Below are 113755 nucleotides of genomic sequence, written 5' to 3' on the forward strand. Positions count from 1 at the left end.
ATCGATACCAAACTCAAGCGATGCATAGCACTCGCCGGTTTGTTCGCCTGCCTCTTCGGCAAGACGTGGCAACTTATCAAGCGCCACTTGGCCTTCGAGTCGTTCGTGGCGGGCTGCAAGCTTGTAAGGCTCAACCCGACTGGGGAGTTGTGAGGTCGACATAGGCGCGCAATGATAGGCACTCGCCGCGGCGCTGTCAAAGCCGTCCCGCCATTTCTTCGCTGTTTTGTGCGCAAACCAGTAAAATACCGCCGCTCCAGCACTTTTAATTAAAATATTTATACGCGCACGCGTTTAGCCAACACTTATCTCACCGCCTCATACGCGCGGGAGCGCATCGTTTAAACGCATCACTTACCCAATGGAGAATGCAGTGCCCGAAACCGCTAACGCCCCCCTGGTACTCGCCTCGAGCTCACGCTTTCGCAAGGCGCTTCTCGACCGCCTGGCGCTTCCTTACCAGTGCTTATCGCCGGATATAGACGAAACGCCCCACGCTGATGAAGCGCCCGAGGCACTGGTGCGCCGACTGGCGCTGGGCAAAGCCAGCGCCGTTGCCCAGCACTTCCCCCACCACTTGATCATCGGCTCGGATCAGATCGCGCTGTTCGACGGCGAGATTCTCGGTAAGCCGCACACTGCCGAGCGCGCCTGCGCCAACCTGGCCCGTTTTTCCGGCAATAAAGTCACCTTTCTTACCGGCCTTGCGCTGCTGGACACGCGAACCGGCCAAAGCGAGGTGCATGTCGAGCCTTTCGAAGTACTCTTTCGCACGCTCGACGAGGCGGAAATCGCTCGCTACGTCGCGCTCGAGCAGCCGCTGGACAGCGCTGGCAGCTTTCGTATGGAAGGGCTTGGGGTCACGCTTTTCGAATCACTCAACGGGCGCGACCCCAACGCCCTGATCGGCCTGCCACTGATCGCACTTTGCGGGCTTCTTCGCCAAGCGGGCATGGACCCGCTCGGCGAGCGCTAGCGTTAGCGCGCCTGAAAGCGCAGCGGCGACTGAGTACCTTCAATGCCAAGAATCTCGGCCGCGGCACCAGTAAAGCGACGGGTAAGACGCTCGAACGGGTCGAGGCGAGGTGTGTAATCTTCCCATACCGCCTCGCCCACCTGATCCCGGGCGACCTGTTCCAGGCTTGCCAGCTCGTCGATCAGCCCAAGCTCCATGGCCTGCTCGCCGCTCCAGATGAGCCCCGAGAAGAGCTCGTCGCTTTCGACCAAGCGGCCGTCTCGGCCGGCAATGACGTCGTCAATGAACTGCTGGTGGGTTTGGGTTAATACGCCCTGCCAGAACGCGGCAATCTCTTCGTCCACCGGCTGAAAGGGATCCAAAAACGCCTTGTTCTCACCGGCGGTCATCACACGGCGCTCCACACCCAACTGATCGATCGCCTCTTGAAAGCCGAAACCTGCATAGATCACGCCGATCGAGCCAACCAGACTCGCCGGTGAGGCGACGATGACGTCGGCGGCGGAGGCAATGTAGTAGGCGCCACTGGCGCCGATATCCTCGATGACCGCAATGATCGGCTTATCGCCCTGCTCGCGAAGGCGCATGATTTCGGCGTAGACCCGCTGGGACTGCACCGGGCTTCCGCCGGGGCTATCGATATGCAGCACCACGGCGGCGGCGCTGTCGGCCTCCCAGGCACGGTTGAGCCCTTTGATGATGCGCTCGGCATTCGCCGGTGAGTCACCCGCTATAACGCCACGCACCTCGACAAGCGCCAAGTGCTCCTGGGTGGGGGCGGCGCTGCCGGATTCCGCAAAGAAGGCGCGATACACCGTAAAGGAGATCACCGACAGCACCACCAAAAGGATCAATAGGCGAAAGAAGAGCTTCCAGCGCCGACTGCGGCGCTGTTCGGTGAGCACACCGCCGATCCAGCGATCCATCATCTCGATCTGCGCCAGACGCTGGCGCTCGCGAAGCGTTTCGCTGGTATCATTCGCTGCCCCGGCCGTGCTCTCCTGCCCTTTGGCAGCGCTGACTTCCGGGCCTTGCGTCCAGCGATCCGCGCCACCTTGCTCATCCAGGCGCCGCCGCGGCCGGCCGTCCTGCTGTTCTTTATCGATTGCCATCGTCATATTTCCTGTACGCAGTCGGTTACAAGGTTGCAGGCCTGGTGCCGTCAAGCCAGTTGAAGAGATCATCGACGCTGTGTGCCACCCACTTGGGCTCGCTCGCTTTCAAGCGGGCCGGTGTATGCACACCGTAGGTCACCCCGACCCGATCCATACCGATCGCGCGGGCCATTTCCAGATCATATTCGGTATCCCCCACCATCACCGCCTGCGACACGTCGACCTCGAGCTCTGTTAAAAGCTCGTTGAGCATTTGCGGATGGGGCTTGGAGCGAGTTTCGTCGGCGGTGCGGCTTGCGTGGAAAAAACCGCCGCTATGAGTTTCTTTAAAAATACGGTCCAGCCCGCGGCGGCTTTTACCCGTTGCTACCGCCAGCCGCTGGCCGGGCGTTGAGCGCAGGCGCTCGAGCCGTTCTTCGACCCCGTCGAAAAACGGCATGGGCGTGGTGTTCAGGTGTACGAAGTGGTGCGAGTAGCGCTGCTTGAGGGTCTCGGCCTGGGCGGGTCGAATGCCCGGGCAGAGAGTTGCAATCGCTTCGGGAAGGCCCAAGCCGATGATGTTTTCGATATCGCTCACCGCGAGCTCGCCCCACTCGGCTTCCAGAGCGGCGGCCTGCATACAGGCGACGATTTTCGGCACCGAGTTCATCAGCGTGCCGTCCCAATCGAAAATGATGAGTTCATAGCGCATGGATCGCTCCTTAACGGCGCGCGCGAGCAAGCGCGGATTCCAGTGCCTCGGGCAGCGGCGCCTTTACCGTGACCGGGCGCCCGTTACCCGGCTCGGGAAAGGTCAACGCGCGAGCGTGAAGAAAAAGCCGTTCGACCTTGAGCTGGCGCGTCATGTAATTACTCTCTTTAGTGGCGTACTTGTCATCGCCCAAAAGCGCGTGGCCTGCGTGAGTGGCGTGCACGCGAATCTGGTGGGTGCGCCCGGTCACGGGCTCGGCCTCGATCAGCGTGGCCTTCTCGAAGGTTTCGAGCACCTGGAAGTGAGTGCGCGAGACCTTGCCGTTCGGGTCGACCCGCACGCGACGCTCGCCGTTACCGGCATCATAGCGATCCAGCCGGGCACTGACGTAGGTCTTGCGCGCCGGCCAGCGCCCGCTGACCAGTGCCACGTAGCGCTTGTCCATGCCGTGCTTTTTAAGCGACTCGTTCAAAGTGACCAGCGCCTCGCGGGATTTGGCCAGTAGAAGGCAGCCAGACGTGTCGCGGTCGAGCCGGTGGACAAGCTCCAAAAAGCTCAGGTCATCACGCACCTGCCTAAGCGCCTCGATCAAACCGATCTTCACCCCACTACCGCCATGGACCGCCAGCCCCGAAGGCTTGTTAAGTACCATCCAGTCCGGGCCTTCCATGATGACGCTCCCGATCAGCAAGTCGCGCAGGTTGTCGCTCACCTCTTTTTGCGCCTCCCTGGGCGCCAAACGCAGCGGCGGCACTCGAACCAGGTCGCCGGAGGTCAGCCGGTAGTCGACCTTGACGCGCTTTTTGTTAACGCGCACCTCACCTTTACGCACGATGCGATAGATCAAGGCGCGGGGCGCCCCTTTTAAACGGGTCATCAAAAAATTATCGATACGCTGACCCGCCTGTTCCGGGGCGATCTCCACCCACTGTACTTCACGCCCTTCGGCCATCGCCGCATGCTCCTGGTCGGTTTTTACAATATCCAGCTAAAGCGCCATTCTAACGTAGTGCTCGAGCCATTGCGTCAATTGCTGGCGGTTGGCTTTACTGTTATATTCGAGGCGGCTCATTGGTATGGCGTGACCCACCGTAAGGTCAGCCCGACGAACGCTGCGGTCATCGCGTTTTAAGCGCCCCGCCTGTCGTCTTACGCCATACGCAAGCGCCTGCCCGACTAACACGCAGGCCCGAGCAAAGGTTTAATGGATTAGTGTACGCATTACCCATGACCGAAGGTTAGAAATGAAGGACCTCTACCGTTTTTCAAACGATAGAGTCCATGGCGCTACCTGATTGGCCGCCATGAGTGATTTGAAGACACGTAACGCCCAAGGCCGAGTCGCTTTGCTGCACCTTCTCGACCTTGGGCGTCAGGATCAACGCTGTGCCGATACCGGCGTTGACGAATCGATGAATGCCAGGTGTTGGCGGTGTCAGCAGGGCCGGATGGACGCACAAGCCACCGAAACACGTCCTGCCTCCGCCACGTACTCAACGCCCACCAACCGTCGGGCCACCACGCCCCCGGTTCAATGCGTCAGCATAGCCATGCGCCGAGCACAAGCACGCAGCAAAAGCGATTCGTCGACGCTACCGCCTTGACGGCGCATCGGTGCACACGCTTTGCGAGACACCATGAAAAGAATGCTCATCAACGCAACCCAGCCCGAAGAGCTGCGGGTTGCGCTCGTCGACGGTCAGCGCCTGTACGATCTGGATATCGAATCCGGCGCGCGCGAACAGAAAAAAGCCAACATCTACCGCGGCAAAATCACCCGCGTCGAGCCCTCGCTCGAAGCAGCGTTCGTCGATTTCGGCGCCGAACGCCACGGCTTTTTGCCGCTAAAAGAGATTTCCCGGGAATATTTCCTCAAGGACGTTTCCGGTCGACCCAGCATCAAGGAAGTGCTGAAAGAGGGTCAGGAAGTCATCGTTCAGGTCGATAAAGAGGAGCGCGGTAACAAAGGGGCGGCGCTGACCACCTTTATCAGCCTGGCCGGACGCTTTTTGGTGCTAATGCCTAACAACCCCCGGGCCGGCGGCATTTCGCGGCGCATCGAGGGTGACGATCGCAGTCAGCTAAAAGACGCCATGTCGCAGATGACCGTGCCGGACAAGATGGGCCTGATCGTGCGCACCGCTGGTATCGGCCGAAGCGCCGAAGAACTTCAGTGGGACCTGGACTACCTCGCCCAGGTGTGGGAATCGGTGACCGCGGAAGCCTCCAAACGCCCGGCACCGTTTCTGGTCTATCGTGAATCCAATGTGATCATCCGCGCCATGCGCGACTACCTGCGCCAGGACATCGGCGAGGTATTGATCGATAGCCCCGAGATCCACGCCGAGGCGCTGAGCTTCATCCGCCAGGTAATGCCCTCCTACCAACAGAAGATCAAGCTTTATACCGACGAAGTGCCGCTGTTCTCGCGCTTTCAGATCGAATCGCAGATCGAAACCGCCTATCAGCGCGAAGTGAAGCTGCCCTCCGGCGGCTCGATCGTGATCGACCACACCGAAGCGCTGGTCTCCATCGATATCAACTCGGCGCGGGCCACCCGGGGCAGCGACATCGAAGAGACCGCCCTGCAGACCAACTCCGAGGCCGCCGACGAGATCGCCAGGCAGCTGCGCCTGCGCGATATCGGGGGCCTGGTGGTCATCGACTTCATCGACATGGGCCCGGCACGCAATCAGCGCGAAGTGGAAAACCGCATGCGCGACGCGCTCAAGCTCGACCGGGCGCGGGTTCAGATCGGCCGGATTTCCCGCTTTGGCCTGATGGAAATGTCGCGCCAGCGCCTGCGCCCCTCGCTTGGCGAAACCAGTGGCGTAGTTTGCCCGCGCTGTAACGGCCAGGGCACCATTCGCGATGTGCGTTCGCTGTCGCTCTCGATCATGCGCTTGATCGAAGAAGAAGCCATGAAAGAGCGTAGCGCCCAGATCCGCGCCATTTTGCCGGTGCCGGTCGCCACCTATCTGCTGAACGAAAAGCGCAGCGTGCTCGCCGATATCGAAGCGCGTCAGGACGTTCGCGTAGTGCTGCTACCCAATCCGGACATGGACACGCCGCACTACGACGTGCAGCGCCTGCGTAACGACCACCTCGACGAAGACGAAAGCCATACGCTTTCAAGCTACGAGCTGTCCGTGGATACCGAGGTCGGTAAAGAGCCCGACGCAAGCTTCGCGCCGCCAGCCCAGCGCGCCGAAGCCGCGGTCAAGACCGTAACCCATAACGCGCCGGCGCCGGCGTCGCTGCAAAACGAAGAAACCCCGGCCAGCAGCGCTAAAGTCGAGAGCGCTGATAGCGCCGAGACCGGCGTACTGGGCCGCTTGATCCGCGGCTTTGCCAAGCTCCTCGGTAGCGACGACACCGCAAGCCCCGAGAGCAAGCCGGCTGCCGAACCCGCTGCCCGCAAGACGCAAAGCAGCGAGCGCGGCGGCGAGCGCGCCAACAAGCCCGCCCGCGAGAGACGCCCGGAAAGCGCCACACCGCGAAGCGAGTCGAGCGCCTCCTATGCGCGCAGCGCCGCCCCCGCGAAGAGCCAGGACGACGCCAGCGACAAGCGTAGCGGCCCGAGCCGCTCGCGCAATCGCCGCCGTAACGCCCCGGGCAGCGAGCAGAAACAGGGCGAAAACGCCACCAAACCCGCGCGCCAAAGCGAGCGCGAGGCCGAGCAGAGCGAAGCCAGCGCCCCGGCGCCGCAAAACAAGCGCTCGGATAGCCGCCGCGACAAGCCCCGGGACGCTGGCAAGGACAACGCCAAAGAGACGCCCCAGGAAAATGGCCGAGCCAACAAGCCTAAGAGCGAATCGAACCGTGGTGCCAAGGAGTCCGAGCCCAAGCAGGAAGCCAAAGCCGAGACGAAACCCGAGGCCCAGCAGGACGCCCCCAAAGACGACGGCAAACCCAAGCGTACGCGCAACAACCCGCGTAACCGCTCGCGCAAGCAGGCCGTCAACCCAAAAGCCGAAGCCGAGCAGCTAGCGCTTCAAGCCGAAGCCGCCAAGGCGCCAGCGCCGGAGGATACAGGCAGCGACGCCCCAGGCCCGGTTAGCGAGCCAGTCGCCGCCCAGGTAGCCGAGGAGAAAACGCCGGAAAGCGTCGCGCCGACGACCGAAGCAGCCGTTGAAGCGCCGGCCGAGAACGCCGCTGAGGATACCTCTGGCCAGGCGGCCCCGAGCGAAACGCTCGAGTCGCCCGCAGCCAAAGCGGCGCCGGTAGAATCCGAAGTGCCGGTAGCCGAGGCCGACAAGCCCGACGCGGTCGAGCAGGCCGAAGAGGTCAAAGCAACCACCGCCCCCGCCGTGGAAGCCGAAACCGAACACCGGGTCGAGCAAGACGATGCGCCAACAAGCGCTCAGGATGAGGTAACCCGCGAAGTGCCCCAGCCTGCAGAAGCCACGCTAGCCGAGGAAACCACTCAGGCTGAAACCCTCGAGCAAAACGCCGCTCCACAAGCGCTCGAGACCGAGCCCGCCAGGCCCGTTGCGGCTGACGAGCAGCGTGAAAACGCCGCGCCCGCCGAGGAGCAGGCGCCTGTCGAGGAGAAGCGCGAGCCGCACGTCGAAGCCGAGGCAGCGCCGCAACAGCGCGAAGCCGACCAGGCGACGGATGCGCCCCTGACCTCCTCGGAAAGCGAGCTTCCCGCGGAAACCGAGCAAGCCAGCCCGTCTACGCTGGCCGAGGCCGCACCGCTGGAGCAAGCGTCGGACGAGTCAGAGCCCACCGCGGCCACTGACACGGACGAAGCCCAAAAGCGCTCTGACGATATGGCCGACAAGGTCGAGGCTTCCGACCAGGCAAGCCAGCCTCAGGATGAGGACGCCAGCCCCAAAACGGCGCCCAAGCGCCGCCGGCGGGCACATAACGACCCGCGTGAAAAGCGCAAGCAAGGCAGCACCGGCCAGGAGTAAACCGCGTGCGCAAAAAAACCCCGCCTGGCGCGGGGTTTTTTTATGCCTTACAAAAGTGCCGGTTTCACCAACGGCGCTAGACCACCCGTGGCTCCGGCTCCAGGGTAACGCCAAAGCGTTGGCGCACCATTTCCATGATGCGCCGGGCAAAGCTTAAAAGCTCCTCGCGGGTACCCCCGCCAAAGTGAACCAGCACCAGCGCCTGACGCGCGTGTACGCCAAATGCGCCTTCGCGGCTACCCTTGAGCCCACACTGGTCGATCAACCAGCCGGCCGCCAGCTTGCAACGCCCGTCCGGCTGGGGGAAGCTCGGCATGTCCGGGTAGCGCTCGGCTAGCGCCTTCGCCGCCGGGGCCTCGACCACCGGATTTTTGAAGAAGCTCCCGGCATTGGCAAGCGTTGCCGGGTCCGGAAGCTTTTCTCGGCGTACACTGCCCACCGCTTGCGCCACCTCCAGCGGGCCGGCGCTGGCGGGTACGCGGCGGGCCAGATCGCCGTAGCCAAGCCGGGGGACGCCATCGCGGGTAAGCTTCAGCGCCAAGCGAGTAATAGCCACTTTCCCACTCAGCGCGTTTTTGAATACGCTATCGCGATAGCCAAAGCCGCACGCCTGGGGCGTTAACCAGTAAGCGCGCTGGCTGGCAAGCTCCATGACCTGGACACCTTCGATCACGTCCTTGAGCTCGACCCCGTAAGCGCCAATATTTTGTACCGGTGCAGCGCCGCAGTTGCCCGGGATCAGCGCCAGGTTTTCGATCCCCCACCAGCCCCGCGCGGCAAGCGCCATGACCAGCTCATGCCAATTGACGCCGGCGCCGGCGAACACGGTGGCCTCGCGCCCCCGGGTCTCTATCCACCACTGGTCGAAGGCCAGCGTCACCGCCGCGCCCTCGAAACGTTCGGGCAGCAACACGTTGCTGCCCCCGCCCAGTAGCGTGATCGCCAGGTTGTTTGCGCAGCACTGTTCGAGCACGCCGCGTAGTTCGTTGAGCGTGGCCGGACGAGCGCCAAAGGCCGCCTGGCAGGGAAGCTTCAGCGTATTGGCAAGGGTCAGGTCCACCCGGGGGGTTAGATAGGCCACCCTCACCCCTTCCTGATAGCGTCGAGAAGGCCCTGACAGGCCGACTCAATCAGATCCAGCACGTGCTCGAAGCCCTCCTCGCCACCGTAGTAAGGGTCCGGCACCTCGGCCTCGACGCTGTCGGCGTAGGACAGAAAAAGCGCCGTGCGGGCGCGGCTATCCCGGGGCGCCAGCGCGCGAATGGCGTCCATGTTGGCGTGGTCCATCCCCAATACGTAGTCGAAGTGGCTGAAGTCCTCGACGCTTAGCTTTCGAGCACGCAGATGGCTGATATCCACGCCACGGCGGCTGGCCGCTTGCCGGGCGCGCGCATCCGGGGCCTTACCCAGGTGCCAATCGCCCACGCCGCAAGAGTCCACTTCTATTTCACCTTGCAAATCCGCCTCGACCAGCGCCTTTTGAAAAAAGCCTTCGGCGCTGGGCGAGCGGCAAATGTTTCCTAAACAGACAAACAGTACCCGCGTCATTGAGACTCCGCTTGGTCGATGAGTAAGCGCACCTTGGCGAGATCCTCGAAGGTATCCACCCCGGCAGGGTTGGGCTCACAGGCAAGCGCTACCTGGATGATGTGGCCATGCTGGAGCGCGCGTAGCTGCTCGAGCTGCTCGAGTTGTTCGAGCTGCGAAGGCGCCATGCTCTGGTAAGCGCTCAAAAAGCTTGCCCGGTAAGCGTAAATGCCGATGTGCCTGAGCCAGGCATCGGTATTCAAAAGGCTCGGCTTTTGCGCAAACTGCTCCCGGTCCCAGGGAATCGGCGCGCGGGAGAAGTAGAGCGCCCGCCCGGCGTGGGTGCGAACGAGCTTCACCACGTTGGGATTGAAAAGCGTCTCGATATCGTGGATAGGCTCGGCCAGGGTGGCCATGGCGGCGTCGGCATCGCACGCCAAACGCTCGGCCACCTGATCGATCAGCGCCGGGGGAATCAGCGGCTCATCGCCCTGTACGTTGACCAGCAGCGTATCGCCTGCAAGCCCTAAAATATCCGCCACCTCGGCCAGCCGGTCCGTCCCGGAGAGATGATCGTCCCGGGTCATGACCACCTCGGCCCCATAGGGCAAAAGTGCCGCCTCGATGCGCGCATCGTCGGTCGCCACCACGACACGGCGGGCAAGGCTTAGACAGGCGCGGCGCCATACGTGGGCCACCATGGGCTCACCGGCGATCTCCATGAGCGGTTTACCGGGCAGCCGCGAGGAGTTAAACCGCGCGGGAATGACGACGATAAAGTCGACCCTCGGATCGGTCGTTGGTACCGTCATCACGCCTGCCCTGTACGCCCCGGTGAGCGGTTGAGCTTCTCGTCGGCGCTAAGCACCCGCGCCTCTTCCGGCAGCATCACCGGAATGTCTTCTTTAATCGGGTAGGCCAGACCTTCGTAGTGGCAGGTAAGCTCCTGCGCCTCGCGGTCGTAGTCGAGTTTACCGGTGCAGAGTGGGCAAACCAGCATTGCCAAGAGTTCCTTATCCATGAGCGCCTTCCTCGTCTGTGTTCGTCGATAGTGATCTATTCGTAGGCCGCGTTGCCAGCTTTTCGAGCAGCCAGGCTTCGAATTCCCCGGGCAGTTCGGCGTCGACTTCCAGCGCCCAGCTGTCAAAGGGAACGAGCGATTGACACTTTACCGCGTCCTTGGCCGTCATCACGAGCGCACGCTTGGACGTAAAGTCGAAGGTACGGGCCGTAAATGTCTGATGGTCTGCAAGCGGGTGCATCTCACCCGCTACGTTAAGTGTTTCGAGGGTTTTAAAAAAGCGCGCGGGGTTGCCGATACCCGCCACGGCGTGAACCGGCAACTTGAACGGCAGCGGTGTCAGTGCCGCGTGCTCACCGGTGCTTACCCGCCGCCACCGCGCCGGCGCCAGCGTCATCGGTACCGCCTCGACCGGAAGCGCCTCGGCCAAATCGCCATTGGCGATCACCGCATCCACGCTTGAAAGGCGCTGGGCCGGCTCGCGAAGCGGCCCGGCGGGCAGGCAGTGCTGGTTGCCAAGCCCCCGGGCGCCGTCGACGACCACCAGCTCAATATCCCGGGCCAACGCCAGGTGCTGCAGGCCATCGTCGCTGATCACGATATCGCACCCCAGCTCGATCAGTTTTTTAGCCCCGCGCGTTCGTCTGGGGTCCGCCACCACCGGCGCACCGGTTTGTTTGAAAAGCATCAGGGGCTCGTCACCGCTATGGGCGGGGCTGGTGGTATCACTGACCACCAGCGGGTAGCGCGGTGCGTGGCCACCGTAGCCGCGGCTCACCACACCGGGTCGCCATCCGTGATGCTGGAGCAGATTGACAAGCCAGGCCACCAGCGGCGATTTGCCGGTCCCGCCCAGGGTAATATTACCCACCACGATGACCGGCACCGGCGCGCGCCAGGCAGGCTTTTTACCCGACGCATAAGCCCGGAAGCGTCGCGCCATCACCGTGGCGTAGAGCGCGCCCAGCGGGTAGAGCGGTACAAGCCACGGTGCCTGCCGGGCGCTTTTTATATAAACGCCCTCCAGCCAGCGGCTTGCAAAGCTCACGCGGGCTCCTGAAACTGCATTTGATGAAGGCCGGCGTAGGGGCCCTTGCGCCCGAGGAGCGCCTCGTGGGTGCCCTCCTCGACGATTCGCCCCTGCTCCATCACAACGATTCGATCGGCACGCTCGATGGTAGAGAGCCGGTGGGCGATCACCAGCGTGGTGCGCCCCTTACACACGTACTCGAGCGCCTTCTGAATGTAGCGCTCGGACTCGGAATCCAGCGCCGAAGTCGCCTCATCGAAAATCAGAATCGGCGCGTTCTTGTAGATGGCCCGCGCGATGGCCAGACGCTGGCGCTGGCCGCCGGAGAGGGTAAGACCGTTCTCGCCCACCAGGGTCTCGAAGCCATCTGGCAACTTCTCGATGAATTCGCTGGCGTAGGCGGCGCGGGCGGCCTCCTTGACCCGCTCGAGGTTCGGATTCTGCTCGCCGTAGGCGATGTTGGCGGCGATGGTGGTGTTAAAAAGCGTCACCTGCTGCGAGACGATGGCGATCTGACGGCGAAGTGCGCCGAGGGCGTAGTCATCCGCCGGCACCCCGTCGATCAGCAGACGCCCCTGGGTGGGGCGGTAAAAACGCGGCAAGAGCCCCACCAGCGTCGACTTGCCGCCGCCGGAGCGCCCCACGATGGCGACCATTTCCCCTGGCGCGACGTGCAGATCGATGTCGTGGAGTACGTCAGGCTGGTCGTCGGCGTAGCGAAAGCTCACGTTTTCGAAGTTCACCTCGCCCTGGAGCGTATCGGGCTCGCGCGTGCCGTTGTCCGGCTCGGCGGCTAGATCCACCACGCTGAAGAGCTCGGCGGCGGCGGCAAGACCTTTCTGGATCTCGCCATTGATCTCGGTGAGCTGGCGCACCGGCTTGATCGTCATTGCCGCGGCGGTGATGAAGGCGACGAACTCGCCGGGGGTCATATCCGCCATGAAGGCGGGCGCCATGGCAAGCCACACCAATAGCGCCATGGAGACCGCCACCAGCATCAAAATCACCGGCGAGCTGACCGCCCGGGTCATCGCCTGCTTCATGCTTTGGCGGCGATTCTCTTCACTGGCCTTCTCGAAGCGCTGCTTTTCGAAGGCTTCGGCGCCATGGGTACGCACCACTCGGTAGCCGGACAGCGCTTCGGATGCCACGTGGGTTACGTCGCCCACGGAATTCTGGATGCGTTTGGAAATCTTGCGAAAGCGCTTGCTCACGAAACTCACCACGACCGCGATCACCGGCGTCACGCCCAAAAACAGCAGCGTGAGCATCCAGTTGGTCCAAAGCAGATAAAGCACCAGCCCGATGACGAATAGCCCTTCACGCAGAATCACGGTGACCGCATTGGTCGCCGCTCCCGCCACCTGCTCGACGTGGTAGGTCACCCGCGACACCAGATGCCCGCTCGAGTGCTGGTCGAAAAAACGCCCGGGCAGATGCAGCATATGATCGAACACATCGCAGCGCAGGGTATGGATCACGTAGCGCCCCACGTAGGCCATGTAATAGGTGCTTAAAAACGTGCCGATCCCGCGGGAGGCGAACATCAGTACGACGAACAACGGCAAAAAGAAGCGAAACGCCGCGTCCGGATTTTGAATTCCATCGATCAGGCGCTTCATCATCTCGGCCAGCGCCGTACTGGAGGCGGCGTAAATCAAAAAGCCGATGATCGCCAGCGCGAACATTTTCCAGTGCGGCTTTACGTAGCTCAGCAAGCGTTTATACAACACCCAACTCGAATCGGTCACACGGGCTCCTGGCGTGATGTGCAGTGCGCAGGATTCTACCTTAAGGCGCCGCGTATCAACACCGCTTACGCCCTCCATCGATGCCGCGCTGCGCCGACACTTCGACCTCACGGCCCGCTTTTAGATAAAACGTCAGCGCCCCGTGCTGGGCGGTGCTCCAAAGACAGCTGCCGTTTCGTCGAAAACGGCGCACGACGTCATCCACCGGATGGCCGAAAGCGTTATCCCGCCCGGCGCTGAACACCACGTGCTGGGGGCGGCTGGCGCGGACGAACTGAACGCCGGAGCTTGTGCGGCTACCGTGATGCCCTGCGACCAGCACGCTTATGGGTGATTCGATGTCGCCCACCAGGCGCCGCTCGGTGTCACGGCCCACGTCACCGGTGATCCAAAGCCGGTGCTCCCCAATGCTAACCTCCAGCACACAGGAGCGCTCGTTGTGGGTTAGCTGATTCTCCCCCGCCGGCGGCCAAAGCACGCGATAACTAACGCCGTCGTGCTCTTCGTGCTGGCCTCTTACGCAGTGCTCGAACGAAACGGGCAAGGCCTCGCCTTGGGGCGCCAGCCACTGTGCGGCGCGGTGTTCGCGCATCAGGGCCGCCACCCCGCCGGCGTGGTCGATGTCGCTGTGGCTGACCATCACCCGATCGAAGCGCTGACCCGGCGCCCAAAGCGTCTCCAGCGGCATGAAGCCGCTTTGAAAGCGTGGACCGGTGTCGTAAAGCATGCGCCAGGACGCGCTCTCGAGCTCGACCAGTTGCCCCTGGCCCACATCGAATACAGTGACGCGTAAAACGCCCGGCGCCAAAGCGCTTGGCTGATGCGTCAAGACAAGCGCGGCGGTCACCAGCAGCGCCGCCGCGCGCAGCCAACGCGGCACGAAGGCAAGCCCAAAGCAAAGCGCCACGAGCAACAGTGCCGCCGCCAGCGGCAGCTTGAGCGACGCCGAGGGCTCCCAAAGCGGCGCCGCGCCGAGGGTCAGGCTCAACAGTCCATGAAAAACGCCGAGCGCCTGCTCGAAGCCCCACCACACGAACACGCCGACGTAGGGAAGCGGCGCCAACAGCCAGCCAAGTAGTGCCAGCGGTACCATGAGCGAGCTGACCCAGGGGACAGCCAGCAGATTCACCAGCGGCGCGCCCGGGGCTACCCGGCCAAAAGCGATCAGGACCGCCGCCGCCATGAGCGGCGCCAGCAGTAGCTGGGTGCGCACCAGCGCCCAGCACCAGCCTTTCACCCCGGAAGGCCGGGCGCGGCCCTGCCAAATAACGATAAGCCACCCGACCGCGACAAAGGAGAGCCAAAGCCCGGGGCGCCAAAGGGCCAGCGGGTCGAGCAACACGATCAACAAAAGCGCCAGCCACCAGGCCTGCCAGGGCCCGGGCGCGTGACGCCCGCTCAGCACCCAGAGCCCGAGCAGCGTCATCACCATGGCACGCATGGCAGGCGGCCCCATACCGGCCAGTAAGGCATAGCCCACGCAGGCGGCCCCCGCCGCCCACCAGGGCCAGGCACGCAGCCGCCAGTCGAGCGGGGTGAGCAGGCGTGCCGCGAACCGGGCGACCAGCAAAACCAACGAAGCGATCAGCCCCACGTGCAGCCCGGAGATCACCACCAGGTGCGTCGTGCCGGTGGCGTTCAATAGCGCCCAATCGTCCTGGGTCAGTTGAGAGCTCTCGCCCAGCGTAAGCGCGGCCAGCCAGCGCCTGGTTCGATCAGAAAGGTCGGTGTCCGCGATTTTCGCAAGTGCGCGCTTTTTAAGCGTCGAGCGTGCGTCTTTCAAGCGAAGCGGTGCGGGGCTTTCACGTACGTAGCCCGTCGCGTGGATGCCCTCGCGCCAGAGCCATCGGGCGTAGTCGAAGGTATTGGGGTTGGTAAAACCGCGCGGTGGGCGCAGTCTAAGCGTCAGTCGCCACTGCTCGCCGGCTTGATACGATATATCGCTGTAAGTCGTGACACGCACGCGTTTGAGCGACTCGCAGCTCAAGCGATGGGGCGGGCTTTCGCACCGGTCAACGCGCAGCGTCAGCCGCGTCGCACCCGCCAGGGGCTTAACGCTATCGACGCGCGCCTCGACCAGGAGATCCTCGCCACCAAGCCCTGCGGGGAGCGCGCGCTGCCACTCAACTTGAATCCCCACGAACACCCAGGCACCGATCAAAAGCAGGGCCAACGCGCGCGGCGCGCGGTTGATCATCAAAAGCGCGGCCAGCAGGAGCGCGCCGATGGCCACGCCCAAATGCCCGCCGGGGCCGCTTAGCCATGCTAAAAGCGCCCCGCCAAGCGCTGCCACCGCCGCCGGTATGATCCCCCCTGCCCGCATCGTCCCCTCCGTGGCCGGCGTTCAACGCTCGGCGTAGCCTAACCGCCGCGCGATGTGGATAATAGAGCGCACTATTTCAAAGAGTAACCGACATGCCGCGCCGTTTCCTGCAGCGCTACATGCCCAAGCCCGATACGTTAAGGCGCCAGCGCTCGCTTCGCTTCATGGCGCCCTTGATTGCCGACCCCGGATTGTGGCTCTTGACCCGCAGAAGTGTCGCCAACGCCTTTAGCGTCGGGCTTTTCTGCGCCATGCTGCCCATCCCGCTGCAGATGATGGTCGCGGCACTGGGTGCGCGCATCGGGCGCTGCAACCTGGCGCTTTCGGTGAGTCTGGTCTGGATTACCAATCCGCTGACCATGCCGGTGATCTTTTATTTCAACTATCGGGTGGGAACGTTTTTGATGGGCGCGCCGGTGCGCGAGGCACCGTCACGTATTTCGACCCGCTGGCTGGCCGAGCAGATGCACGACCTGCTTCCGCCTCTTTTTCTAGGCTCTATCGTGACGGCGTTGATTCTCGCCGTGGCGGCCAACGTGGTCATTCGGCTGATCTGGCGCTGGCACGTCTCGCAAAGCTGGAAGCGCCGCCGGCTCAAACGCCAGCAGCGCCGGGCGACCATGGAAGCCAAACTGGACGAGCAAGACGAAGCGCCCTAAACGGGCGCTGTCACTTCCTCTTGCAGCCGTCCCGCATTGAGACGCAGGACGCGGTCCTGGTGGGCCGCCAGGGCCACGTCGTGGGTCACGATCACGAACGCGCAGGCGCTCTCACGGGCAAGCTCGTCCATCAAACTCAAAATGGTGCTGGCGGTGGTTTGATCCAAATTGCCGGTGGGTTCGTCCATCAGCACCAGGCTTGGGTCGGTCACGAGTGCCCGAGCGATCGCCACGCGCTGGCGCTCGCCGCCGGAAAGCTCGCCGGGCTTGTGCTCCGCCCGTGACTTCATCCCGACCCGCTCCAGAATCGTCATCGCCCGCTCTTCGGCGGCTTTTTTACGCTGGCCCCGAATGATCAAGGGAAGCGCCGCGTTCTCGACGGCGCTGAACTCGGCCAGCAAATGGTGAAACTGGTATACAAAGCCGATATAGCGATTACGAAAGCGACCCAGCTGCGTTTCATTGAGCCCGGCCAGGGATTCATCGGCGATCATCACGCTGCCCTCGCTTGGCCGGTCTAGCCCGCCCAGCATATTCAGCAACGTGGTTTTACCGGAACCGGAGCTACCCACCACGGCGACGCGCTCGCCGGCGCGCACCTCGAGATTGAGCTGATCCAGCACCGTCAACTCCTGGGGGCCGACGCTATATACGCGGGTCAGGTTCTGGCAGGAAAGCATGACCGGAGCCTGGGAAATCGTTGAGTTCATGGGCGCGTCCTTATTCATAGCGCAGTACGTCCGCCGGCTGTACGCGCGCGGCCCGCCAGGCGGGATAAAGCGTCGACAGGAAAGTAAGACCGAAAGCGGCCAGCACGATGTTACGAATATCGTCGAACAGCAGCCGCGACGGCAGGTGGCTGACGAAGTAGACGCCGGAGTCGAGGAACTGAATGCCCGTGATGCCTTCGAACCAGCCGATGACATCCGAGATCGTCAGCGCCAGCACCACCCCGGCCAACACCCCCAGGGCGATGCCGATGATGCCGATGGTCAACCCCTGAACGATAAAGATCCCCATGATAGAGCGCGGCGTCGCGCCTAGGGTGCGCAAAATGGCGATATCCGCGCGCTTATCGGTGACCACCATGACCAACGTCGAGACGATGTTGAACGCAGCGACCGCCACGATCACCGTCAGCAACAGCCCGATCATGCGTTTTTCCATCTGAATCGCCTGGAACAGGCTGCCCTGGGTAAAGGTCCAGTCGCGGCCCACATAGCCCGGGCCCAGGTCGTTGACGATCGCCTGGGTTTCGCTACCGGCCACGAACAGGTCGTTGAGCTCGAGGCGCAGGCCGCCGATGGCATCGCCAAGGCGCGCAAGGGTCTGCATGTCTTCGATGTTGGCGTAGGCCAGGCTGCCGTCAAGATCGGCCCCCACGCTGAAGATACCGCTGACCGTAAAGCGCTTGAGACGCGGAAAGACGCCCGCCGGGGTAATCGAGGCCTCGGGGACCAGCAACGTCACCCGATCGCCGACACCGACGCCCAGGCGGCTGGCCAGTATCGAGCCCAGCACCACGTTCCACTCGTTCGGCGCTAGATCGTCAAGCTCGCCCCGGCGCATATGATCGCCGATGATCGATACCTGATCCTCCCAGGCCGGGTCGATACCGGTCACCATGGCGCCTTCGTTGCGCCCGCTGGCCGAGAACATGCCCTGCTGCTCCACGTAGGGCGCCACGCCGATGACGCGGTCGCGCTCGATCAGCCGGTCGGCGAGCGCCTCCCACTCGACGAGCCCGGGCTGATACTCGATTTTGGTGTGCGGCACCATGCCCAGAATGCGCGTGCGCAGCTCGTAGTCGAAGCCGTTCATCACCGACAGCACGAGAATCAACACCGTGACGCCTAGCGTCAAACCCAGCATCGAAATCAACGAGATAAACGAAATAAAGTGGTTTCGGCGTTTAGCGCGCACGTAGCGCAGCCCCACCAAAAAAGGCAAACGATCAAGCATGGCATCATTCCTTGGTTATATGGCGCCCATGGTACGGTTTTTTTATACGCCCTGCATGGGTAAACACGCATGACAGAAGTAATCTTTTACCCGGCGCAGTAGCGCGCGGGATGACTTGCAACTTGGCGGGCGAGCCCCTACATTGCGCCCTTTGGTCGGTATCCAAGCCCGGCCTCTTCCTTGGCAACGAGAGCATGCAATCTTGGCACACCCTACTGACCGTTTGCTGCCGGAATGGCACCCCCAGGATGCCCTGCAGCTCACTTGGCCGCGCCCGGACGGCGACTGGCGCCCCCTTTTAGAGCGTATCGAGGCAACGCTTGAGCGCATCGTGCTGGCCGCTGTGCGCTATCAGCGCGTTGTCGTCAGCGTACCGGATACCGCCACAAAGACGCGCCTTGGCGAACGTTTTGCCACCCTGGGCGTTTCCCGCGCGCGGCTGCTGCTCATCGAAGCCGCCACCGACGACACCTGGGCGCGGGATCACGGCCCGCTTGGGGTGATCCGCGCGGACGGCGAAATGGCACTTCTCGACTACACCTTTACCGGCTGGGGCGGCAAATTTCCCGCCCGCCGCGACGATGCCTTGACGAAAGCGCTCGATAGCAAAGGAGTTTGGGCCTGCAAGGTGGTGAACAAGTCGCTGGTACTGGAAGGTGGCGGTATCGAAACCGATGGCCAGGGGACGCTTTTAACCACCAAAGCATGCCTTTTAAACCCGAACCGCAACCCGGACTACTCCCTCGAGGCGCTCGAGCACGCGCTAAAAGCGGATCTGGGCGTCGACCGGGTACTGTGGCTCGAAAACGGCTACCTGGCCGGCGACGATACCGACAGCCACATCGACACCCTGGCCCGGTTTTGCAGCCCCACGACCATTGCTTACGTGCGCTGCGACGACGAGACAGACCCGCACTATCCAGCGCTCAAAGCGATGGAGGCCGAACTACAGGGGTTTCGTCAACCAAACGGTGAGCCCTACCGTTTGATCGCCCTGCCCTGGCCCGCGGCGGCGTTCGACCCCGAGGATGGCCACCGCCTGCCGGCCACCTACGCCAACTTCACCATCATCAACGGCGCCGTACTGGTGCCTACCTACGCCGACGCCAACGACCTGGCGGCATTGAACGCTTTGGCCAGCGCGTTCCCCGAACACGCCATCATTCCCATCGAGTGTCAAAGCGTGATTCGCCAACACGGTAGCCTGCATTGTCTAACCATGCAGCTACCCAAGGGCACGCTTAACCAGGCCCTTTTCGAGGAGGCACCATGAGCAACACTTTGAGCGTGGCAGTGATCCAGCAAGTGGCCTGGCCGGATAAGGCCCAGAGCCTGGCCGAGAGTGAAAAAGGCGTGCGCGACGCCGCAGCCCAAGGGGCGAAACTGGTGCTTTTGCAGGAGCTTCACGCCACGCACTACTTCTGCCAGTACGAAGACCCGGCGCTTTTCGACCTGGCCGAGCCTTTGGATGGCCCCACGGGCCAGCGCCTGGCGGCCCTGGCCCGGGAGCTCGATATCGTGCTGGTCGGCTCGATTTTCGAAAAGCGCGCCGCCGGGCTCTACCACAATACCGCGGTGGTGTATGACGGCGCCAAGGGGCGAGTGGGCCAGTACCGCAAGATGCATATCCCCGACGACCCGGGCTTTTATGAGAAATTCTACTTCACCCCGGGCGATATCGACGCCGCCCGGGGTGAAGGCTTTACCCCCATCGACACCTCGGTGGGAAGGCTTGGCGTTTTGGTGTGCTGGGATCAGTGGTACCCGGAAGCGGCACGCCTGATGGCGCTGGCCGGCGCAGAGCTACTGCTCTACCCCACCGCCATCGGCTGGGACCCGAATGACGATGATGCAGAGAAGGCGCGCCAAAAGGACGCCTGGACGTTGGTGCAGCGCGCCCACGGCGTCGCCAATGGCCTGCCGGTACTGGCCGCCAACCGGGTCGGTTTCGAGCCGGACCACTCCGGGGTCGGCGCCGGGGTCGACTTCTGGGGCGGCAGCTTCATCTGCGGTCCCCAGGGCGAGTTTCTGGCCCACGCCTCGACGCGCACCGAACAGCTCGTGGCCACCCTCGATATGATTAAAAGCGAGGATACCCGGCGTATCTGGCCGTTTCTTCGCGACCGCCGGGTCGATGCCTACGCTGACTTGACCCGCCGCTACCGCGATTAAACAAAAGCACCGGCGCCCTCAAGGACGCCGGTGCTTTTGAATGCTTCACGCCTTTCGAGCAGCCTCTAACCGGGGCACTCGAAAGGCCAAGTAGCTACTTCCAGAAATCGCGAATCGACGCGATGCCCTGGGCGCCAACCGCGCGCGCGTGATTGGCGTCAAAGCGGGTCATGCCACCGAGGGCGAAAACCGGCATGCCGGCATGCTCGACCAGCTGCTGAAAATCGTGCCAGCCCATGGGCGCGACATCCGGATGCGAAGGCGTCGTGCGAAGCGGCGAAAGGGTAACGAAGTCGCAACCCAGACCTCGCGCCTTATTGAGCTGCTCCTCGTCGTGGGTCGATGCAGACAGCCACTTGCCCTCGGCAATGGGACGGCGCTCCAGCTCCATCAGGCGCTGGCTGGTCAGATGAATACCATCGGCATCCACCTGCTCCAAAATATCCGGCTCGCCGTTGAGCAACAGCCTGGCGCCGAATTCGCGGCACAGCGCCAGCGCCTTCTCGGCGCGCTTGAGGTAAGCATCGCGTTCGAGCCCCTTGGCACGCAGTTGGACTAGACGCACGCCGTCTTCGTCGAGGGCGCGGCGCAACAGGGCCTCGAAGCGTTCATCGTCGGGTTCCTCCCCGGTGATCAGATACTCCTTGGGCAGCATGACCGCGCGCAAAATCGGCAGGTTAGCCGCCGGGAAGGGGTAGCCGGCCAGATCTTCCATCGCGACCCAGCGCACCGCCTGGCCTTCCCGCCCGAAAGGCTCGCCGGCAAACTCATGCACCAGCCAAACATCGAGCAGGATATGTTTGTCGCTGTACTCGTGATGAACGCGAATGAGCGGCTGAGCACGGCGGATCTCGACGCCGAGCTCCTCGTGAAGCTCGCGCTTGAGCCCTTCAAGACCGGTTTCGTAAGGCGCCAGCTTCCCCCCAGGAAACTCCCATAGACCGCCGTGATCCACGTTGGAAGGCCGGCGGGCAATCAACACATGCTTTTTGTCCGCACTAACGATGGCGGCCGCGGCGACGTGAACCCGTCGTTTTACCATTACATTCATTACGTGTTTTCCACATTGGAGCGCTATGACATGGCGTAGCGCTTAACTGCACAGGACTAAACTTTACTATAAACGCGACTCGATCAGGCGCCGGCTAGCTTCGATAGTCGGCGTTGATCGATACATAATCGTGGGAAAGATCCGAGGTCCACACCGTGGCGCGGGCATCGCCCCGCCCGAGCTGGATACGGATCGTGATCTCTTCTTCGGCCATCACGCGGCTACCCGCGGCTTCCAAGTAGCTCGCCGCTCGGCCGCCATGCTCGACCAGTCGGACATCGCCCAAGTCGATCATCACGCGGCTGACATCGAAGGCCTCGACCGGCGCGCGGCCAACGGCGGCCAGAATACGACCCCAGTTGGCGTCGCAGGCATACAGCGCGGTTTTCACTAGCGGCGAATGGGCCACGGTAAAGGCGACGTCCCGCGCCTCCTTGACGCTCTCGGCGCCGTCTACCTCGAGGGTGACGAACTTGGTGGCGCCTTCACCGTCGCGGATGATCGACTGGGCAAGCCGAGTCATTACCTGGCCAAGCGCTTGCTTGAATACCGCGATCTGCTCATCGGTCTCTACCCGTACGCCGGTGTTGGTGGCGGCCAGCATACAGGCATCGTTGGTCGAGGTGTCGCTATCCACTGTAATCGCGTTGAAGGATTCATCCACGGTTTCGCGCAGAAGCCGGGCCAGCAGGGGCTGCTCGATGCTCGCATCGGTGACCACGAAGCCCAGCATGGTTGCCATGTTGGGCTTGATCATGCCCGAGCCTTTGGTGATCCCATTGATGTTAAAGGCTTGGCCGTCGATCTCTGCGGTCACCGTGGCGCCTTTAGCGCGGGTGTCGGTGGTTAAAATCCCCTCCCCGGCCAATGCCCAGGCTTCAGGGCCATCGTCCAGCGCCTGGAAGGCGGCGGGAAGACCGGCCAACAGGCGTTCCATGGGCAGCGGCTCGCCAATCACGCCGGTCGAAAACGGCAGTACCTGGTGTTTAAAAACGCCGGCCTGATCCGCCAGTGCTTGGCAGGTCTGGTACGCATCCCTCATACCTGCTTCACCGGTGCCCGCATTGGCGTTGCCGGTATTGATGACCCAGTAGCGTGGCGCCGCGCTTTCATCCTGCAAATGCGCCTTTGCCGCCATCACCGGCGCGGCGCAAAATGCATTTTGGGTAAACACCCCCGCCATGGTGGCGGTACCGGGCAGCTCGATGACGACGAGATCACGGCGCTGGGGCTTTTTTATCCCCGCCATGGCAGACCCAAGCCGCACCCCCTCGAGGGGCGGCATTTGTGGAAACGGATAGTGACCCACCGCCATGCTCTTCTCCTTTAACGTAAACCGATTCTCGCCTTAAACCGAGAGCGGGCTATTGAAGCTTGCCGCAGCACTGCTTGTATTTTTTACCCGACCCGCAGATACACGGATCGTTGCGCCCGACCTTCGGGCCTTCGCGGCGCTGGGGCTGGGCTTCGGCGCCGGCGGTAGCAGGTGCGACCGCTTCGCTGGCTTGCTCCGGTACTTGCTGGGCCTCGGAAGCGGCGGCCTTTTCCCGTGCGGCGTCTTCGCGGCGCTTCTGCTCGAGGGCATCCACTTCTTCGGGCTGGCGCACCTGAACGTGGCTCAAAATCCGCGTGACGTCGGCCTTGATATTGGTCAACAAATGCTGGAAAAGCTCGAATGCTTCGCGCTTGTATTCCTGCTTGGGGTTTTTCTGGGCGTAGCCGCGCAGGTGAATACCCCGGCGCAGGTGATCCATCGACTGAAGGTGCTCTTTCCAGCGGGTATCGAGCACCTGCAGCATGACCTGCTTCTCGAAGCGCTGAATGAGCGCCTGGCCGGCGGCGGCGATTTTGGCGTCATACGCTTCGCGGTGCATGGTTTGCAGGCGCTCTCTGAGCTTCTCTTCGCTGAAGCGCTCATCTTCGCCTGCCCACTGGGTGACCGGCGCATCGAGGTTGAACTCGGTTTTCAGGTGCGCTTCGAGTCCGGCCAGGTCCCACTGCTCCGCCAGGCTCTGGGGTGGCACGAAGTCGCTGATGGTGCTTTCCATGACCTCTTCGCGAATACCGATCACGGCTTCGGAAACGTCGTTGGAACCCAATACGTCGTTGCGCTGTTCGTAGATCACGCGGCGCTGGTCGTTGGCCACGTCGTCATACTCGAGAAGCTGCTTACGAATATCGAAGTTACGCCCTTCGACCTTCTTCTGGGCGCGCTCGACGGCGTTCGAGACCATCTTGTGCTCGATCGCCTCGCCGCGCTCGAGCCCCAACGCCTGCATCAAACGCTTGACCCGGTCCGAGCCGAACAGGCGCATCAGGCTGTCTTCCAAAGACAGGAAGAAGCGCGTGGAGCCCGGGTCGCCCTGACGACCGGCCCGGCCGCGCAGCTGGTTATCGATACGCCGGGACTCGTGGCGCTCGGAGCCGATCACGTGAAGGCCGCCGGCCTCGAGCACCGCGTCGTGGCGCTTTTGCCACTCGGCCTTGAGCTCGGCGATTTGGGCATCGCTCGGGTTGTCGAGCTTAGCGGCGTCGGCTTCCCAGTTACCGCCGAGCACGATATCGGTACCGCGGCCCGCCATGTTGGTGGCGATCGTGACCGCCCCCGGACGACCCGCCTGGGCGATGATTTCGGCTTCGCTCTGGTGCTGTTTGGCGTTGAGCACGCTGAACTCGACGCCCGCCTCGAGCATCAGCTTGGCAAGATACTCCGAGGTTTCGATCGAGGCGGTACCTACCAGCACCGGGCGTCCAGCTTCGGTCACGGCCTGAACGTCCTTGATGATCGCTTCGAACTTCTCTTCGCCGCTCAGGTAGACAAGGTCGTTGAGATCCTTACGCGCCAGCGGCCGGTTGGTGGGAATCACCACCACATCGAGGCCATAGATCTGGCGGAATTCGAAGGCTTCGGTATCGGCGGTGCCGGTCATCCCCGCCAGCTTATCGTACAAGCGGAAGTAGTTTTGGAAGGTCGTGGAGGCAAGCGTCTGGCTTTCGCGCTGGACCGTCACCCCCTCTTTGGCTTCCACCGCCTGGTGCAAGCCTTCCGACCAACGCCGCCCGGGCATACTGCGCCCGGTGTGTTCGTCGACGATCACCACCTGGCCTTCGACGACGATATAATCCACATCGCGCTGATACAGGTAGCGCGCGCGAAGCGCCGAGTGTACGTGCTGCAAAAGGTTCAGGTTCTGCGCGGCGTAGAGCGAGTCGTTTTCGCCCAAAAGCTCCTGGGCGCGCATCATCTCTTCGACCTTGTTGTGACCCTGCTCGGTGAGCTCGACCTGCTTTTGCTTCTCGTCGAGCACGAAATCGCCGCTCACCGGCGTCTCGTCGTCTTCGCTCACCTCGCCACGCTCTAGCTGCTGGGCCAGACCATTGACCACATTATAAAGCTCGGTGTTTTCGTCCACCGCGCCGGAGATGATCAGCGGCGTGCGCGCCTCGTCGATCAAAATCGAGTCGACCTCGTCGACGATGGCGAAGTGCAGATCGCGCTGCACCTTCTCGTCGAGGGAGAACGCCATGTTGTCGCGCAGGTAATCGAAGCCGAATTCATTGTTGGTGCCGTAGGTGATATCGCAGCCGTAGGCGTGGCGCTTCTCGTCACCGGTTTGCCCGGAGAAAATGACGCCCACGGTGAGCCCCAGGAATTCATACAGCGGGCGCATCCACTCGGCGTCGCGGCGGGCCAGGTAGTCGTTGACCGTGACCACGTGCACGCCCTTGGCGGGTAGCGCGTTCAGGTAAACCGCCAGCGTCGCGACCAGGGTTTTACCCTCGCCGGTTTTCATTTCGGCGATGCGCCCGCTGTGCAGCGTCATACCACCGACCATCTGCACATCGAAGTGGCGCATGCCCATGACGCGCTTGCTCGCCTCACGCACGACGGAAAACGCCTGGGGTAGAAGCTTGTCCAGCGACTCGCCGGACTCGAGACGGGTGCGTAGCTCGCCGGTCTTTGCCTGAAGCCCGGCGTCGTCAAGCGCCTCGATCTCGGTTTCCAGCTTGTTGACGTCCAGGACGCTTTTTTTCATGCGCTTTACGTCGCGGTCGTTTTTCGAACCAATGGCCTTGCGCAGTAGTGTATTAATCATGAACCTTCCAAAATCATTTCAAGCGCGCCCGCGGGGCACCCTGTTAAATAAAACGGCGAAAAAAAGAGTGACAGCTACTGGTGGGGCGGTCCGCGCTGGGTCAGCACGTCTTGAGCGGCGACCTTATAAAGCGTGATAAAAGAGGTATCCCAAAGCCTTTTACAAAACCGTACGGTGGGGGTTTTGACGCGACAGGCCAGGTGTCGTACGCGGCGCTTGATCGCGATACGCCGGGACTGAGCACGCAAGATAGCGGGTACCCAGAGGCATACCAAAACCGCGCGCTCGCCGCGGTTGGCGGCGCTTGCGGGCGACAGGCCCACCGGGAGCAAGCAGCTTACCAAAAGCCCAGCCAGCCACCAGCGCGCCAGCCCACAGCGGCGAGCGCGCCCTGGGGCGGTCAAAGTGGCTGGCGCGGCGTTAAGCGGCATGCTGGGTGTCGGCTCCTGAGCGTGGTAGGCTCTTTGTCTTACGCCGGGCTAAAGCCGCGGGCGTATCGAATCGGTTCTTTGGAATTAAGCGTATGAGTATAAAGGTTAAGCGTTCTCGCGCACAGCCCATCAACCAGGTACTTGCAAGCTCGTCCGAGGTGAGCAACCTGCTGCGCCAATCGCGTATGATCGACCAGGCCCAGCGTCATCTTCGCGCCCATCTACCCGAAGAGATGCGCGAGCATATCTTTGTCGGCGGCTTCAGCAATGCGCGGCTCACGCTGATTAGCGGCCAGGCCAGCTGGCTTGCCTGGCTTCGATTCGAGCAAAGTCGGCTACTCGAACTGCTCCACCAGTTGCCGGGCTTCGAGGCCGTCACCGGCTTTCATTTCAAGGTACGTCCGGTACGCCCGATTACCGCACCGACCCGAAACACCCGCGCGCTTTCCCAAAGCGCCGGTGAAACGCTGACCCAATGCGCCGAGGACACCCGAGATGCACGCCTCAAAGGCGCGCTGGAGCGCCTGGCCTCCCACGCCAAAGGTAAAAATAGCCCCAAATAAACGCATAAAGCACCGCAAGCGGTGCTTTATAAATGGGGTAAGGTAGGTTTTTTTCAACCGCCCACCCCGGATTACTTTGGGCCAGTGCTTCTGCCCGATACCTTAGGCCATGGCTGGTGCGGCGTAGGAGATCGGGGCAACGTCCTTCTCGTCTTCGAACGTCACGATCTCGAAAGATTCGGGCTGGGCCAGCAACTCGCGGCAAAGCTGATTGTTGAGCGCGTGACCCGACTTGATGCCACGAAACTCGCCAATCAAACTAAAGCCAAGCTGGTAAAGATCACCGATGGCGTCGAGCACCTTGTGCTTGACGAACTCATCTTCGTAGCGCAGCCCGCCCTCGTTCACGATGCGGTAATCATCGACCACGATAGCGTTGTCGAGGCTTCCGCCCAGCGCCAGATTATTGGAGCGTAAAAACTCCAGATCGCGCATGAAACCGAAGGTGCGTGCCCGCGAGACTTCCTTGACGAAGGAGGTCGTCGAGAAGTCGATTAAAGCGTGCTGGTTTTGCTGCTCGAACACCGGGTGATCGAAATCGATCGAAAACGATACTTTAAAGCCCTGATAGGGCAGAAAAACCGCTTCCTTGTCGCCGTCACTCACCGCGATGCGCTGCTTGATGCGAATGAATTTCTTGGGCGCATCCTGCTCCAGAATCCCCGCCGACTGAATCAGAAAGACAAAGGGGCTGGCGCTGCCATCCATGATGGGTACTTCCGCGGCGCTGATATCCACGTAGGCGTTGTCGATTCCAAGGCCTGCAAACGCAGACATCAGATGCTCGACCGTCGCCACTTTGACACCCTCGAAGGAGAGCGCGGTGCAAAGCCGCGTGTCTTCCACGAGCTCGGCGCGAGCAGGAACGTGTACCACGGGGTCCAGATCGGTTCTGACAAACACTATCCCTGTGTTTGCGGGTGCCGGTCGCAAAGCCAAATGGACTTTTTTACCCGAGTGCAGACCCACTCCGGTAGCGCGAATGACATTTTGTAATGTGCGTTGTCTGATCATGGGCGTGGTAGAACTCTAAAAACGGCGCCGCGCGGCAAAAGACCGGCGCGCCGAGGGAAAGAAAGGTTATCGAACAGTGTTTACTTTAACAGTAAACGAGCGCTTTAACCAATAGGTCGTGGTTAAAACGCTCGCTCTGAGGGCACTGTCGTGAATCAATCCGCCTGGCGGCGTAGAAACGCGGGAATATCCAGGTAGTCGTCGGACTCGGCCGAACGGCGCTTTTCCGGGCGCGGCTTGGGCGACGATTCCTGAGCCTCAGCGCGCGCCGCCGACTGCTGACGCGTCACGGTGGGCTGCTGCATTTTACGATAGTCCGCCGGCTCCGCTGCGGCGCGGCGCGTGGCCGGCTCGCGAACGGCCTGCTTGGGCTTGTTGCCATCGAGCCCCGCAGCCACCACGGTCACGCGCAGCTCGTCGGACATCTCCATGTCGATCGAGGTGCCGACCACGATCGTCGCTTCCTGAGAAGCGAACTCTTGAACCGTGGCACCCACGTCGTTGAACTCGCCGATGGAGAGATCCGGGCCGGCGGTGATGTTGACCAGAATGCCGCGAGCGCCGTGCAGGTCGATATCTTCCAGCAGCGGGCTGCGAATCGCTTTTTCCGCGGCTTCGCGAGCACGGTTTTCGCCGGTGGCGCCACCGGTGCCCATCATCGCCATGCCCATTTCGGACATCACGGTGCGCACGTCGGCAAAGTCGACGTTGATGATACCAGGGCTTGTGATCAGCTCCGCAATACCCTGAACCGCGCCGAGCAGCACGTCGTTGGCGGCGCTGAAGGCGGTCAAGAGCGTAGCGTTTTTACCTAGTACGGATAAAAGCTTCTCGTTGGGAATGGTGATCAGCGAGTCGACGTGCTCGGAGAGCTCTTTCATGCCCTCTTCCGCCGCGCGCATGCGCTTGGGCCCTTCGAACGGGAACGGGCGCGTGACCACGGCCACCGTTAGAATACCCAGCTCCTTGGCGACCTGGGCCACCACCGGCGCACCGCCAGTACCGGTGCCACCGCCCATACCGGCGGTAATGAACACCATATCGGCGCCGTCCAGAAGCTCAGCGATACGTTCGCGATCTTCCATGGCCGCCTGGCGCCCCACCTCGGGGTTCGCACCGGCGCCCAGCCCTTTGGTGATCTCGCCACCCAGCTGTAACACCGTTTTAGCCGATACGCGCTTGAGCGCCTGAGCGTCGGTATTGGCACAGATGAATTCAACACCTTCGATGTTGCTTTCCACCATGTGGTTGACCGCGTTACCGCCGCCGCCGCCAACACCGACTACTTTAATGACCGCACTGCTCGAGGGTGCGTTATCTACCAATTCGAACATAAGCCCCGTCTCCTGAACCGCGCTTGCGGCCCTGTCAGAAATTTCCTTTGAACCAGCCTTTGATTTTCGCTAGCGCCGAATGACCATCCCTGCTATCACGCTGAACGAGCTCACCGCGCGCTTTGTGCGCCGTGCTGACTCGCCCATGGCTCTCCAGACCTTGTCCGTGACGTGCCTCTTGTAGTGCGTAATGCAAAAGGCCAACGCCTGTCGCATAGATGGGGTTGCGCACCACATCCGCCAGCCCGCGCACGTTTTGCGGGCAGGCGATGCGTACCGGCATGTGGAAGATTTCTTCCGCCAGCTCGCTCACCCCTTCCATACGCGAAGTGCCGCCGGTGAGTACCACTCCGGCGGCCACCATGTCTTCATAGCCACTGCGGCGTAATTCATCGCGTACCAACGTAAAGAGCTCTTCGTAGCGCGGCTCGACCACTTCCGCCAACGCCTGGCGGGATAGGTCGCGCGATGCGCGGTCTCCAACGCTTGGTACCTTGATCATTTCATCGCTTGCGGCCAGTTGAGTCAGCGCGCAAGCGTACTTCACCTTGATTTCTTCAGCATGTTGGGTCGGTGTACGCAGCGCCATCGCAATATCGTTGGTCACCTGGTCACCGGCGATGGGAATGACCGCCGTATGGCGTATCGCGCCTTCGCTGAATATAGCCATATCGGTCGTGCCCCCACCGATATCGACCATGCACACCCCAAGCTCGCGCTCATCTTCGGTGAGCACCGCCATACTGGATGCCAACTGCTCCAGGATGATGGCATCCACGTCGAGTCCGCAGCGGCGTACACACTTTTCGATATTTTGCACCGCGTTCAAGGCCGCGGTGACCAGGTGCACCTGAGCCTCCAGACGCACGCCCGACATGCCCAGGGGTTCGCGAATGCCGCCCTGGGCGTCGATGGAAAACTCCTGAGGCAGCACGTGTAGCACGCGCTGGCCTTCAGAAACGGCCCGGGCGCGGGCGGAGTCGATAACACGATCAATATCAGACGGGGTGACTTCCCGCTCTTTAATAGCCACCACACCGTCTGAATTCATCGAGCTAATGTGACTGCCGGCAACGCCTACGTACACCGAATGGATGTCGCAGCCGGCCATGAGTTCCGCTTCTTCGACCGCTCGTTGAATCGACTGGACCGTCGATTCGATATTGATCACAACGCCCCGCTTCATCCCTCTTGAAGGATGAGAGCCTATACCCGCAATCTCGATTCCACCGTCATCGGTGGGTTGACCGACTATCGCGACGACCTTGGACGTTCCGATGTCCAGCCCGACAACCATATTGGATGCATTGGGTGAGCCTGCCATGAGTCGGGTGATCTCCTTATAGTAATCCTGTAAACGATAGACGGTTGATGGTCGACAACCGCTTATCTACACATTTGCCTGTCATTGATAGCCATTAGCCGACTATTCTCGACGAACTATTCGCAACGAACTATCTGCACGAACTATTCGCAACGAACTATCCGCAACGAACTATCTGCGACGAACTATCCGCAACGTACTTTATTTCTCAGCGCACTTTATTTCTCAACGTACTTCATTCTCATAGCGGAACATCTTCGAATCGGCGCTTTAAAGTGACATTATTTACTCAGCGCCTTTTGCCAAATTATCCCTGGTGACAGGTCTGTACATGGCGCTTAAAACCTGTATATTTATACACGAGCATCGCAAAAGCCCGCTTAAAAATACTCAGATAAACAACGAGCACTAAAGCCGCGTTGGACTCCATGAGGCACTGCCGATCCTTAAATATTATGCGTTGATCAGAGCATGTAACACTAGATCAACACAAATAAATATCAGCGAACAAACCTATCATATAGAAACGATGACCATTATACGACCAGTCATGCACCACGATAATGGGCTTGGCGGATAATTTAAACCCCATTATCGGGTTTTCCTTGTTGGCAAACGCTCACTTTTACCTTTCAAGCGCCGCTTTATTCATTAAAGCGGCTTTTTACTCCTCGCTATCGTCGAAATCGCTCTGCCCGTGCCAGGCAACCGACACCCCGTTGGGGTAGCGAAGATCGATATAGCGAATCTGGTCGCCCTGGCTTGCAAGCTCGCGCTGCCAGGAGGCCGTGAGCCTGGCCAAGCGAATATCGTGCTGGCGTCTACCCAGCATGACCCAGGCACCGTTATCGAGCTGTAGTCGCCAAGCGCCGCGGGGCTCCAGGCGCAGCTGAGAAAGCGTTAGCGACAGCGTGGCAAAGTGCGGAGTCAGGCGCTGATAGTAGTCGAGCACCTCTTCACTACTGCCCGCGGGCCCGGCCAGGTCGGGCAGGTTCGGCGGCACATCAAGCGGTGCGAAGGGAAACGGCTCCCCTAGCGGATTGAGCAAGAAATCGTCGTTCCAGCGCGCGATCGGGTCCTGCTCGACCAGCTCGAAGACCAGCGCATTGGGCCACTCCCGAGAAATACGCACCTCGAAAAGCCAGCCGATTCCAAGCGCCCGTTCGCGCAGCTCGCCCAGATCCGCCGAAAGCCAGGTCGCGTTTTGCACCAGTGGTGCAAGCTGGGTGCGCAGGTAGTCGGCGCTGACGTAATCCCACTCGCCGCGAATCGAGACCCGCTCGATGGGCCGGTCCAGCCAAAGCCATAGCGCCCGACCGCCCGCACCGAGCAGCAGCGCAAGCAAAATCACGCCCACCCATGCGTTACGCTTTTTCATAAAGCTGTCTTCATAGAACTATCTTCACAGTAGAGAAGCTCATGCGGGGCCGGCGGTCGCCAATATCTTCATGACCAGCTCGTCGAAGCCGACACCAGCGTGCGCAGCGGCCTGGGGGACCAGGCTATGATCGGTCATACCGGGCACGGTATTCACTTCGATTAGCCAGAACGTGCCGTCGGCGTCGCGCATCACATCGATCCGCCCCCAGCCCTGCCCGCCCATGGCGCGAAATGCCTTTTGGCAAAGCGCGGCCAGCGCCTGCTCCTCACTCGCGTCGAGCCCACAGGGCAAATGGTAAAGCGTCGTATCGGAGAGGTACTTCGCTTCGTAGTCGTAAAAGCCGCCGGGCACTTCGACGCGAATAGCGGGGAGTGCTTCATCCCCCAAGAGCGCCACGGTGTACTCTTCGCCTTGGATGAACCGCTCGGCCATGACCTGAGCATCGAACCGAGCGGCCTCGGTATAAGCGGCTTTAAGCTCCGCTTCGCTTTTGACGATGCTGATCCCAAGCGTCGAGCCTTCGTGAACGGGCTTGACGATCATGGGTAGGCCGAGTGTGTCGATGACCACGCTCCAATTCGCATCGTCGTCCAGCGTGATACTTTCGGGGGTCGGCAACCCCTGGGCGCGCCACACCTGTTTGGTGCGCTCTTTATCCATACCCAAAGCCGATGCGAGCACACCGCTGCCGGTGTAGGGAATGCTCAAAAGCTCGAGCGCGCCCTGGAGGGTGCCGTCTTCGCCGCCGCGCCCGTGCAGGGCGATGAACACCTGTGAGGGTGCCAGCGCCTCGAGCCCGGCAAGGCCGCCATCGCGTGGGTCATAGCCCGTGGCGTTCACGCCCTGGCGTTTTAGCGCTTCGAGTATGGCTGCTCCGCTTTTCAACGACACCTCGCGCTCGCCGGAGGCGCCACCCAACACGACCACGACGTTATCCAGCGGCGTGTTCATTGCTCGTGTACTCATAGCTCAACCTCGTCCAGCACAAGCCCTGCTTTTGCCAGGGCCAGCGAAATACCGCCGATATCGCCGGCGCCCTGGGTGATTAGAATGTCGTCCGGGCGCAGCACCTTTTCCAAAATCGTCGAAAGCTCCTGCTTCTCCTCGACGAACAGCGGGTCGACCTCGCCGCGCTGACGAATCGAGCCGGCAAGCGTTCGCCCTTCCGCGCCGGGAATCACCGCCTCGCCGGCGCTGTAAACGTCCAACAGCACCAGGGTGTCGACCTGGGAGAGTACGCGCACGAAATCCTCGAACAGATCCCGCGTGCGGCTGTAGCGGTGAGGCTGGTAGAGCATCACCAAGCGCCGCTTGGGCCAACCGGCGCGGACCGCCTTGATCACCATATCGACTTCACGAGGGTGGTGGCCGTAGTCGTCGACCAGCATGATCTCGCCGTCTTGACCCGGCGCCGGGAAGTGGCCATGCACCTGAAAGCGCCGTCCGACGCCGGCAAACCCGGCGAGTCCGGCCAGAATCGCCTCGTCGCTCACCCCGGCGTCGGTCGCCACTACGATCGCCGCCATGGCGTTTTGCGCGTTGTGGCGGCCTGGCATCGCCAGACGCACTTCGAGCGGCGCAGCGCCGTCCGGGCGCAGCGCGGTAAACGTCACTTCGCCTTCGCGCTGGGTGAAATTCGTGATGCGGTAGTCGGCCTCTTCGTTGAAGCCATAGGTGACGAACTGGCGCTTGACCTGCTCACAGAGCCCGTTGACGTGCGGGTCGTCGGTGCAAAGTACCGCCAAACCGTAAAACGGCAAATTGTGTAAAAACTCGATGAAAGTGGTCTTGAGCCGCTCGAAGTCGCCGCCGTAGGTCGCCATATGGTCGGCGTCGATGTTGGTGACGATCGACACCATGGGCTGAAGGTGCAGAAACGAGGCGTCGGATTCGTCGGCCTCGGCCACCAGGTAATCGCCCTCGCCCAGGCGCGCATTGGCACCGGCGCTGGTCAGCTTACCGCCGATCACGAAAGTCGGGTCGAGCCCGCCTTCGGCCAACAGCGTGGCGGTCAGGCTGGTGGTGGTGGTTTTACCGTGGGTGCCGGCGACGGCGATACCGTGGCGAAAGCGCATCAGCTCGGCCAGCATCTCCGCGCGGCGCACCACCGGCACGCGGTGTTCCTGCGCCCAGCGAATTTCCGGATTGGTTTCATCGATCGCGCTGGATACCACCACCACGTCGGCGCCCTCGACGTTTTCCGGCGCGTGGCCCATGAAGACCTTGACGCCGCAGCCGCGCAGCCGCTCGGTGACCGTCGAAACTTTCATGTCGCTACCGCTAACCGCGTAGCCCTGGTTGGCCAGCACCTCGGCAATGCCGCACATGCCCGCCCCGCCGATACCCACGAAATGCAGGCGTTTGATTCGCCGCATGCCAGGCCCGGTGGGAGTGCCGAATGGGGTTGGCTTGTCGGTCGTTAAATCGGTCACACCGAATCTCCTTGCTTCACTAACGAAAGGCATCCTGCCGCTAAACGCTCGGTGGCGTCCAGGTGCGCCGCCTGGCGCGCGCTCGAGGCCATGCTGGCCAAGGTGTCGTGGGTCAATAGCTCGCCCAACAGTGCCGTCAGCCGCTCTGGGGTCAACTCTTTTTGCACTACGCAGCGCGCCGCCCCGGCCTTGACCAGCACGTCGGCATTGACGCGCTGATGATCGTCCACCGCAAAAGGAAATGGCACCAAAAGGGCCGGTTTCGCCGCCGCGGCAAGTTCGGCCACGGTCAAAGCGCCCGCGCGGCAGACTACCAGATCCGCCCAGTCGTAGGCGGCGGCCATATCGTCGATGAACGCGCTCACCTGGGCCTCGACATCGAGGGACCGATACGCCTGGCGTGTCGCCTCATCGCGATCCTTGCCCGCCTGGTGCCACACCTCGGGGCGGCTGGCTTCATCCAGCGCCGCTAGCGCCACCGGTAGGCGTTCGTTGAGCGCCACGGCGCCCAGCGACCCGCCGACCACCAGTAACCTGAGCCGGCGCGCGGTGAGCTCGGCGTCTGTGCGCGGCGTCTCACCCAGCACGGCGATCTCGCCGCGTACGGGGTTGCCGATCACCTCGGCGCGAGGACCAAAGGCGTTCTCGAAAGCGGCGTAGGTCTTGTTGGCCAGCCGTGAAAGCACCCGGTTGGTCAGCCCCGCCACGGCGTTTTGCTCGTGAATCACCAGCGGTATACCCGAAAGTTTGGCGGCGAGCCCGCCAGGGCCGCTGGCAAAGCCGCCAAGGCCGACGACGACATCGGGCTGGAAGCGTTTGATGACGCGACGGGCATCACACACCGCCCGGCTCAAATTGAACGGCGCCTTGAGCCAGCCCGCCATCCCCTTGCCGCGCAGCCCGGCAATGGCCACGGTGTGAAGGGTAATGCCGGCCTCGGGTACCAGGCGATTTTCGATGCCGCGCGGGCTTCCCAGCCACTCTACCGCGACGTTCTGCGCCTGCAGCGCCCGGGCGAGCGACAGCGCAGGAATCACGTGACCGCCGGTACCGCCGGCCATGATCAAAATGCGTCGACGTGCATTCGTCGTCACAAATAACTCCTTACTCAAGATAAACGCGGCTCGAAGCGAGACTTATACGGGGTGGAGGCGCGCCGGGGCCGGTGGCGAGTTTCGGCGTCTACGCGCAGCAGCAGGCCAATCATCATACCGGTCACCAAAAGACTCGAACCGCCGTAGCTGATCAGGGGAAGTGTCAGCCCCTTGGTGGGCAGAAGCCCGGAGCTTACCGCCATATTGATAAATGCCTGGGCGGAGACGATGAACCCGATACCGTAGCTTACATAGGCGCCGAACAGGTGCCCGGCAAGCTCCGCGCGCCGGCCAATCAGCATGGCGCGGGTAACGAACAGGGTAAAGAGCGCCACCACGCTGATCGCGCCAATCATGCCGAGCTCTTCGGCGATCACCGCGAAAATGAAGTCGGTATGCGCTTCGGGCAGGTAGTGGAGTTTTTGCACGCTATTGCCAAGCCCGGTGCCGGCGACATGGCCGCGCCCGAAAGCGATCAGCGCCTGGGTCAGCTGGTAGCCGGTCGCGAACTGATCCGCCCAGGGGTCCAGGAAACTGGTCCAGCGGGCCAGCCGGTAGGGCTCCATCACCACCATCATCACCGCGCCGAAGGCGAGAACGCTGCCGCTGCCGAGCAATAGCACGAGCGAAGCGCCGCTCATCATCAGCATGCCGATGACGCACACGGTATACACCACCATGCCGCCGAAATCCGGCGCCAAAAAGAGTAGCCCGGCGGGCACGGCGAGCACCGCAATTGGCCGCCACATGCTGAACGCCCGATTGCGCAGGTCATAGGTAAAGCGCGACATGAACGCCGCCATATAGAAAATCAGCCCCACCTTGCCAAGCTCGGAAATCTGCAGGCTGGGAAGCGGGCCGGGCAGCGAGATCCAGCGCTTACTGCCGTTTATTTCCTGACCGACCATCAATACCATGACCAGCATGAAAATACTGGCGAGCAGAATCAGCGAGGCGTTCTGGCGCCAGGCCTCCAGCGGCACACACAGCATGAAAAGGCACGCAATGCCGGCCACCAGCAAAAAGACCGCGTGCTGGCGAGAGTAGTAGTAGCTGTTTTCCAAAAGGCCGACCGAGGCCGAACTCACCATGATCCAGCCAAGCCCGGCAAGCGTTACCACCGCCACGATCAGCCAGACATCGCAGGGCAGATGCTTAGTGGTCACGGCATTCATAAAGCGTTGGCGTCGGCTCATGCACCCACCTCACTGCGTTGACGGTTGACCCACTCACGAAACGCCTCGCCACGCGCTTCGAAGTTGGCAAATTGATCGAGACTGGCGCAGGCCGGGGAAAGCAACACGCAGTCCCCCGGGCGCGCCGTCTCGAAGGCAAGCGCCATGGCCTGGGCGAGGTCGGCCACCTCGCGCACCGGGACCGCTTCACCCAGGGCGGCCTTCAGACGCGGGGCATCCGCGCCATACACCACGACTTCACGGGCGTAACGGGCGAGCGGCGCCGCCAGCGGCGTAAAGTCCGCGCCCTTACCGACACCCCCGGCCAGCAAAACGAGCCGCCCTTCGAGGGTGGCACCGATGCCGTGGATAGCGGCCAGGGTCGCCCCCACGTTGGTGCCCTTGGAGTCGTTGACCCAGCGCACCCCGTTAAGCGTGGCGATGACTTCGCTGCGGTGGGCCAGGCCCTTGAAATCCACCAGCGCCCGGCACATGCCGGATAGCGAGAACCCCAGGCGGTCGCCCAGGGCAAGGGCGGCCAGGGCGTTCATGTAGTTGTGCTGGCCGGCCATGCTCAGCGAATCCGTGCGTAGCAGTAGGGTTTCCCCTTGGGCGAGCCACGTCTGGCCTTCCACGGTTTTCACCCCCCACTCCCCTGCCTCGTGGGCGCGGCTGCCAAAGCGCGAAACCTGCGCGGCGCCGCGAGGCCAGGTCAGCGGGTCGTCGGCGTTGACCACCGCGTGTTCGGCGCCGATAAAAATACGCGCCTTCGCCTCGCGGTAGCGCGCAAGGTTTTCGTGTCGGTCGAGGTGGTCTTCGCTTAGATTCAAAAATGCCGCGGCCGTCGCGTCGAGACGCGGGGTCGTTTCCAGCTGAAAACTCGATAGCTCGAGAATATAAAGCGCTGCCTCGGGGTGGGTCTCCAGAAGCTCCAGCGCCGCCGTGCCCAGATTCCCCCCGACCGCGGCGTCGACACCGCAGGCACGGGCCATCTCGCCCAGCAGCGTCGTCACGGTGGATTTGGCGTTGGAGCCGGTAATCGCCGCCACCGGCGCTTTCACCGCGCGCCGAAAAAGCGCGATTTCCCCCACGAGCCTCGGCTCGCCGGTGATATCGTCGACCTGTTCGAGTAGACCTTCAAGGCCTGGCGTAAAAGGGTCGACGCCCGGGCTGATCACGACTTCCCGAGCGCGACTGAAATCGACCGCGGTCAGCGGGCCACAGTAGGTAGCGACCCTGGGGTAAAGCGCCTGAAACGCTTCGAGGCCTGGCGGCGCGGTACGCGTGTCCAAAAGCGCAAAGGGAGCGCCCAGGCGAGCCAGATGGCGGCAGATCGCCCGGCCGGAAACCCCCAGGCCGATAACGGCGGTCACGCCCTCAGGTATCTGCATTGCTTGGCTCCTTACGTACGGCCGGCGATCCGGCGGCCAGTGCTCTGGCAGCCAGCCGCTGGCCTTGCGAGAATCGCGTCGTCCTAGCGCACTTTCAGGGTGGCAAGCCCCAGTAGCACCAGCACCACGGTAATGATCCAAAAGCGCACGATTACCCGGGGTTCCGGCCAACCCTTAAGCTCGTAGTGGTGATGAAGCGGCGCCATGCGGAAGATACGCCGCCCGGTCAGTTTGAACGACCCCACCTGCAGGATCACCGACAACGTCTCGACCACGAAGATACCGCCCATGATAAACAGCACGATCTCCTGGCGAACGACCACCGCTACGACGCCAAGCGCCGCACCAAGGGCCAGAGCACCGACATCGCCCATGAAGACCTGCGCCGGGTAGGTGTTGAACCACAAAAAGCCCAGACCAGCGCCGGCGATCGTTGCGCAGAACACCGCGATTTCGCCGGTACCATGAATGAACGGAATATGCAGGTAGTTGGCGAACACCGCGTTACCACTGGCGTAGGCGAACACCGCAAGCCCCATGGCCACCAAAACGGTGGGCATGATGGCAAGCCCGTCCAGGCCATCGGTCAGATTGACCGCGTTGGAGCTTCCGACGATCACGAAGTAGCTCAGCACGATGTAGAAAACGCCCAGCGGCAGCGCGAAATCCTTGAATAGCGGCAGCAAAAGGCTCGTTTCGGCGGGGGTGGTCGCGCTGAAATAGAGAATCAGCGCCGCGCCGAGACCGACCACGGATTGCCAGAAGTATTTCCACCTGGCCGGCAGGCCGCGGGGGTTTTTCTCGACCACCTTGCGGTAGTCGTCGACCCAGCCGATCGCGCCGAAGCCCAGGGTAACGGCCAGCACCACCCATACGTAGTGGTTGGCCAGGTCCCCCCAAACGAACGTACTGATGGCGATGGACATGAGAATCATGACGCCACCCATGGTGGGCGTGCCGGCCTTTGAGAGGTGAGACTGGGGCCCGTCGTCGCGTACCGACTGACCGATCTGGCCGTCGACCAACCGCCGAATGACCCATGGGCCAAGCCACAGGCAAAGCATGAGTGCGGTGATGGCCGCCAGGATGATGCGAAGCGTGAGGTAGTTAAAAACCTGAAAAGCGCTTTGGTATTGAGCTAGCAAATTCGCCAGGTGAAGTAACATGAACGGCGTTTACCCTGTTTCAACCGAGCAGCGCGGCAAGGACGTTTTCCATGCCGGCGCTGCGTGACCCTTTCACCAATAGCGTGGCGTTAGGCGGCAACGTATTAATAATATGACGCGCGAGCGTCTCGTGGTCGTCAAAGTGGTACCCGCGACCGAAGGCATCGCTGACGGCGCGCGCGGCGTCGCCGCAGGTGAGCAGCGTATCGACACCGATTTCACGTGCGTAGCGCCCTACTTCGCCGTGCAGCGCCTCGGCGTTTTCGCCAAGCTCGCCCATGGCCCCCAGCGCACACCAGTGCGGCCCGGGGAAGCTTTTAAGCGTATCGAGCGCCACCTTCATTGCACCGGGATTGGCGTTATAGGTGTCGTCCAAAAGCGTACTGCCGTTGGGCCCTTCGATCACGCTAAGCCGACCGGCAAGCGGCGCAAGCGCCGACAACCCCGCCACCACGCGATCCGCCGACACCCCAGCGGCAAGCGCGGCGGTGGCGGCGGCCAGGGCGTTGCTCACATTGTGCTTGCCGGGCAGCGCCAGGCGCACTTCGCCAAGCGCGCACCCCTTTCGAACAAGCGTGAAAGCATACCGCCCTTGGCTGTCGCAGGAAAGTGCCTTTGCGCAGACATCCGCTTCGCTATCAACGGCGTAGCTCTGCACCCGGCCCGGGGCAAGCGCCGCCCAGGTGTCGAAATAGCGGTCTTCACGATTGAGTACCGCCACGCCGTCGGGCTTGAGTCCCAGCAGCAATTCGCTTTTGGCCTGGGCGATGTGGCCCATACCCCCGAACTCGCCGACGTGGGCCCCGGTCACGTTGGTGATGATGGCCACATCGGGGGCCGCCAAGCGGCTGGTCCAGGCGATCTCCCCCAGGTGATTGGCGCCAAGCTCCACCACCGCCGCCCGGTGCTCGGGGGTCAGGCGCAAAAGCGTCAGCGGCGCGCCGAAATCGTTATTGAGATTGGCCTCGGTGGCCAGCACCGGCCCCAGGGGCGCGAGCAGCGCCGCGGTCATTTCTTTGACGGTGGTCTTGCCGCTGTTGCCGGTAACCGCCACCAGCGGGGCGTCGAAACGCGTGCGCCAGGCCCTAGCCAAAAGCCCCAGCGCCAGGCGGGTATCGGCGCACACCAGCTGGGGCAGCGCCGAATCGACCGGCGTTTGTACCAGCGCGGCCGCCGCCCCCAGGGTGCGTGCCTGCTCGATAAAGTCGTGAGCGTCGAAGCGCACTCCTTTGAGCGCAACGAACAAACAACCCGGCGTGATACGCCGGGTATCGGTCACCACGCATGTGAACGCGAGTGCCGGGAAGTCGCCGGGTAGGGTTAGATTCAGGGACGCGGCAACGTCCGCTACGTGCCAACGCATTAACCGCCGCTCCGCAGTTCAAACGCCTTTAGCACTTCGGCTGCGTCGCGGTAGTCATGACGCACGCCGTCGATCTCTTGATAAGCCTCGTGACCTTTGCCCGCGATCAACACGACGTCATCGACGCCAGCCTGGCCAATCACCTGCTCGATGGCCGCCCGTCGATCGCCGATTTCGCTAAACGCGCCGGCTTTGCTAAAGCCTTCGGCAATCATGCGGCGAATGGCGTCGGCGGGTTCGCCCCGGGGGTTGTCGTCGGTGATCACGCTGTGATCGGCCTGCTTTTCAGCCACTCGCGCCATTTCCGCACGCTTGCCGGTGTCACGCTCGCCACCACAGCCAAACACGCACCAAAGCTTGCCGGACTCGCTTAGATGATCGCGCAGCGCGCCCAGGGCCGAGTGAAGCGCATTCGGGGTATGGGCATAGTCGATCACCACGCTTGGGGAATGGGCCGCTTTATAAAGCGCCATGCGCCCGGGAACCGGATTGAGCTTCGACGCGGCCTCGAAAAGCGCGCCGAGCGGCTCGCCAAGCCCGTAAAGCGTGGCGATGGCGAGCAGCACGTTATCCAGGTTGAAGCGCCCCATCAGGTTCATCTCGAGAGTCTTTTCCCCCTCCGGGGTAGCGATGAGCGCGTGTTGGCCCAGTGCATGAGGGTGCCAGCCCACCACGCGCAGCGTACAGGCCTGGTCATCGCCGATGGCCAAAACGCGCACGCCTTTTTCCAGACCTGCCAGCATGAGCCTTGCCAGCGGGTCCTGGGCGTTGACCACGGCAAGCTCTAGCTCCGGGCGGCGAAAGAGCTTCGCCTTGGCCGCCGCGTAGGCGGCCATGCTGCCATGGTAATCGAGATGGTCCCGGCTCAGGTTGGTAAACACGCCGGCACGGATATTACAGGCGGTTAGCCGCTGCTGATCCAGCGCATGGGAGGAGGCTTCGATAGCCACGCGCTGGGCACCACTTTGGGCAAGTTCGGCCAAAGAACGCTGTAAAAAAAGCGGCCCTGGCGTGGTCAACCCGCTATCGGCCAGCTCGCCAAGCCGGCCCGTACCCAAAGTGCCGATCACCCCGGCCGGGGTATTCAAAAGCTCGCTCAGCTCGGCGATATAGTGGGTGACCGAGCTTTTACCGTTGGTGCCGGTCACCCCAATCAGATCGAGGTCATCGGGCACGGCGAACAGCGCACGCCCCAGCTCACCCAGGCGAAGCACCAGGTGGGGCAAATGAAGCACACACCCCTCTAAGGTAACGCGCGGCTTTTTCGAGTGCGCCAGCACCAGCGCGGCACCCTGCTCGAGGGCGGCATCGATGTAATCGCGTCCATCGCGTTGGCTACCTGGCACGGCAACGAACACGTCACCAGGGGCAACCGCTCGGGAGTCGCTGGTCAAACGGAACTCATCGGGTAACGCGGGTAGCTTTTCAGGCAGCTCATTGGCCGGCCACCCTTTCTTTAACGCATCCCACAAACGGCGGGGGCTGGACGTCATTTTGTCTCCTTCACGCTATTCCACTTCGTAGTCGGGCGGTACATCCAAAAGCCGTAACGCATTGCCCGTCACGCTGGAAAAAACCGGGGCGGCGACCGCGCCGCCGTAAAACTGACCGGCCCGTGGGTGGTCGATCATCACCACCGTCACGATACGCGGATCCGAAATCGGTGCGATACCCGCAAACACGCTGCGGTAGGCGTCGACGGCGTAGCCTTGCTGGCCGGTTTTGCGCACCGTTCCAGTCTTGCCGCCCACCCGGTACCCCTCTACTCGGGCGCGACGCCCGCCGGAGGTAGGTCCGACCGAGGTTTCGAGAATATCGAGCAAATCGTTGGCGACACTCGGGTCGATCGCCTGACTCCCTTGTGGGGTGTCGGAAAGGCGCAAAAGCGAGGGCGACATGCGCACGCCGTCATTGGCAAGCGCGGTATAGGCGCTGGCCAGCTGAACCGCCGAGACCGAGAGCCCGTAACCGTAGGAGAGCGCGGCGCGCTCACTACGCGACCAGCGAACCGGCGCGGGCAGGCTACCGGTGGACTCGCCGGGGAAGCCGGTACCGGGGCTTTGACCAAGACCCAGCTGGTTGTACTTCTCCCAGACCGTCGTATCGTCGAGTCGAAGAGTGAGCTTGGACATACCGATATTGGAGGATTTCTCCAGAATGCCGGGCAGGTCCAGCTCGCCGTAGTTGCGAATATCGCGAATGGTGAACTGGTCGATGCGCATCCAGCCAGGCGAGGTGTCCACGATCACATCGCGGTCGACCACGCCGCTTTCGAGAATCGCCGCCATGGCCAGCGGCTTCATCACCGAGCCGGGTTCGAACACGTCGACCAGCGCCTGATTACGCAACCCCCGCGGGTCGAGGCCGGCGCGGTTATTCGGGTTGTAGGACGGCAGATTAGCCATGGCCAACACCTCGCCGGTGCGTGCATCCATGGTGACCAGCACGCCGCCATCGGCTTCGTTTTCGGCCACCGCCGCGCGCAGCTCACGGTACGCCATATATTGAATACGTTGATCGATGGACAGCGTCAACTCGCCGCCGGGCTGAGCATCGCTGATGATCCCCAGTTCGCGCACCAACCGCCCGCGCCGGTCGTTGATCACCCGGCGCTGGCCCGGGTGGCCGGCCAAAAAGGGCTGATAGGCGAGCTCGAGGCCTTCCTGGCCGATATCGTCGACGTTGGTCACCCCGAGAATCTGGGCGGCGACTTCTCCCGCCGGGTAGTAGCGCTTGTACTCGCGCTGCTGATAAACCCCGGGGGTGCGCAAATCGAGAATGCGCTGGGCGGCCTCGGGGGTCATCTGACGACGAAGATACATGAATTCGCGGCTTGAGTAGCGCTCGATGCGCGCCTCGAAATCCCCCAGGCCCATACCCAGCGCCTGGGCAAGCATGACGCGCTGGATCGCATCGGTAGGGAGTTCCTGGGGGTTGGCCCAAAGTGTTACCACCGGCGTCGAAATGGCCAGCGGCTCCCCGTTGCGGTCGGTAATCATACCGCGGTGGGAGGGAATCACTTCGTGGCGCAGGGTTCGCGCGTCGCCCTGGCTTTGCAGAAACGGCCGGTCGATCACCTGCAAAAGTGTAATACGCCCGACCAGCACGCAGGCGGCCATGGCGACTAAAACGAGAATGAACAGAAAGCGCCCGCCACCCAAAGGCGGCGCAATGGGCGTCTGCCGGGAGGTGCCCCCGCGGCGGCGTTGGTTCATGGCCGAATAACCTCGACATCGTCTACATCGGGAATGCGCATTTCAAGGCGCTCGGTGGCGATCTGCTCGATACGTGCCGGCGTCGACCAGGCGCCCTCTTCGAGCAAAAGCTGGCCCCACTCGGTCTGCAGCTGGTTCTTTTCCTGCTCAAGGCGCTGAAGCTGAGCGTACTGAGTGCGCGTCATGTGGGTCGTTGCCACCACGGCGAGTGCTGTCAGCATACAGCCGAGAAAGAGCGCCAGGATGATGAGGGGCCAGAGGCGTAAACGTAGCTTGAAGGGCCACTCACTACGCAACACGGACCACCAGTAGTCGATTCGCTCAAGCATGGTCAGCCTCGCTTTTTGGCCGCCCGCATGACCGCGCTACGCGCGCGCGGGTTTTGATCGACCTCGAACGGCGTAGGCCGTACGCCCTTGTTGAGCGCCTCGAGGCGGCGATTGATCTGATCGTCACGCACCGGCACGCCCTTGGGCAGGTGGGTATCGCCGCGGACGTGGTGGCGAATGAAGCGCTTCACTCGGCGGTCTTCCAGCGAATGAAAGCTGATCACGACCAGATGCCCGCCCGGCGCCAGTGCTTCGAGAGCGGCCTCGAGGGCAGCGTCGAGCTGATCGAGTTCGCCGTTTAAGTAGATACGCAACCCCTGAAACGCCTTGGTGGCCGGGTGGCGGCCCTTCTCCCAGGCGGGATGTGCCTGTTTGAGTACCTCGGCCAAGTCCAGGGTGTGGGTGAACGGCTTCTCGGCGCGCCGGGTCACCACTGCGCGCGCCAGGCGTTTACCGAAACGCTCCTCGCCCAGGGTTTTGAAAACGTCGGCGATCTCCGCTTCCTTGGCGTGCGCCAAAAAATCCGCCGCGCTTTCGCCCTGGGTGGGGTCCATGCGCATATCCAGCGGGCCGTTGCGCATGAAGCTAAAGCCGCGCTCCGGATCATCGAGCTGGGGGGACGACACGCCGACGTCGAGCAGTATTCCGGAGAGCTTGCCGAAAAGGCCCTGCTCTTTGGCGTATTCGCCAAGGCGCGCAAATTCGCGCCGGGTAATCGAGAAGCGCGAATCGTCGATGGCGTTGGAGGCCTCGATGGCCTGGGGGTCCCGGTCCATGGCCAACAGGCGGCCGGTTTCGTCAAGACGCGAAAGAATCAGGCGCGAATGTCCGCCGCGGCCAAAGGTGCCGTCAAGGTAGACGCCGTTTGCCGAATGCACGAGGGCGTCGACCGCTCCGTCTAGCAAAACGCTGGTATGGCGAAAGTCGGAAACGGTCTGGCTGGCAGAGGACATGATACGCACACTGTGTTGGAAGGCCCCGAGAGGGGCCTTGCATGGAAATGGGGAGTCGGCCGATAAGCCGGGTTCTGTCGTGGACAGTCATTCCTCTAGGCGCTTTGTCGCCAAAGCGCTCAAGCAACCTACCCGGATCCAGCGCGGGCCACGCCAATGGATCCCTATTTGGTCTTGCTCCGAGTGGGGTTTACCTTGCCACGCACTGTTGCCAGGCGCGCGGTGCGCTCTTACCGCACCCTTTCACCCTTACCGGCCCCGAAGGTTTATTTCCGGGGCTTAGGCGGTCTACTCTCTGCTGCACTTTCCGTCGGCTTACGCCGCCCAGGCATTACCTGGCACTCTGCCCTATGGAGCCCGGACTTTCCTCCCCTGCGCACGCGCAGCGGCGACTGTCTGGCCAACTCCGGCGGCAAGCATACCAGCGCCCCGCCCCCGCCTCAATGCTCTGTTTTCATTGCCTGCAATCTGGCGTACCACTCTTTCTTACGCCCGCCCAGCAGATTCGCGGCAATCGCCGCGCCTTGCTTCACACCGACCCCCTCGTCCAACAGCGTTTTCAAAAGCTTTTCATCGTTAATGGTCTGCGCGTCCTGCTCTTTAGCCGCCGGCGCCCCGGCCACCATTACCACGAACTCACCGCGGGCCTGGTTGGGGTCGGCGGCTAGCCTATCGAGCAGCTCGCTGGCCACGCCCTGTAGAAAGGTTTCGAAGGTTTTGGTCAGCTCGCGGGCCAGCACGATGGCCCGGTTGGGCATCTGCTCGTTCAGCGCCTCCAGGGTCTGCACGATACGGTGGGGGGATTCGTAGAACACCAGCGTCTCCTCGCGCTCGCTGCAGACCTCCAGCGCCTGACGGCGGGCGCCAGCCTTGGCGGGCAAAAAACCACGAAAACTGAATCGATCCGTGGGCAGGCCCGCCCCGCTAAGCGCGGCAACCAGCGCACAGGCGCCGGGGATGGGCACGATGTGGCGGTTGCGCGAACGAAGTTCTCTTACCAGAATGAAACCGGGATCGCTGATCAAGGGGGTACCCGCATCGCTGATCAGCGCGATGCTCTCGCCGGCTTCGAGGTAGCCGTCCAATGCCTCCACCCGGTGGCTTTCATTGTGCTCGTGAAGCGATATGAGCGGCTTGTTGATCCCAAGATGGCTCAAAAGCCTGCCGCTATGCCGGGTGTCCTCGGCGGCGATGCGCGAGACGCTTTCAAGGATCCGGGCGGCGCGTGGCGTTAAGTCCTCCAAATTCCCAATTGGCGTGGCGACCACGTACAATGTGCCCGGAGGCTGATGAGTCATAATGTCTCCCGATTTTAATAGCTGACGCTAGCTAATGGTGCGCTATGCTTTTGCAAGGATTGAGGGATCTATCCTCGGCTTTAAACAGCGCAAATGAAAAAACCAAGGAAGCATACATGAAACGTTCACTCCGTGGCCTGCTCGCCAGCGCCTTTACCGCCCTGGTGTTGACCGGGTGCGCCATTCAGCAGCCAGGCGTGGTGGATCGCGCCCCGGCCGAGGACGCCGGGCGCCTTTTGAACCAGGCCGAGCAGCAAGGGCCGGAGCAGGCCTCATTGAGCCGCCTGGAAGCCGCTAACATCCTGGCTCAGCAGGGCCAGCGCGAAGAGGCGTTCGACGCCGCTTCCGCCGTTGACGAAGCCGCGCTTTCTGAGCAGGACCGCGTACGCTGGGCGCTGCTCTTCTCGGAGCTTGGCCGCGCCCTTGACGACCCACGCGCGGTGCTGCGCGCCACCCAGGTACTGGACGAAGAGCTCCCCATGCGCGATAACGAGCAGCAAACGCTGCGCGAACGCGCCCAGTGGGCCCGGGAAGCAATGGACGAGCCGGGCCGGGTTCAAGCCTCGCTTCCGGCGCTCGAAGGCGCCGACATTCGCCGCATCATGGTCGCCCTTCCCCAGTCGGGCCCACTGAGCAACATTGCCGATACGATCAGCAATGCCATGCGCGAACACAGCGCGATTCGCGGTCAGGGCGTCGAGCTGAGCTTCGTCGACGCGGCGCAGTATTCCATGGACGAACTCTATAGCCGCGCCGAGCAAATGAACGCCCAGCTGATCGTCGGCCCGCTGGACAAGGAACAGGTCAGCCGCCTCGAACAGCAGTCCAGCGTTCCGCTGCCGACGCTTGCGCTGAACTACGGCAGCGGCTCGCAAAACCAAGCCGCCGGGCTTTTCCAGTACGGCCTTTCTGCCGAAGATGAAGCACGTCAGGCCGCGCGGCGCGCCTACCAGGACGGTCGGCGCCAAATGTCGGTCATGGTGCCGGATAACGACTGGGGCCGCCGCGTAGGCGAAGCCTTCTGGAACGAGTTCCAGGGCCAAGGGGGCGAAGTCACCAATGCCGTTCGCTACAACCCGAACAACGAGGTTTCCAGCGCCGTACAAACCGCGCTGAACGTGAGCGGCGATCGCGCTCAGCTTGGCAGTATCGATGCGCTCTTTTTGCTCGCCCTGCCGGACTACGCCCGCCAGGTACCGCCCATGTTGGACTTCTACTACGCCCAAGAGCTGCCCATCTATGCCACCTCGCACCTTAACGAGGGCAGCCGTGAACGGCGCTTGAACCAGGACCTCGACGACGTAATGTTCGTCGATATCCCCTGGCAGATTCCCGATGCAGCCGTCGGCGGCGAAGAAGCGCTGCCGTTCAGCGCAAGCTACCAGGCGCTTCACGGTGAAGGGGACGCGTCACTCTTCCGCCTGCAGGCCATGGGCGTCGATGCGTACGAGTTGGCGACCCGGCTGTCGGATCTCTCTTCCATTCAGGGCTTCAACGGTAGCACCGGGACGCTGTCGCTTTCCGGCGATGGCCGTATTCACCGCGAGCTTCCCTGGGCGCGTTTCCAAAACGGCCGCCCGGCACCGATCCTATCGCCGGGCCTGCTGGGTGACCAGTAAACCGCAAACCGCGCGCAAGCGCGGCGCCGCCATTGAGCAGCTTGCTGCTCAATGGTTGCAGCGTCAGGGTTTAACGCTGATCACCGCCAACCACCACGTCAAAGGAGGCGAGCTCGATCTTGTCATGATGGACCAGGACACCCTGGTCTTCGTGGAGGTCAAGCACCGCACTTCCCTACGTAACGGCCACCCGCTCGAGACCGTGACCCCACTCAAGCAGCGCCGCCTAATTCGCGCCGCCTCGCTTTACCTGGCCCGTCACGCTGTCTCAACACCCTGCCGCTTTGATATTCTAGCGATGACCGGCCAACCCCCTTCTCTCGAGTATCACTGGGAGAAGGCGGCTTTCGACGCTTACTAACACGACACCAGGAAGCCCTAATGGACTTTCAATCCCGTATTCTTAGCCACTTCAATGCAAGCATTGATACCAAAACCTACGCCAGCGAAGTGCTGCCCCCGTTTATCGAGGTGGCCAGCCAAATGATGGTTCAGTGCCTGGTCAACGAAGGCAAAATTCTTGCCTGCGGCAATGGCGGCAGCGCCGGCGATAGCCAACACTTCTCCGCCGAGCTTTTGAACCGCTTCGAGCGTGAACGGCCGAGCCTTCCGGCATTGGCGCTCACCACCGACACTTCCACGCTAACGTCGATCGCCAACGACTACAGCTACAACGAGGTGTTTTCAAAACAGATTAGAGCCCTGGGCCAGCCAGGCGATATACTGCTGGCCATCTCGACCAGCGGCAATTCCGCCAATATCGTTCAGGCGATTCAGGCCGCCCACGACCGCGACATGGTGGTGGTCGCACTGACCGGCCGCGACGGTGGTGACATGGCATCACTTTTGGGCCAGGATGACTGCGAGATTCGCGTCCCGGCCACGTCTACCGCGCGCATTCAAGAAGTGCATCTGCTGGCGATCCACTGCCTGTGCGATCTAATCGACGAGCAGCTCTTTGGCGGCGCCGCTTGAAGCGTCGTCGTTTGATTGACCATTTTCGTGTTTAAGGAGTCGGCCATGGCCCTTCGCAACGCATTTCGTTCTTTTTGCCTCATCACCGCTTGTAGCGCGGTGCTGCTGGCGGGCTGCGCCAACAACTCGGCCTCCAACCCTTCCAACTACGCCCAGCGCAGCAGTGATGTCGAGGCGGTAGACGCCACGGTCGAACGCCAGGTCGAGCGCACCCTCGACCGCGCGGATGCGCGCCTGGCCGATGCGCGTATTCGCGCCCACAGCTACAACGGCACGGTGCTGCTGGTCGGCCAGGTGCCGAGTGAAGAGCTTCGCGACACGGCCAGCGAAGTCGCCTCCAGCGTGCGCGGGGTCAACCAGGTGCACAACGAGCTGGCCATTGCCGCGAACCTCCCGGCCACCCAGCGTCTAAGCGATACCTGGCTTACCACTAACGTGATCAGCCACCTGGCCACCAACGAGCATATCGACTCCTCCAAGCTCAAAATCACCACCGAAAACGCCAGCGTTTATCTGATGGGCATGGTGACCCGCGAAGAAGCCGAGCGTATCGTCAACGCGGCGTCAAGCGTCGGCGGCATCCAGCGTATCGTCAAGGTCTTCGACTACATCGATTAACCCAAAGTAACGCGTAAAAAAAAGCCTCGCAGAATGTGCGAGGCTTTTTTATGGGGCAGCGTTACGCTTTGCTTTGCCGGCGCTATTTGACCACGCGAAGCGTCGGCTTCTTTTTCGGCTTGCCGGACCCATCGGAAGGCGCGTCAGGCGTTTCGCCCGAGCCTTCCTCGGTGGGTTCGGTCACGCTAAGCATAGGCCCGCTCTTTTCGCTTTCGTCACTTTGGACGGTGCCATCGGTTTCACCGGCATCGTCTTCACCCTCTTCAAGCTCGGGCTCGTGACCAAATACCATACCCACGCCGTTTTCCCGCGCGTAGATGGCGATCAATGCCTGAATGGGGATCATGACCTGCATCGGCTGGCCACCAAAGCGGGCGCTAAAGCCGACCGCCTCGTTCTCCATGAACAGATCGCGCACCGCGGTCGGCGCGACGTTGAGAACGATCTGGCCGTTCTGGACGAACTGGCGCGGCACTTCGACGCCGGGCTGGGTGGCATCGACCACCAGATGCGGCGTTAGCTCGTTATCCAAAAGCCACTGATAAAGCGCCCGGGCAATATAGGGACGGCTCGATTTCATAAGACTCCCTTGATGGTCATCAAGGCCCCGCCAGCTAACGCCGCGGGGCTTTAAGGGTTTTTACGCGCGCATCTCTTTTTCACGCTCGTTCAAAGCAGCCTTGAAGGTCTCACGCTCGAACACCCGCGACATGTAGTTCAGAAGCGGTTTGACCTGCTTTTCGGGCAGCTCGATATTGAGCTCCGGCAGACGCCACAAGATCGGCGCCAGACAGCAGTCGACCAGGGTAAACTCGTCGCTCATGAAGTAAGGCATGTCTTCGAAGATCGGCGAAATACCGATCAGGCTTTCGCGAAGCTCCTTGCGCGCCTTCTCGGCCTCTTTTTTGCCGCCGGTACGAATCTGGTCGAGCATGGGGCACCACTCGCGCTCGATACGGTGCATCCAGAGCCGGCTTTGAGCGCGCGCGACCGGGTAAACCGGCAGCAGCGGCGGATGCGGAAAGCGCTCGTCCAGATATTCCATCATCACCTTGGACTCGTAAAGCACCAGATCGCGGTCCAGCAGCGTAGGTACGCTGTTATAGGGGTTGAGATCGGCTAACTCCTGCGGCGGCTGCTCGTCGTTTACGTCGACGATATCGACGGCGACCCCTTTTTCAGCCAGAACAATGCGTACTCGATGGCTAAAATGATCGTCATTACCTGAATAGAAGATCATAGAAGACCGCTTGGCCACAACACCCATGAAAGCATCCTCGCATTAAAACAATAGACAATAATAACATGCCAAGGCCTCCCTGGGGGAGGCAGACCCGCGCCATCTTCCTGCGCCCTGCCGCGCACCCTAACACCGCTTACGCTAACTCGAGATGCGCGCTCTCAACGCAGACGCCCGGCATAAAAAACGCCCAGGCCGATGGCCTGGGCGTTTTGTGCAGAACGCGCGTAAAAATTAACGCTTGGAGAACTGCGGACGACGGCGTGCTTTACGCAGACCGACTTTCTTACGCTCGACCTGACGCGCGTCGCGGGTAACGTAGCCAGCGGCACGTAGCGCAGGACGGAAGTCTTCGTTGTATTCCATCAGGGCACGCGTAATGCCGTGACGAATGGCGCCGGCCTGTGCCGAGCCGCCGCCGCCTTCAACGGTCACGTAGACGTCGAACTGGCTGAGCGTTTCGGTCAGCTCGAGCGGCTGGCGAACCACCATACGACCGGTTACGCGACCGAAGAAGTCGTCCAGCGCACGGTTGTTGACGGTGATGTTGCCGGAACCCGGCTTAAGGAACACGCGAGCGGTGGAAGTCTTGCGGCGCCCGGTACCGTAATATTGCTGTGACATGGCGAAGATTTCCTTAAATGTTCAGTTCAAGCGGCTGTTGGGCGGCGTGAGGATGCTCGGCGCCAGCGTAAACTTTCAGCTTGGCGTGCATGGCGCGACCCAGCGGACCCTTCGGCAGCATGCCTTTAACGGCAAACTCGATGATACGCTCAGGCGCATGGTCACGCAGCTGGTTGAACGTCATGGAGCGCAGACCGCCCGGGTAACCGGTGTGACGGTAGTAGTTCTTGTCCGTGGCCTTTTTACCTGTGACCTGGACTTTCTCGGCGTTGATGACGACGATGTAGTCGCCGGTGTCAACGTGAGGTGTAAATTCGGGCTTATGCTTGCCACGCAGGCGGCGAGCGATTTCGGTAGCCAGACGACCGAGCGTTTTGTCCGTGGCATCGACAACATACCAGTCGCGCTGGACGGACTGCGGCTTAGCACTGAACGTCTTCATGGATGAAATTCACCAGATTAAATGTATTGGGTGTCCTAGCCGCCAAGCGGATAAGCACCATCCCTATTTTTTTTGGTTACGGGATAAAGAAAACGCCCGTAACGTACAGCGAGGCGGCATTCTACACGACAAAACGCGCCACGTTAAGCGCCCCGGGCATTTTTATTACCCTGCCGCCCCGGCTTTTCGCCACGGCCTCACGGCTTGTGGGCCAGCGCCAGATACTCCCTGGACTGCATTTCCTGAAGCCTTGAAAGCGTGCGTTCGAACTCGAAGGAGAGTTTGCCATCCGTATAGAGGGATTCGACCTCGACCTCCGCCGACATCAAAAGCTTGACGCCCCGGTCGTAGAACTCGTCGACCATATTGATGAAGCGCCGTGCCTGGTCTTCCTGCTTGGCACTCATCTGGATGACGTTGGAAACCAGCACGGTGTGAAACTCCCGGGCGATCTCGATATAGTCGTTTTGGCTGCGCGGGCCGTCGCAAAGCTCGCGAAATTCGAACCAGGCTACGTTCTCGTGCAGGCGGCGCGTCTTCAACACGCGGTGATTGACCTCCAGCGGCGCGCCCTGCTCGCCGGCTTGGCCGGCAATCTCCTTGAAGCTACGCGTAAGCTCACGCTCGGCCTCGTCATCGCAGGGCGAGTGGAAAATTTCGGCACGCTCCAGCGCGCGCAGCCGGTAATCCACCCCGGAGTCCACATTGACCACCTCGCAGTGGCGGTTCAAAAGCGCGATCGCAGGCTCGAAGCGCGCCCGCTGAAGCCCGTCCTTGTAGAGCTCGTCGGGCACGATATTGGAGGTCGCCACCAGCACCACGCCACGTTCGAAAAGCGCCTCCAAAAGATTGGCCAGAATCATGGCATCGGTAATGTCCTTGACGAAGAACTCGTCAAAGCAGATAACGCGTGCTTCAGAGGCAAATTTACCCGCAATCAACTCGAGCGGATTTTTCTCGCCCTTGTAGTGGTTGAGCTCGTTATGCACCCGCTGCATGAAACGGTGGAAATGGGTGCGCATCTTATCGGGAAACGGCAGCGCCTCGAAAAAGGTATCCACTAGATAGGTTTTACCCCGCCCCACGCCGCCCCAAAAGTAAAGACCGTTCACCCGCGGCATGGCGGGCTCATCTTTCGATGCTTTCTTGCCCATGAGCCCGGCCATTCGCGCCTTGAACCCCTTGTTGGCCACTACGGTTTTAGGCGTTGTAGAAGGGGTTGCCAGCAACTCGTCGTAAAGTCGCTGCAGGTGCTCGACGGCCTTTTGCTGGGCTTCATCGAATTGAAAATCATCGCGCTGAATATCGCTTTTATAACGCGCCAGAGGCGTTGGCGGGTGCGTGGAACTTGCCTTGGCCGAGGCGGTTTTCGATGACATTCAAACACTCTCCAAAGGGTGGCGCGGGAAGCCGAATGGCCACCCGCGGCGGCGCAAAAGACGGCTGCCAAGTACGGATACTCAGTAAGGACACCAAGTACGGTTACAAAGTATGGATATAAAGTACGCATTCAAAGCACTAACACAAAGTAGCGTTTTACAGCGCAGTCGGCGCAGTCGCCAAGGGCAATGCGTTGTAAAGCAGCCAAATTATACGCTGGATAAACCCTGAACGCATCGGCGCATTGACCCAACCCGCTAAGTGACGCCTATAATGAAGCCAGCCGTGCATTAGCGCTTGGCGATGCGCCTGAACTGATCCAACCTGGTTTTAGGGAGAAAACTGTGGAAGCAAACTCACCAATCATCTATGCGCTGATCGGCTTGGCCGTTGGATTTTTGATCGGCCTTCTGTGTTACCGACTGGCGAACAAGGGTGAGCGCCATCGGGCATCGCTTAAGCAAACGCTTCTGGAGCGCGAACACCAGATCGCCGAACTCAAAAAAGCGATGGGCAGCCACGTAAGCGACGTTCGCCAGTGCCTCGAGGCCATCCGCAGCCAGGCAGACGACATCGAGGACAAGCTGGACGCCGGCGCCGAGCAGTGGGAACTGAGTAAAAACCCGGACACCGCCTTCACGCAGCCGCGAAAAACACCGGCGCTAGGTACTTCGACAACGCCCAAAGCTCCCGAGGCCGAGTCGCCCGCCACCCCCCGCGACTACGCTGACGGCAAGGGCGGCACCCTCTCCGAGGAGTACGGCTTGAAAGACACGAAGGCGAAAGAAGCTGCCGTCGACCAGCCGCCGCGCTACTAAGCCATCGCCGAAACACGGCACGCCAAACAAAAAAGCGAGGGCTCTCCCTCGCTTTTTTACATTCAGGCCGGGTTATCGATATCGACAAAGCGGTGGGCCACACCGTACTCGCTGGCCAGCCACTCGCCCAACGCTTGCACCCCGTAACGTTCGGTCGCGTGGTGGCCGGCTGCGATGTAGTGAATACCCATTTCCCGCGCCAGGTGAGTGGTACGCTCGGAGATTTCGCCGGAGACGAACACCTGGGCGCCCGCCTCATAAGCGGCGGTAATCATGTCCTGGGCGCCACCGGTGCACCAGGCGACACGCTCGATACGGGCAAGGCCGGGCGCCTCGATCACCGTCGGTACACGCTCCAGCACCGCACTTACCTGCTCGGCCAGACCATAAAGGGACTGGGCCTGACCAAGCCGACCCGACCATAAAAGCCCTTCGCCAAGCTCGCCGTCAATGCAGCCTTCCACTTTCCAGCCCAAACGCCTGGCAAGTTCGGCATTGTTGCCAAGCTCGGCGTGGGCATCCAATGGCAGGTGGTAGGCGAGCAGGTTGATATCGTGATTCAAAAGCGTCTTGATACGCTTTTGCTTCATGCCGGTAATCGCCACCGGTTCGTTTTTCCAAAAATAGCCATGATGGACCAGCACCATGTCCGCCTGCCAGGCAACGGCCTCCTCGAGCAGCGCCTGATTGGCCGTCACGCCGGTCATCACTCGGGCGACGCTGTCGCGCCCTTCTACCTGCAGACCGTTGACGGTGTAGTCCTTGAAACTAGATGCGCGAAGCTGGTGATCGCACGCTTTGACAAGCTGGTCGCGGTTAACCACGTCATCTCCTTATGGGGTTTGGCTACTGAGGATCGCGTTCAAAAAGTGTTACCCTATTCACTATTGTAAAGCTCGCGTCTTGTTATCGCGAACGAGGCCTTGCGAACAAGACGTCGCGAACTCAATGCTTGTACGAAACGCCTACCACCGCGCCCCTTTCGTGCCCAAAAGACCGTCAACGGCTGAGGATGTCTCGCATGCACCGCTATGTGCTGCCCTATGTATGGCCAATCGTTACCGGAGTTCTTCTGGCTGGGCTGCTGCTATTTGCCTTTCCCGACCTGTTGCCCAACCCGTTTCGAGCCGCTCCGCCGCCGCAAACCACTGGCGCATTGGTCCCCGCCAGCGAAACGAGCCCCCAGGATGTTAGCCGCCCGCGCCCGGAAATCCGCCAGGCGGCGCCGCTCGACCGTAATCAGGGGCCGGCCAGCTACTCGGATGCCGTCAACCAGGCCGCCCCGGCGGTGGTGAATATTTATTCCTCGCGGATTGTCGAGCGCGACCAGCATCCGCTAATGTCGGACCCGTTTTTTCAGCAGTTTTTTAACGGCGAAGACCCTACCGCCCACCAGCGTATGCTTTCGAGCCTGGGCTCCGGGGTGATCATCAGCCAGGACGGCTACGTGCTGACCAACCATCACGTCATCAACGACGCCGACCAGATTCAGGTAGCGCTTCGCGACGGCCGCGAAACCCTGGCGGAAGTGATCGGCACCGACCCGGAAAGCGATTTGGCCGTGCTGCGCATCGACCTGGAAGATTTGCCGGTGATCGAGCTCACCGACTCCCAGGAAGTCGCCGTGGGCGATGTGGCGCTGGCGATCGGCAACCCCTTTGGGGTCGGCCAGACCGTCACCATGGGTATCATCAGCGCCACCGGCCGAAGCCACCTAGGCCTCAACGCCTACGAGGATTTCATTCAGACCGACGCGGCGATCAACCCCGGCAACTCCGGCGGCGCGCTGGTCAACGCCGAAGGCGCTTTGGTGGGGATCAATACGGCGATCTTCTCGCGTTCCGGGGGGTCCCAGGGTATCGGCTTCGCCATCCCGGCCAATCTGGCCCACAGCATTCTCAACGAACTGGTCACACGCGGTCGAGTGATTCGTGGCTGGCTGGGGATCGAAGCCCAGGCGCTCTCCCGCGAGCTTGCGGCCTCTTTCGGGCTGCGTACGCCCCAGGGGGTAATCGTGGCGGGCGTGGTGAGCGACGGCCCGGCCGCCCAGGCGGGCCTTCAACCGGGAGACGTGCTGCTGTCCATCGACAATCAGGCGATTTTGGACGCCCGGGCGACCATGAGCGATATCGCCTCGATCCCACCGGGCACGTCGCTGCCGCTCACCGTCGTACGTAACGGCGAGCGCATCGAGACATCCGTGGAAGTAGGCGAGCGCCCTACGCCGGTTCGCGCCACTCTAGGGCCTGAGGGCGGCTCGTAGCCGCCGGGAAAGCGCGCCAGCAAACGCTGGCGCGAAGCCACCTAGTCGCGAATGCGGTATTCGGCGGAGCGGGCGTGGGCGGTGAGTGACTCGCCCCGGGCAAGCACGGAGGCGGTTTTGCCAAGCGTCGAGGCGCCCTCGGCGGTGCAGTGGATGATCGACGAACGCTTTTGAAAATCGTAAACGCCCAGGGGGGATGAAAAGCGCGCGGTGCCCGAGGTGGGCAGCACGTGGTTGGGCCCGGCGCAGTAGTCGCCTAGTGCCTCGGCGGTGTAGCGCCCCATGAAGATCGCCCCGGCGTGGCGTACCTGCTCGGCCAACTGCTCCGGGTTGGCCACCGAAAGCTCCAGGTGCTCCGGCGCAACCCGATTGATCAGGTCAATCGCCTCGTGTTCGCTTGCGCAGTGAATCAGCGCGCCGCGCTTACTCAATGAGGCGCGCACGATCGTCTCACGCTCCAGCGTCGGCAGCAGCCGCTCGATGGCCGCCTCGACCGCTTGGAGGTGCTCGGCGTCCCAACTGATCAGAATCGCCTGGGCATCCTCGTCGTGCTCGGCCTGGGAGAACAGATCCATCGCCAGCCACTCCGGGTCGGTCTGCCCGTCGGACACCACCAGAATCTCCGATGGCCCGGCGATCATGTCGATACCTACCTGGCCAAATACCGCACGCTTGGCGGTCGCCACGTAGATATTGCCAGGCCCCACGATCTTGTCGACCCGCGGTACGCTTTCGGTGCCATAGGCAAGCGCGGCCACCGCCTGGGCGCCACCAATGGTGAAGACGTAGTCGACCCCAGCCAGGTGCGCCGCGGCCAGCACCAGCTCGTTCAACACGCCATCCGGCGCGGGCACCACCATGACGATTTCGCCAACCCCTGCCACGTGGGCGGGAATGGCGTTCATCAATACCGACGAGGGATACGCGGCCTTGCCGCCGGGCACGTAGATACCCGCGCGATCCAGCGGCGAGACCTTCTGACCCAGCACCGTGCCGTCCGACTCTTCATACTGCCAGGACACGGGCTTTTGGTGCTCGTGGTAGCGCTTGATACGCTCGGCGGCGACGTTGAGCGCGTCGCGTTGGTCAACGGGCAGGCCGTCGAAAGCGGCCTTCAACCGCGCCGGTGTCAGGCAGAGCTCGCTCATTTGGCGCACATCGACCCGGTCGAAGCGGTTGGTTGCCTCGATGACGGCCTGGTCGCCGCGGGTTTTGACGTCCTCCAACAGCTCATGAACCCGCGCCTGCACGTCGCTATTGGAGACACCTTCCCAGTCGAGCAGTGCGTCCAGGCGTTGCCCGAAGGCGCTCTCGGCGGTGGAGAGCCGGTTGATGGTGGCCGCTTTATTACTCATCGAAAATCCCTTATGACTGGACTGCGTCTGCCCGGCGTTTTTCGACCGCGCTGGAAAGCCGTGCAAGCAGCGGCTTGATACGATCGTGCTTCATGGTCATGGCCGCTTTGTTGACGACCAGCCGGGTGCTGATATCCGCGATCAGCTCTCGCGGCTCCATGCCGTTGGCGCGCAGCGTATTGCCGGTGTCCACAATATCGACGATTTCATCGGCCAGGTTCATCAGCGGCGCCAGCTCCATCGCCCCGTAAAGCTTGATCACCTCGGCCTGGATGCCCTGCTCGGCGTAGTAGCGCCGCGCGATGTTGACGAACTTGGTCGCGACCCGACGGCGTGCCTTGGAAGGCGCCTGACCGGTCACGCCCGCGGTCATCAGCCGGCAACGCGCGATATCCAAATCGACGGGCTCGTAAAGCCCTTCGGCGCCGTGCTCGAGCAGCACGTCCTTACCCGCAATCCCCAAATCCGCCGCGCCCAGCTGTACGTAGGTGGGCACATCCGTTGCGCGAATGACCACGAACTTCACATCGGGCAGATTGGTATCGAACAAGAGCTTGCGGCTTTTGCTCAAATCCTCCGCCGGTGTGATACCGGCGTCGGCTAGAAGCGGCAGCGTTTCCTCTAATATGCGCCCCTTGGAGAGCGCTAAAATCAGTTGCTTACTCATGGTGTTGGCCAGTAGTTGGTCGCGTGGCTAGCCGGGAATGCGGCGAATCTTCGCCCCCAGCAACTGCATTTTCTCTTCGATACACTCGTAGCCGCGGTCGATATGGTAGATACGATCGACCAGGGTCTCGCCCTCGGCCATCATCGCCGCAATCACCAGAGACGCCGAGGCGCGCAAGTCGGTCGCCATCACCGGTGCCCCGGAGAGCTTATCGACACCGGTGATCAGCGCGGCATTACCCTCGAGCGCAATGTCAGCGCCCATGCGATTGAGCTCCTGGACATGCATGAAGCGGTTCTCGAAGATGGTTTCCACCACCCGGGAGTGGCCTTCGGCCACGGCGTTCATGGCCACGAACTGCGCCTGCATGTCGGTGGGAAACGCCGGGTACGGCGCGGTGCGAATATTGACCGCCTTCGGGCGCTTGCCGTGCATATCGAGCTCGATCCAGTCATCCCCGCAGGTGATGTCCGCACCGGCCTCTTCGAGCTTGGCGAGTACCGCCTCGAGAATATCCGCCCGGGTGCGCGTGACCTTCACCCGGCCGCCGGTCATCGCCGCGGCGACCAAAAACGTCCCGGTTTCGATGCGGTCCGGCATGACGTCGTGCTCGCAGCCGTGAAGCGACTCCACGCCTTCGATGACGATGGTGTCGGTACCCTGGCCGCGAATGTTCGCGCCCATCTTGATCAGACACTCGGCCAGGTCGACCACTTCGGGCTCGCGGGCGGCGTTTTCCAGCACCGTCTTACCTTCGGCCAGTGTCGCCGCCATCAAAAGATTCTCGGTGCCGGTCACGGTGACGGTATCGAAATAGATGGTTGCGCCTTTCAAGCGCCCTTCCACACTGGCGCGAATGTAGCCAGCCTCGACGCGAATCTGGGCGCCCATCGCTTCCAGCCCGCGAATGTGCAGATCCACCGGGCGCGAGCCAATCGCGCAGCCGCCGGGTAGCGAAACATCCGCTTTACCGAAGTGGGCCAGAAGCGGGCCCAGCACGAGAATCGAGGCGCGCATCTTTTTGACCAGCTCGTAAGGGGCGTGGCAGTGCGTGACCTGGGAGCCATCGAGCTGGATGCTCAGCCGCTCGCCCATCACGGGCTCGACCCCCATACGCCCTAGAAGCTCGAGGGTCGTGGTGATGTCCTGCAAATGCGGCAAATTACCGATCACCACCGGGCCTTTCGAAAGCAGGCTGGCACACAGAATCGGCAGGGCCGCGTTTTTTGCACCGCTCGCCCACACTTCGCCGTCGGCACGACCGTTGCCGGTAATCAGGAGTTTATCCATGGAGGCGCCTTACTGGGCGTTTTCCGGCGCGTTTTGCCACTGCGCCGGCGTATAGGTTTTAATGCTGATCGCGTGAAGGGCGCCGGAGGCAATCTCGTCACTTAGCGCCTGGTACACCAGTTGCTGGCGTTTGACCGGTGAGAGTCCTTCGAAGGCCTCACCCACCGCGACGACCTGAAAATTACAACCTTCCCCCTGAATATGAAAGTCACATCCGTCGATGCGGGATTCAAGCAGCGCTTTTACCTCGTTGGGTTGCATGAGACAGAAAACTCCTCTGGGGACGATTAATTAAAAAAATAAGGCGACATGATAAAGAAAAGCATCGCGCTTGGCGATGCCGGTCTCAAGAGGTCAAGGCGAGGTGGGGCGCGTCGATCATATCATCGAGTTCGGCGAGCGAAGCCAGGCGCATCAAGGGGGGTGAAAGCGCGATACGCTCCACGGTAATGGCGCGCTGACCGCAGGTTCTCAACCACTCGAAAAGCACGCTCAAAGCCACGCTGCTAGCGGTTTCGACGCCGGTGAAATCAAGCGTCACCGGCGTCGATGCGCTTTGCTCGAGCCACAACGTGCCCGCAGCGGCCACCTGGGCCGCTGCGTTCATGGTCAAACCGCCCTGGAGAAACAGTGTCGCGCCCCGTTGATCGAGCGTTACACCGTCCTGGGTTACCAGTTGGGTCACGCATCGCCCCCCTGCTCGAGCTCTTCCACGCCTACTTCCGGCGACCAGTTGCGGATGACCGCATCGTAGTCGCGATTTTGCTGACGCATGGCCTGGTCGAACTGGTTGCGGAAAGTAAGCCCCAGGTTGATGCCGTTAACGATCACGTTGACGACGCGCCATTCACCATTGGTCTGGCGCAGGCTATAGCTGACCGGATAGACCTGGCCGCCACTGGCTACGACCTGCATGTCGACCGTTGCCTGGTCTTCGTAGCGCTGGCCACGCTGGTTATCGAGCACGCGCAGGTCTTCGTAGTCGTAGGTCACAAGGCCACGGGCGTAGGTATCGATCAGGGTCTGGCGAAAGACGCTGGCAAAACGGCTGCGCTGTTCCGGCGACGCGTTCTGGAAATAGCTCCCCATTACGCTTGCGCCGATATAACGAAAGTCCGCGACCTCGTCCAGCGTTTCATCGACGATCGACTTGAGCTCGTTGATATTGTTGGCGTAGTAGCTTTCGCGGCCGTCGATACGTGCCATGAAGCCGGCTACGTTTTCACGAATCATCGCCTCGGGGGACTGGCTCTGGGCGCTGGCGGTCGCCGGCAGTGCAAACACCACGGCCGCCAGTAGCACCGTCAACCAGTAACTTAGCGGGTTATTGAAGGCTTTCATGACATTCTACCTCTCGACTGAGTGTTTTATAACGAATCCGGTACAGGTTTAGCTGCTAACCATGTTGGATACAAATTGCTGAATTAGTTCTTCCAGTACCAGCGCCGACTGGGTGTCGCGGATAACGCCACCGTCTTCGAGCGTGTCCGGCGCCCCGCCGACGGTCAGCCCCACGTACTGTTCGCCCAAAAGGCCCGCCGTGAGAATCGCCGCCGTCGTATCCTGGGAGAGCTGCCCCTCCAGGTCGTTATCCAGACGCAGCACAACGCGGGCATCGTACCATTCGGTATCCAAGTCGATGGACTCGACCCGACCCACGGTGACACCGGCCATCGTGACCCGCGCGCGCGGTTTGAGGCCACCAATGTTGGAAAAATTGGCTTCCAGCTGAAACGTTTGTGTTGGCGCCGAAAGCGAAAGCCCGCTAACCCGAAGGCCCAGAAAAACGAGCCCGACGATGCCCGCCAGCATAAACAGACCGACGCCGAACTCCATGGCTTTACTGCGTTTCATGAACGTGCTCCCGCTATCAAAGGCCGCCGAACATGACGGCGGTAAGTACAAAATCAAGGCCCAACACGGCCAGGGACGAGTAGACGACGGTACGCGTCGTCGCCCGGGAAATCCCTTCGGAAGTAGGTACCAAATCGTAACCCTGAAAAACTGCGATCCACGTGACGACCAGGGCGAACACCAGGCTTTTGATCATGCCGTTGCCCACGTCGCTCACGAAGGCAACGCTTGCCTGCATGTTGCTCCAGTAGGAGCCTTCGAACACGCCCAGCCACTCGACACCGACCAGGTAGCCTCCCCAGATACCGACGACGCTAAAGCCAACGGTCAGAATGGGCAGCGCCACGAACCCGGCCCAGAGCCTGGGGGCCACCACGCGCTTGAGCGGGTCCACGCCAATCATTTCCATGCTGGTCAGCTGCTCGGTGGCTTTCATCAAGCCTATCTCGGCGGTTAGTGCCGACCCGGCACGGCCGGCAAACAGCAGCGCGGCGACCACCGGGGCAAGCTCTCGCAAAAGCGACAGCGCCACCATCTGCCCAAGCGCCTGCTCGGCGCCGAAGTCGACCAGAATAGTATAGCCCTGCAGCGCCAGCACCATGCCGATAAATAGCCCCGATACCAGCACGATGGCGATCGACAGTACGCCGATAAAGTGCATCTGTCGCAGCCAAAGCGAAAAACCCTCTTTGGAGGGAACGCCGACACTCGACTGGGCAAGAAATGCCCCGGCGCGGCCCAGGGCCTCTACCGTGTCGCATCCTTTACGACCAAGCCTTGCGACTTGCTTGAATAGTGCCTGCATTACTCTGTCCTTTTGGGCAGCGCCTGGCCCAGCATATCGCTATAGAAGCTTGCCGCCGGGTAGTGAAACGGCACTGGCCCGTCGGGCTCGCCGTGAACGAACTGGCTCACCCGGGGGTCGTCGTTGGTATCGAAGGTGTCCGGCGTGCCCTCGGCCACGACCTGACCATCGGCGATCAGATACAGGTAGTCGGCAATGCTCAGCGTCTCCTTGATATCGTGGGAGACCACCACCGAAGTCAGCCTGAGCGCCTCGTTCAGGCGCTTGATCAGTTGCACCAGCACGCCCATGGAGATCGGATCCTGACCGACGAAGGGCTCATCGTAAAGCACCAGCTCCGGGTCCAGAGCGATGGCGCGCGCCAGCGCCACCCGCCGCGCCATGCCGCCGGAAAGCTCGGCGGGGGTCAGCTCGCGTGCACCTCGAAGCCCCACCGCCTGAAGCTTCAAAAGCACCAGATCGCGAATCATCGCCTCGGGCAGGTCGGTATGCACTCTAAGCGGAAACGCCACGTTTTCGAAAACGTTCAGATCCGAGAAAAGCGCGCCGCTTTGAAACAGCATGCCCATACGTTTGCGAAGGGCAAAAAGCGCCTTGCGCGAAAGTTTATGAACGTCCTGCCCGTCGATCAGCACACGACCGCGGTCCGGCTCCAATTGGCCGCCGATCAGTTTCAACAGCGTGGTTTTACCCGTACCGCTGGGGCCCATGATGGCGGTGACCTGCCCCCGCGGGATACGCATGTTCACGCCGCGAAAAATTTCGTGCTCGCCTCGGGAAAAGTGAAGGTCTTCGATTTCAATGAAGGGTATTTGCGTCATGAGTGGATAAACCCTCCTCACAGGGCGGATAGCTGACTGACTTTGCGTATCGAGATTTAACGGCGGTATCGTCGACGCCAGGGCCGGGACACCACTAACGCTAAAATATCGCGACCATTAAAGTCATGGCTAACGCTTGGGCACGGGCTCATCAAGACCGGCAATTTAAAAACAGTGTTTCCGAAATATTAGCGAACATTGTACCTCAACGCTACCCGTTACGCGCGAAGCCGCCCAAAAGGATGTTTTTTAAAACGTTGCTCTACAAGGAATTGTCAAAACGGCGATACCTATCCATTGATCCAAAATGCTATTCTAAGGCCTTAATACCGCAAGCTTAGTGAGCCCATAATGTCAGCGCCTCTCGCCTCCCCCAGCGCGTTACGTGAAAGCGCCCTGCGCACGCTACAAATCGAGCAGGCCGCCATAGGCGAGCTTCAGGAAAAGTTGGACGAACATTTCGATCACGCCTGCGCCTTGATTCTGGCCTGCCAGGGGCGGGTGGTCGTGACCGGCATGGGCAAATCCGGCCATATCGCCGGCAAGCTGGCGGCCACGCTTGCCAGCACCGGCACGCCGGCCTTTTTCGTCCACCCGGGTGAAGCGAGCCACGGCGACCTGGGGATGATCACCCGCTCGGATGTGGTCATCGCGCTCTCGAATTCCGGCGAAACCGCCGAGGTCACCGCCCTCTTGCCGCTTTTGAAGCGTTTGGGCGTGCCTTTGATCAGCATGACCGGCCGCCCCGAGTCCACGCTTGGCACCCACGCCGACGCCCATCTGAATAGCGGCGTGGCCCGGGAGGCGTGCCCGCTCGACCTGGCGCCGACCAGCTCGACCACCGCGGCCCTGGCGCTGGGGGACGCGCTGGCAGTCGCGCTTTTGGAGGCGCGGGGCTTTACTGCGGAGGACTTCGCACTTTCCCACCCCGGTGGCAGCCTTGGCAAGCGTTTGCTTCTGCGCGTGAAGGATCTGATGCACAGCGGCGAGCGTCTGCCGACGGTCCCCTTGGGCAGCCCGCTTCGCGATGCGCTTTTGGAAATCACCCGCCAGGGGCTTGGCTTTACCTGCGTGGTCGACGCCCAGGGCCGACTGGCCGGCGTTTACACCGACGGTGACCTGCGCCGGACCCTCGACGAACACCACGATTTACGTGTCATCAGCGTCGATACGGTCATGACTCGTCCGGGCAAGCGCATCCGCCCGGACATGCTCGCCGCCGAGGCCGTCCGCCTGATGGAGGATAGCCGCATTACTGCGCTTGCGGTGGTCGATGAACACGAGCGCCCCATTGGTGCCTTACACATGCACGACCTGCTTTCGAGCGGCGTGATTTAAACCGTACTCAGTCCCAATACCGCTATAAAGGAGACTCCATGGCCGTACCCGATGCTTTAAACGACCGCATCCGCCACGTTCGCCTGCTCGCGATCGACGTGGACGGAGTACTCACCGACGGCCGCCTCTACTTTCAGGCCGACGGTGTCGAAATCAAGGCTTTTCACACCCAGGACGGCCACGGCCTCAAGCTTTTGAAGCGCGCCGGCTTTTACGTCGCGCTAATCACCGGCCGGGACTCGCCCATGGTCAGCCAACGCGCGAAGTCGCTAGGGATCACCCACGTCTATCAAGGCGTCGAGCACAAGCTCGATACCCTTAAAGCGCTCTGTAAGCGTTTGGACATCACCCTCGATCAGGTGGCCTATTGCGGCGACGATCTGCCCGATCTTGGCTGCATCAAACGGGCCGGTGTCGGCATTACCGTGCCCAACGCGCCGGACTACATGCATACCCACGCCGACTGGATCACCGACTCACTTGGCGGCCACGGCGCGGTGCGCGAAATTTGCGATACGCTGCTGATGACCCAGGGCCACTGGGACGCGGTGATGGACACCTACCTCTAGAGGCAACGCGATGGCGGGTTTGACGATAACGCGGATCAGAAAACGCCTGTGGCTACCGGCGCTGGTCATTGCGCTGGGGGCCTGGCTCGTCTGGCTCGACCCGCGCGGGCCGGAGGTCGTCGAGGTCGACCCGGACGTACAGCGCGAGGAACCCGGCCATGTGCTGGAAAATGCCGAGCTTACGCTGTTTGGCGAAACCGGCGGCGTCACACAGCACCTTAGAACGCCGCACCTGGTCCATACACCTCAGCAAGCGCTGACCGAGGTCGACGCGCCGCGCGCGACGCTATTCGATTCCGACCAGCGCCAGTGGCTCGCCAGCGCTGACCACGGCATACTGCAAAACGAGCGTCAGTCGCTGGTCATGGAGGGCTCGGCCAGACTGCTCGCCCCGGAGGAGGGCTGGCAGCTCGATACCGAGCGGTTACACTACGATGGCGTCGACCGCCACGCCTACACCGAGGCACCGGCCCTTTTACAGCAGCCTCCTCAGCAGATGAGCGCCAACCGCATGGATGTCTGGCTCGACACGAGCCAGGTCCGGCTCACCGATAACGTACGCGGCACTCACCCGCCCGCCCGCTCAACGCCTTAGGAGTCGTTATGCACCCGTTTTTACGTACCGCGCTACTGGTACTGGCCCTGCCTTTGAGCGCCGCCGCCCAGACAAGCCAGGCCCCCGTCGAAGTCGAAGCCGACCGGCTCGATCTTGATCAGCGCGCGGGTACCGCCGTCTACTCCGGCAATGTGGATATCCGCCAGGGGGAAATGCAGATTCGCGGCGACCGTGTCGAAATCTCGCGCAACGACGCCGGCGAGCTTTCCCAGGCAGTGGCCACCGGCGAGCGCGCCTACCTTCGTAATCAGCTCGAAAACGACGGAGGCCCGATGGAAGGTTGGGCGCGGCGTATCGTCTACCACGTCAGCGAACGGCGCATCGAGCTTATCGACCAGGCCGAACTCCACCAGCGAGCCGACCGCTTTCAGGGCGGGCGCCTTGAGTACTTCATCGACCGCGAAGTGGTTCAGGCGCGCTCAGACGTTAGCGGTAGCGACAACCAGCGCATCCGCATGACGCTACAGCCCGCGCAATAGGAGAATGACCGTGTCGAGCACGCAATCTGGGGCGGTCAAAACGCTTCACGCCCGCCATCTCGCCAAAAGCTACAAGCGCCGCCGGGTGGTAAAAGACATCAACCTGGAGATCACCCAGGGCAGCGTGGTGGGCCTACTCGGGCCCAACGGGGCGGGCAAGACCACCTCGTTTTATATGATCGTGGGCCTGGTCAAGGCCGATGCCGGCACGGTAGGAATCGACGAGCGCGACCTGACCCGGGCACCGATGCACGAACGCGCCACCGCCGGCATCGGCTACCTCCCCCAGGAGGCATCGATTTTTCGCAAGCTGTCGGTGGCCGATAACATCATGGCGATTCTGGAAACGCGCAAGGAGCTGGACCGCCGCGCCCGGGAGGCGCGCCTGGAGCAATTGCTCGACGATTTCCACATCACCCATATCCGCGACAACCTGGGCATGAGTCTTTCCGGCGGCGAACGCCGCCGCGTGGAGATTGCCCGCTCGCTTGCCACCGACCCCGCGTTCATTTTGCTCGACGAGCCCTTCGCCGGGGTCGACCCGATCTCGGTCGGCGAGATCAAGTCGATCATCCTGGCTCTCAAGGCACGCCACATCGGCGTGCTGATCACCGACCACAACGTGCGCGAGACGCTGGATATCTGCGATATCGCCTATATCGTGGGTGACGGCCACATCATTGCAAGCGGTGACTCAACCGCCATTTTGAATAACCAGAAGGTTCGTGAGGTCTATCTGGGCGCCGATTTCCGCCTCTAAACCATCGCCAATCCTAAAGTTCCGTGTAGTGGCATATTTATTGCACTTGCGCCGGACCCCAACTCGCACTAGGGTGGAGCTTTACGAGTAACGAGTGGTTCTTCAATGGTCATGAAAGCCTCTTTACAGCTGCGTGTCGGCACACAGCTGACCATGACGCCTCAACTGCAGCAGGCCATTGCCCTGCTACAGCTTTCCACCCTCGATCTTCGCCAGGAAATCCAGCAGGCGCTCGACGCCAACCCGTTGCTGGAACAAGAGGACGAGTTTGGCGAAGAGAGCGTGACCGAGACCGCCGAAGCCGAATGGGAAGAAAGCATCCCCAGCGAACTCTCCATCGATAGCGAGTGGTCCGACACCTATCAGGACATGGCGGCCAGCGCCGGCAGTGAGGGGCCGGATTTCGAGCGACAGGCGGCGGGCCAAAGCCTGCATGGCCACCTGCTTTGGCAGCTGGCCATGACCGACGCCAGTGAGCGCGAATACGCCATTGCCGAAAGCCTGATCGACGCGCTGGACCCCAACGGTTACCTCACCCAGCCTCTCAACGATATTCGCGAAGGGCTCAAGGCCCAGGGGCTCGAGGGTTTGAGTCAGCGCGAGGTGGAAAACACGCTGATGCGTATGCAGCAGTTCGAACCCACCGGCGTTTTCGCCCGCGACCTTCGCGAATGTCTGATGCTCCAACTCGCCACCCTGGCCGACGACACGCCGCTTCTGGTGCCCGCCAAGCGCCTGGTGCGCCAGTTTCTCGAAGCGCTCGGCAAGGACGACATGCGCCTTTTGAAGCGCCGCCTGGGGCTTGACGACGAGCAACTCGATGACGTCATCGGACTGATCAGAAGCCTGGACCCGCGCCCGGGCAGCGCATATGGCATCACCAACGATAGCTACATCACTCCGGATCTGGTGGTACGCCACGATAACGAAGGCTGGCACCTCGAGCTCAACCCCGAGGCGCTTCCGCGGCTGCGCGTCCAGCCTGATTACGCAAGCCTGATCAAGCGGGCGGACAAGAGCCAGGACAACCAGTTTTTAAAAGAGCACCTACAAGAGGCTCGCTGGCTGATCAAGAGCCTTTCGAGTCGCAACGATACGCTGTTACGCGTCGGTCGCGAGATCATCGCCCGCCAGCTTGGCTTTTTGGAGCGCGGCGAAGAGGCCATGAAACCCTTGATACTCGCCGATATCGCCGAGGCCGTGGAGATGCACGAGTCGACGATTTCACGGGTGACGACGCAAAAATACATTCACACCCCCCGCGGCGTATTTGAGCTCAAGTACTTCTTCTCGAGCCAAGTGAGCGGTCATGACGGCAACGACAGCCACTCCAGCACGGCGATCCGCGCCCGGTTGAAAAAACTGATTCAAGAAGAGACGCCAGGCAAGCCGCTCTCGGACAGCCGCCTGGTGTCACTATTGGAAGATGGCGGTATTAGCGTAGCGCGGCGCACGGTGGCAAAATACCGCGAGGCCATGGGGATTCCCTCCTCCAGCGAACGGCGGCGTTTGCGTTAAAAAGTGAAACTGGCCGCCGGGGCTTTGCAACGGTAGAAAAAGGGTTACAATCAAAGGACAGTCCTGGATTAGGAGTACGTCGATGCAAGTCAATATTACGGGCCATCACCTGGAACTGACCGACGCTCTGCGCGATTACGTTAACGAAAAACTCGAACGTATCGAGCGTCACTACGACAATATCACCACCGTTCATGTCACGCTTTCCATCGAGAAAGAGCGTCAGCAGGCCGCCTGCACCCTCCATGCGGCCGGCGCCGATTTGCACGCCGAAGCCCAGGACAACGACATGTACGCCGCCATTGACGCGCTGGCCGACAAAATCGACCGCCAACTCGTAAAACACAAGGAAAAAGCACAAGCTCGCGCCCAGGGCGCTGGCGTGCGTTAAATCGATGACCCTGGAAACCATACTCCCCCCGGAGCGCGTGCTGTTCGACGTCCCCGGGGGCAGCAAAAAGCGCGTGCTGGAGTTCTTCAGCACCTTCATCGCCCAAAATACGCCCAGCCTGGATAGCCAGGAAGTGTTCAGCCGTCTGATAGGCCGGGAGCGATTAGGCAGTACCGGCATTGGTAATGGGGTCGCGATTCCCCATGCCCGCAGCCCTCACTGCAGCGCCCCTATCGCCGGCTTTCTAAAGCTTGCCGAACCGGTGGATTTCGACGCCATCGACGGTGACCCGGTGGATTTGGTGTTTGTACTGCTGGTGCCGGAAGAGGCCGACGACACCCACCTTGCGCTGTTGGGTCAGGTCGCCACCATCATGAATGACGCCGCCACGCGCGCGCAGTTTCGCAAATGCGAGAGCCAGCGCGAGCTTTTGGAGATCGTCACCGCCAAAATTCGCGAGCAAACGGGCAGCTAAATCAAGGCCCTACCCACCCAGCCCTACAGACCGAAGAGAAACACTATGCAACTGGTGATTATCAGCGGCCGCTCCGGGTCGGGAAAGTCCATTGCGCTTCAGGCGCTGGAGGACCTGGGCTACTACGCCATCGACAACTTGCCGGCCATGCTGCTGGGTTCACTGGTCGATGAGCTAAGACAGCAAGGCGAGCGCACGCACCTGGCGGTGAGTATCGATGCGCGCAACCTGCCCACGGCCCTGGAGCGCTTTCCGGCCCTGCTTCAGGACATCAAATCCGGCAGTACCCGCGTACAGGTGATTTATCTCACCACCGACGCCCGGATTTTGCTCGAGCGCTATTCGGCCACGCGCCGGCGCCACCCGCTGACCCGGGACAGCGGGATGACCCTGGAAGAAGCGATCGCCAAGGAGGAAGAGACGCTTTTTGGCATCCGCGAACTGGCGGATCTAATGATCGACACCTCGCGGCTGACGGTGCACGATTTGCGCGGACGGATCACCGACCAGCTGGGCCACCAGCGCCAGAGCCAGCTCACCCTGACGCTCGAGTCGTTTGGCTACAAGCGGGGAGTGCCGCTGGACGCGGATATCGTGTTCGATATCCGCTGTCTGCCCAACCCTTACTGGGACCCGACGCTTAGACACTTCACCGGGCGCGACGCCGAGATTGCCACCTTTTTAGAGGCCTATCCGGTCGTCGATGAGATGGGCATGGATATTCTCAACTGGCTGGAGAAGTGGCTTCCGGCCTACCAGAGCAGCCAGCGCAGCTACATGACCATCGCTATCGGCTGTACCGGCGGCCAGCACCGCTCGGTGTACATGGTCGAACAGCTGGCCAAAAAGATGCTCGATAAGCGCTCCAGCGTACAGCTTCGCCACCGCGAGCTGGGCATTCACTACAGCGTTGATGACGCCACCCCATCGTAATGCTGGGCGGCGGGAGCTTGCCGTGTCATCCCTTATGAACCACGCACATTCAATCAAGACACCGCTAGGCAAAAAGGAACCAGGGTGCCCGAAAGAATTCTTACATTGACCAACCAGCGCGGCCTTCACGCCCGCGCCGCCACCAAGCTTGTCACCTGCGCGCAGCGGTTCGAGTCTCGGGTATACGTCTATAAGCAGACCCAGAAGGCCGACGCCGCCAACATCATGTCGCTTTTAATGCTGGCCGCGCCCTGCGGTACGGCGCTGACCGTCGAAGCCGTGGGCCAGGACGCCGAACAGACCCTGGAAGCGATTCAAGCACTGTTCGACGCCCGCTTCGACGAAGATACCTGACAACGGGCCATAAGCGGCAGCGTCCCCATCCACCTGTCGAGCAAAATATGCAGCTAATCCAAACCGGCAAATACTCCCGGGTCCACTTTGACCCCGAGCACGACCAGTTCATCAAGACCTTCCAACCCAAGACCTTCGACCGGCTGCGCTACCTGCTGCGCATTCGCCCCTACCCCGGGCTCAACTTCGCGCTGATTGCCTCGCGCCTGGACGCGCTGGGCATTGCCACGCCAACGATCACCGAGGCCCGTCCCTACCGGTTGGCCACCCAAAATATCCACGGCGTGGCGCTAAAGGAGCTGATCCTGGACTCGCCAGACCTGCAGGCGCAATATTTGGATGCCCTGGTGGCGTTCGATCAAAACGGCATTCACTGTCGCGGCCTACATACCGGCAACTTTTTGGTACGCGACGGGCGCATGGTCGCCATCGACCTCGATGCCTACAAGGCGCCGCGCTGGTGGCGCTACTCGCGCCGTGAGTACCTGAACTGCCTGAGCCGTTCGCTCACCGGCGACGAAGCCTTCTTGTTCACCCGTCTGCTCGAGCGGTTGGGGCTGGACGCGAACTACCGCCGTATACGCTGAGCGCTCTTTTTAGCGCCTACTTTTTAGCGTTTAAAAAAGCCTGCCCACTAAAAAGCCCGCCGTTTTGAACGGCGGGCTTTTGCTTTAGCGAGTGGCGTGTATCGGGATCAGCTACCGGCCACGGTCATGGCATCGACCAGCCAGCTGCCCGTATGGATGCTGCCCCGGGTATCCAGGTCGTCGCCCAACCCACTCAGCCCGCTAAACATGGTCTTGAGGTTGCCCGCGATGGTGAACTCCTCCACCGGATACTGAATTTTGCCGTTTTCTACCCAGAACCCCGCCGCGCCGCGCGAGTAGTCGCCGGTAACGCCATTCACGCCCTGGCCCATCAACTCGGTGACAAGCACCCCACGCCCCATGCGTTCAAGAAGGGCGTCCAGGCTTTCCAACGGCGCTTCGAGACGAATATTACGCGCCCCACCCGCGTTGCCGGTGGTGCTCATGCCAAGGCGCCGCGCGCTGTAGGAGGAGAGCATGTAGCTTGCGATGCGCCCGTTTTCGATAAAGCGGTTGTGGCGGGTTTGCACGCCTTCGCCGTCGAAGGGCGAGCTCGCCATGGCCCCCACTTCCAGCGGGCGCTCCTCGAGGCTGAACCACTCGGGGAAAAGCGGCTCGCCAAGCTTGTCGCATAGAAACGAGGCTTCGCGATAAAGCGCGCCGCCGGCCAGTGCCCCCATCAGGTGGCCCACCAGCCCGCTTGCCTGGGAGGGGTCGAAAAGGACCGGAAAGGTGCCGGTCGGCGGACGTTTGGCGCCGAGCCGGCGCAGGGTACGCCTGGCCGCCTCACGGCCTACGCTTTCCGGGTCTCGAAGCGCGCGCGGGTCCCGGGCGCTGGTGTAGTCGTAGTCGCGCTGCATGCCCCGCTCGTCCTGGGCGATCAGCATGCAGGAAAGCGAGTGGCTGCTGCCTTTTTGGGTCCCCATGAAGCCGTGGCTGTTGGCGTAGACCCGCACGCCCTCGCCGCTTGAAAGCGACGCGCCTTCGGACTGATGGATACCCGCCACGTCGCGCCCGGCCTGTTCGCAGGCCAAGGCAAGCTCGGTGGCGCGCTCCGTATCCAGCGCCCAAGGGTGGTGAACGTCGAGATCCGGAAACTTGGTGGCCATTAGCGAGGCGTCGGCGAGCCCCGCCGCCGGGTCTTCGCCGGTGTATTGGGCAATTGCCAGCGCCTTCTCGACCGCCGCCTTGATCGACGCCGAGCTTGCGTCACTCGACGAAGCACTGCCCTTGCGTTTGCCTACGTAAAGCGTGACCGCAATTCCCTGATCCCGGGAAAGCTCGACGGTTTCGACCTCGCCCAGGCGGACGCTCACGCCAAGCCCCTGATCGACGCTTGCGCCTACTTCGGCTTCATCGGCGCCCAGCTCTTTGGCAAGCGCCAGGGCTTCCTGAGCGCGCGCGACCAACTCCTTTTCCTGAGCGGCTGCATCGAATGCCTGTGCCATAACTCTCTCCTCATCGCCTATCGTGGCTGGCGGATCAAATGTCGTGGTCGCAGCTGGTATACTAGCTGGCGACAAATCTATTAAGTGAGTGCCTGTATGCCTAAAAAACGCCCCGCTAGCGGCCCTGACGATCAGTTTGATGAACCGCTCGAGCGGCCCAGCAAGTCCCAGCTCAAGCGCGAAATGCACGAACTCCAGACGCTGGGCGAGACGCTCATTGCCATGAAGCCCGCCGAACGCGCGCGCTTTCCATTATCCGACGACCTGCTCGCCGCCATCGAAGAAACCTCGCGCATTCGCTCCCACGAAGGGCGCCGTCGCCATATGCAGTACGTCGGCAAGCTGGTGCGCAAGGAGGATCTCGAGGCGATCCACGCCGTGTTCGACGCCATCGAAGCGGAGAAAAACCAGCGCGATCATGCGTTTCACCGCCTCGAAAAGTGGCGCGACCGCTTGATCGACGAAGGCGACCCCGCCGTGGACCGCTTTCTGGCGGAGCATCCGGACGCCGACCGCCAGGCCATTCGCCAACTGGTACGCAACGCCCGCAAAGAGCGCGAGCAGGAAAAGCCGCCGGTCAGCGCCCGCAAGCTTTTCAAGCATCTGCGCGAAACCCTCGTTCTTTAGAACCCTTCATTAGGGCCCCTTTTTTAGGGGCACCTGGATCCATCAGGACTGCGTGCCGCCCACGGTCAGCTCATCGAGCTTCAACGTGGGCTGACCCACGCCCACCGGCACGCCTTGACCTTCTTTACCGCACACGCCGACACCGGTATCCATCTCCATGTCGTGGCCAATCATGGACACCCGTCCCATCGCCTCTGGGCCGTTGCCAATCAAAGTGGCCCCCTTGACCGGGGCGGTTAGCTTGCCATCCTCGATCAGGTACGCCTCGCTTGCCGAGAAGACGAACTTGCCCGAGGTAATATCCACCTGGCCACCGCCAAAGCTCACCGCATAGATACCGCGCTTGACGCTTTTGATGATGTCCTCGGGGCTGTCCTGGCCGGCCAGCATGACGGTGTTGGTCATGCGCGGCATGGGCAAGTGCGCGAAGGACTCGCGCCGGGCGTTGCCGGTAGGCGCCATGTTCATTAGCCGAGCATTGAGCTTGTCCTGCATGTAGCCGGTCAGGATTCCGTCCTCGATCAGCGGCGTGTTCTGACCCGGCGTGCCTTCGTCATCGATACTCAACGAGCCCCGGCCATCCATGATCGTCGCATCGTCCACGACGGTCACGCCCTTGGCGGCAACGCGCTGGCCCATACGCCCGGAAAACGCCGAGCTGCCCTTACGGTTGAAATCGCCTTCCAGGCCATGGCCGACCGCTTCGTGAAGCAAAATACCCGGCCAGCCTGCCCCCAGCACCACCGGCATTTGCCCGGCCGGAGCGTCCACGGCCTCGAGGTTGACCAACGCCTGGCGCACGGCTTCTTTAGCGTAAATACTCGCCGCGCCCTGCTCCTTGAGCGTGGCCATGGAGTAGCGCCCGCCACCGCCAGCCCCACCGCGCTCGCGGCGGCCGTTTTTCGCGGCGATGACGCTGACGTTGAAACGCACCAGCGGGCGGATATCGGCGGCAAGGGTTCCATCGCTGCCCCGCACCAGCACGACTTCATACGTGCCGGAGAGCGAGGCGCTGACCTGGCTAACACTTGGGTCGGCGGCGCGCGCCACTTTATCCGCCTCCATGAGCATGGCGACTTTCTCTTCGGCGCCAAGCCCGGCCAACGGATCGAGGCCGGCGTAATAATGCTCGGCGGTGACGATATTGACCGCCTGGCCCGGCAGGCGCTTGCCGCTACGCACGATGCCCGCGGCGGTGCGCCCGGTATCCATCAAGGCGTTGGCGTTGATCTGGTTGGAGTAGGCAAAGCCGGTTTTCTCACCCGCTAGCGAGCGCACGCCAACACCACCGTCGATGTTGTAGCTGGCCTCCTTGACGCGGCCATCTTCCAGTACCCAGCCCTCTTGCCAGGTGCGCTGAAAGTAAAGATCCGCGTAGTCGATACCGGCACCCAGCGCGTAGTCGAGTCCGGTATCCAGCGCCTTCACATCCAGGCCGCTGGGCGCCAGTAAAATAGAGGCGGCAAAATCCAAATCGCTCGTGTGTGCGGTCATTAAGGGCCTTCCAAAGTAACCCGCGGCGAGGTCCAGGGGCCTTGCACGCGAAAATGTAAAGTTGTTGCTCGATTCAGCGGCTCGCCAAACAATTGATCGGCGACGAACAGCGCGGCGCCGACGGCCGGCGCCCCCACTGCCACTGCGGCCAGAGGCAGCGTTTGGCTAACGGGCAGTGTGACGCCCAAGCGTTGATCGAGTTCACGCTGTAAAAGATTAACACGTCCTGTAAGCCTTAACGTGGCGGCCGGCGCCTCGATTTGCAAGGGCTCGCGAAGGGTGAGTTGCCCGCCGGCGGCGGTGGCACTGCCGTAAACCCGGTCGAAAGCGGTACCTTCGCCGGTGACATCGCTAAAGTCCAGGCGCAGGCGCCTAAGAATATTATCGAAGTTCAAAAGCCCGACGAGCCGCGCCGACGTCGAGTTCATCGAGACGAAGCGCCCATCGCGGATATCCGCATCCAGTCGCCCGGTGGCGCGGGCCAAGTCCAACTGCCAAGGGGCGCCGGGCCAATCAAGGCTTGCGTTAGCGCGCGTGGTGCGGCTTCGAATCGGCACCGGTTGGCCAAGGTGCTCGAGCGCCGAGCCGATATCGCCGCCGCGTACGGCGATATCGGCGCGACTCTGTTGGCCCTGCCATAAAAGCTCACCGGTCAGCGAAAGCTGGCCAAGCGTGAGCCCCACCGGTGACAGCGCAAAGCGCCGTGGCCCGGTCTGCCAGTAGGCGGTCAGCGGGCCGACCTGGTTATCCTGAATATTGACCTCGGCAAGGCGCAAGCGCCCGTTGGGCATCTTGTCGAGCCAGTCCGGCGCGCCCACCGGCTCAACGTGCGAGGTCTCGATCGCGTCCATCCAGGAGTCCGGAGCGGGCGCCTCGTCATCGCCAAAGGAGAGGTCCATCAGTTTGTCGACGTCGAGGGTGGCGATCGTGATATCCAGCGGCCGCTCGTCTTCCGGCTGATACGCCACGCGCCCGGAAACGATATCGCCGCCGACCTGGGCGTTCAACGCCTGGTCGGCCAAACGCGCCGACAGGCTAAGCTCCCCCAGACACGCGTCATCAAAGCTCAGACACGGCGTATCGAACATCAGCGACACCGGCGCGTCGAAGCGCAAAAGCTCATCCGGAGACCCGCCGGAGGCGCCGGAGGCGCCGCCGCTCAGCGGGGCCAGCGCGCGCTGCCAGTCGCCAATATCGAGGCGCTCGAGATCCGCCTCGATACGAAGTCCCGGCGCCGGTGAAAGCTCGGTCAGCGGCGCGGCGCGCCCCACCGCTACCGCACCTTCAATGGCATCATCGACAATAAGTCGCGCGTGAAGCACATCCGCCAGCCGGGCCTCCACGTTGCCACTTTCGATATCGGCCTCGAAGGCGAAAGGCCACGCCACGCCGCGGCGTTTATCGAACGGCGCCGGTAGCGTGCTCTCCACGCCGGTAAAATCACTTTGAAAGCGCACGTAGGGGGTTGGTTCGAGGCGAACGAAGCTCGCCCAGTCCGCGCGGCCGTTCAAAAGCGACCGGGCGTGTTCCGATTCGATACCGGCCAAGGTAAAAAGCGCCCCGGTATCGAGCTCGCCGCCTAACGTGATCCCCTCGGCGGGCACGTCGAAATCCGCCGTGATGGGCCCATTCAGCAGCCGACCCTCGGCACTGCCCAGTAGCGCAAACCGTGAACCGCGCTGTTGCCAGGTAATGTCTCCGCCGACATCGGTCAGCGGTGCCTGGTCCAGGGGCGCGTAGCTTATCCGTGAAAACCAGGGCCTGGCGTTCACTTCGACTTCGAGCGCCTCGGGGTCGTCCAAATCCAGCCCAACGAGTAGCTCGCCCTCCACCTGGCCGCTGGCCTCCAGGTCGTTCAGCAGCGCAGTATCGATATCGGGAATCGCCTGGATGAAATCGATCAGCGATGCGCCGCTGCTGGAAAGCCGCCCGCCGATGTTGAGGTGCTCATCTTCCATGCGCACTTCGCCATCGAAGGCCTCGACGCCCAGGCTTTGCGCCCGATCGACCTGGGCCTCGAGCACCTGATTTTGCCAGGTCAAACGCCCTTCCACGCCTTCGAGCATCGGCCAGTCGTCGGCAATCGGCAGGTAGCCGCGTTCGATATCGAGCGCGAGCGTAGCGGTGAGCGGATTCTCCTCGCGATTACCGCCAAAGGGCAGTCCCAGGCGTAGAGAACCGCTGGGCACGAAGCCGCCGACATCATCCAGCAAAAAATCGCGAATGCCCTCGCCAAAAGTTTTGACCGGCAGCCACTGGGAGAGCGGGTAGTTGATGGCGTCGACGTTGGCAAAATCGATATTCAGACCGAACTGCCCTCGGCCCTCCCCGGTCATCAGACCAAAGCCGCCGCTTATTTCGGCGCCGTCCCAGTTAACGTCCAGATCGCGGCCACTGACCATGCTGCGTGGGCCATCGTAGACCCACTCCACACGGCCTTCGGCGTGGCGAAGCTGCATCGGCGCCTCGAACAGCCTGGGGAAGTAGAGCTCGCTTTCACCGGCGCTATTAAAGGTGACACGCCCGCGCAAATCCCGCGCCTGCACCCAGGCATCCAGCGGGCCGCCGCCAGGCGCCTGCTGCCAGGGCTGAACGCTGAGATTAGTGACCGCTGCATCTATGCCCCAGCGCCCCTCCTGCTGGCCAAGGCGCAGCCCCTGCACCTGGCCGCTGGGTGAAAGCGTTTGCAGTACCCGCGTCACCGATTCGGGCAAAAAGGCGTACTCGCGCCAGGCCGTCAGCGAGGCAAGCTCGAAGGGGCTGGTGCGCAGCTCCCACTGGCCGGGCTGGTGCGCCAGATACCAGTGGCGCGGCAGCGCCGGCCCTTCGCTGACGTTATCCGGCTGCGCCCACTCGACGCTCTCGGCGTTGGCGCTAAGCCACGCCTCGCCGCCCTCGTCGTCGCGGGCCCATTGTCCGTCGGCCTGAATATCACGCAGCACCGCAAACTGTGCTTGCTGGCGCAGCGTGAGCTGGGGAATACCCATCCCGACGCGTACTTCTCTCAGCTCGCCGCCAAACCAATCACCCCACAGCCGTACCGACCCGCCGGCCTGCTCGATATGCGGCATATGCTCGGCGCGAAACACATCGCCAAGCGCCACCAGGTGGTCCAACTGTAGTTCGAGTTGCATCGCGGCAGAGAAATCGCTGGGCCCATCGGGGCCCGGCTGCATTTCCGCCTGCAAAATCAGCGCTGGCAGCGCATCGACCTCGTCGAGCGTGCTCGCCTCCAGGATATTGACCGCGCCTTCGAAGCGCGCAAGCTCCTCGTTGCCCCCCAAAAGCAGCCGGGGGGCGCTGAGCGTCAGGGAATCTTCGCGTCCATGCAGGGTGAGCAGGCTATCGCGCATCCAGAGGCGCTGCTTCAAAATGATCGCGGTCCAGCGGTCGATCTTGTCGAGATCGACCTCGGGTTCCTCGGCGAAAAGCAAAGGGAGCGTGGCGGGCTCGGGCCAGCCCCAGCTGGCCTCGCCGGTTTGATAGAGGTGAAAATCGAGTTCGGCAAGGCGCGCGTCGCTGAAAATCGGCGCGAACGCTTTGATCGATGCCCAGGTGTCGAGGCGCAGGTAGGCGCTTTTAAGCGACACCAGCGGCGCGTCATCGGTCTCGGCATTGAGCCCCTCCAGACGCAGCACGATATCGTTGCGCTCGAGGGACAGGACCAGGTGTTCGATGGTGACCGGCGCGCCGATTCTGGATTCGAGCAGCGACTCGATCGGGGGGATCAGTTGCTCGGCCTGGCTGAACAGCAGCCGGACCGATAGAAGCACGACCGCGATCAGCGCCAAAAGCCCGGCGAGGGTGGCCAGTACTTTGCCAAAAAGTGAAGCAGGTAGCGTCATTACATCAGCACGATATCGTACTGTTCCTGGGAGTAGTGCTGCTCGACCTGGAACCGTATGGTTTTTTCGATAAACGCCTCGAGATCGGCTACCGCCGCCGACTCCTCATCGAGGAGACGATCCACCACGGGCTGGGAGGCCAGCACGCGGTAGGTGTCGGCGCTGTAGGCCCGCTCTTCCCGCAGTATTTCGCGAAAGATCTCATAGCACACGGTTTCCGGAGTTTTCAGCGTACCGCGTCCGCCGCAGGTAGCGCAGGCTTCACAAAGCGTCTGCTCCAGGCTCTCCCGGGTGCGCTTACGGGTTAGCTGTACCAGGCCAAGCTCGGTGACGCCGGTGCACTTGGTCTTGGCGTGGTCGCGCTCGAGCGCTTTTTCCAGCACGCGCAGCACCTGGCGCTGATGCTCGACATCGGTCATGTCGATAAAATCGATGATGATGATACCGCCCAGGTTACGCAGCCTGAGCTGGCGGGCAATAGCGGTAGCCGCTTCCAGATTGGTCTTGAAAATGGTCTCTTCGAGATTACGGTGGCCGACGTAGCCACCGGTATTGACGTCGATGGTGGTCATCGCCTCGGTGGGGTCGATCACCAGGTACCCGCCGGATTTGAGCTGCACCTTGCGCGCCAGCGCCTTTTGAATCTCGTCTTCGACGCTATAGAGATCGAAAATCGGCCGCTCGCCGGGGTAGTACTCGATGCGATCCACGGCATAGGGCATGAACTCTTCGGCGAACTCCTTGAGCTTGACGAAGTTCTCCCGGGAGTCGATACGCACCTTCTCGATATCGTCGCGCATCACATCGCGCAGGGTGCGCATGAAAAGCGGCAGATCGTCGTAAATCGCGCTCGGAGGCGCGGCGCTGATCTTGCGCTCGCTCACCTTGCGCCAGATGCGTAGCAGAAAGTACATATCGCTTTCGAGCTCTTCATCGCCCACGCCTTCGGCGGCGGTACGTACGATAAAGCCGCCGGTAATTTCCAGTGTTTGGGCGTTCACGCTTTTATCGAGCAGCGCTTTCAAGCGTTCGCGCTCGGCTTCGTCCTCGATGCGCTGAGAAACGCCGTGGTTGGACGAATCCGGCATATAGACGAGATACCGTGAAGGAATCGAGAGATGCGTGGTCAACCGGGCGCCCTTGGTGCCGATCGGGTCCTTGGTGACCTGAACCACCAGTGCCTGGCCTTCGTGAAGCAGGTGATTGATCGTCGGCGGCGTGTCCGTGAGCGCCCCCGAGGCCATCACCTCGTGGGCATGAATGAAGGCGGCGCGCTCCAGACCAATATCGACAAAGGCAGCCTGCATACCAGGCAAAACCCTGACCACCTTGCCTTTGTAGATATTGCCCACGATGCCGCGCCTGCGTGAGCGCTCGATCAACGCCTCTTGCAACACCCCGTTTTCGACCAGCGCCACGCGGGTTTCCATGGGGGTTAAATTGATAAGGACTTCACCGCTCATGCACTCTTCCTTATGGGGCTCGGCTGCTTCAAGGTATCCGTTTGAAGCTACTTTACAGGCGGGCCGACCAAACGGACACACCCTGGTTTGAAAGTAGTCGTGAAGTCTCGAAAAGCGGAAGCCCCACCACGGCCGAATGGCTGCCGCGTATCTCTTCGACGAAGACCGCGGCCAGGCCCTGAATGGCGTAGCCACCCGCCTTGTCCTGGGGCTCACCGGTTTGCCAGTAGCGCTCGATTTCATCGTCTTCGATTCTGCGCAACCGCACCGTGGTCGTGACACAGCACGACTGGGTGCCCGCAGGGCCGATCACGGCCACACCGGTCATCACCTGGTGGGTCCGGTTGGAAAGCGCGGCGAGCATGGCTCGGGCGTCACGCGCGTCGCGCGGTTTGCCCAGAATGCGCCCGTCGAGCACCACGGCGGTATCCGAGCCCAGCACCGGAAGATGGGTACGCGCTTTACTCGCTTCGGCCTTGGCGATCGCCAGCCGCTCGACGTAGGCTGGCGCTGGCTCGCCAGGGTTAGGGGTCTCATCGATATCGCCTGGACACACCTCGACCGCGACGCCGATGGATTCCAAAAGCGCCCGGCGCCGAGGGGATGCGGAGGCCAGGCAGAGCACGGCCGCGCGCTTTTGGGCGCTGCAAGCACACGACGGGGCATTACCCGACGACATACGCTAGCCCCCTGCCGCTCGGCGCTCGAGCGCCTTGAGCATGGTGGCAAGCCAGGGCCATAAAAGCCCACTGATCAACGACGAAATCAAAAACGACAGGTGAATGGTGAACTCACCGGTCAGCACGCGCACCCACTGCTCGACCAATTGGGCAAGGCCCAAAAGCACCAGTACCAGTACCGCCTGCTGAACCAGCGAGTAGGCGCGAAAGCGCGGATAGACCAGCGCCGCCAGAAACGCCAGTGACGAAAACACCAGCGCGTGCTGGCCCAACACGCTGCCCTCGATCAGATCCACCATCAAACCGATCACGAAGCCGTGGAACACGCCTACCCGGTCGGGGACCCGCATACACCAATAGACCAACATCAGGCCGATCCAGTCGGGCCGGTAGACCTGCCAGCCGTCGGCCAGCGGCATTACCTGCAGACAAAGCGCCAGCACCAGGCTTAGCCATACCACGACGAGGGGAATCACCGGTGCTCTAGCCATTGGGCGCCTCCGGCAGTGGCGCCGGGCCTACTTCGCCAAGGCGCTCGGAGGCGTGGATCGCCTGGGCAGAAAGCGACATGTCGCTATTCCAAAGCGTGGTGTCTTCCTCTTCGAGCGGCGGCGGAAAGAGCAGCAGGAAATGGCGCGAGCGGGTGAGCTGTGCCGAAGGTGTTGCGCTCACCTGGGCAAACGGCTGGCCCGGGTCGTGATACACCTCGCTCACCCGGGCGACCGGATAACCCGGCGGAAAGCGCCCGGCAAGCCCGGAGGTCGTCAACAAGTCGCCTTCGCGAATGTCGGCGGTATCCGGTACGTGCAATACGTTAACACTTTGGTAGCGCCCGGTACCCTGAACGATAAAGCGCAGGCCGTTGCGGTTGACCTGCACCGGCAAGGCGTGGCTTGCATCCGCCAGCAGCAGCACTCGGCTCGAGTAGGCAGACACCGCCGTGACCTGGCCGACCAGCCCAAAGGCATCGATCACCGGCTGGCCCACGTAGGCACCGTTACGATGCCCGCGGTCCACCACCATCTGATGGCTGAACGGGTCGTTATCCAAAGAGAGGAGTTCCGCCGACATATAGGGAAATTCGGTACGCTCGGCGGCGTCGAGCAGCTCGCGCAGCTGAGCGTTCTCGGCGGTGAGATTGGCCAGACGCTGGCCACGGTGCGAGAGGGTCAAAATCTGCTCGCGCAGGCGGCGGTTTTCATCCACCAAGGCCTGCTGATCGGAAAGCACCAGCGACCCCCAGTTGAGGAGATCGCTTGGCAGACTAACGACCCACTGAATCGGCGCGACCACCATGGTCATGTGGGCGCGCACGTCTTCCATACGCGTAAAGCGCTGGTCGACAAACATCAAAGCGCTTGCCGCCAGCACGCAAAAGAAGAACCGGTAGCCCGGTATGGGGCCGTGCGAAAATAGCGGTTTAATAGGCAACCCTCCGCAGTAAACCGCTAAAATCAGTCGCTTGAGAGTAGCTCAAAAGTGTGTTGATCGATCATTTCCAGCGCCTTGCCACCGCCACGCGCAACGCAGGTCAGCGGATCTTCGGCCACGATCACGGGAAGCCCCGTCTCTTCGGCAATCAGCTTGTCCAGATCACGCAAGAGCGCTCCGCCGCCGGTCAACACCAAACCACGCTCGGCGATGTCCGAGGCAAGCTCCGGGGGTGACTGCTCCAGCGCGCTTTTCACCGCGGCCACGATCGAGCCCAGGGTTTCCTGAAGCGCCTCGAGGATCTCGTGGGAATTGAGCGTAAAGCTTCGCGGGATACCCTCGGCCAGATTGCGTCCGCGCACGTCGATCTCGCGCAGCTCGCCGCCTGGGTAGGCGCAGCCGATCTCTTCCTTGATACGCTCGGCGGTAGCCTCGCCGATCAGGCTGCCGTAGTGGCGGCGCACGTACGCGGTGATCGCCTCGTCGAAACGGTCACCGCCTACGCGGATGGATTCGGAGTACACCACGCCGTTGAGCGAAATGATCGCGATTTCGGTGGTACCGCCGCCGATATCCACGACCATCGAGCCCTGGGCTTCTTCGACCGGAAGCCCAGCGCCGATCGCGGCGGCCATGGGTTCTTCGATCAAAAAGACTTCTCGCGCCCCTGCGCCCTCGGCGGATTCACGAATCGCGCGGCGCTCGACCTGGGTCGACATGCACGGTACACAAACCAGTACCCTGGGGCTTGGCGTCAAAAAGGTGCTTTGATGCACTTTGCGAATGAAGTGCTGGAGCATTTGCTCGGTCACGGTAAAGTCGGCAATGACCCCGTCTTTCATGGGCCGAATCGCCGTAATATTGCCGGGGGTGCGGCCAAGCATGCGTTTGGCATCGGCGCCGACAGAAGCGACGCTTCGCATATTGCCCGACTGGCGAATGGCGACAACGGACGGCTCATCAAGGACGATACCGCGACCGCGTACATAAATCAGTGTGTTGGCCGTACCCAGGTCGATCGATAGATCGCTGGAAAACAGCCCCCTCAAGCGTTTGAACATGGATGTTGTTACCTAGTGCAGACCGGGAACCCTGTGCGGATGCAAACGGTATCACCGCAACCCCTTGGCAGCAAGCACGAGTCGCTCCCCTGCCCGTTGCATTGATTATGTGGTACCTTTTGCGGCTATTTTCCATGTCTTAAATTCGTGTCTTCAACGCAAGACGAATTCAAGACGACCGTATGTATACCGCTCAATGCGGAATATGTTCCATTACGTTTGCGAGGAAACCCCGATCATGGCGCTTGAAGAATCTCACGTGCGCCGGGCCGCACACCTGGCCCGACTCGCCATCAGTGACGACCAGGCCAACCGCTTTGTGGACGATCTCAGCCAGATTTTAGATATGGTCGACCAGCTACAGCGCGTCGATACCGAAGGCGTCGCGCCGCTCGCCCACCCGCTGGATGCGACCCAGCGCCTGCGCGCCGACGAAGTTACCGACGCCAACATGCGCGACGAGTATCAGCAATGCGCGCCGGCGGTGGAAAACGGCCTGTACCTGGTACCGCGCGTGGTGGAGTGAGTGCGCCTGGCGCCCCGCTTTTTGACTTCCTTCTATTCGCCCCGAACGGAGCTTTTGGGTCATGCATAATCAAACCGTAACCCAGCTGGCCGCTGCCTTGAAAAGTGGCGAGCTCTCGAGTCGTGAACTCACCGCCCACTATCTACAGCGGATCGAGAAAATCGACGGCAAGCTCAATAGCTTTATCAGCGTGACCGGTGAGCAGGCGCTCAATAACGCCGAAGCCGCCGACAAGACCCGCGCCGACGGCGGCGGCCACGCGCTGACCGGCGTACCGCTGGCCCTAAAAGATATTTTCTGCACCAAGGGCGTGAAGACCAGCTGCGGCTCCAAAATGCTGGACAACTTCGTCGCCCCTTATGATGCCACCGTGGTAGAGAAGCTCAAAGCCGCGGGTAGCATAAGCCTTGGCAAGACCAACATGGACGAGTTCGCCATGGGCTCCTCCAATGAAAACAGCCACTTTGGGCCGGTCAAAAACCCCTGGGATTTGAACGCGGTGCCCGGCGGAAGCTCCGGCGGAAGTGCCGCCGCAGTCGCCGCGGGCCTGGTGCCCGCCGCACTGGGCACCGACACCGGTGGCTCGATTCGCCAGCCCGCCGCGTTTTGCGGCATTACGGGCTTGAAGCCGACCTACGGGCGCGTTTCGCGCTACGGGATGATCGCCTACGCCTCGAGCCTCGACCAGGCGGGCCCCATGGCCCGCTCGGCTTCTGATTGCGCGCATCTAATGAACGTGATCGCCGGCCACGACGTCCGCGACTCCACCAGCGCCACCCGCGGCGTGCCCGACTATCTCGAGCAGCTGGACGCCCCGCTCTCCGGGCTCAAGATCGGCCTGCCGAAGGAGTACTTCGGCGACGGCCTGGACAGCGACGTCGAACAGGCGGTACGCGAGGCGGTCAAGGTATACGAGTCGCTGGGAGCGACCGTGCGCGAAGTGAGCCTGCCGCATACCCACTACGCCATTCCGGCCTACTACGTCATCGCCCCGGCGGAAGCCTCGTCGAACCTTTCCCGCTTTGACGGCGTGCGCTTCGGCCACCGCTGTAAAGACCCGAAAGATTTGATCGATCTCTACACGCGTACCCGCGAGGAAGGTTTCGGCGAAGAGGTGAAGCGGCGCATTCTGATCGGCACACACACCCTGTCTGAGGGCTTTTTCGACGCCTACTACATCAAGGCACAAAAAGTACGCCGCCTGATCCGCCAGGACTTTCTGGACGCCTTCGAGGACGTCGACGTGCTGATGGGCCCGGCCGCGCCCACCACCGCCTTCGACATTGGCGCCAAGAAGGACCCGGTGTCGATGTATCTGCAGGATATCTACACCATCGCTGTGAATCTTGCTGGCATTCCGGGCATGAGCGTGCCCGCGGGCTTCGTGAACGGCCGCCCGGTGGGCCTGCAGATTCTGGGCACCCACTTTGCCGAGGCGCAGCTTCTCAACGTGGCGCACAAGTTCCAGCAGGCCACCGACTGGCATCTTCACCTTCCCGCACTCGCCGAGGAGAACGCCTAATGCAATGGGAAACGGTAATTGGGCTCGAGGTTCACGTTCAGCTCGCCACGCGCTCCAAGATCTTTTCGGGTGCTTCGACCTCGTTTGGCAGTGAACCCAACACCCAGGCAAGCGCGGTGGATCTTGGCCTACCGGGAAGCCTTCCGGTGCTCAACGAACAGGCCGTGGCCATGGCGGTTCAGTTTGGCCTGGCGGTCCACGCCGAGATCCCCGAAGTCTCGGTGTTCGATCGCAAGAACTACTTCTACCCGGATCTGCCCAAGGGTTACCAGACCAGCCAGATGTATCACCCCATCGTGGGCCCGGGCGAGGTCGAAGTCACCCTGGACGAGGATCTAACCAAACGCATCCGCATCCACCACGCGCACCTGGAAGAGGACGCGGGTAAGTCGCTGCACGAAGACTTCCAGGGGATGACCGGCATCGATCTCAACCGCGCGGGCACGCCGCTTCTGGAGATCGTCTCCGAGCCGGACATGCGCAGCGCCAAAGAGGCCGCCGCTTACCTGAAGGCGATCCACTCGATCGTCACGTATCTGGGGATTTCCGACGGCAACATGGCGGAAGGCTCGATGCGCTGCGACGTCAACGTCTCCGTGCGCCCCAAGGGCCAGGAGGCGTTTGGCACCCGCGCCGAGATCAAGAACGTCAACTCCTTTCGCTTCGTCGAGCGTGCGATCGCCTTCGAGGTCGAGCGCCAGATCGAGCTGATCGAAGACGGCGGCACGGTGGTGCAGGAAACCCGCCTGTTCGACCCGGAGCGCGACGAGACGCGCAGCATGCGCACCAAGGAAGAGGCCAACGACTACCGCTACTTCCCCTGCCCGGATTTGTTGCCGGTGGTGCTCGACCAGGCCTACCTGGACCACCTGAAAAGCCAGCTGCCGGAGCTTCCCGCCGACAAGCGCGCGCGTTTTCAAACCGAGCTGGGGCTTTCGGCTTATGATGCCCACGTGCTCTCGGCGAGCCGCGAAATGGCGGAGTTCTTCGAGGAAGTCCATCGCGTTTGTGGGGACGCCAAGCAGGCCGCCAACTGGGTGCAGGGCGAGCTCTCCGGCGCCTTGAACCGCGAGAACCTGAGCGTTCACCAAAGCCCGGTCTCCGCCCAGCAGCTCGGGCAGCTGATCGGCCGCGTGGTCGATGGCACGATCAACGGCAAGGCCGCCAAGGAGGTCTTCCAGGCGCTTTGGAACGGCCAGGGCCGCGATGCCGACGAGGTGATCGAGGCCAAGGGTTTGAAGCAGGTCACCGACACCGGCGCCATCGAGGCGATGATCGACCAGGTGATCGCAGAAAACCCGGCTCAGGTTGCCCAGTACCGTGACGCCGAACCGGAAAAGCGCGGCAAGATGATCGGCTACTTCGTGGGTCAGGTGATGAAAGCCTCCCGCGGCACTGCCAATCCGCAGCAGGTCAACGGCTTGCTCAAGGAAAAGCTCGACGCGCTGCTTTAAACCTGGCGCTCGCGCATTCAAAAACGGCGGCCCCTGGCCGCCGTTTCTTTTTATAGCGTTTGCAAAAAAGCTAGAGCTGGCGGGGTTCGGTAAAGCGAACGAGCCTTGCGCAGCCCGCCGCCCAGACATCGGCCTCGAGCTCGGCAATGGCCGCGGTAGGAAAGCCAAGCCCCTGACTTTGCGGGCCTTCGACGAGCCGCCCGCACAGCGCCCCGACCAGCGGCATGTGGCTAACCAACATGAGCATCTCGCCCTCCGGCCGGGCCAGCAACCAATCGTTGACCTTCGCCGGCGAGTCGTCCGGGGTAATGCTTTCAAGCGTCGTCACCGACACACCGAGTGCCTCACCCACTGCGCGGGCGGTTTGCTGGGCGCGAACGAAGGGGCTTGCGTAAAGCACGACCGGCCCGAGCTTACGGGTTTCGAGAAAGCACGCCATGCGCGCGGCCTCGGCTTCGCCGTTTTGGGTCAGCCTGCGCTCGCAGTCGACCCGCCCGGGGCCCGCCTCGCCGTGGCGCATGATCAAAAGTCGGCTACTCGCGGTCATTCAAATCCCCTGTCTCATTGTGCGCTTGCTGGACGGTCTCCCTGGGTAACACGAACTCTACGTCGCTGCTGTGTTCGCCCATCATCAGCGTGCTCGCCATTTCCTTGGCGGCCACGCCTTCGAACAGCACCCGATAGAGCCCCTCGGCCAGCGGCATGTAGACTCCCATCTCCCGCGCTCGGTCGCACACGATGGGAACGGTGTTGACGCCTTCCGCCACCTGGCCCAACGCATCGACGGCCTCGTCGAGGGTGCGCCCCTCGCCCATGGCAAACCCCACGCGGTAGTTGCGCGAAAGCCTCGATGAGCAGGTGACGATCAGATCCCCCACCCCGGCCAGGCCCAGAAAGGTCATCGGGTTGGCGCCCTGGGCCACGGCGAAGCGGCCCATTTCCGCCAGCGCCCGGGTCATCAGCATACTGCGGGTGTTTTCGCCCATGCCCAGCGCCGCCGCCATCCCGGCGATGATGGCGTAGATGTTTTTAAGCACCCCGCCAAGCTCCACGCCGTGGCGGTCGTTGCTGGCATAGACGCGAAAATAGCCGCACCCCAACGCCTGCTGCACCCGGGTGCGGGTCAGCGGGTCCGCGCTTGCGATCACCGTGGCGGTGAGCTGCTTATCGGCGATTTCCGAGGCCAGATTGGGCCCGGCGATCACGCCGATATGCTCAAAGCCGGTCTCCTGCTCGAGCACCTGGCTCATCAGCAAAAAGCCCTCTTGCTCGATGCCCTTGGTGGTGCTGACGAGTATCTGCTCCGCAGTGAGCCAGGGCCTGGCCTGACGCACCACCTGGCGAAACGCCTTGGAGGGAATGGCGACCAGCACCAGCGCCGCACCTTCGACCACCGCGCGAATATCCGTGGAGGCCTCGACTGCCGCGTTGATCGCGTAATCGGGCAGGTAGCGCCCGTTGCGGTGCTCCTGATTGATTTGCGCAACCAGCGCCTCGTCGCGCATCCATTGGCACACCTGGGCGCCGTTGTCGGCGGCGATACTGGCAAGGGCCGTGCCGAAGCTTCCGCCGCCCAGCACCGCCACCTTGATCTGCTCCAAAGCCATGACGTTGTCCTACTCCCTAAACGATACGCCTACTTTATCACTAATAGCGCGGCGCTTGAGCGCCCTCGATGTCTGTTCAAACCACAAACAAATCGGCCCGCCAAAAAGGCGGGCCGAAGGTCTACGCGTCTGATTTACGCGGTCAGTACGCTGTTCAAACGCTTGACGTAGGCCGCCGGGTCATCGAGATGGCCGCCTTCGGCGATGATCGCCTGATCCAGCAGGATGTGCGCCAGTTGGCTGAACTGCTCGCCATCGGCGCCTTCAAGGCGCGCCACCAGGGCGTGGTCCGGGTTGAGCTCGAGAATCGGTTTGACCTCGGGCATCGGCTGGCCCGCGGCTTCCATGATGCGGCGCATCTGGTAGCCCATTTCGTGCTCGGGCAGCACCACGCAGGCCGGCGAATCGGTCAGGCGGTGCGTGATCTTCACCTCCTGCACGCCTTCGCTCAGCGCCTCTTTCACGCGCTGGACCAGCTCTTCCTTGGACTTGGCCGTCTCTTCCTGAGCCTTCTTTTCCTCTTCGTCTTCGACCTCGCCCAGGTCAAGCTCCCCCTTGGCCACGTCGGCGAAGGAGTAGCCGTTGAACTCGGTCAGATGGCTCATCAGCCACTCGTCGATACGATCAGAAAGCAGCAGTACTTCGATGCCTTTCTTACGGAAGATCTCCAGATGCGGGCTGTTTTTCGCCGCGTTGAAGCTATCCGCTACCACGTAGTAGATCTTCTTCTGGCCCTCTTTCATGCGCTCGATGTAGCCGGCCAGCGCGTTTTCCTGAGCGGCGGTATCGGTGTGGGTCGAGGCGAAGCGCAGCAGTTCGGCAATCTTTTCGCGGTTGGCGGCGTCCTCGCCCGGGCCTTCTTTCAACACGCTGCCGAAGGTGTTCCAGAACGTCTGATACTGTTCGTCGTCCTTGGCGAGCTTTTTGAGCATGTCCAGCGCGCGCTTGGTCAACGCCCCTTTTATCTTCTCGACCTTGGGGTCCTGCTGAAGAATTTCCCGCGACACGTTGAGCGACAAGTCGCGGGTATCCAGCACGCCCTTGATGAAGCGCAAGTAAAGCGGCAAGAACTGCTCAGCGTCATCCATGATGAACACGCGCTGAACGTAAAGCTTCACGCCGCGGGCACCGTCGCGCTCGAACATATCAAACGGCGCACGGCCGGGCACGTATAGAAGGCTGGTGTACTCGAGCTTGCCTTCGACCTTGTTGTGGCTCCAGGTCAAGGGGTCGCTGAAGTCGTGGGCGACGTGCTTGTAGAACGCCTTGTACTCGTCGTCACTTACCTCGCTTTTCGGGCGAACCCAAAGTGCGGTGGCTTCGTTGATGGTTTCCCAGGTCGTGACTTCGCTGCCTTCGATCTCGTTGCCTTCGTCATCCTTGGCGGTCTCGGTCTTCGGCATGCGCACCGGCACTTCGATGTGATCCGAGTATTTGCGCACCAGGCCCTGCAAGCGATGATCGTCGGCGTACTCCTTGGCATCGTCTTTCAGATGCAGGATGATTTCGGTGCCGTGCTTATCGAGCTCGATATCGGCGACGCTGAACTCGCCCTCGCCTTTCGAGCGCCACTCGACGCCTTCACCGGCGTCCGCGCCCGCCTTACGGGTGCGCACGACGACTTCGTCGGCCACGATAAAGCCAGAGTAAAAGCCAACACCGAACTGACCGATCAGTTTGGCGTCTTTTTGCTGCTCGCCGGAGAGCTGCTGCAAAAACTCGGAGGTGCCGGAGCGGGCGATGGTGCCCAGGTTCGAAATCACGTCTTCGCGATTCATGCCGATACCGTTGTCGCGCAGCGTCACGGTGTTGGCCGCGGCGTCGTGCTCGATCTCGATACGCAGGTCGCTGTCGTTTTCATACAGCGCATCGTTGTCGAGTGCGGCGTAGCGCAGCTTGTCACAGGCATCCGCGGCGTTGGAAATCAGCTCGCGGAGAAAGATCTCCCGGTTCGAATACAGGGAGTTGATCATCAGGTTAAGAAGCTGTTTGACTTCCGTTTGAAAACCAAGTGTTTCTTCGTGGGTTGCCGTACTCATGCGTAGCCCTCAATTGCCTATCACTGCATTACCAATGCGCGTTAGTTCGCGCGAAGCGTCGTGTGAAGGTCAATATGGGGCTAGTGCGAGTAATTTCAAGAAGCTGAAGGCGGCGAATCCGGTGTTTCGAGCTCACCGTACTTCCAGACCCGGTAGCCGGCCAGGCGCCGGTCGATACGGTCCAGCAGCCAACCGATGATCAGCGCATCATCGACGAGGCCGAGAATGAAGATAAAATCGGGGATCAGATCGAAGGGCATGATCAGATAGCCAAGGGCCAGCGCCATCATGCCAAAGGCGGACCAGGGCACCGGACGAAATCGCCCGCTGAGCACATCCCGGGTCATGGGAAAAAAGAGTTTCAACGCGCGTAGGATCCGCTTGAACGCCCACACGCGGCCTTTCAAACGTGACAGCCACCACCATTTCATCCATCGCGCCATTACGACCCACCCTGGTTGAGATTCTCGTTCAATGCATCGGGCAAAGGGATTGAATGAGCACCGTTTGCCGTTATAGTCCACTATAGACGGTCAACCCCCTAGCAGTCAGCGTCATACGTTAAAGAGAGGAAGCCATGCCGGTTACGCGATCTCGTTTTCGCCTCAAAGCGCTATGCGCCGTGGCGCTCGTCGGCCTAGCCACGAGCGCCACGGCGGCCACGGACACCCAAATGCGCGAGGCGCTGGAAGCTGCCCGCGACCAGCAGTGGCAGCGCATCGACGAACGCGCCCTTGCCGGTCATGTCTTGAGCGGTTACGTCGAGTATCACCGCCTACGCGGTAGGCTACCCAACGTACCCGCCCATGAGGTGCAGGCGTTCATTCAGCGCAACGCCGATTCGCCGCTTTCGGAGTGGATGCGTGGCCAGGCGATTGCCAACTACGGCTACGCCGGACGCTACGCGGATCTATTGAGCGTCGCCGACGGCGAACCCACCGGCGCCGCCCGCCAGTGCTATTACTATAGCGCCCTGATGGAGCGCGCACCGAGCGAGGCACGCGCCGCGGGGTTGGATCTATGGCTGACCGGAAGCTCCCAGCCCAACGCCTGCGATAACCTGTTTAACCGGCTGCGCGCCGATAACACCATCGACGACCGCGCCGTATGGCAGCGCAAGATGCTTGCCTGGCAGGCCGGTGAAACCGGCCTCGATAGCTACCTGGATGGGCTTTTGAGCGGCCAATGGCAGACCGCCATGGACACCGTCGACTCGGTCGACCGCAACCCGCAGATGATCACCCAGGCCCCCGCCTGCCTGGGGCCCGAGTGCGCGGCGAGCGCGCCTTTTTATCAAGCGGCGATGCAGCGCTATACCCGAGACAACACCGCGGCAGCGTTGAACGCCTGGCAAGGCCTTGCTCCCAGGCTCTCGCTCACGGCAGATGAGCGCCGCGTCATCGAAGAGGAGCTCGCCTTTTACGCGCTGGTGCGCAGCGTGCCGGGTTCGCTCACCTGGGTGGATAGCGTACTACCGGGACTTGAAAGCGAGCGGGTGCTGGAGCTACGCGTACGCCGGGGTTTGGAGGAGCGCCAGTGGCAGGACGTGATGCACTGGATCGCCCAGATGCCGCCGAGCCAGCAGGAAAACAGCCGCTGGCAGTACTGGCTGGCCCGGGCCAACGAGCAACTGGGCAATCACGACGCCGCCGAGGCGCGCTATCGTGAGGCGGCGATGGATCGCAGTTTCTACGGCTTCGCCGCCGCGGAGAAGCTGGGCGTGCCCTACCGGTTGAACAACGAGCGTAGCCATTTCGACGATATCTCCCGCGAGCGTACCGCAAGCCTTCCGGTGGTGCAGCGCACTGAGGCGCTGATGCGCATTGGTGAAGACGGCCTGGCCAACAGCGAATGGCTGCACGCGGCGCGTAACGCCCCACCCGAACAGGCCCGCGCCCTAGCTGATTATGCCGCCCAGCATCAGTGGCACGCGCTGTTGGTACAAACCACCATTGCCGCCGAAATGTGGGACGCGCTGGACTGGCGCTTTCCGCCCGCCTTCCGGGAAAGCTTCATGCGCTGGGGCAATCAAACCGGGGTCGACCCGTATCTGTTGATGGCGATTACCCGCCGCGAAAGCGCCTATAACCCGGTCGCACTTTCGCCCGCCGGTGCGCGGGGCCTGATGCAGCTAATGCCGGGCACCGCCGCTTTGGTCAGCCGTCAGTTGGGCCTGGCGGACCCCGGCCCTTACGGAGTGCTCGACCCGGAACTCAACATTCGCCTGGGCAGCACGTATCTGCGCGACAAGCTCAACCGCTACCAAGGCAACCGCCTGGCGGCCACCGCGGCCTACAACGCGGGCCCCGGCCGGGTCGATCAGTGGCTAGGTAACGGCAGCGGCGTGGAGTCCTTCGATCTATTCGTGGAGAGCATTCCGTTTCGCGAAACCCGAGACTACGTGCAAGCGGTGCTTAGCTACCGGGTCATTTTCGAAAGCCTGGACCAGGGCGGTGACAGCCAAGGCGTGACGCTGCTGACCGACAACGAACAGCAGGTACGCTACGACCGCGCGCTGCTGGCGCTTCGTTAAACGTCGGCGCTAAGTTAAACATGGCAGCGCCCGGTCAGACCGGGCGCTGCTCGAGGGCCAGACGCACGCCAAACACCACCAGCACTGCCCCGGTGGTGGCGTTCAACACCCGAGCAAAACGCTCACTTGCCAAAAACCGGCTCGCGCCCCCCACCATCAAAACCACGCCTATCTGCCATACGTTGGCAATCGCAAAGTGCACCCCGGCAAGCCACAGCGACTTCAAAAGCGCCGGGTCCGTGGGCGCGATGAACTGCGGCAAAAACGCCATATAAAACACTACCGTTTTGGGGTTCAATACGTTGGATAAAAGCCCTTCCTTGGCCGGCTGATAAAGACCGACCGGCGAGCGGGCCTGGTCGAACCCGCCCATCGGCAGCGCCGCACCGCGTTTGGCCGCCAGCAGACTGATGATGCCGAGCCACACCAGGTACCCCGCCCCTGCAAACTTTAAAAGCGTGAAGGCGAAGGCGGACTGCAGAAGAATCAAGGAGATGCCCAGCGCCGAGACCGTCGCATGCACGAACAGCCCGCAGCAGATCGCGATACTGGTAACGATGCCATCGCGCACCCCGCCCCGGGCGGTGTTGCGAATGACCAGCAGGGTGTCCACGCCCGGGCTTACGGTCAGCAGCGTAATCGCCACCACGAAGGGAATGAACTGGGCATCAAACAGAGTGAGTTGGCTCATGGGGCAGCGCTCGTCGCATTGAAAAGAAACCTGAAACCGCCACTGGACGATCACTTTTTTTACTTCTACAGTGAATTTTGTGGGCCCGCAAGGCGGCTCCCACGTATTACTTAAGAACGTTAAGGAAACGAAAGATGGCAACTGGTACCGTCAAGTGGTTCAACGACACCAAAGGTTATGGCTTCATCTCACCGGATGACGGCGGCGATGACCTTTTTGCGCATTTCTCTGAGATTCAGGCTGAAGGCTTCAAGTCCTTGCAGGATGGACAGAAAGTCACTTTCGAAGTCACGCAAGGTAAAAAAGGCCTTCAGGCTTCCAACATTCGCGCCTCCTAAGTACCGTTTTAAATAGAATACTGTTTTAAACAACGTATCGTTTTAAACAAGGTACTGCTCGTAACACCGAGCACCGCGCGAAACAAAAGGCCCGCTTTTGCGGGCTTTTTATTGTCCAAACGTTACTGTGCCGCGTTGAGGCTATCCAGATCGCGCTCGTCTTCGATCTGCTCGCTACCTTCTTGCTCATCGCCGGCCTCGACATCGCCAGGGGCGCGTTCATCGTCGCCGCTCGCCTCATCGCGGTTTGAATCGGTGGTGGACGCGTTTTCTGACGCCTCGCCGCTATCGCTATCCGTCGGCTGCTCGCCGTCGGTTTGCCGAGCGTTGGCATCTTCACCGCTGGTGCCCTGCTCGTCGCGCCGGGTAAAATCACTTTCAGTGACACTGGCGCTACGCTCGCGCTCGATCTCTTCGAACTGCTCGTTCAAGCGCTGCTGCGCCTCTTCGAAACGCCGCTCGGTATCTTCGATCAGGGCATCGACATCCGTCGCTTCCAGGTCGTCTTCGAGACGCTCCCGCTCCGGGATGCTGCTCTCGACTTCCCACTCCTCGGAGAAGCTTTCGCTCTCCATGGGTTCGAGCTCAGGGGTTTGGTTCTCCACTTCCTGGAACTGTTGCTCGAGCTGGCGCTGGGCCTCTTCAAAACGGCGCTCGGTTTCGGCAATGACATCGTCGACGTCGGAGCGCGTCGTCTCGCCGGGCATGGCGCTCTCTTCATCGAGGGCTTCATCCGGGTCGGCGGCCAGTGTCTCTTCGCCAGCCTGGACCTCTTCACCCACCGTGGCTGTCGACTCGGCGTCCTGGGCGTCCAGGGCCTCGGCCCGCTCGAGTTCTTCAGCGGCCTGGCGCGACTCGACCTCATCCTCCATCTCTTCCGGGTCCGGCATATTGGCGGCATTTTCCGCCGCCTGGGGGGCCTCTTCGTTTTGTACCGCCTCATCCTCGGACACCGAGCTTGCGGAGTCATCCGGCTCGACAGTGGGCTCTTCCTGAGACTCGCCGCAGGCGCTCAATAAAAGCGCCAGACTTGCCAATAGCGGTATCCATAAACGATTTCCCATCGGGTTACTCTCCTTTGGTGGCCATTCGCCATGGCACTACGTTGACCATGGCGTTATTCATTGATGACGGCAGTATAAATCAGTGCGGGTCGTTGGCGGACAACAGCGCACAACCTTCCGGTAGCAGTACACTCAGCGCAAGCGGCACGACCTCGGCGGTAAAGCGCTCGTGTCGGCGCGCCTCCCCGTCCAGAGTCAAAGGCCAGGGCTCGTCCTCCCCCCGAGTGGTCACCATGAACCGGGTCGCGGTAAAGTAGCGCACGAAACGGCCCTCGGCGGGAAAGTTCTGCAGCTCGCCAATCAAGGTGGGTAGCTCCCACACCGAGGAGAAGTCTTTGACCAGCAGTACGTCGAGACGGCCATCGTCGAGCTTGGCCCGCGGGGCGAGCACCTGACCGCCGCCGGACTGGCGCCCATTACCCAGCGCCAGCAGCAATAGCGCTTCGCTGCGCTCTTGCTCCTGCCAATGCAGCGTTCCTTTGTAGCTTTGATGCCGCCACGCCTTCAAGGCCCCCATCAGCGAGTATGCGCCGCCCCCCAGCATGCGCTTGAGCATCTTGGGCGTGGTCGAAGTAATCTCGGCACCGAAACCGCCGGTGGTCATGTTGACGTAGTAGCTGATCGACTCCTCGCCTTCGGTCTCGGCACTCATGCGCACCACGTCGATCGGGTAAGCGCTGTAGCCAAGCGCCGCCTCCAATGCGGGCTGGGGCTCCAACGGAAGCCCCACGGAGACCGCGAAATCGTTGGCACTACCCATGGGCACGATACCCAACGCCGGACGCTGGTCGTGGGCTGCGCGCATCAGCCCGTTGACCACTTCGTTGACCGTGCCGTCGCCGCCACAGGCAATCACGTGGGTAATACCGTTGCCGGCAGCTTCAAAGGCGAATGTGGCAGCATCCCCTGCTTCCCAAGTGGCGCGGACTTCGATCTGCTTCCCTGCTTCGCGCTCGGCCATAACCGCCTCGCGCAACACCGGATCTCCAGCAGATTTACCGTTAATAATCAGTAAGTAACGCTTATCCGAATCTGTCACCGGCGTTTTCCTTTGCATGGTTGCTCCACACCCCTCACGCCAACGCTTTTTCGACGACCTCGAAAACGTTGGAAGAGAGCGGCTCTTTGCTGATTCTTGTTAGCTCATCACGCATCAGCGCTTGGCGGGTTTCGTCGAAACGTTGCCAGCGCGTCAGCGGCGTGACCAGTCGTGAGGCGATTTCCGGGTTCAAGCGGTTGAGCTCGATCACCGCATCGGCCAGAAGCCTATAGCCCTGACCATCCAGACGGTGGAAGTTAACCCGGTTTTGGGTAAACGCGCCGATCAGCGCGCGCACCTTGTTGGGATTTTTCATCGAAAACGCCGGGTGGTCCATCAAATACCGCACCCGCTCGAGCACATCGGGCTGCGGGCGCGTGACCTGCACCGTGAACCATTGATCCATGACCAGCGCGTCATGGGCCCACTTTTCACCAAAGGCCTTGAGTGTCGGCGCCGCCAAATCGTTGCGGTCGCTGTGTACCAAAAGCGTCAGTGCCTGGCGCACATCGGTCATGTTGAGGCCCGCCTCGAACTGCGCCTGGCAAAGCGCGATGCCCTTCTCATCTTCGATCGACATCAAATACGCAAGCGCGACGTTTTTGAGGCTGCGCGTGGCGATTTGATCAGGGCTTGGCGCGTAGGGCTCATCGAGCACGTTCGCTTCATAAGTGGCGATGAACTCATCGCGCAGCGCCACCGCCAGCGACTGGCGCATGAACTCGCGGGCCGAGTGGATGGCATCGACATCGACGATGCGCTGCTGCTCGGCGATATAGGCCTCGGTCGGCAGCGTCAGCATCTCGGCGAGCACCGCCTTGTCGTCCATTTCACCGGCCACCAGCGCCCTAAAGGCCTCGATGACTCGGCTGTCCATGACCTTTTCGACCCCGTTGCGGTGCGCGGCGATCAAATCATCCAGCGCCAGCATCGACAGGCGCTGGCCCGCATCCCAGCGGTTGAAGCCGTCGCTGTCGTGGGTCAACAAGAAAGCGAGATCCTCGCGGGAGTACGGGTAGTGAAGCGTGACCGGGGCCGAGAAGTTGCGCAAAAGCGATGGCACCGGGGCCTCGGCCACGTTACTGAAAACAAACGTCTGCTCGTCCTCGGTCAGGTGGACGACTCCCTGCTTGCCGAGCGACTCGCCGTCGAGGGTCAGGGTCAAATCCTGGCCGGATTTGGTGCCCACCAGCCCCATCAACACCGGAATGTGCAGCGGCTGTTTGTCGGTTTGGCCCGGCGTTGCCGGGGTACGTTGGCGAAGGGTTAGACGGTACTCGCCGTGTACGTAGTCGTACTCGCCAAACGCATCGATCTCCGGGGTACCCGCTTGGCCGTACCAGCGCATGAACTGGTCGAGATTTGCCCCGGATACCTCGGCCATGCAGCCAACGAAGTCCTCGATGGTGACCGCCTGGCCGTCGTAGCGCTCGAAGTACAGGTCCGCCCCCTGGCGGAAGGCCTCCTCGCCGATCAGGTTATAAAGCATACGCACGACTTCCGCGCCCTTCTCGTAAATGGTCAGGGTGTAGAAGTTGGTGATCTCGATATAATGATCCGGGCGAACCGGGTGCGCGGTGGGCCCGGCGTCCTCGGCAAACTGCGCGGTACGGAAAAACGACACGTCCTGGATACGCTTGACCGGCGCCGAGTTGGTGTCCGCCGAGAAGCACTGGTCGCGAAAGACGGTGAAGCCCTCTTTCAGCGAGAGCTGAAACCAGTCGCGACAGGTGACGCGGTTACCCGACCAGTTATGGAAGTACTCATGGGCGACGATACCCTCGACGTTTTGGAAGGTGCCGTCCGTCGCGGTATCCGGGTGGGTCAGCACCGCGGCAGAGTTGAAGATATTGAGCCCCTTGTTCTCCATGGCGCCCATGTTGAAATCGCTCACCGCCACGATCATGAAAAGATCCAGATCGTACTCGCGCCCGTAGGTGGCTTCGTCCCAGGCCATCGACCGCTTGAGCGAGGCCATGGCGTGGTCGGTCTTGTCCAGATTCGCCTGTTCCACCCAGATTTCGAGGGTGACCTCACGCCCACTTAGGGTCGTAAAGTGATCCGTCACCTTTTGCAGGTCCCCCGCCACCAGCGCGAACAGGTAGCAGGGTTTGGGGTGCGGGTCTTCCCAGGTAGCGAAGTGGCGCCCGTCGATATCGCCCTTGTCGACCGGGTTGCCGTTGGCGAGCAGCACCGGCTCGCTGGTTTTATCGCCAATGACGGTGACCTTGAAGGTGGCCATGACGTCCGGGCGGTCCGGGTAGAAGGTAATACGGCGAAAGCCCTCGGCCTCGCACTGGGTGCAGTACATTCCGCTGGACTGGTAAAGCCCTTCCAGGGCGGTATTGCTCTGCGGGGCGATTTCGACCTCGCTTTCCAGACAAAAACGCGCCGGCACGTTCGCGATCGAAAGCGTCTTATCAGTCAGCACGTAGTCGCTCTCGGCCAGGGCGTTGGCGTCGATGGAAAGCGCGATGAGCTTTAGGTGTTCACCGTCGAGCACCAGCGGCGCATCGCTTGAGGCATTTTCGTTGCGCTCGATAAAAAGGCGGGCTTTGACACGGGTGGCAGCGGGGTCAAGATCAAACGTTAGCTCAGTATGGGTAACGTTGTAATCGGGCGGCTGGTAGTCGCTTAAATAAACCGGCTGCGGGTCGGACATTGTGCGTGGCTCCTTTTTATCAAACACTTGCTTATCAAATATCGGGTTTATCAACACTCAGTATAGACGAGGCGCGCTTGTCGGGGCACCGCAAAGCGCCCCGACGAAACGCTATCCATCAGTCGCGAAAGTTATCGAACTGCAGAGGAAGATCCGGCCCCTCTTCGCTTCGCAAAAGCGCCATGACGCCCTGCAAATCGTCGCGTTTTTTACCGGTCACGCGCACTTTCTCCCCCTGGATCTGCGCCTGCACCTTCAGCTTGCTTGCCTTGATGCGCTTGACGATATCCTTGGTTTGGGCAGCGTCGAGGCCCTGCTTCAGCGCGACGTCCTGGCGCGCTTTAACGCCGGAAAGCACCGGGTCCTTGATCTCCATGCAGCGCGCGTCGATGCCGCGGGCGATCAAGCGGGCGCGCAGCACGTCGAGCATTTGATTGAGCTGGAAATCCACGTCCGCCTCGAGGGCGACGGTCTCGCCTTCGAGGGTGAAGCTTGCATCGACGCCTTTGAAGTCAAAGCGCGAGGTGATTTCCCGATTGGCTTGATCCACCGCGTTGGTCGCTTCGTGGCGGTCGAATTCGGAGACGATATCAAATGAGGGCATGACGCTTTCCTTAACGAGACATAGCCTGCCATTCTAGAGCAGCCAAGCCCGGGTTGCGACATACAACCCCGATACACAACCCTACCGTGTTCCATTACCCTAAACGCCACCCCCCAAGAAGGAAACGAGCATGAGCGATCGCGAGACGCGCCACAAGGCGTCGATGGAGAAACTCAAAAGCCGCGTGGATGAGAAAGTAGCCAACGCCGACGAGGAGCGGGGCTTGATTCTAATCAACACCGGCAACGGTAAAGGCAAGACGACCGCGGCCTGGGGCACGGTGACCCGCGCGCTGGGCTACGGCTACAAGGTGGGCGTGGTGCAGTTCATCAAGGGACTTTGGGAGTGCGGCGAGCGCAACCGGCTCGAAGATGACACCAATCTCGAGGTCGCCATCATGGCCACTGGCTTCACCTGGGACACCCAAAACCGCGAAAGCGACACCCAGGCGTGTCTGGCCGTGTGGGAAGACGCCGAGCGCATGCTCGCCGACCCCGAGACGTATCTGGTCGTGCTCGACGAGATCACCTACATGCTGAAATTCGGCTATCTGGAGATCGAGCGGGTGAAAACGGCGCTCGAGAATCGCCCACAGGAGCAGACAGTGATCATTACCGGGCGCAATGCCCACCGCGATCTGGTCGAGATGGCCGATACCGTCACTGAAATGCAGGAGACGCGCCACGCCTTCAATAACGGCCTGAAAGCCCGCCGCGGCATCGATTTTTGAACGTAAAACGCCGCCGGTAACCCGGCGGCGTTTTAAGCGCCAAGCGCCTGGTATTGCCCAACGGCTTATTCGTCGAAGGGGTTACGAAGTACGATGGTCTCGTTGCGGTCCGGGCCGGTCGAGATGATATCGATGCTGGTGCCGACCTGCTCTTCCAGATAGCTGATGTAAGCGCGGGCGTTGGTGGGAAGATCCTCGACCCTCTTGGCGCCCAGGGTCGACTCTTTCCAGCCCGGCAGATCGAAGTAGACCGGCTCGACGGCTTCGTAGCCTTCCGAGTCGACCGGATTATCGAGCATTTCGCCATCCTTGCTACGATAGCCCACGCAGACGCGAATGTTCTCGAGCCCATCGAGCACATCGAGCTTGGTCAGGCAGATGCCGGTCACCGAGTTGATTTGCACCGCGTGACGTAGCGCGACGGCGTCGAACCAGCCACAGCGGCGCGCCCGGCCGGTGGTCGCACCGAACTCGTGACCTTTCTCCGCCAGGTGGCGGCCGTGATCATCGAAAAGCTCGGTGGGAAACGGCCCGGAGCCCACGCGAGTGGTGTAAGCCTTGGTGATACCCAGCACATAGTCCAGGTACAGCGGGCCAACGCCGGAACCGGTGGCCGTGCCGCCGGCGGTGGTGTTGGAACTGGTCACGTAGGGGTAGGTGCCGTGGTCGATATCCAGAAGCGAGCCTTGAGCACCTTCGAACAGAATGTTCTCGTTAGCCTTACGCAGATCGTGCACCTGGCTTACGGTGTCGCCGACCATGGGCCGCAGCTCTTCCGCCATCTGCATGGCGCTATCCAGCACTTCCTGGAAATCTACCGCGGGCTCGCCGTGGTAGTTGACCAGCACGAAGTTATGATAGTCGAGCACTTCGCCAAGCTTGGAGGCGAAACGCTCGCGATGGAGCATATCGCCCAGACGCAGGCCCCGACGCGCGACCTTGTCCTCGTAAGCCGGACCGATGCCACGGCCGGTGGTGCCGATCTTGGCGACACCGCGGGCTTTTTCCCGCGCCTGGTCCAGACGCACGTGGTAGGGCAGAATCAGCGGGCAAGCCGGCGACAGGCGCAGACGCTCGCGCACCGGCACGCCCTTGTCTTCGAGCTCGCGGATCTCCTTGATCAGCGCTTCCGGAGAAAGCACCACGCCGTTACCGATGATGCAGGTCTTGCCCGGGCGCAAAACGCCGGAGGGAATCAGGTGGAGAACGGTTTTTTCGCCGTCGATCACCAGGGTGTGGCCCGCGTTATGGCCGCCTTGAAAGCGCACGACCGCCGCCGCCGACTCGGTGAGCAAGTCAACGATCTTACCCTTGCCTTCGTCACCCCATTGGGTACCCAGGACTACGACATTCTTACCCATTATGCACTCGTCTCTTGTGTCAGGGCCGTTGTCTGCCAACGGCCGTCGATAAACTCGAGGCGGCGATCACAATCGTGCTCCGCCGGTTCAGTACGCTGGCCGGGCAGCGCTTGAATCACGCGCTCGCCATTTTGGCGTAGCGTGTCGATGGCCGCATCCAGGGTGGCGCTTTCCTGGGCCGGCGCCCAAATAGCACCCGCGGCGGGGGTCGCCGCAGCAAGCGAGGCCAACTGCTTTAAATCCATGGAGAAGCCGGTGGCCGGGCGCGCCCGGCCAAAAGCGCGGCCGGTATCGTCGTAACGCCCGCCCTTGGCCAGGGCGTGGCCGTAGCCGGGCACGTAGGCGGCAAACATGACACCGGTATGGTACTGATAGCCGCGAAGCTCCGCCAAATCGAAATAGAGCGAGACATCGAACTGCGCCAATACTGTTTTGTTCAGCGCCTCTAATTGGTCGAGCGCGGCGATCACCGAGGCGGGGGCACCGGCAAAGCGCTCGCGGGCCTGGCGCAAAATGTCCGCGCCGCCGTGCAGCTCGCCAAGTGCCAATAGCATATCGCCAAGCACTGGGTCGCTAACGCACTCGCTCACCCGGGACTGGAGCTCGCCGGGCGATTTGAGCGCAAGGGCGTCGAACACCGCCGCTTCCTGGTCGGCGCTGAGCTCGGCCGCTTCGACCAGGCTACGAAAGATCCCGATATGGCCGAGCGCCAGGTGAAGCTCCTGGGCACCGGCGGCGCTAAGGCTTGCCAGAGCAAGGCGGATGATTTCGCTGTCGGCCTCGAGGCCAGCGTGTCCGAAGAGCTCGACGCCGACCTGAACCGGGCTACGCCCGCCCTGGTGCTGGTCGGCCTTGGCGCGCAAAACGTTGGTGCAGTAACAAAGGCGAACCGGCCCCTGGCGTTTGAGCGAGTGGGCGTCCATGCGCGCCACCTGAGGGGTAACGTCGGCGGAGGCCCCCATCATGCGGCCCGTTAGCTGATCGGTCAGCTTGAAGGTCTGCAGATCGAGCTCGGTACCGGTACCGGTTAAAAGCGAGTCCAGAAACTCGACGGGGGGCGGCATGACTTGGTCGTAGCCCCAAACGTAATAGAGATCCAGCAGCGCACGGCGCAGCTCTTCCATACGGCTTGCCTGAGGCGGGAGCACCTCATCCATGCCGTCGGGCAGCAGCCAGCGGTCAGCGATGGTCATGTGAACAATCCTGCAAGACGATGAAGGCCCAGGCCGCGATGACGCCGTTGTTGACAACCTTCGCCCACAACGCACCCGTGCCAAATGAGGGCCACAAAAAAACCGGGCGAACGCCCGGTTCAATTAAGTCTACCACGTTTAACCGCCGGCGAAACCCCGCCGCTTTAGCAAACGGCGAAGCTCGAAATCCGGCGCTTATTCGCCGTCGTCTTCCCCGCCGCCGCTGCCGGAGTCCGGGTTGGGGCTGCGCATATAGCGGAAGAAATCGCTGTCCGGCTCCAGCACCAGCATGCTGCCGTCATCGGCAAAGCTTGTGCGGTAGGCGTTCAGGCTACGCCAGAAGGAGAAGAACTCCTGATCCTGGCCATAGGCGTTAGAGAAGATCGCCGCGGCTTCCGCGTCGCCTTCACCGCGCAGCGTTTCCGAGCGCTCGTTGGCCTGGGCCAGCAGTACCTGACGGCGGCGGTCGGCGTTGGCACGAATCCGCTCGGCCTCTTCCTGCCCTTGGGCGCGCCACTCGCGGGCTTCGCGTTCACGCTCGGAGCGCATCCGCTGGAAGACCGCTGCCGAGACGTCATCGGGCAGGTCGATGCGCTTGATACGAATATCGCGCACCGCCACGCCGAGTTCGTCGCGCATGAGGCTATCGAGCTCTTCGGTCGGGCCGATCATCAGGTCGTCACGCCGCTCGGCGATGATTTCCTGCAGGTTCAAACGACCGAACTCGTTACGCAGGCTTTCGTCTACCCGCGGCTGAATCAGGCGTATCGCCATCAACTCGTCGCCAGCGGTCGCCTCGTAGTAGCGCGTCGGGTTGACCACCTGCCACTTGACGTAGGAGTCGACGATCACCGCTTTCTGCTCGAGGGTCAGGTAGCGGCTGGTATCGGTATCCAGCGTCAAAAGGCGGGTATCGAACTTGCGAATCGTCTGGGCGATCGGCATTTTCGCGTGCAGGCCTGGCTGAATGTTTTCCTCAACCACTTCACCAAAGCGCAGCTTGACCGCGCGCTCGGTTTCGTCAACCACGTAAAGGGTGTTGCTGGCAAGCCAGGCGATGGCGGCCAAGCCGCCAACGATCAGCAGGGATCGGTTGTTAATCATTTAGCGGCCCTCCCTGCGAATAGCGCCATTGTTCGACGACGATGACGTGTTGTCACCTTGCGTATTGCGCAGCGTTTCGACCACGGAGGGATCGAGCTGCTCGTCGTTACTGCTCGAGCCACCGGTGGAGCGATTGGCACCGCTTCCACCGCGCAGCTGATCCAGCGGCAGATACATCAAAGGCGCGTTTTCGCTGACATCCAGCAAGACCTTGGGCGTATTGCCGAAGACCTCTTCGATTGCATCCAGATACATACGCTCACGCATAATCTCGGGAGAGTTTTGGTACTCGCCGACCAGCGCACTGAAGCGGTTGGCCTGACCCTGGGCTTCGGCCACGACGGACTCGCGATACCCCTGGCCCTGTTCGACGATACGTTGAGCCTGACCCTGGGCTGCCGGAATGATCGCGTTGGCGTAGGCCATACCTTCGTTGATCGTACGCTGACGATCCTCGCGGGCACGAATCACGTCGTCAAACGCGTCGATGACTGGCGCCGGCGCAGTGGTGGATTCGATGTTGATGGTCTGCAGGCGAATACCGGCGCCGTAGGCGTCGAGGTAGGTCTGCAGGCGGCTAGCCACGGAGCTGCCGAGAATCTCACGGCCCGAGGTCAGAATATCGATCATGTCGGTACCGCCGACCACGTGGCGCAGCGACGAATCCAATGCGTTTTCGATCGAAAGTGACGGGTTACGCACGTTGAGTACGAAATCTCGCGGGTTGGCGACCTGGTACTGTGCCGATATCTCGACCTCGACGATGTTTTCATCCCGGGTCAGCATCGACTGGGTCTGCGAGACCGAACGAACGCGGGTCACGTTGACCATGCGCACGTCGTCGATCAGCGGCGGATTCCATTGAAGGCCCGGGTCGACGATGCCCTGGTACTCGCCAAAGCGCAGTACGACGCCGCGCTCGGACTGGTCCACCAGGTAAAACCCCATGGCCGCCCAAATCGCCAGCGCCAAAACGATCAGCAAGCCGGGCAGCGCAAAGGAGTTACGCGGCTTACCGCTGCCGCTTCCACCGCCGTTGCCGCCGCTCTTTTTGCCGCTTCCGCCCAACATGTTGTTAAGCTTGTTTTGAAACTTCTTGAGTGCTTCGTCGAGATCCGGTGGGCCCTGATTGTTGCCACCGTTATTGCCCCCGTTGTTTCCCCCGCCCCCGTTGTTACCACGATCACCGTTGCCGCGATCGCCGCCGCTATTGTTGCCGCGCCGGCCACCACTGCTCCAGGGGTCATGCTGGTTGCCACCACCAGGCTCATTCCAGGCCATACTTCGTCTCCACTAAGGGGTTAACCTGCACGCGGCCCCGCGTAAGAGCGAGGCCGCCGTGCTTATAATATTATTGCTGTGTAATCCTTGTGCCGTTTTGCGTGGCGTTGGTTTCAATACACTACCACTCGCCGCCCTCTTGTAGCGACTCCGGTAAGTAGGTGTTGGCGCGCTCACCAAGCTGCGCCATCAACTGATTGAAATCCCGCCGGGGCAAACGAACATCTAACACCGAGTGGCCGTTTTCATCAAACGCTTCTTCTTGCACGGCATTCAACTCGTGAAGCCCGGCTCTCAACTTGCCTTGCTCCGGGGCAAGGGTCAGCGAAAAGCCGATAACGTCGTTGGCAAGACGCTCGGAGAGTGCTTCGTGCAGCAAATCAAGCCCTTGGCCCTGCTGAGCGGAGAGCCAGACTACCTCTGGGCGGCCCTGGCCGTCACGCTCGATGCGCGGGGCGCTGTCGAGCCGGTCGATTTTATTCATCACCTTGAGCACCGGGACATCGTCGGCGCCGATCTCCTTGAGCACTCGGTCCACCTGCTCGACATTGAGCTCGCGGTCCGGGTCGGCGGCATCGATTACGTGGATCAGAAGCGATGCCTCGGCGGCTTCCTGAAGCGTTGCCCTAAAAGCCTCGACGAGTTTGTGCGGCAGGTGGCGAATGAAGCCCACGGTATCGGCCATCACGATCGGCCCGACATCGTTTACCTCGATGCGGCGAAGCGTGGGGTCGAGCGTTGCGAAAAGCTGATCGGCGGCGTACACCTTAGCATCGGTCAACACGTTGAAGAGCGTTGATTTACCGGCGTTGGTATAGCCGACCAGCGAGACACTGTGGATCTCGGCACGGGAGCGGGCCCGACGGTTCTGGTCCCGTTGGCTACGCACTTTATCCAGGCGCTTATGAATCGCCTTGATGCGCCCGCGCAGCAAGCGGCGGTCGGTTTCCAGCTGGGTTTCACCCGGCCCGCGAAGACCGATACCGCCTTTTTGACGTTCAAGGTGGGTCCACCCGCGTACAAGGCGCGTGGACATGTATTCGAGCTGGGCAAGCTCTACCTGCAGCTTACCCTCATGGGTTCTGGCCCGCTGAGCGAAGATATCGAGAATGAGACCGGTACGGTCGAGTACGCGACACTTGAGTTCTTTCTCGAGATTACGCTCCTGGGAAGGGCCAAGGCCATGGTTGAAGATCACGAGTTCGGCCTGGTGCGCGGCGAGCATTGCTCTTAGCTCTTCCAACTTGCCTGAGCCGATAAAGGTTCGCGGGTCAGGACGCTGTCGGCTGGCCGTGAGCAATGTCGCAGGCTCTGCACCCGCAGAGCGCACGAGCTCCAGGAACTCACCCGGGTCTTCACGTGCCTGCTCATCGAAGAAATCTACGTGAACAAGGACGGCCGTTTCACCGGCATCTGGGCGTTCAAAAAACAATCAATACCTCTTGCTTTCCAGGCTAACCACCGATGTTAGAGGTCCGCTTCTGGGGCGGCCGGGTCTTGGGCCGGCAGGCGCACGTTGCGCGAGGGCACCACGGTGGAGATAGCGTGTTTATAGACCATTTGGCTAACGGTATTACGCAGCAGGATGACAAACTGATCGAAAGACTCGATTTGTCCCTGCAGCTTGATGCCGTTGACCAGGAAAATAGAAACCGGAATGCGCTCCTTGCGCAAAATGTTCAAGTACGGATCTTGAAGGGACTGCCCTTTGGACATGCTGCTTCTCCCTAAACTGTCTGAGGGGTGGTTTTTTAATGGCGCGCTCTTGGCGCTACCGCAATCTTATTGCCCGAAAGGCCTGGTGTTATAAAACGTCTGGGCCACTCGAAAAACATGCTTACTAAAACACTATCTTACGCTAAGCACTGCTTTGGCGCACGAATTTCAGCACCTTATCGTCGAGGGCTGGCGTGGTCGAATCGATCCAGTTCAGCGACGGCCAGCTCCGTAACCACGTTAGCTGGCGTTTGGCGAGCTGGCGAGTCGCAATGATACCGCGCTCGCAAAGTGCTGCTTCATTCAGCTCGCCATCCAGATACTCCCACACTTGCCGATAGCCAACGCTCTTCATTGACGGGAGATCCTTGTGCAAGTCACCCCGCTTTCTGAGGGCGGCGACCTCATCTATCAAGCCCTCGGCCAACATTGTTTTGAAACGCTGGGCGATTCGCTCGTGCAGTACGTGCCGCTCGGCGGGGGCAAGTCCTATCGACAGCGTGCGGTAAGGAAAGTTTTCCGGGCGCTGCTCTGCCCAAAGCTCACTCATCGGCCGCCCGCTGACCCGGTACACCTCCAGAGCGCGTAAAAGCCGTTGAGGATCGTTGGGGTGAATACGCGCCGCGGACACCGGGTCGGCTTCACCGAGCATGGCGTGCAATCCGGCAAGGCCTACCTGCTCGCGCTTTTCGGCAAGCTCCTGGCGCACCGCTTCATCGGCGGCGGGTAGATCCGCCACGCCTTCGAGCAGGCGCTTGTAATAAAGCATGGTGCCGCCGACCAGCAGCGGCACCTTGCCCGCCGCGCTGATTTGCCGCATCTGTAGGAGCGCGTCTTCGCGGAAATCGCCCGCCGAATAAGGGTCCGCCGGATCCCGGATATCGATCAAGCGGTGTGGCGCTCGGGCAAGCTCCTGCGGGGAAGGCTTGGCGCTGCCGATGTCCATGCCGCGGTACACCATGGCGGAGTCGACACTGATTAGCTCGCAGCCCAGGCGCTCGTGCAGCGCGATCGCCGTATCGGTTTTGCCGGCCGCCGTTGGGCCCATCAAAAAAATCGCCAAAGGGCGTGTGTCGGCCATGGCCGCAAAGCTCCATCGTGAGGGGCGGCTATTGACCGCGCAGGAAAAGCTTATCGAGGGCCTTCATGCTCATCTGTGTCCAGGTAGGCCGGCCGTGATTGCACTGATCGCTTCGCTCGGTACGCTCCATGTCGCGCAAGAGCGCGTTCATTTCGTCCAGGGTCAGCTTACGGTTGGCGCGCACGCTGCCATGGCAGGCCATGGTCGATAAAAGCGCGTGAAGCCGCGCCTCGACCTGATAGCTCTGGCCAAAATTGGCAAGCTCTTCGAGCACTTCGCGAATCAGGCCTTCCGGATCGGCGCCGGCTAAAAGCGCCGGCAGCCGGCGCACCAAAAGCGTCTCCGGACCTGCCACGTCGAGCTCCAGGCCCAGCGCGGCAATCGCCTCCTGCTCGCTTTCCGCGGTGGCGACCTCCTGGCGGCTGGCTGCCAGCGACACCGGCACCAAAAGCGGCTGAGTATCCACGCCCTGCACGGCCAGCTGATTTTTCATTCGCTCGTAGACGATACGCTCGTGGGCGGCGTGCATATCGACCAGCACCAGCCCCTGGGCGTTTTGCGCCAGAATATAAATACCGTGCAGCTGGCCCAGCGCAAAACCGAGCGGCGGCGCACTGGTCGGGTCTGCTTCGGGCATGGCGACCGGCGCTTCGCGCACTTCATGGCTCGGCCCGGCCGGGCCGGAGGCGGTTTGCGGGGTCAAAAGGCTCTCTTCATGGTCCGGGTGAAGCGCCTGGTAGCCCTGCATGAAGCGGCGCACCCGCTCGGCGCCCGGATGACGCGCCGGCCCTTCCCCCAGCGCCATGCCCTGCTGCTGCCAGCGCGGTGCCGACGATGGGTCGTTTGTTTCAGCTATGCCCTGGCGTTCACCGTTGGCGGCCGGCGCCTCGGAAGGCGCCGCTTCGTCACCCGCCGGCGCTTCGACTTCTTCGGTAGGCCTGGAGGTCGCCAGGCAGTGGTGCAGGCTCGAGTAGAGAAAGTCGTGGACCATGCGCCCGTCGCGAAAGCGCACTTCATACTTGGTCGGGTGAACGTTGACGTCGACCACGTCCGGGTCGAGCTCGAGATAAAGCACGAACACCGGATGGCGGCCGTTGTAGAGCACATCGCGGTAGGCCTGGCGCACCGCGTGGGCGACCAGCCGGTCGCGCACCACGCGCCCGTTGACGAAAAAGTACTGCTGGTCCGCCTGGGAGCGCGAGTGGGTCGGCAAGCCTACCCAGCCGCTGAGCCGCAAACCGCCGGCTTCTCGTTCGATATAGCGGGCGTGCTCGATGAAATTCTTGCCCAGAAGCGAGGCGATACGCCGCTCTCGAGCGGCGGCGGCGTCCCCGGCGGGCAATTGGTGAACGGTCTTTTGATTGTGGCGCAGCACCCAGGTCACGTCGTAGCGCGACAGCGCCTGGCGGCGAAACGCCTCTTCGATATGGGCGAACTCGGTCTTCTCGGTGCGCAAAAACTTGCGCCGGGCCGGGGTATTGAAGAACAGATCGCGCACCGCCACGCTGGTGCCCCTGGGGTGCGGCGCGGGTGCAACGCGGGCCTCCATGCCCCGGCCCTCGGCGACCACGCGAAACCCATGGGTCGGGTCTTCGCTTGCGTTGGAAACGAGCTCCAACCGCGACACCGAGCTGATCGAGGCGAGCGCCTCGCCCCGAAAGCCCAGCGAGCTTACGCCTTCCAGGTCCTCGAGACTTTCGATCTTGCTGGTGGCGTGGCGGGCCAACGCCAAGGGTAAATCCTCTTCGCTGATCCCCACGCCGTCGTCACGCACCCGCACTAGCCGGGTGCCGCCCTGCTCGACCTCGACCTCGATACGCCGACTGCCCGCATCGATGGCGTTCTCCATTAGCTCCTTGGTGACCGACGAAGGCCGCTCGACCACCTCGCCGGCGGCAATCTGGTTGGCCAGCCGGGGGTCGAGCACATGGATACGTGTCGTTTCGCTCACATCAGACACTCACTACCTCTCGTTAATTACGCCGCCCGCCCGAGCTTAAGAGCTTGGAATGCGCAGCACCTGGCCGACACGGATAACGTCGCCGTTCAGCTCGTTGGCCTGTTTCAACTGATTGACCGGCACGCCGTGGCGAACGGCGATCGTGGAAAGCGTATCGCCGGACTGGATCCGGTACTCGTTGCCCGACGGCGCCCGGCGGTTGTCGCGCTGCCAAGCCAAGAGGCTTGCCGGAGGCGGGTTGCGCTCGAAGTGCGAACGTAGCCCGCTGAAGATCGCCTGGGCCAGCGCCTGCTGATGGGTCGGGTCGCGCAGGCGGCGCTCTTCGTCCGGGTTGGAGACGAAGCCGGTCTCGATGAGCAGCGACGGAATGTCCGGTGACTTGAGCACCATGAACCCCGCCTGCTCCACTTGGGACTTATGCAGCCGGTTGATGCCGCCGAGTCGGTCGAGTACCTCACCACCGATAGACAGCGAGTCGTTGAGCGTAGCGGTCATGGTCAAATCCAGAAGCACGCCGCGCAGCACTTGATCCTTGTCCCGCAGCGACAGCGAACCATCCACGCCACCGATCAGGTCCGAGCGGTTTTCGCTATCGGCGAGCCACTGGGCGGTTTCCGACGTGGCGCCGCGCTGGGAGAGCGCAAATACCGAACTGCCCTGAGGCCGCGGACTGGAGAAGGCGTCGGCGTGGATGGAGACGAAGAAGTCGGCCTTCTGTTCCCGGGCGAGCTGGGTGCGCTGGCGAAGTCCCAGGTAGTAGTCGCCGTCCCGGGTCAGCACCGCCTTGAAGCCCCGCGTGGCGTTGATGTCCGAGGCCAGCCGCCGGGCGATATCCAGCACGATATCCTTCTCTCGCGTTCCGGAAGGGCCGATCGCCCCGGGGTCTTCACCGCCGTGGCCGGGGTCCACCGCGATAATGATATCGCGCTGGGGGTGTGGCTGGGCAGGCTGAACAGCGGCGGGGGCACGCTCGGCCACCGGCGCCTCCTCCGGCGCGGCCGCTTGGGCCTGGGCGGTCACGCGCTGGGCCTGGATCTCCTGCTCGCGAATCATCGCCTCGATCGGGTCGATGGGGTTTTCGACCGCACTTTCGCCGGGGTACTCCAAATCCACTACCAGGCGGTGACCATACTGGTCGTTGGGTGCAAGCGTGAAGTGACGCGGGGTAATCGCACGATTGAGTTCGAGCACCACTCTTAGCCCACCGCCTTCGAGGCTGCCGGTGCGTACGGCGTCGATGGCGCTGTCACTCAGCGGCAGGGTCGAGGCATCGGTATCGAGTTCGGTGTCGTTCAGGTCGATGACCAGGCGGTCCGGGTTACTCAGCGAAAAAACGTCCGCCGTCGCTGCACCGGAAAGATCGAACACCAACCGGGCGTGATCCGGCGCCGCCCACAGGCGCATGCTTTCGACCACCGCCGCCTGGGCGGAGGCCGACAGCGCCAAAACGCTCAGCGCGGCCGCGCCGAGCAGGCGTTTAAATGTGCCCCTCATATCCATTGAATCACACTACTCCCCTAGGGTTTATCACGTTACAGCCTGCAAAGCCGCCAGCACTTGCTGGCCCCACTCGCTTTGCGGCGTTAGCGTTGCTGCTCTTCCCTGGCGGGCAACGCTTAGTTCGACTCGGATATCGGCGGCGGGCAGCCAGCCGGCTCCCCGGCTGGGCCACTCGATGAGGCAAAGCGCCTCGTCGCTCAAAATATCGCGCCCGCCCATGAACTCGAGCTCTTCCGGATCACCAAGACGGTAAAGGTCCAGATGATAGACACGCTGGTTATCGAACTCGTAGGGCTCGACCAGCGTGTAGGTGGGACTTTTAACCGCCCCTTCATGGCCGTAGGCGCGCAAAATACCGCGGGTGAGCGTGGTTTTGCCCGCGCCCAGCTCGCCTTCGAGATAGACCCGTCCGCGCCCTTCGAGGGCGCGCCCTAGTGCTTCACCAAACGCAACCTGGGCGGCCTCATCACTCAACTGCACTTGCATGGAATGCCTTCACGGGTTGATCAAAATGCGTGCATAGGATGCCAGATCACTGGCCAGCAAGCCACGCTCACCGTGCTCTTTTGCAGCGGCGTCACCGGCGAGCGCGTGCACCATCACGCCCAAACGCGTGGCAAGCTCGAGATCATCGAACTGCGCGGCCAGCGTACCGAGCATGCCGCTGAGCGCATCGCCCATGCCGCCGCTGGCCATGCCCGGGTTACCAAAGGGGCATACCACCATGCCGCCGGGCCCGACCACCAAACTCCCCGCGCCCTTGAGCACGACGACGCCGCCCCGGGCGCGCTGCAGCGCCCGGGCGGCTTCCGGGCGGTCGGACTGAACATCGGCCACCGAGCAGTTCAAAAGCCTGGCCGCCTCGCCCGGGTGGGGCGTGAGCACCCAGTTATCCCGGGCAAGCGTCGGCCAGCGCTTGGCGAGCAGGTTGAGCGCATCGGCGTCGACCACCAGGGGCTTGTCGGTGTGCAGCGCGCTTTGCAGCATGGCCTGACCCCAGGCACCCTCACCCATGCCGGGCCCGATCACGATGACATCCGCCGCTTCGGCAAGTTCGCAAGCTGCAGCGCCACCGGAGACGCCGCGGGCCATTACTTCCGGGCAGCGCGTCAGACTTGCGCTAACGTGTTCGGCGGCGGTGGCCAGGCTCACCTTGCCCGCCCCCAGCCGCGCGGCGGTTTGGGAGCTCAAAAGCGCGGCGCCGCCAAAGCCCGGGGCGCCGCCCATTACCAGTACGTGGCCAAAGCGGCCCTTGTGCCCGGCGCGGGGCCTCGGGGCGAACGCCGGCGCCAGCCAGCTCTCTTCCAACCGCCAGGCGGCGGGGACGATATCGAAAAACGCCTGAGCCTTGACGCCCAGTGGGCGAAAGTCGATCTCGCCGGTATAGGCCGGGGCGTCGCCGGTGTGCAGGCCGATTTTATCGCCAATGAAGGTGACCGTGCAGTGCGCCTGCACCGCTGCCCCCTGGGCGGCGCCAGTATCGGCGGCGATCCCGGACGGCACGTCCAGCGCCAGCACCGGCTGCTCGGCGCGATTGATATCGTTGATGACCGAGAGCGCCTCGCCTTCTACCTCCCGCGAAAGCCCGGTGCCCAGCAACGCGTCGACGATCACCTCGCCCTCGAAACGAATGCCGGCGCGGTAGCGCTCGCAGCCGACCCCCGCGGCGCTGGCAAGCTCGGCGGCCCGGCCAACATCGTGTTCGAGGGACTCGAGCGCGCGGGTCGAAATACGCTGCACCTTGAGCCCGGACTGCATGGCCAAGGCGGCCAGCACGTGTCCATCGCCGCCGTTATTGCCGCTACCACAAATCACGGTCACGCTTTTGGCCTGGGGCCAGCGCGAACGGAAGCTGTGCCAGGCACTGGAAGCCGCGCGCTGCATCAAGGCAAAGCTCTCGATACCCGCAGCCATGGTGCGCCGCTCGAGCTCGCGTACCATGGCGGCTTTATAGAGCGGGCGTAGCGCCTGAGTGGTCAGCGCCGGGTGATGCGTTGGGCGTTGCGTCGACACAAAAACTCCTTGGTCTTGGGTAGTAAATGCCAGGGCGCTTCGTAAGCGCCGGGTGCGTGTAGTGATACCGCCTAATGGGTTAGCATAGCGCGCCTATGCACCAACGTTGACGAACCATGGCGACTTCCACCGCTTTTTCACTTTCTGATGACGAGCTCGAACGCCTGGCGGCGTTGATCAAAACCTGGGGGCGTGAGCTCGGCTTTCAACAGATCGGCATTACCGATACCGAGCTTGGCGAGCACGAAGCGCACCTCGACGCGTGGCTTGCCAAAGGCTACCAGGGCGAAATGAGCTACATGGCCAAACACGGCACCAAGCGCACCCGCCCGGCCGAGCTCGAGCCCGGCACGCGGCGGGTGATCAGCGCGCGCATGGACTACCTCCCCCCGGAAGTCGAAACCACCAAAGTACTGAGTAAGCGCCACCTGGGCTATATCTCGCGCTACGCCCTGGGGCGGGATTACCACAAGCTGATTCGTAAGCGCCTGGCAAGCCTTGCCAAAAAGATCGAGCAAGAAGTGGGCGCCTTCGGCTACCGCGCGTTCGTGGACTCCGCCCCGGTGATGGAGCGGGCGCTGGCGCAAAAGGCAGGCCTTGGCTGGTTCGGCAAAAACGCCATGATATTGAACCCCAAGGCCGGGTCGCTATTCTTTCTTGGCGAGCTCTATACCGATTTACCTTTACCCGTCGATGCGCCGTTCGAATCCGAGCACTGCGGGCGCTGCAACGCCTGCCAAACCGCCTGCCCGACCGGCGCTATCGTCGATGACAAGATCATCGATTCCAACAAGTGCATCTCGTATCTCACCATCGAACTGCACGGCGCGATCCCCGTCGAATACCGCCGGGCGATGGGCAACCGCATCTACGGCTGCGACGACTGCCAACTGGTATGCCCGTTCACGCGCTTTACCCGGGCAAGCGCCGAGGAAGACTTCGCGCCGCGCCACGATCTGGACCGCGCCTCGCTTTTGAGCCTTTTCGCCTGGGGCGAAGAGGAGTTTCTGCAAAAGACCGCGGGTAGCGCGATCCGGCGTATCGGTTACGAGCGCTGGCTGCGAAACCTGGCCGTGGGCCTGGGTAACGCCCCCTACAGCCCTGAGGTAGAAGCCGCGCTCAACGCGCGCCGCGCCTACC

The 113755-nt window shown here is 61.9% G+C and carries 108 protein-coding genes and 1 other RNA gene (2 of these 109 only partly in view); 31 read left to right on the forward strand and 78 right to left on the reverse strand.

Annotated features, from left to right (window positions below; translation table 11 throughout):
- Positions 1-162, reverse strand: partial view of a YceD family protein gene (locus tag ACWFVE_RS09275; protein WP_447528986.1) — the beginning only. It extends 387 nt beyond the left edge of the window; 162 of the gene's 549 nt are visible here — the first part of the coding sequence; the start codon lies at positions 160-162; its stop codon lies off the left edge, out of view.
- Between the two features lie 211 nt (positions 163-373).
- On the opposite strand from ACWFVE_RS09275, the gene ACWFVE_RS09280 reads away from it, so the two are divergent.
- Positions 374-976: a Maf family protein gene (locus ACWFVE_RS09280; RefSeq protein WP_447528987.1), complete on the forward strand. Its 603-nt coding sequence runs from the start codon at positions 374-376 to the stop codon at positions 974-976.
- Between the two features lie 2 nt (positions 977-978).
- Here the strand turns inward: ACWFVE_RS09280 and sppA are convergent, their stop codons facing one another.
- From sppA to ACWFVE_RS09300, 4 genes are all read right to left on the reverse strand, one after another.
- The gene (gene sppA, locus ACWFVE_RS09285; RefSeq protein ID WP_447528988.1) at positions 979-2088 is read right to left on the reverse strand and encodes a signal peptide peptidase SppA; all 1110 of its coding nucleotides are present in this window, start codon (positions 2086-2088) and stop codon (positions 979-981) included.
- A 25-nt stretch (positions 2089-2113) separates the two neighbouring features.
- Positions 2114-2782 carry an HAD-IA family hydrolase gene (locus ACWFVE_RS09290; RefSeq protein ID WP_447528989.1) on the reverse strand — a complete coding sequence of 223 codons (669 nt, stop codon included), beginning with the start codon at positions 2780-2782 and terminating at the stop codon, positions 2114-2116.
- A 10-nt stretch (positions 2783-2792) separates the two neighbouring features.
- Complete coding sequence (locus ACWFVE_RS09295; protein ID WP_447528990.1) at positions 2793-3734, reverse strand: RluA family pseudouridine synthase; 942 nt, start codon at positions 3732-3734, stop codon at positions 2793-2795.
- A gap of 313 nt (positions 3735-4047) precedes the next feature.
- The gene (locus tag ACWFVE_RS09300) at positions 4048-4242 is read right to left on the reverse strand and encodes a hypothetical protein (protein WP_447528991.1); all 195 of its coding nucleotides are present in this window, start codon (positions 4240-4242) and stop codon (positions 4048-4050) included.
- 177 nt (positions 4243-4419) lie between these two features.
- On the opposite strand from ACWFVE_RS09300, the gene rne reads away from it, so the two are divergent.
- A complete protein-coding gene (gene rne / locus ACWFVE_RS09305; protein WP_447528992.1) occupies positions 4420-7701 on the forward strand; it encodes a ribonuclease E in 3282 nt (1093 codons plus the stop codon).
- Between the two features lie 76 nt (positions 7702-7777).
- Here rne and murB read toward each other — a convergent pair whose 3' ends face one another.
- From murB to ACWFVE_RS09340, 7 genes are read right to left on the reverse strand one after another with little or no spacing between them, the layout of a single operon-like run.
- Positions 7778-8782 carry a UDP-N-acetylmuramate dehydrogenase gene (gene murB / locus ACWFVE_RS09310; RefSeq protein WP_447528993.1) on the reverse strand — a complete coding sequence of 335 codons (1005 nt, stop codon included), beginning with the start codon at positions 8780-8782 and terminating at the stop codon, positions 7778-7780.
- 2 nt (positions 8783-8784) lie between these two features.
- Positions 8785-9249 (reverse strand): low molecular weight protein-tyrosine-phosphatase, encoded by a 465-nt coding sequence (locus ACWFVE_RS09315; RefSeq protein WP_447528994.1) that lies wholly within the window; start codon positions 9247-9249, stop codon positions 8785-8787.
- Positions 9246-10040, reverse strand: a complete 795-nt coding sequence (kdsB, locus tag ACWFVE_RS09320; RefSeq protein ID WP_447528995.1) for a 3-deoxy-manno-octulosonate cytidylyltransferase — start codon at positions 10038-10040, stop codon at positions 9246-9248. The genes ACWFVE_RS09315 and kdsB overlap by 4 nt, the downstream gene beginning before the upstream one ends.
- Positions 10040-10249 carry a Trm112 family protein gene (locus ACWFVE_RS09325; protein WP_447528996.1) on the reverse strand — a complete coding sequence of 70 codons (210 nt, stop codon included), beginning with the start codon at positions 10247-10249 and terminating at the stop codon, positions 10040-10042. Before ACWFVE_RS09325 ends, kdsB begins: the two co-directional genes overlap by 1 nt.
- The gene (gene lpxK, locus ACWFVE_RS09330) at positions 10242-11297 is read right to left on the reverse strand and encodes a tetraacyldisaccharide 4'-kinase (protein WP_447528997.1); all 1056 of its coding nucleotides are present in this window, start codon (positions 11295-11297) and stop codon (positions 10242-10244) included. Before lpxK ends, ACWFVE_RS09325 begins: the two co-directional genes overlap by 8 nt.
- The gene (msbA, locus tag ACWFVE_RS09335; RefSeq protein WP_447528998.1) at positions 11294-13030 is read right to left on the reverse strand and encodes a lipid A export permease/ATP-binding protein MsbA; all 1737 of its coding nucleotides are present in this window, start codon (positions 13028-13030) and stop codon (positions 11294-11296) included. Before msbA ends, lpxK begins: the two co-directional genes overlap by 4 nt.
- A gap of 55 nt (positions 13031-13085) precedes the next feature.
- Positions 13086-15353, reverse strand: coding sequence for a DNA internalization-related competence protein ComEC/Rec2 (locus ACWFVE_RS09340; protein WP_447528999.1), 2268 nt, complete (start codon positions 15351-15353; stop codon positions 13086-13088).
- A gap of 92 nt (positions 15354-15445) precedes the next feature.
- Between ACWFVE_RS09340 and ACWFVE_RS09345 the strand changes: the two genes are divergently transcribed.
- Positions 15446-16012, forward strand: coding sequence for a DUF2062 domain-containing protein (locus tag ACWFVE_RS09345; protein WP_447529000.1), 567 nt, complete (start codon positions 15446-15448; stop codon positions 16010-16012).
- Here ACWFVE_RS09345 and ACWFVE_RS09350 read toward each other — a convergent pair.
- Both ACWFVE_RS09350 and ACWFVE_RS09355 read right to left on the reverse strand, forming a co-directional pair.
- On the reverse strand, positions 16009-16722 hold the full coding sequence (locus ACWFVE_RS09350) for an ABC transporter ATP-binding protein (RefSeq protein WP_447529001.1): 714 nt from the start codon (positions 16720-16722) through the stop codon (positions 16009-16011). The genes ACWFVE_RS09345 and ACWFVE_RS09350 overlap by 4 nt on opposite strands.
- A 10-nt stretch (positions 16723-16732) precedes the next feature.
- Positions 16733-17974, reverse strand: coding sequence for a lipoprotein-releasing ABC transporter permease subunit (locus ACWFVE_RS09355; RefSeq protein ID WP_447529002.1), 1242 nt, complete (start codon positions 17972-17974; stop codon positions 16733-16735).
- A 202-nt stretch (positions 17975-18176) separates the two neighbouring features.
- Here ACWFVE_RS09355 and ACWFVE_RS09360 point away from each other — a divergent pair, with 202 nt between their 5' ends.
- Both ACWFVE_RS09360 and ACWFVE_RS09365 read left to right on the forward strand, forming a co-directional pair.
- The gene (locus ACWFVE_RS09360; protein ID WP_447529003.1) at positions 18177-19247 is read left to right on the forward strand and encodes an agmatine deiminase family protein; all 1071 of its coding nucleotides are present in this window, start codon (positions 18177-18179) and stop codon (positions 19245-19247) included.
- On the forward strand, positions 19244-20146 hold the full coding sequence (locus ACWFVE_RS09365) for a carbon-nitrogen hydrolase (RefSeq protein ID WP_447529004.1): 903 nt from the start codon (positions 19244-19246) through the stop codon (positions 20144-20146). Before ACWFVE_RS09360 ends, ACWFVE_RS09365 begins: the two co-directional genes overlap by 4 nt.
- 94 nt (positions 20147-20240) lie before the next feature.
- Here ACWFVE_RS09365 and ACWFVE_RS09370 read toward each other — a convergent pair whose 3' ends face one another.
- From ACWFVE_RS09370 to ACWFVE_RS09385, 4 genes are all read right to left on the reverse strand, one after another.
- A complete protein-coding gene (locus tag ACWFVE_RS09370; protein ID WP_447530520.1) occupies positions 20241-21188 on the reverse strand; it encodes a Nudix family hydrolase in 948 nt (315 codons plus the stop codon).
- A 103-nt stretch (positions 21189-21291) separates the two neighbouring features.
- Complete coding sequence (argJ, locus tag ACWFVE_RS09375; protein WP_447529005.1) at positions 21292-22512, reverse strand: bifunctional glutamate N-acetyltransferase/amino-acid acetyltransferase ArgJ; 1221 nt, start codon at positions 22510-22512, stop codon at positions 21292-21294.
- Between the two features lie 49 nt (positions 22513-22561).
- Positions 22562-25294 carry a preprotein translocase subunit SecA gene (gene secA / locus ACWFVE_RS09380; protein WP_447529006.1) on the reverse strand — a complete coding sequence of 911 codons (2733 nt, stop codon included), beginning with the start codon at positions 25292-25294 and terminating at the stop codon, positions 22562-22564.
- Positions 25295-25368: 74 nt separating this feature from the next.
- A complete protein-coding gene (locus ACWFVE_RS09385; protein ID WP_447529007.1) occupies positions 25369-25725 on the reverse strand; it encodes a hypothetical protein in 357 nt (118 codons plus the stop codon).
- A gap of 92 nt (positions 25726-25817) precedes the next feature.
- Here ACWFVE_RS09385 and ACWFVE_RS09390 point away from each other — a divergent pair, with 92 nt between their 5' ends.
- Positions 25818-26288: a DUF721 domain-containing protein gene (locus tag ACWFVE_RS09390; protein ID WP_447529008.1), complete on the forward strand. Its 471-nt coding sequence runs from the start codon at positions 25818-25820 to the stop codon at positions 26286-26288.
- A 102-nt stretch (positions 26289-26390) separates the two neighbouring features.
- On the opposite strand, the gene lpxC is transcribed toward ACWFVE_RS09390, so the two are convergent.
- The 17 genes from lpxC to rsmI form a co-directional block, all read right to left on the reverse strand.
- Positions 26391-27302 (reverse strand): UDP-3-O-acyl-N-acetylglucosamine deacetylase, encoded by a 912-nt coding sequence (gene lpxC, locus ACWFVE_RS09395; protein ID WP_447529009.1) that lies wholly within the window; start codon positions 27300-27302, stop codon positions 26391-26393.
- Between the two features lie 155 nt (positions 27303-27457).
- On the reverse strand, positions 27458-28636 hold the full coding sequence (ftsZ, locus tag ACWFVE_RS09400; RefSeq protein ID WP_447529010.1) for a cell division protein FtsZ: 1179 nt from the start codon (positions 28634-28636) through the stop codon (positions 27458-27460).
- Between the two features lie 34 nt (positions 28637-28670).
- Positions 28671-29960: a cell division protein FtsA gene (gene ftsA, locus ACWFVE_RS09405; RefSeq protein ID WP_447529011.1), complete on the reverse strand. Its 1290-nt coding sequence runs from the start codon at positions 29958-29960 to the stop codon at positions 28671-28673.
- 664 nt (positions 29961-30624) lie between these two features.
- Positions 30625-31338, reverse strand: coding sequence for a cell division protein FtsQ/DivIB (locus ACWFVE_RS09410; protein WP_447529012.1), 714 nt, complete (start codon positions 31336-31338; stop codon positions 30625-30627).
- 39 nt (positions 31339-31377) lie between these two features.
- Entirely contained in the window at positions 31378-32307 is a 930-nt protein-coding gene (locus ACWFVE_RS09415) for a D-alanine--D-alanine ligase (protein WP_447529013.1), read from the reverse strand.
- Positions 32304-33716: a UDP-N-acetylmuramate--L-alanine ligase gene (gene murC / locus ACWFVE_RS09420; protein WP_447530521.1), complete on the reverse strand. Its 1413-nt coding sequence runs from the start codon at positions 33714-33716 to the stop codon at positions 32304-32306. Before murC ends, ACWFVE_RS09415 begins: the two co-directional genes overlap by 4 nt.
- 53 nt (positions 33717-33769) lie before the next feature.
- Positions 33770-34867, reverse strand: coding sequence for an undecaprenyldiphospho-muramoylpentapeptide beta-N-acetylglucosaminyltransferase (murG, locus tag ACWFVE_RS09425; protein WP_447529014.1), 1098 nt, complete (start codon positions 34865-34867; stop codon positions 33770-33772).
- A 14-nt stretch (positions 34868-34881) separates the two neighbouring features.
- The gene (gene ftsW / locus ACWFVE_RS09430) at positions 34882-36063 is read right to left on the reverse strand and encodes a putative lipid II flippase FtsW (protein WP_447529015.1); all 1182 of its coding nucleotides are present in this window, start codon (positions 36061-36063) and stop codon (positions 34882-34884) included.
- On the reverse strand, positions 36060-37433 hold the full coding sequence (gene murD, locus ACWFVE_RS09435) for a UDP-N-acetylmuramoyl-L-alanine--D-glutamate ligase (RefSeq protein WP_447529016.1): 1374 nt from the start codon (positions 37431-37433) through the stop codon (positions 36060-36062). Before murD ends, ftsW begins: the two co-directional genes overlap by 4 nt.
- Before the next feature lie 83 nt (positions 37434-37516).
- Entirely contained in the window at positions 37517-38599 is a 1083-nt protein-coding gene (mraY, locus tag ACWFVE_RS09440; RefSeq protein WP_447529017.1) for a phospho-N-acetylmuramoyl-pentapeptide-transferase, read from the reverse strand.
- Positions 38600-38618: 19 nt separating this feature from the next.
- Positions 38619-39962, reverse strand: a complete 1344-nt coding sequence (locus tag ACWFVE_RS09445; RefSeq protein ID WP_447529018.1) for a UDP-N-acetylmuramoyl-tripeptide--D-alanyl-D-alanine ligase — start codon at positions 39960-39962, stop codon at positions 38619-38621.
- Positions 39962-41455, reverse strand: a complete 1494-nt coding sequence (locus ACWFVE_RS09450; RefSeq protein WP_447529019.1) for a UDP-N-acetylmuramoyl-L-alanyl-D-glutamate--2,6-diaminopimelate ligase — start codon at positions 41453-41455, stop codon at positions 39962-39964. The genes ACWFVE_RS09445 and ACWFVE_RS09450 overlap by 1 nt, the downstream gene beginning before the upstream one ends.
- A 15-nt stretch (positions 41456-41470) precedes the next feature.
- Positions 41471-43177: a peptidoglycan D,D-transpeptidase FtsI family protein gene (locus tag ACWFVE_RS09455; RefSeq protein ID WP_447529020.1), complete on the reverse strand. Its 1707-nt coding sequence runs from the start codon at positions 43175-43177 to the stop codon at positions 41471-41473.
- Positions 43174-43506: a cell division protein FtsL gene (gene ftsL / locus ACWFVE_RS09460; protein WP_447529021.1), complete on the reverse strand. Its 333-nt coding sequence runs from the start codon at positions 43504-43506 to the stop codon at positions 43174-43176. Before ftsL ends, ACWFVE_RS09455 begins: the two co-directional genes overlap by 4 nt.
- Positions 43507-43508: 2 nt before the next feature.
- Positions 43509-44459, reverse strand: a complete 951-nt coding sequence (rsmH, locus tag ACWFVE_RS09465; RefSeq protein WP_447529022.1) for a 16S rRNA (cytosine(1402)-N(4))-methyltransferase RsmH — start codon at positions 44457-44459, stop codon at positions 43509-43511.
- Between the two features lie 47 nt (positions 44460-44506).
- Positions 44507-44867: RNase P RNA component class A (rnpB, locus tag ACWFVE_RS09470), an RNA gene on the reverse strand.
- A 32-nt stretch (positions 44868-44899) separates the two neighbouring features.
- Positions 44900-45757, reverse strand: a complete 858-nt coding sequence (gene rsmI, locus ACWFVE_RS09475) for a 16S rRNA (cytidine(1402)-2'-O)-methyltransferase (protein WP_447529023.1) — start codon at positions 45755-45757, stop codon at positions 44900-44902.
- Positions 45758-45873: 116 nt separating this feature from the next.
- Here rsmI and ACWFVE_RS09480 point away from each other — a divergent pair, with 116 nt between their 5' ends.
- From ACWFVE_RS09480 to ACWFVE_RS09495, 4 genes are read left to right on the forward strand one after another with little or no spacing between them, the layout of a single operon-like run.
- Positions 45874-47376 carry a penicillin-binding protein activator gene (locus tag ACWFVE_RS09480; RefSeq protein ID WP_447529024.1) on the forward strand — a complete coding sequence of 501 codons (1503 nt, stop codon included), beginning with the start codon at positions 45874-45876 and terminating at the stop codon, positions 47374-47376.
- Positions 47366-47737, forward strand: coding sequence for a YraN family protein (locus tag ACWFVE_RS09485; protein ID WP_447529025.1), 372 nt, complete (start codon positions 47366-47368; stop codon positions 47735-47737). The genes ACWFVE_RS09480 and ACWFVE_RS09485 overlap by 11 nt, the downstream gene beginning before the upstream one ends.
- A gap of 20 nt (positions 47738-47757) precedes the next feature.
- Positions 47758-48351, forward strand: a complete 594-nt coding sequence (locus ACWFVE_RS09490; protein ID WP_447529026.1) for a phosphoheptose isomerase — start codon at positions 47758-47760, stop codon at positions 48349-48351.
- A 45-nt stretch (positions 48352-48396) separates the two neighbouring features.
- Positions 48397-48969: a BON domain-containing protein gene (locus ACWFVE_RS09495; protein WP_447529027.1), complete on the forward strand. Its 573-nt coding sequence runs from the start codon at positions 48397-48399 to the stop codon at positions 48967-48969.
- An 82-nt stretch (positions 48970-49051) separates the two neighbouring features.
- Here ACWFVE_RS09495 and ACWFVE_RS09500 read toward each other — a convergent pair whose 3' ends face one another.
- The 5 genes from ACWFVE_RS09500 to zapE all read right to left on the reverse strand — a co-directional run bounded on the left by ACWFVE_RS09500 (position 49052) and on the right by zapE (position 52654).
- Positions 49052-49549 carry a ClpXP protease specificity-enhancing factor gene (locus ACWFVE_RS09500; protein ID WP_447529028.1) on the reverse strand — a complete coding sequence of 166 codons (498 nt, stop codon included), beginning with the start codon at positions 49547-49549 and terminating at the stop codon, positions 49052-49054.
- Positions 49550-49609: 60 nt separating this feature from the next.
- On the reverse strand, positions 49610-50236 hold the full coding sequence (gene sspA, locus ACWFVE_RS09505; protein ID WP_447529029.1) for a stringent starvation protein SspA: 627 nt from the start codon (positions 50234-50236) through the stop codon (positions 49610-49612).
- 207 nt (positions 50237-50443) lie between these two features.
- Positions 50444-50833 (reverse strand): 30S ribosomal protein S9, encoded by a 390-nt coding sequence (rpsI, locus tag ACWFVE_RS09510; RefSeq protein ID WP_447529030.1) that lies wholly within the window; start codon positions 50831-50833, stop codon positions 50444-50446.
- Positions 50834-50846: 13 nt separating this feature from the next.
- Positions 50847-51275: a 50S ribosomal protein L13 gene (rplM, locus tag ACWFVE_RS09515; protein ID WP_447529031.1), complete on the reverse strand. Its 429-nt coding sequence runs from the start codon at positions 51273-51275 to the stop codon at positions 50847-50849.
- Positions 51276-51472: 197 nt separating this feature from the next.
- Positions 51473-52654 (reverse strand): cell division protein ZapE, encoded by a 1182-nt coding sequence (zapE, locus tag ACWFVE_RS09520; protein ID WP_447529032.1) that lies wholly within the window; start codon positions 52652-52654, stop codon positions 51473-51475.
- Positions 52655-52999: 345 nt separating this feature from the next.
- Here zapE and ACWFVE_RS09525 point away from each other — a divergent pair, with 345 nt between their 5' ends.
- Positions 53000-53473, forward strand: a complete 474-nt coding sequence (locus ACWFVE_RS09525; RefSeq protein WP_447529033.1) for a YhcB family protein — start codon at positions 53000-53002, stop codon at positions 53471-53473.
- A gap of 62 nt (positions 53474-53535) precedes the next feature.
- Here ACWFVE_RS09525 and ACWFVE_RS09530 read toward each other — a convergent pair whose 3' ends face one another.
- A complete protein-coding gene (locus ACWFVE_RS09530; RefSeq protein ID WP_447529034.1) occupies positions 53536-54297 on the reverse strand; it encodes a Nif3-like dinuclear metal center hexameric protein in 762 nt (253 codons plus the stop codon).
- 197 nt (positions 54298-54494) lie between these two features.
- Between ACWFVE_RS09530 and ACWFVE_RS09535 the strand changes: the two genes are divergently transcribed.
- Entirely contained in the window at positions 54495-55736 is a 1242-nt protein-coding gene (locus ACWFVE_RS09535; RefSeq protein ID WP_447529035.1) for a S1C family serine protease, read from the forward strand.
- Between the two features lie 41 nt (positions 55737-55777).
- On the opposite strand, the gene hisD is transcribed toward ACWFVE_RS09535, so the two are convergent.
- The 9 genes from hisD to ACWFVE_RS09580 all read right to left on the reverse strand — a co-directional run bounded on the left by hisD (position 55778) and on the right by ACWFVE_RS09580 (position 62528).
- Positions 55778-57091, reverse strand: a complete 1314-nt coding sequence (gene hisD, locus ACWFVE_RS09540; RefSeq protein WP_447529036.1) for a histidinol dehydrogenase — start codon at positions 57089-57091, stop codon at positions 55778-55780.
- A gap of 10 nt (positions 57092-57101) precedes the next feature.
- The gene (gene hisG, locus ACWFVE_RS09545; protein WP_447529037.1) at positions 57102-57758 is read right to left on the reverse strand and encodes an ATP phosphoribosyltransferase; all 657 of its coding nucleotides are present in this window, start codon (positions 57756-57758) and stop codon (positions 57102-57104) included.
- A gap of 27 nt (positions 57759-57785) precedes the next feature.
- The gene (gene murA / locus ACWFVE_RS09550) at positions 57786-59048 is read right to left on the reverse strand and encodes a UDP-N-acetylglucosamine 1-carboxyvinyltransferase (RefSeq protein WP_447529038.1); all 1263 of its coding nucleotides are present in this window, start codon (positions 59046-59048) and stop codon (positions 57786-57788) included.
- A 9-nt stretch (positions 59049-59057) separates the two neighbouring features.
- Positions 59058-59309, reverse strand: coding sequence for a BolA family protein (locus ACWFVE_RS09555; RefSeq protein WP_447529039.1), 252 nt, complete (start codon positions 59307-59309; stop codon positions 59058-59060).
- Positions 59310-59394: 85 nt separating this feature from the next.
- Positions 59395-59733, reverse strand: coding sequence for an STAS domain-containing protein (locus tag ACWFVE_RS09560; protein ID WP_447529040.1), 339 nt, complete (start codon positions 59731-59733; stop codon positions 59395-59397).
- Positions 59730-60389 (reverse strand): MlaC/ttg2D family ABC transporter substrate-binding protein, encoded by a 660-nt coding sequence (locus tag ACWFVE_RS09565; RefSeq protein ID WP_447529041.1) that lies wholly within the window; start codon positions 60387-60389, stop codon positions 59730-59732. Before ACWFVE_RS09565 ends, ACWFVE_RS09560 begins: the two co-directional genes overlap by 4 nt.
- A gap of 48 nt (positions 60390-60437) precedes the next feature.
- Positions 60438-60902: an outer membrane lipid asymmetry maintenance protein MlaD gene (gene mlaD, locus ACWFVE_RS09570; RefSeq protein WP_447529042.1), complete on the reverse strand. Its 465-nt coding sequence runs from the start codon at positions 60900-60902 to the stop codon at positions 60438-60440.
- A 16-nt stretch (positions 60903-60918) separates the two neighbouring features.
- On the reverse strand, positions 60919-61707 hold the full coding sequence (gene mlaE / locus ACWFVE_RS09575; protein ID WP_447529043.1) for a lipid asymmetry maintenance ABC transporter permease subunit MlaE: 789 nt from the start codon (positions 61705-61707) through the stop codon (positions 60919-60921).
- Positions 61707-62528: an ABC transporter ATP-binding protein gene (locus ACWFVE_RS09580; protein ID WP_447529044.1), complete on the reverse strand. Its 822-nt coding sequence runs from the start codon at positions 62526-62528 to the stop codon at positions 61707-61709. The genes mlaE and ACWFVE_RS09580 overlap by 1 nt, the downstream gene beginning before the upstream one ends.
- 351 nt (positions 62529-62879) lie before the next feature.
- Here ACWFVE_RS09580 and ACWFVE_RS09585 point away from each other — a divergent pair, with 351 nt between their 5' ends.
- From ACWFVE_RS09585 to ACWFVE_RS09635, 11 genes are all read left to right on the forward strand, one after another.
- Positions 62880-63866: a KpsF/GutQ family sugar-phosphate isomerase gene (locus ACWFVE_RS09585; RefSeq protein ID WP_447529045.1), complete on the forward strand. Its 987-nt coding sequence runs from the start codon at positions 62880-62882 to the stop codon at positions 63864-63866.
- 38 nt (positions 63867-63904) lie between these two features.
- Entirely contained in the window at positions 63905-64435 is a 531-nt protein-coding gene (locus ACWFVE_RS09590) for a KdsC family phosphatase (RefSeq protein WP_447529046.1), read from the forward strand.
- Positions 64436-64445: 10 nt separating this feature from the next.
- Positions 64446-65030 (forward strand): LPS export ABC transporter periplasmic protein LptC, encoded by a 585-nt coding sequence (gene lptC, locus ACWFVE_RS09595; RefSeq protein ID WP_447529047.1) that lies wholly within the window; start codon positions 64446-64448, stop codon positions 65028-65030.
- Between the two features lie 8 nt (positions 65031-65038).
- Complete coding sequence (lptA, locus tag ACWFVE_RS09600) at positions 65039-65530, forward strand: lipopolysaccharide transport periplasmic protein LptA (RefSeq protein WP_447529048.1); 492 nt, start codon at positions 65039-65041, stop codon at positions 65528-65530.
- Between the two features lie 10 nt (positions 65531-65540).
- Positions 65541-66290, forward strand: coding sequence for an LPS export ABC transporter ATP-binding protein (lptB, locus tag ACWFVE_RS09605; RefSeq protein WP_447529049.1), 750 nt, complete (start codon positions 65541-65543; stop codon positions 66288-66290).
- Between the two features lie 105 nt (positions 66291-66395).
- The gene (locus ACWFVE_RS09610; RefSeq protein WP_447529050.1) at positions 66396-67808 is read left to right on the forward strand and encodes an RNA polymerase factor sigma-54; all 1413 of its coding nucleotides are present in this window, start codon (positions 66396-66398) and stop codon (positions 67806-67808) included.
- Between the two features lie 82 nt (positions 67809-67890).
- Positions 67891-68199, forward strand: a complete 309-nt coding sequence (gene hpf / locus ACWFVE_RS09615; RefSeq protein WP_447529051.1) for a ribosome hibernation-promoting factor, HPF/YfiA family — start codon at positions 67891-67893, stop codon at positions 68197-68199.
- A gap of 4 nt (positions 68200-68203) precedes the next feature.
- On the forward strand, positions 68204-68674 hold the full coding sequence (locus tag ACWFVE_RS09620; RefSeq protein WP_447529052.1) for a PTS sugar transporter subunit IIA: 471 nt from the start codon (positions 68204-68206) through the stop codon (positions 68672-68674).
- A 45-nt stretch (positions 68675-68719) separates the two neighbouring features.
- Complete coding sequence (rapZ, locus tag ACWFVE_RS09625; RefSeq protein WP_447529053.1) at positions 68720-69607, forward strand: RNase adapter RapZ; 888 nt, start codon at positions 68720-68722, stop codon at positions 69605-69607.
- Positions 69608-69691: 84 nt separating this feature from the next.
- Positions 69692-69961 (forward strand): HPr family phosphocarrier protein, encoded by a 270-nt coding sequence (locus ACWFVE_RS09630; protein ID WP_447529054.1) that lies wholly within the window; start codon positions 69692-69694, stop codon positions 69959-69961.
- 47 nt (positions 69962-70008) lie between these two features.
- Positions 70009-70548, forward strand: a complete 540-nt coding sequence (locus ACWFVE_RS09635) for a hypothetical protein (RefSeq protein ID WP_447529055.1) — start codon at positions 70009-70011, stop codon at positions 70546-70548.
- A gap of 107 nt (positions 70549-70655) precedes the next feature.
- Here the strand turns inward: ACWFVE_RS09635 and pmbA are convergent, their stop codons facing one another.
- Positions 70656-71996: a metalloprotease PmbA gene (gene pmbA, locus ACWFVE_RS09640; RefSeq protein ID WP_447529056.1), complete on the reverse strand. Its 1341-nt coding sequence runs from the start codon at positions 71994-71996 to the stop codon at positions 70656-70658.
- 96 nt (positions 71997-72092) lie between these two features.
- On the opposite strand from pmbA, the gene yjgA reads away from it, so the two are divergent.
- A complete protein-coding gene (gene yjgA / locus ACWFVE_RS09645; RefSeq protein WP_447529057.1) occupies positions 72093-72623 on the forward strand; it encodes a ribosome biogenesis factor YjgA in 531 nt (176 codons plus the stop codon).
- A 42-nt stretch (positions 72624-72665) separates the two neighbouring features.
- Here the strand turns inward: yjgA and tldD are convergent, their stop codons facing one another.
- Genes tldD through ACWFVE_RS09680 form a run of 7 tightly spaced genes read right to left on the reverse strand, consistent with a single transcriptional unit; the run spans position 72666 to position 82597 of the window.
- Positions 72666-74117, reverse strand: a complete 1452-nt coding sequence (gene tldD / locus ACWFVE_RS09650) for a metalloprotease TldD (RefSeq protein WP_447529058.1) — start codon at positions 74115-74117, stop codon at positions 72666-72668.
- Positions 74117-77962, reverse strand: a complete 3846-nt coding sequence (locus ACWFVE_RS09655; RefSeq protein ID WP_447529059.1) for a YhdP family phospholipid transporter — start codon at positions 77960-77962, stop codon at positions 74117-74119. The genes tldD and ACWFVE_RS09655 overlap by 1 nt, the downstream gene beginning before the upstream one ends.
- Positions 77962-79425 (reverse strand): ribonuclease G, encoded by a 1464-nt coding sequence (gene rng, locus ACWFVE_RS09660; protein ID WP_447529060.1) that lies wholly within the window; start codon positions 79423-79425, stop codon positions 77962-77964. The genes ACWFVE_RS09655 and rng overlap by 1 nt, the downstream gene beginning before the upstream one ends.
- 52 nt (positions 79426-79477) lie before the next feature.
- Positions 79478-80104, reverse strand: a complete 627-nt coding sequence (locus ACWFVE_RS09665; protein WP_447529061.1) for a Maf family protein — start codon at positions 80102-80104, stop codon at positions 79478-79480.
- Between the two features lie 3 nt (positions 80105-80107).
- Positions 80108-80596: a rod shape-determining protein MreD gene (gene mreD, locus ACWFVE_RS09670; RefSeq protein WP_447529062.1), complete on the reverse strand. Its 489-nt coding sequence runs from the start codon at positions 80594-80596 to the stop codon at positions 80108-80110.
- Positions 80589-81536 carry a rod shape-determining protein MreC gene (gene mreC / locus ACWFVE_RS09675; protein ID WP_447529063.1) on the reverse strand — a complete coding sequence of 316 codons (948 nt, stop codon included), beginning with the start codon at positions 81534-81536 and terminating at the stop codon, positions 80589-80591. The genes mreD and mreC overlap by 8 nt, the downstream gene beginning before the upstream one ends.
- A 23-nt stretch (positions 81537-81559) precedes the next feature.
- Positions 81560-82597, reverse strand: coding sequence for a rod shape-determining protein (locus tag ACWFVE_RS09680; RefSeq protein ID WP_018915723.1), 1038 nt, complete (start codon positions 82595-82597; stop codon positions 81560-81562).
- Between the two features lie 238 nt (positions 82598-82835).
- Between ACWFVE_RS09680 and gatC the strand changes: the two genes are divergently transcribed.
- The 3 genes from gatC to gatB all read left to right on the forward strand — a co-directional run bounded on the left by gatC (position 82836) and on the right by gatB (position 86099).
- Positions 82836-83123, forward strand: a complete 288-nt coding sequence (gene gatC / locus ACWFVE_RS09685; protein WP_447529064.1) for an Asp-tRNA(Asn)/Glu-tRNA(Gln) amidotransferase subunit GatC — start codon at positions 82836-82838, stop codon at positions 83121-83123.
- Positions 83124-83184: 61 nt separating this feature from the next.
- Positions 83185-84645: an Asp-tRNA(Asn)/Glu-tRNA(Gln) amidotransferase subunit GatA gene (gatA, locus tag ACWFVE_RS09690; RefSeq protein WP_447529065.1), complete on the forward strand. Its 1461-nt coding sequence runs from the start codon at positions 83185-83187 to the stop codon at positions 84643-84645.
- Positions 84645-86099, forward strand: a complete 1455-nt coding sequence (gene gatB / locus ACWFVE_RS09695) for an Asp-tRNA(Asn)/Glu-tRNA(Gln) amidotransferase subunit GatB (RefSeq protein ID WP_447529066.1) — start codon at positions 84645-84647, stop codon at positions 86097-86099. Before gatA ends, gatB begins: the two co-directional genes overlap by 1 nt.
- A gap of 70 nt (positions 86100-86169) precedes the next feature.
- Here the strand turns inward: gatB and sixA are convergent, their stop codons facing one another.
- The 4 genes from sixA to ACWFVE_RS09715 form a co-directional block, all read right to left on the reverse strand.
- On the reverse strand, positions 86170-86646 hold the full coding sequence (gene sixA / locus ACWFVE_RS09700) for a phosphohistidine phosphatase SixA (protein ID WP_447529067.1): 477 nt from the start codon (positions 86644-86646) through the stop codon (positions 86170-86172).
- Positions 86633-87706 carry an NAD(P)H-dependent glycerol-3-phosphate dehydrogenase gene (locus ACWFVE_RS09705; RefSeq protein WP_447529068.1) on the reverse strand — a complete coding sequence of 358 codons (1074 nt, stop codon included), beginning with the start codon at positions 87704-87706 and terminating at the stop codon, positions 86633-86635. The genes sixA and ACWFVE_RS09705 overlap by 14 nt, the downstream gene beginning before the upstream one ends.
- A gap of 134 nt (positions 87707-87840) precedes the next feature.
- The gene (gene htpG, locus ACWFVE_RS09710) at positions 87841-89745 is read right to left on the reverse strand and encodes a molecular chaperone HtpG (RefSeq protein WP_447529069.1); all 1905 of its coding nucleotides are present in this window, start codon (positions 89743-89745) and stop codon (positions 87841-87843) included.
- 95 nt (positions 89746-89840) lie between these two features.
- Positions 89841-90188 carry a YkvA family protein gene (locus ACWFVE_RS09715; protein WP_447529070.1) on the reverse strand — a complete coding sequence of 116 codons (348 nt, stop codon included), beginning with the start codon at positions 90186-90188 and terminating at the stop codon, positions 89841-89843.
- Positions 90189-90322: 134 nt separating this feature from the next.
- On the opposite strand from ACWFVE_RS09715, the gene ACWFVE_RS09720 reads away from it, so the two are divergent.
- Complete coding sequence (locus ACWFVE_RS09720) at positions 90323-92278, forward strand: transglycosylase SLT domain-containing protein (RefSeq protein WP_447529071.1); 1956 nt, start codon at positions 90323-90325, stop codon at positions 92276-92278.
- 34 nt (positions 92279-92312) lie between these two features.
- Here the strand turns inward: ACWFVE_RS09720 and ACWFVE_RS09725 are convergent, their stop codons facing one another.
- A complete protein-coding gene (locus tag ACWFVE_RS09725) occupies positions 92313-92969 on the reverse strand; it encodes a LysE family translocator (RefSeq protein WP_447529072.1) in 657 nt (218 codons plus the stop codon).
- Between the two features lie 134 nt (positions 92970-93103).
- Between ACWFVE_RS09725 and ACWFVE_RS09730 the strand changes: the two genes are divergently transcribed.
- A complete protein-coding gene (locus ACWFVE_RS09730; protein WP_447529073.1) occupies positions 93104-93307 on the forward strand; it encodes a cold-shock protein in 204 nt (67 codons plus the stop codon).
- Positions 93308-93429: 122 nt separating this feature from the next.
- Here the strand turns inward: ACWFVE_RS09730 and ACWFVE_RS09735 are convergent, their stop codons facing one another.
- The 4 genes from ACWFVE_RS09735 to ACWFVE_RS09750 form a co-directional block, all read right to left on the reverse strand.
- Complete coding sequence (locus tag ACWFVE_RS09735; protein ID WP_447529074.1) at positions 93430-94371, reverse strand: hypothetical protein; 942 nt, start codon at positions 94369-94371, stop codon at positions 93430-93432.
- 79 nt (positions 94372-94450) lie between these two features.
- Complete coding sequence (gene yegS / locus ACWFVE_RS09740) at positions 94451-95410, reverse strand: lipid kinase YegS (RefSeq protein ID WP_447529075.1); 960 nt, start codon at positions 95408-95410, stop codon at positions 94451-94453.
- A 34-nt stretch (positions 95411-95444) separates the two neighbouring features.
- Positions 95445-98072, reverse strand: coding sequence for an aminopeptidase N (pepN, locus tag ACWFVE_RS09745; RefSeq protein WP_447529076.1), 2628 nt, complete (start codon positions 98070-98072; stop codon positions 95445-95447).
- A 118-nt stretch (positions 98073-98190) separates the two neighbouring features.
- A complete protein-coding gene (locus ACWFVE_RS09750; protein WP_447529077.1) occupies positions 98191-98676 on the reverse strand; it encodes a YajQ family cyclic di-GMP-binding protein in 486 nt (161 codons plus the stop codon).
- Positions 98677-98806: 130 nt separating this feature from the next.
- Between ACWFVE_RS09750 and cobO the strand changes: the two genes are divergently transcribed.
- Positions 98807-99406 carry a cob(I)yrinic acid a,c-diamide adenosyltransferase gene (cobO, locus tag ACWFVE_RS09755; protein ID WP_447529078.1) on the forward strand — a complete coding sequence of 200 codons (600 nt, stop codon included), beginning with the start codon at positions 98807-98809 and terminating at the stop codon, positions 99404-99406.
- A 65-nt stretch (positions 99407-99471) separates the two neighbouring features.
- Here cobO and ACWFVE_RS09760 read toward each other — a convergent pair whose 3' ends face one another.
- From ACWFVE_RS09760 to ACWFVE_RS09810, 11 genes are all read right to left on the reverse strand, one after another.
- The gene (locus ACWFVE_RS09760) at positions 99472-100767 is read right to left on the reverse strand and encodes an adenylosuccinate synthase (protein WP_447529079.1); all 1296 of its coding nucleotides are present in this window, start codon (positions 100765-100767) and stop codon (positions 99472-99474) included.
- Positions 100767-101960: an ATP phosphoribosyltransferase regulatory subunit gene (locus ACWFVE_RS09765; RefSeq protein ID WP_447529080.1), complete on the reverse strand. Its 1194-nt coding sequence runs from the start codon at positions 101958-101960 to the stop codon at positions 100767-100769. Before ACWFVE_RS09765 ends, ACWFVE_RS09760 begins: the two co-directional genes overlap by 1 nt.
- Before the next feature lie 195 nt (positions 101961-102155).
- Complete coding sequence (gene hflC, locus ACWFVE_RS09770; RefSeq protein WP_447529081.1) at positions 102156-103064, reverse strand: protease modulator HflC; 909 nt, start codon at positions 103062-103064, stop codon at positions 102156-102158.
- Positions 103065-104345 (reverse strand): FtsH protease activity modulator HflK, encoded by a 1281-nt coding sequence (gene hflK / locus ACWFVE_RS09775; RefSeq protein ID WP_447529082.1) that lies wholly within the window; start codon positions 104343-104345, stop codon positions 103065-103067. It lies immediately after the preceding gene.
- Positions 104346-104466: 121 nt separating this feature from the next.
- Positions 104467-105777 carry a ribosome rescue GTPase HflX gene (gene hflX, locus ACWFVE_RS09780; RefSeq protein ID WP_447529083.1) on the reverse strand — a complete coding sequence of 437 codons (1311 nt, stop codon included), beginning with the start codon at positions 105775-105777 and terminating at the stop codon, positions 104467-104469.
- A 35-nt stretch (positions 105778-105812) separates the two neighbouring features.
- Positions 105813-106061 carry an RNA chaperone Hfq gene (gene hfq, locus ACWFVE_RS09785; protein WP_263584347.1) on the reverse strand — a complete coding sequence of 83 codons (249 nt, stop codon included), beginning with the start codon at positions 106059-106061 and terminating at the stop codon, positions 105813-105815.
- Between the two features lie 142 nt (positions 106062-106203).
- Complete coding sequence (miaA, locus tag ACWFVE_RS09790) at positions 106204-107142, reverse strand: tRNA (adenosine(37)-N6)-dimethylallyltransferase MiaA (protein WP_447529084.1); 939 nt, start codon at positions 107140-107142, stop codon at positions 106204-106206.
- A 28-nt stretch (positions 107143-107170) separates the two neighbouring features.
- Complete coding sequence (gene mutL, locus ACWFVE_RS09795) at positions 107171-109093, reverse strand: DNA mismatch repair endonuclease MutL (RefSeq protein WP_447529085.1); 1923 nt, start codon at positions 109091-109093, stop codon at positions 107171-107173.
- A 45-nt stretch (positions 109094-109138) separates the two neighbouring features.
- A complete protein-coding gene (locus ACWFVE_RS09800; protein WP_447529086.1) occupies positions 109139-110602 on the reverse strand; it encodes an N-acetylmuramoyl-L-alanine amidase in 1464 nt (487 codons plus the stop codon).
- 27 nt (positions 110603-110629) lie between these two features.
- Positions 110630-111088 (reverse strand): tRNA (adenosine(37)-N6)-threonylcarbamoyltransferase complex ATPase subunit type 1 TsaE, encoded by a 459-nt coding sequence (gene tsaE, locus ACWFVE_RS09805; protein ID WP_447529087.1) that lies wholly within the window; start codon positions 111086-111088, stop codon positions 110630-110632.
- Positions 111089-111097: 9 nt separating this feature from the next.
- Positions 111098-112543 (reverse strand): NAD(P)H-hydrate dehydratase, encoded by a 1446-nt coding sequence (locus ACWFVE_RS09810; protein WP_447530522.1) that lies wholly within the window; start codon positions 112541-112543, stop codon positions 111098-111100.
- A gap of 188 nt (positions 112544-112731) precedes the next feature.
- On the opposite strand from ACWFVE_RS09810, the gene queG reads away from it, so the two are divergent.
- Positions 112732-113755, forward strand: partial view of a tRNA epoxyqueuosine(34) reductase QueG gene (gene queG / locus ACWFVE_RS09815; protein WP_447529088.1) — the 5' portion only. It continues 86 nt past the right edge of the window; only the first 1024 of its 1110 coding nucleotides appear in the window; the start codon lies at positions 112732-112734; the stop codon falls past the right edge of the window.

Source organism: Vreelandella mediterranea, from assembly GCF_970647075.1.

Coding starts and splice junctions, on each gene's coding strand:
- sppA (WP_447528988.1), bottom strand. CDS start 2,088: ATGGCAATCGATAAAGAACAGCAGGACGGCCGGCCGCGGCGGCGCCTG.
- ACWFVE_RS09290 (WP_447528989.1), bottom strand. CDS start 2,782: ATGCGCTATGAACTCATCATTTTCGATTGGGACGGCACGCTGATGAAC.
- ACWFVE_RS09295 (WP_447528990.1), bottom strand. CDS start 3,734: ATGGCCGAAGGGCGTGAAGTACAGTGGGTGGAGATCGCCCCGGAACAG.
- rne (WP_447528992.1), top strand. CDS start 4,420: ATGAAAAGAATGCTCATCAACGCAACCCAGCCCGAAGAGCTGCGGGTT.
- ACWFVE_RS09315 (WP_447528994.1), bottom strand. CDS start 9,249: ATGACGCGGGTACTGTTTGTCTGTTTAGGAAACATTTGCCGCTCGCCC.
- kdsB (WP_447528995.1), bottom strand. CDS start 10,040: ATGACGGTACCAACGACCGATCCGAGGGTCGACTTTATCGTCGTCATT.
- ACWFVE_RS09325 (WP_447528996.1), bottom strand. CDS start 10,249: ATGGATAAGGAACTCTTGGCAATGCTGGTTTGCCCACTCTGCACCGGT.
- ACWFVE_RS09340 (WP_447528999.1), bottom strand. CDS start 15,353: ATGCGGGCAGGGGGGATCATACCGGCGGCGGTGGCAGCGCTTGGCGGG.
- ACWFVE_RS09345 (WP_447529000.1), top strand. CDS start 15,446: ATGCCGCGCCGTTTCCTGCAGCGCTACATGCCCAAGCCCGATACGTTA.
- ACWFVE_RS09350 (WP_447529001.1), bottom strand. CDS start 16,722: ATGAACTCAACGATTTCCCAGGCTCCGGTCATGCTTTCCTGCCAGAAC.
- ACWFVE_RS09355 (WP_447529002.1), bottom strand. CDS start 17,974: ATGCTTGATCGTTTGCCTTTTTTGGTGGGGCTGCGCTACGTGCGCGCT.
- ACWFVE_RS09365 (WP_447529004.1), top strand. CDS start 19,244: ATGAGCAACACTTTGAGCGTGGCAGTGATCCAGCAAGTGGCCTGGCCG.
- ACWFVE_RS09370 (WP_447530520.1), bottom strand. CDS start 21,188: ATGGTAAAACGACGGGTTCACGTCGCCGCGGCCGCCATCGTTAGTGCG.
- argJ (WP_447529005.1), bottom strand. CDS start 22,512: ATGGCGGTGGGTCACTATCCGTTTCCACAAATGCCGCCCCTCGAGGGG.
- secA (WP_447529006.1), bottom strand. CDS start 25,294: ATGATTAATACACTACTGCGCAAGGCCATTGGTTCGAAAAACGACCGC.
- ACWFVE_RS09385 (WP_447529007.1), bottom strand. CDS start 25,725: ATGCCGCTTAACGCCGCGCCAGCCACTTTGACCGCCCCAGGGCGCGCT.
- ACWFVE_RS09390 (WP_447529008.1), top strand. CDS start 25,818: ATGAGTATAAAGGTTAAGCGTTCTCGCGCACAGCCCATCAACCAGGTA.
- lpxC (WP_447529009.1), bottom strand. CDS start 27,302: ATGATCAGACAACGCACATTACAAAATGTCATTCGCGCTACCGGAGTG.
- ftsZ (WP_447529010.1), bottom strand. CDS start 28,636: ATGTTCGAATTGGTAGATAACGCACCCTCGAGCAGTGCGGTCATTAAA.
- ftsA (WP_447529011.1), bottom strand. CDS start 29,960: ATGGCAGGCTCACCCAATGCATCCAATATGGTTGTCGGGCTGGACATC.
- ACWFVE_RS09410 (WP_447529012.1), bottom strand. CDS start 31,338: ATGAAAAAGCGTAACGCATGGGTGGGCGTGATTTTGCTTGCGCTGCTG.
- ACWFVE_RS09415 (WP_447529013.1), bottom strand. CDS start 32,307: ATGAGTACACGAGCAATGAACACGCCGCTGGATAACGTCGTGGTCGTG.
- murC (WP_447530521.1), bottom strand. CDS start 33,716: ATGCGGCGAATCAAACGCCTGCATTTCGTGGGTATCGGCGGGGCGGGC.
- ftsW (WP_447529015.1), bottom strand. CDS start 36,063: ATGAGCCGACGCCAACGCTTTATGAATGCCGTGACCACTAAGCATCTG.
- murD (WP_447529016.1), bottom strand. CDS start 37,433: ATGCAGATACCTGAGGGCGTGACCGCCGTTATCGGCCTGGGGGTTTCC.
- mraY (WP_447529017.1), bottom strand. CDS start 38,599: ATGTTACTTCACCTGGCGAATTTGCTAGCTCAATACCAAAGCGCTTTT.
- ACWFVE_RS09445 (WP_447529018.1), bottom strand. CDS start 39,962: ATGCGTTGGCACGTAGCGGACGTTGCCGCGTCCCTGAATCTAACCCTA.
- ACWFVE_RS09450 (WP_447529019.1), bottom strand. CDS start 41,455: ATGACGTCCAGCCCCCGCCGTTTGTGGGATGCGTTAAAGAAAGGGTGG.
- ACWFVE_RS09455 (WP_447529020.1), bottom strand. CDS start 43,177: ATGAACCAACGCCGCCGCGGGGGCACCTCCCGGCAGACGCCCATTGCG.
- ftsL (WP_447529021.1), bottom strand. CDS start 43,506: ATGCTTGAGCGAATCGACTACTGGTGGTCCGTGTTGCGTAGTGAGTGG.
- rsmH (WP_447529022.1), bottom strand. CDS start 44,459: ATGTCCTCTGCCAGCCAGACCGTTTCCGACTTTCGCCATACCAGCGTT.
- rsmI (WP_447529023.1), bottom strand. CDS start 45,757: ATGACTCATCAGCCTCCGGGCACATTGTACGTGGTCGCCACGCCAATT.
- ACWFVE_RS09480 (WP_447529024.1), top strand. CDS start 45,874: ATGAAACGTTCACTCCGTGGCCTGCTCGCCAGCGCCTTTACCGCCCTG.
- ACWFVE_RS09490 (WP_447529026.1), top strand. CDS start 47,758: ATGGACTTTCAATCCCGTATTCTTAGCCACTTCAATGCAAGCATTGAT.
- ACWFVE_RS09495 (WP_447529027.1), top strand. CDS start 48,397: ATGGCCCTTCGCAACGCATTTCGTTCTTTTTGCCTCATCACCGCTTGT.
- ACWFVE_RS09500 (WP_447529028.1), bottom strand. CDS start 49,549: ATGAAATCGAGCCGTCCCTATATTGCCCGGGCGCTTTATCAGTGGCTT.
- sspA (WP_447529029.1), bottom strand. CDS start 50,236: ATGGGTGTTGTGGCCAAGCGGTCTTCTATGATCTTCTATTCAGGTAAT.
- rpsI (WP_447529030.1), bottom strand. CDS start 50,833: ATGTCACAGCAATATTACGGTACCGGGCGCCGCAAGACTTCCACCGCT.
- rplM (WP_447529031.1), bottom strand. CDS start 51,275: ATGAAGACGTTCAGTGCTAAGCCGCAGTCCGTCCAGCGCGACTGGTAT.
- zapE (WP_447529032.1), bottom strand. CDS start 52,654: ATGTCATCGAAAACCGCCTCGGCCAAGGCAAGTTCCACGCACCCGCCA.
- ACWFVE_RS09535 (WP_447529035.1), top strand. CDS start 54,495: ATGCACCGCTATGTGCTGCCCTATGTATGGCCAATCGTTACCGGAGTT.
- hisD (WP_447529036.1), bottom strand. CDS start 57,091: ATGAGTAATAAAGCGGCCACCATCAACCGGCTCTCCACCGCCGAGAGC.
- hisG (WP_447529037.1), bottom strand. CDS start 57,758: ATGAGTAAGCAACTGATTTTAGCGCTCTCCAAGGGGCGCATATTAGAG.
- murA (WP_447529038.1), bottom strand. CDS start 59,048: ATGGATAAACTCCTGATTACCGGCAACGGTCGTGCCGACGGCGAAGTG.
- ACWFVE_RS09555 (WP_447529039.1), bottom strand. CDS start 59,309: ATGCAACCCAACGAGGTAAAAGCGCTGCTTGAATCCCGCATCGACGGA.
- ACWFVE_RS09565 (WP_447529041.1), bottom strand. CDS start 60,389: ATGAAAGCCTTCAATAACCCGCTAAGTTACTGGTTGACGGTGCTACTG.
- mlaD (WP_447529042.1), bottom strand. CDS start 60,902: ATGAAACGCAGTAAAGCCATGGAGTTCGGCGTCGGTCTGTTTATGCTG.
- mlaE (WP_447529043.1), bottom strand. CDS start 61,707: ATGCAGGCACTATTCAAGCAAGTCGCAAGGCTTGGTCGTAAAGGATGC.
- ACWFVE_RS09580 (WP_447529044.1), bottom strand. CDS start 62,528: ATGACGCAAATACCCTTCATTGAAATCGAAGACCTTCACTTTTCCCGA.
- ACWFVE_RS09585 (WP_447529045.1), top strand. CDS start 62,880: ATGTCAGCGCCTCTCGCCTCCCCCAGCGCGTTACGTGAAAGCGCCCTG.
- ACWFVE_RS09590 (WP_447529046.1), top strand. CDS start 63,905: ATGGCCGTACCCGATGCTTTAAACGACCGCATCCGCCACGTTCGCCTG.
- lptC (WP_447529047.1), top strand. CDS start 64,446: ATGGCGGGTTTGACGATAACGCGGATCAGAAAACGCCTGTGGCTACCG.
- lptA (WP_447529048.1), top strand. CDS start 65,039: ATGCACCCGTTTTTACGTACCGCGCTACTGGTACTGGCCCTGCCTTTG.
- ACWFVE_RS09610 (WP_447529050.1), top strand. CDS start 66,396: ATGGTCATGAAAGCCTCTTTACAGCTGCGTGTCGGCACACAGCTGACC.
- hpf (WP_447529051.1), top strand. CDS start 67,891: ATGCAAGTCAATATTACGGGCCATCACCTGGAACTGACCGACGCTCTG.
- ACWFVE_RS09620 (WP_447529052.1), top strand. CDS start 68,204: ATGACCCTGGAAACCATACTCCCCCCGGAGCGCGTGCTGTTCGACGTC.
- rapZ (WP_447529053.1), top strand. CDS start 68,720: ATGCAACTGGTGATTATCAGCGGCCGCTCCGGGTCGGGAAAGTCCATT.
- ACWFVE_RS09635 (WP_447529055.1), top strand. CDS start 70,009: ATGCAGCTAATCCAAACCGGCAAATACTCCCGGGTCCACTTTGACCCC.
- pmbA (WP_447529056.1), bottom strand. CDS start 71,996: ATGGCACAGGCATTCGATGCAGCCGCTCAGGAAAAGGAGTTGGTCGCG.
- yjgA (WP_447529057.1), top strand. CDS start 72,093: ATGCCTAAAAAACGCCCCGCTAGCGGCCCTGACGATCAGTTTGATGAA.
- tldD (WP_447529058.1), bottom strand. CDS start 74,117: ATGACCGCACACACGAGCGATTTGGATTTTGCCGCCTCTATTTTACTG.
- ACWFVE_RS09655 (WP_447529059.1), bottom strand. CDS start 77,962: ATGACGCTACCTGCTTCACTTTTTGGCAAAGTACTGGCCACCCTCGCC.
- rng (WP_447529060.1), bottom strand. CDS start 79,425: ATGAGCGGTGAAGTCCTTATCAATTTAACCCCCATGGAAACCCGCGTG.
- ACWFVE_RS09665 (WP_447529061.1), bottom strand. CDS start 80,104: ATGTCGTCGGGTAATGCCCCGTCGTGTGCTTGCAGCGCCCAAAAGCGC.
- mreD (WP_447529062.1), bottom strand. CDS start 80,596: ATGGCTAGAGCACCGGTGATTCCCCTCGTCGTGGTATGGCTAAGCCTG.
- ACWFVE_RS09680 (WP_018915723.1), bottom strand. CDS start 82,597: ATGTTCAAACGCTTGAGGGGGCTGTTTTCCAGCGATCTATCGATCGAC.
- gatC (WP_447529064.1), top strand. CDS start 82,836: ATGGCGCTTGAAGAATCTCACGTGCGCCGGGCCGCACACCTGGCCCGA.
- gatA (WP_447529065.1), top strand. CDS start 83,185: ATGCATAATCAAACCGTAACCCAGCTGGCCGCTGCCTTGAAAAGTGGC.
- gatB (WP_447529066.1), top strand. CDS start 84,645: ATGCAATGGGAAACGGTAATTGGGCTCGAGGTTCACGTTCAGCTCGCC.
- sixA (WP_447529067.1), bottom strand. CDS start 86,646: ATGACCGCGAGTAGCCGACTTTTGATCATGCGCCACGGCGAGGCGGGC.
- ACWFVE_RS09705 (WP_447529068.1), bottom strand. CDS start 87,706: ATGGCTTTGGAGCAGATCAAGGTGGCGGTGCTGGGCGGCGGAAGCTTC.
- htpG (WP_447529069.1), bottom strand. CDS start 89,745: ATGAGTACGGCAACCCACGAAGAAACACTTGGTTTTCAAACGGAAGTC.
- ACWFVE_RS09715 (WP_447529070.1), bottom strand. CDS start 90,188: ATGGCGCGATGGATGAAATGGTGGTGGCTGTCACGTTTGAAAGGCCGC.
- ACWFVE_RS09720 (WP_447529071.1), top strand. CDS start 90,323: ATGCCGGTTACGCGATCTCGTTTTCGCCTCAAAGCGCTATGCGCCGTG.
- ACWFVE_RS09725 (WP_447529072.1), bottom strand. CDS start 92,969: ATGAGCCAACTCACTCTGTTTGATGCCCAGTTCATTCCCTTCGTGGTG.
- ACWFVE_RS09730 (WP_447529073.1), top strand. CDS start 93,104: ATGGCAACTGGTACCGTCAAGTGGTTCAACGACACCAAAGGTTATGGC.
- ACWFVE_RS09735 (WP_447529074.1), bottom strand. CDS start 94,371: ATGGGAAATCGTTTATGGATACCGCTATTGGCAAGTCTGGCGCTTTTA.
- pepN (WP_447529076.1), bottom strand. CDS start 98,072: ATGTCCGACCCGCAGCCGGTTTATTTAAGCGACTACCAGCCGCCCGAT.
- ACWFVE_RS09750 (WP_447529077.1), bottom strand. CDS start 98,676: ATGCCCTCATTTGATATCGTCTCCGAATTCGACCGCCACGAAGCGACC.
- cobO (WP_447529078.1), top strand. CDS start 98,807: ATGAGCGATCGCGAGACGCGCCACAAGGCGTCGATGGAGAAACTCAAA.
- ACWFVE_RS09760 (WP_447529079.1), bottom strand. CDS start 100,767: ATGGGTAAGAATGTCGTAGTCCTGGGTACCCAATGGGGTGACGAAGGC.
- ACWFVE_RS09765 (WP_447529080.1), bottom strand. CDS start 101,960: ATGACCATCGCTGACCGCTGGCTGCTGCCCGACGGCATGGATGAGGTG.
- hflC (WP_447529081.1), bottom strand. CDS start 103,064: ATGATTAACAACCGATCCCTGCTGATCGTTGGCGGCTTGGCCGCCATC.
- hflK (WP_447529082.1), bottom strand. CDS start 104,345: ATGGCCTGGAATGAGCCTGGTGGTGGCAACCAGCATGACCCCTGGAGC.
- hfq (WP_263584347.1), bottom strand. CDS start 106,061: ATGTCCAAAGGGCAGTCCCTTCAAGATCCGTACTTGAACATTTTGCGC.
- miaA (WP_447529084.1), bottom strand. CDS start 107,142: ATGGCCGACACACGCCCTTTGGCGATTTTTTTGATGGGCCCAACGGCG.
- ACWFVE_RS09800 (WP_447529086.1), bottom strand. CDS start 110,602: ATGGATATGAGGGGCACATTTAAACGCCTGCTCGGCGCGGCCGCGCTG.
- tsaE (WP_447529087.1), bottom strand. CDS start 111,088: ATGCAAGTGCAGTTGAGTGATGAGGCCGCCCAGGTTGCGTTTGGTGAA.
- ACWFVE_RS09810 (WP_447530522.1), bottom strand. CDS start 112,543: ATGGTACGCGAGCTCGAGCGGCGCACCATGGCTGCGGGTATCGAGAGC.